Annotated in this window: 111 protein-coding genes and 2 pseudogenes (2 of these 113 running past the window's edge); 65 read left to right on the top strand and 48 right to left on the bottom strand. The window is 67.9% G+C overall.

Features of this window, described 5'->3' with window-relative positions; genetic code table 11:
- Together ASG64_RS02375 and ASG64_RS02380 are read right to left on the bottom strand one after the other, a co-directional pair.
- Window positions 1-1,592 carry the 5' portion of an AAA family ATPase gene (locus ASG64_RS02375; RefSeq protein ID WP_082518299.1) on the bottom strand. Its footprint begins 1,390 nt before the window's first position, so 1,592 of the gene's 2,982 nt are visible here — the first part of the coding sequence; its start codon is at window positions 1,590-1,592; its stop codon lies beyond the left edge, outside the window.
- A complete protein-coding gene (locus tag ASG64_RS02380; RefSeq protein WP_056069663.1) occupies window positions 1,589-2,770 on the bottom strand; it encodes an exonuclease SbcCD subunit D in 1,182 nt (393 codons plus the stop codon). Before ASG64_RS02380 ends, ASG64_RS02375 begins: the two co-directional genes overlap by 4 nt.
- A gap of 79 nt (window positions 2,771-2,849) precedes the next feature.
- On the opposite strand from ASG64_RS02380, the gene ASG64_RS02385 reads away from it, so the two are divergent.
- Together ASG64_RS02385 and ASG64_RS02390 are read left to right on the top strand one after the other, a co-directional pair.
- Window positions 2,850-3,992 (top strand): DNA recombination protein RmuC, encoded by a 1,143-nt coding sequence (locus ASG64_RS02385; protein ID WP_056069666.1) that lies wholly within the window; start codon window positions 2,850-2,852, stop codon window positions 3,990-3,992.
- A 56-nt stretch (window positions 3,993-4,048) separates the two neighbouring features.
- The gene (locus ASG64_RS02390) at window positions 4,049-4,807 is read left to right on the top strand and encodes a DUF6542 domain-containing protein (RefSeq protein ID WP_082517998.1); all 759 of its coding nucleotides are present in this window, start codon (window positions 4,049-4,051) and stop codon (window positions 4,805-4,807) included.
- Window positions 4,808-4,810: 3 nt separating this feature from the next.
- Here the strand turns inward: ASG64_RS02390 and ASG64_RS02395 are convergent, their stop codons facing one another.
- Window positions 4,811-5,854 (bottom strand): 4-hydroxy-3-methylbut-2-enyl diphosphate reductase, encoded by a 1,044-nt coding sequence (locus ASG64_RS02395; protein WP_042573594.1) that lies wholly within the window; start codon window positions 5,852-5,854, stop codon window positions 4,811-4,813.
- Between the two features lie 86 nt (window positions 5,855-5,940).
- On the opposite strand from ASG64_RS02395, the gene ASG64_RS02400 reads away from it, so the two are divergent.
- Genes ASG64_RS02400 through ASG64_RS02410 form a run of 3 tightly spaced genes read left to right on the top strand, consistent with a single transcriptional unit; the run spans window position 5,941 to window position 8,077 of the window.
- Window positions 5,941-6,579 carry a lipid droplet-associated protein gene (locus ASG64_RS02400; RefSeq protein WP_056072507.1) on the top strand — a complete coding sequence of 213 codons (639 nt, stop codon included), beginning with the start codon at window positions 5,941-5,943 and terminating at the stop codon, window positions 6,577-6,579.
- Window positions 6,576-7,829: an exodeoxyribonuclease VII large subunit gene (xseA, locus tag ASG64_RS02405; protein ID WP_056069672.1), complete on the top strand. Its 1,254-nt coding sequence runs from the start codon at window positions 6,576-6,578 to the stop codon at window positions 7,827-7,829. Before ASG64_RS02400 ends, xseA begins: the two co-directional genes overlap by 4 nt.
- Window positions 7,830-7,864: 35 nt before the next feature.
- Window positions 7,865-8,077 (top strand): exodeoxyribonuclease VII small subunit, encoded by a 213-nt coding sequence (locus tag ASG64_RS02410; protein ID WP_056072510.1) that lies wholly within the window; start codon window positions 7,865-7,867, stop codon window positions 8,075-8,077.
- Window positions 8,078-8,083: 6 nt separating this feature from the next.
- Here the strand turns inward: ASG64_RS02410 and ASG64_RS02415 are convergent, their stop codons facing one another.
- Window positions 8,084-8,656, bottom strand: coding sequence for a DUF4245 domain-containing protein (locus tag ASG64_RS02415; protein WP_082518000.1), 573 nt, complete (start codon window positions 8,654-8,656; stop codon window positions 8,084-8,086).
- Window positions 8,657-8,848: 192 nt separating this feature from the next.
- Here ASG64_RS02415 and glpX point away from each other — a divergent pair, with 192 nt between their 5' ends.
- The 3 genes from glpX (at window position 8,849) to ASG64_RS02430 (ending at window position 11,824) form a co-directional block, all read left to right on the top strand.
- The gene (glpX, locus tag ASG64_RS02420; RefSeq protein WP_042573598.1) at window positions 8,849-9,889 is read left to right on the top strand and encodes a class II fructose-bisphosphatase; all 1,041 of its coding nucleotides are present in this window, start codon (window positions 8,849-8,851) and stop codon (window positions 9,887-9,889) included.
- 47 nt (window positions 9,890-9,936) lie between these two features.
- On the top strand, window positions 9,937-11,337 hold the full coding sequence (locus tag ASG64_RS02425; RefSeq protein WP_042573599.1) for a class II fumarate hydratase: 1,401 nt from the start codon (window positions 9,937-9,939) through the stop codon (window positions 11,335-11,337).
- Between the two features lie 76 nt (window positions 11,338-11,413).
- Window positions 11,414-11,824 (top strand): hypothetical protein, encoded by a 411-nt coding sequence (locus ASG64_RS02430; RefSeq protein ID WP_056069676.1) that lies wholly within the window; start codon window positions 11,414-11,416, stop codon window positions 11,822-11,824.
- On the opposite strand, the gene ASG64_RS02435 is transcribed toward ASG64_RS02430, so the two are convergent.
- Together ASG64_RS02435 and ASG64_RS02440 are read right to left on the bottom strand one after the other, a co-directional pair.
- The gene (locus ASG64_RS02435) at window positions 11,825-12,688 is read right to left on the bottom strand and encodes an acyl-ACP desaturase (protein ID WP_056069679.1); all 864 of its coding nucleotides are present in this window, start codon (window positions 12,686-12,688) and stop codon (window positions 11,825-11,827) included. It abuts the gene before it with no gap.
- Between the two features lie 148 nt (window positions 12,689-12,836).
- Entirely contained in the window at window positions 12,837-14,153 is a 1,317-nt protein-coding gene (locus ASG64_RS02440; protein WP_056069682.1) for a PhoH family protein, read from the bottom strand.
- 254 nt (window positions 14,154-14,407) lie between these two features.
- On the opposite strand from ASG64_RS02440, the gene ASG64_RS02445 reads away from it, so the two are divergent.
- Window positions 14,408-15,229: an alpha/beta hydrolase gene (locus tag ASG64_RS02445; RefSeq protein ID WP_056069685.1), complete on the top strand. Its 822-nt coding sequence runs from the start codon at window positions 14,408-14,410 to the stop codon at window positions 15,227-15,229.
- Here the strand turns inward: ASG64_RS02445 and ASG64_RS02450 are convergent.
- The 3 genes from ASG64_RS02450 to ASG64_RS02460 are packed head-to-tail and all read right to left on the bottom strand — an operon-like array spanning window position 15,216 to window position 18,537.
- Window positions 15,216-16,019, bottom strand: a complete 804-nt coding sequence (locus tag ASG64_RS02450) for a carbon-nitrogen hydrolase family protein (RefSeq protein ID WP_056069688.1) — start codon at window positions 16,017-16,019, stop codon at window positions 15,216-15,218. The genes ASG64_RS02445 and ASG64_RS02450 overlap by 14 nt on opposite strands.
- Complete coding sequence (glyA, locus tag ASG64_RS02455; RefSeq protein WP_056069691.1) at window positions 16,016-17,320, bottom strand: serine hydroxymethyltransferase; 1,305 nt, start codon at window positions 17,318-17,320, stop codon at window positions 16,016-16,018. Before glyA ends, ASG64_RS02450 begins: the two co-directional genes overlap by 4 nt.
- Window positions 17,321-17,343: 23 nt before the next feature.
- Window positions 17,344-18,537 carry a hypothetical protein gene (locus ASG64_RS02460; protein WP_056069693.1) on the bottom strand — a complete coding sequence of 398 codons (1,194 nt, stop codon included), beginning with the start codon at window positions 18,535-18,537 and terminating at the stop codon, window positions 17,344-17,346.
- Between the two features lie 78 nt (window positions 18,538-18,615).
- Between ASG64_RS02460 and coaA the strand changes: the two genes are divergently transcribed.
- Window positions 18,616-19,548, top strand: a complete 933-nt coding sequence (gene coaA, locus ASG64_RS02465; protein WP_042573607.1) for a type I pantothenate kinase — start codon at window positions 18,616-18,618, stop codon at window positions 19,546-19,548.
- 7 nt (window positions 19,549-19,555) lie between these two features.
- On the opposite strand, the gene ASG64_RS02470 is transcribed toward coaA, so the two are convergent.
- Entirely contained in the window at window positions 19,556-20,323 is a 768-nt protein-coding gene (locus ASG64_RS02470; RefSeq protein WP_056069696.1) for an isoprenyl transferase, read from the bottom strand.
- 148 nt (window positions 20,324-20,471) lie between these two features.
- On the opposite strand from ASG64_RS02470, the gene ASG64_RS02475 reads away from it, so the two are divergent.
- The 3 genes from ASG64_RS02475 to trhA are packed head-to-tail and all read left to right on the top strand — an operon-like array spanning window position 20,472 to window position 23,202.
- Entirely contained in the window at window positions 20,472-20,912 is a 441-nt protein-coding gene (locus ASG64_RS02475) for an SRPBCC family protein (RefSeq protein ID WP_056069701.1), read from the top strand.
- The gene (locus ASG64_RS02480; RefSeq protein ID WP_056069704.1) at window positions 20,909-22,510 is read left to right on the top strand and encodes a phytoene desaturase family protein; all 1,602 of its coding nucleotides are present in this window, start codon (window positions 20,909-20,911) and stop codon (window positions 22,508-22,510) included. The genes ASG64_RS02475 and ASG64_RS02480 overlap by 4 nt, the downstream gene beginning before the upstream one ends.
- 23 nt (window positions 22,511-22,533) lie before the next feature.
- Window positions 22,534-23,202: a PAQR family membrane homeostasis protein TrhA gene (gene trhA / locus ASG64_RS02485; protein ID WP_056069707.1), complete on the top strand. Its 669-nt coding sequence runs from the start codon at window positions 22,534-22,536 to the stop codon at window positions 23,200-23,202.
- On the opposite strand, the gene ASG64_RS02490 is transcribed toward trhA, so the two are convergent.
- The 3 genes from ASG64_RS02490 to mca are packed head-to-tail and all read right to left on the bottom strand — an operon-like array spanning window position 23,189 to window position 26,343.
- On the bottom strand, window positions 23,189-25,204 hold the full coding sequence (locus ASG64_RS02490) for a thioredoxin domain-containing protein (RefSeq protein WP_056069710.1): 2,016 nt from the start codon (window positions 25,202-25,204) through the stop codon (window positions 23,189-23,191). The genes trhA and ASG64_RS02490 overlap by 14 nt on opposite strands.
- Window positions 25,205-25,236: 32 nt before the next feature.
- Complete coding sequence (locus ASG64_RS02495) at window positions 25,237-25,476, bottom strand: hypothetical protein (RefSeq protein ID WP_042573613.1); 240 nt, start codon at window positions 25,474-25,476, stop codon at window positions 25,237-25,239.
- A complete protein-coding gene (mca, locus tag ASG64_RS02500; RefSeq protein WP_235579466.1) occupies window positions 25,477-26,343 on the bottom strand; it encodes a mycothiol conjugate amidase Mca in 867 nt (288 codons plus the stop codon).
- A 127-nt stretch (window positions 26,344-26,470) separates the two neighbouring features.
- Here mca and ASG64_RS02505 point away from each other — a divergent pair, with 127 nt between their 5' ends.
- The 3 genes from ASG64_RS02505 to ASG64_RS02515 all read left to right on the top strand — a co-directional run bounded on the left by ASG64_RS02505 (window position 26,471) and on the right by ASG64_RS02515 (window position 28,295).
- Window positions 26,471-26,902, top strand: coding sequence for a DUF4307 domain-containing protein (locus tag ASG64_RS02505; RefSeq protein ID WP_042573614.1), 432 nt, complete (start codon window positions 26,471-26,473; stop codon window positions 26,900-26,902).
- Between the two features lie 302 nt (window positions 26,903-27,204).
- Window positions 27,205-27,699: a transcription elongation factor GreA gene (gene greA / locus ASG64_RS02510; protein WP_042573683.1), complete on the top strand. Its 495-nt coding sequence runs from the start codon at window positions 27,205-27,207 to the stop codon at window positions 27,697-27,699.
- 92 nt (window positions 27,700-27,791) lie between these two features.
- Window positions 27,792-28,295 carry an FAD:protein FMN transferase gene (locus tag ASG64_RS02515; protein WP_156388237.1) on the top strand — a complete coding sequence of 168 codons (504 nt, stop codon included), beginning with the start codon at window positions 27,792-27,794 and terminating at the stop codon, window positions 28,293-28,295.
- Here the strand turns inward: ASG64_RS02515 and ilvA are convergent.
- From ilvA to ASG64_RS02530, 3 genes are all read right to left on the bottom strand, one after another.
- Window positions 28,271-29,488 carry a threonine ammonia-lyase gene (gene ilvA, locus ASG64_RS02520; protein WP_042573616.1) on the bottom strand — a complete coding sequence of 406 codons (1,218 nt, stop codon included), beginning with the start codon at window positions 29,486-29,488 and terminating at the stop codon, window positions 28,271-28,273. The genes ASG64_RS02515 and ilvA overlap by 25 nt on opposite strands.
- Window positions 29,489-29,514: 26 nt before the next feature.
- Complete coding sequence (locus ASG64_RS02525) at window positions 29,515-30,687, bottom strand: cystathionine gamma-synthase (protein ID WP_056069718.1); 1,173 nt, start codon at window positions 30,685-30,687, stop codon at window positions 29,515-29,517.
- A 63-nt stretch (window positions 30,688-30,750) separates the two neighbouring features.
- Complete coding sequence (locus ASG64_RS02530; protein WP_042573618.1) at window positions 30,751-32,136, bottom strand: cystathionine beta-synthase; 1,386 nt, start codon at window positions 32,134-32,136, stop codon at window positions 30,751-30,753.
- A gap of 95 nt (window positions 32,137-32,231) precedes the next feature.
- Between ASG64_RS02530 and ASG64_RS02535 the strand changes: the two genes are divergently transcribed.
- The 3 genes from ASG64_RS02535 (at window position 32,232) to ASG64_RS02545 (ending at window position 36,136) form a co-directional block, all read left to right on the top strand.
- Entirely contained in the window at window positions 32,232-33,200 is a 969-nt protein-coding gene (locus ASG64_RS02535) for an SGNH/GDSL hydrolase family protein (protein ID WP_056072519.1), read from the top strand.
- A gap of 77 nt (window positions 33,201-33,277) precedes the next feature.
- Complete coding sequence (locus ASG64_RS02540) at window positions 33,278-34,495, top strand: acetyl-CoA C-acetyltransferase (RefSeq protein WP_056069721.1); 1,218 nt, start codon at window positions 33,278-33,280, stop codon at window positions 34,493-34,495.
- 165 nt (window positions 34,496-34,660) lie between these two features.
- Window positions 34,661-36,136 carry an HNH endonuclease signature motif containing protein gene (locus ASG64_RS02545; protein WP_156388238.1) on the top strand — a complete coding sequence of 492 codons (1,476 nt, stop codon included), beginning with the start codon at window positions 34,661-34,663 and terminating at the stop codon, window positions 36,134-36,136.
- A gap of 84 nt (window positions 36,137-36,220) precedes the next feature.
- Here the strand turns inward: ASG64_RS02545 and ASG64_RS02550 are convergent, their stop codons facing one another.
- Window positions 36,221-37,075 carry a Bax inhibitor-1/YccA family protein gene (locus tag ASG64_RS02550; RefSeq protein WP_056069727.1) on the bottom strand — a complete coding sequence of 285 codons (855 nt, stop codon included), beginning with the start codon at window positions 37,073-37,075 and terminating at the stop codon, window positions 36,221-36,223.
- 221 nt (window positions 37,076-37,296) lie between these two features.
- Between ASG64_RS02550 and ASG64_RS02555 the strand changes: the two genes are divergently transcribed.
- Window positions 37,297-37,752 carry a hypothetical protein gene (locus ASG64_RS02555; RefSeq protein ID WP_042573685.1) on the top strand — a complete coding sequence of 152 codons (456 nt, stop codon included), beginning with the start codon at window positions 37,297-37,299 and terminating at the stop codon, window positions 37,750-37,752.
- Window positions 37,753-37,783: 31 nt separating this feature from the next.
- Here the strand turns inward: ASG64_RS02555 and ASG64_RS02560 are convergent, their stop codons facing one another.
- Window positions 37,784-38,905, bottom strand: coding sequence for a class I SAM-dependent methyltransferase (locus tag ASG64_RS02560; RefSeq protein ID WP_056069730.1), 1,122 nt, complete (start codon window positions 38,903-38,905; stop codon window positions 37,784-37,786).
- A gap of 82 nt (window positions 38,906-38,987) precedes the next feature.
- Here ASG64_RS02560 and ASG64_RS02565 point away from each other — a divergent pair, with 82 nt between their 5' ends.
- The 7 genes from ASG64_RS02565 (at window position 38,988) to ASG64_RS02595 (ending at window position 45,634) form a co-directional block, all read left to right on the top strand.
- The gene (locus ASG64_RS02565; protein WP_056069732.1) at window positions 38,988-39,983 is read left to right on the top strand and encodes an NAD-dependent epimerase/dehydratase family protein; all 996 of its coding nucleotides are present in this window, start codon (window positions 38,988-38,990) and stop codon (window positions 39,981-39,983) included.
- A 97-nt stretch (window positions 39,984-40,080) separates the two neighbouring features.
- Window positions 40,081-40,674, top strand: coding sequence for a biotin transporter BioY (locus tag ASG64_RS02570; protein ID WP_042573625.1), 594 nt, complete (start codon window positions 40,081-40,083; stop codon window positions 40,672-40,674).
- Window positions 40,674-41,792 carry a thiolase family protein gene (locus ASG64_RS02575; RefSeq protein ID WP_056069735.1) on the top strand — a complete coding sequence of 373 codons (1,119 nt, stop codon included), beginning with the start codon at window positions 40,674-40,676 and terminating at the stop codon, window positions 41,790-41,792. The genes ASG64_RS02570 and ASG64_RS02575 overlap by 1 nt, the downstream gene beginning before the upstream one ends.
- Entirely contained in the window at window positions 41,789-42,469 is a 681-nt protein-coding gene (locus ASG64_RS02580; protein WP_056069738.1) for an energy-coupling factor ABC transporter ATP-binding protein, read from the top strand. The genes ASG64_RS02575 and ASG64_RS02580 overlap by 4 nt, the downstream gene beginning before the upstream one ends.
- Window positions 42,466-43,089: an energy-coupling factor transporter transmembrane component T family protein gene (locus ASG64_RS02585; protein WP_042573628.1), complete on the top strand. Its 624-nt coding sequence runs from the start codon at window positions 42,466-42,468 to the stop codon at window positions 43,087-43,089. The genes ASG64_RS02580 and ASG64_RS02585 overlap by 4 nt, the downstream gene beginning before the upstream one ends.
- Window positions 43,086-44,480 carry a class I adenylate-forming enzyme family protein gene (locus ASG64_RS02590; RefSeq protein ID WP_056069741.1) on the top strand — a complete coding sequence of 465 codons (1,395 nt, stop codon included), beginning with the start codon at window positions 43,086-43,088 and terminating at the stop codon, window positions 44,478-44,480. Before ASG64_RS02585 ends, ASG64_RS02590 begins: the two co-directional genes overlap by 4 nt.
- A 146-nt stretch (window positions 44,481-44,626) precedes the next feature.
- Entirely contained in the window at window positions 44,627-45,634 is a 1,008-nt protein-coding gene (locus tag ASG64_RS02595) for a substrate-binding domain-containing protein (RefSeq protein ID WP_056069744.1), read from the top strand.
- Between the two features lie 80 nt (window positions 45,635-45,714).
- On the opposite strand, the gene ASG64_RS02600 is transcribed toward ASG64_RS02595, so the two are convergent.
- On the bottom strand, window positions 45,715-47,052 hold the full coding sequence (locus ASG64_RS02600; RefSeq protein ID WP_056069749.1) for an MFS transporter: 1,338 nt from the start codon (window positions 47,050-47,052) through the stop codon (window positions 45,715-45,717).
- Between the two features lie 138 nt (window positions 47,053-47,190).
- On the opposite strand from ASG64_RS02600, the gene ASG64_RS02605 reads away from it, so the two are divergent.
- Together ASG64_RS02605 and ASG64_RS02610 are read left to right on the top strand one after the other, a co-directional pair.
- Window positions 47,191-48,558 carry an FAD-binding oxidoreductase gene (locus ASG64_RS02605; protein ID WP_056069752.1) on the top strand — a complete coding sequence of 456 codons (1,368 nt, stop codon included), beginning with the start codon at window positions 47,191-47,193 and terminating at the stop codon, window positions 48,556-48,558.
- A gap of 36 nt (window positions 48,559-48,594) precedes the next feature.
- Window positions 48,595-49,239, top strand: a complete 645-nt coding sequence (locus ASG64_RS02610; protein ID WP_056072522.1) for a class I SAM-dependent methyltransferase — start codon at window positions 48,595-48,597, stop codon at window positions 49,237-49,239.
- Here the strand turns inward: ASG64_RS02610 and ASG64_RS02615 are convergent.
- From ASG64_RS02615 to ASG64_RS02625, 3 genes are read right to left on the bottom strand one after another with little or no spacing between them, the layout of a single operon-like run.
- Window positions 49,215-50,312 carry a prenyltransferase gene (locus ASG64_RS02615; protein WP_056069755.1) on the bottom strand — a complete coding sequence of 366 codons (1,098 nt, stop codon included), beginning with the start codon at window positions 50,310-50,312 and terminating at the stop codon, window positions 49,215-49,217. The genes ASG64_RS02610 and ASG64_RS02615 overlap by 25 nt on opposite strands.
- Complete coding sequence (locus tag ASG64_RS02620) at window positions 50,299-51,051, bottom strand: class I SAM-dependent methyltransferase (protein WP_056069758.1); 753 nt, start codon at window positions 51,049-51,051, stop codon at window positions 50,299-50,301. The genes ASG64_RS02615 and ASG64_RS02620 overlap by 14 nt, the downstream gene beginning before the upstream one ends.
- Window positions 51,045-52,295, bottom strand: a complete 1,251-nt coding sequence (locus ASG64_RS02625; protein WP_056069761.1) for a glycosyltransferase family 4 protein — start codon at window positions 52,293-52,295, stop codon at window positions 51,045-51,047. Before ASG64_RS02625 ends, ASG64_RS02620 begins: the two co-directional genes overlap by 7 nt.
- A 126-nt stretch (window positions 52,296-52,421) precedes the next feature.
- On the opposite strand from ASG64_RS02625, the gene ASG64_RS02630 reads away from it, so the two are divergent.
- Entirely contained in the window at window positions 52,422-52,901 is a 480-nt protein-coding gene (locus tag ASG64_RS02630) for an SRPBCC family protein (protein ID WP_056069765.1), read from the top strand.
- A gap of 12 nt (window positions 52,902-52,913) precedes the next feature.
- Here ASG64_RS02630 and ASG64_RS02635 read toward each other — a convergent pair whose 3' ends face one another.
- The 5 genes from ASG64_RS02635 to ASG64_RS02655 are packed head-to-tail and all read right to left on the bottom strand — an operon-like array spanning window position 52,914 to window position 58,525.
- Window positions 52,914-55,007, bottom strand: coding sequence for a xanthine dehydrogenase family protein molybdopterin-binding subunit (locus ASG64_RS02635; protein ID WP_056069768.1), 2,094 nt, complete (start codon window positions 55,005-55,007; stop codon window positions 52,914-52,916).
- Entirely contained in the window at window positions 55,004-56,005 is a 1,002-nt protein-coding gene (locus tag ASG64_RS02640; RefSeq protein ID WP_056069770.1) for an FAD binding domain-containing protein, read from the bottom strand. The genes ASG64_RS02635 and ASG64_RS02640 overlap by 4 nt, the downstream gene beginning before the upstream one ends.
- Window positions 56,002-56,553 carry a 2Fe-2S iron-sulfur cluster-binding protein gene (locus ASG64_RS02645; protein WP_056069774.1) on the bottom strand — a complete coding sequence of 184 codons (552 nt, stop codon included), beginning with the start codon at window positions 56,551-56,553 and terminating at the stop codon, window positions 56,002-56,004. The genes ASG64_RS02640 and ASG64_RS02645 overlap by 4 nt, the downstream gene beginning before the upstream one ends.
- 39 nt (window positions 56,554-56,592) lie before the next feature.
- Window positions 56,593-57,390, bottom strand: a complete 798-nt coding sequence (locus ASG64_RS02650) for a PIG-L family deacetylase (protein WP_056069777.1) — start codon at window positions 57,388-57,390, stop codon at window positions 56,593-56,595.
- Between the two features lie 37 nt (window positions 57,391-57,427).
- Window positions 57,428-58,525: an Rv2629 family ribosome hibernation factor gene (locus ASG64_RS02655; RefSeq protein WP_056069780.1), complete on the bottom strand. Its 1,098-nt coding sequence runs from the start codon at window positions 58,523-58,525 to the stop codon at window positions 57,428-57,430.
- Between the two features lie 119 nt (window positions 58,526-58,644).
- On the opposite strand from ASG64_RS02655, the gene ASG64_RS02660 reads away from it, so the two are divergent.
- Together ASG64_RS02660 and ASG64_RS02665 are read left to right on the top strand one after the other, a co-directional pair.
- A complete protein-coding gene (locus ASG64_RS02660; RefSeq protein WP_056069783.1) occupies window positions 58,645-58,995 on the top strand; it encodes a DUF3140 domain-containing protein in 351 nt (116 codons plus the stop codon).
- Between the two features lie 246 nt (window positions 58,996-59,241).
- Window positions 59,242-60,492 carry a glycosyltransferase gene (locus tag ASG64_RS02665; RefSeq protein WP_056069785.1) on the top strand — a complete coding sequence of 417 codons (1,251 nt, stop codon included), beginning with the start codon at window positions 59,242-59,244 and terminating at the stop codon, window positions 60,490-60,492.
- Window positions 60,493-60,502: 10 nt separating this feature from the next.
- Here the strand turns inward: ASG64_RS02665 and ASG64_RS02670 are convergent, their stop codons facing one another.
- Window positions 60,503-61,405, bottom strand: a complete 903-nt coding sequence (locus ASG64_RS02670) for a glycosyltransferase family 2 protein (RefSeq protein ID WP_056072525.1) — start codon at window positions 61,403-61,405, stop codon at window positions 60,503-60,505.
- Window positions 61,406-61,664: 259 nt separating this feature from the next.
- Between ASG64_RS02670 and ASG64_RS02675 the strand changes: the two genes are divergently transcribed.
- The 3 genes from ASG64_RS02675 to ASG64_RS02685 all read left to right on the top strand — a co-directional run bounded on the left by ASG64_RS02675 (window position 61,665) and on the right by ASG64_RS02685 (window position 64,100).
- Window positions 61,665-62,057, top strand: coding sequence for an STAS domain-containing protein (locus ASG64_RS02675; protein ID WP_042573644.1), 393 nt, complete (start codon window positions 61,665-61,667; stop codon window positions 62,055-62,057).
- Between the two features lie 50 nt (window positions 62,058-62,107).
- The gene (locus tag ASG64_RS02680; protein ID WP_052493142.1) at window positions 62,108-62,551 is read left to right on the top strand and encodes an ATP-binding protein; all 444 of its coding nucleotides are present in this window, start codon (window positions 62,108-62,110) and stop codon (window positions 62,549-62,551) included.
- 130 nt (window positions 62,552-62,681) lie between these two features.
- Window positions 62,682-64,100: a PP2C family protein-serine/threonine phosphatase gene (locus tag ASG64_RS02685; protein WP_235579467.1), complete on the top strand. Its 1,419-nt coding sequence runs from the start codon at window positions 62,682-62,684 to the stop codon at window positions 64,098-64,100.
- Here the strand turns inward: ASG64_RS02685 and ASG64_RS02690 are convergent.
- Window positions 64,080-64,631, bottom strand: a complete 552-nt coding sequence (locus ASG64_RS02690; protein ID WP_082518004.1) for a CinA family protein — start codon at window positions 64,629-64,631, stop codon at window positions 64,080-64,082. The genes ASG64_RS02685 and ASG64_RS02690 overlap by 21 nt on opposite strands.
- Before the next feature lie 117 nt (window positions 64,632-64,748).
- Here ASG64_RS02690 and nadE point away from each other — a divergent pair, with 117 nt between their 5' ends.
- Together nadE and ASG64_RS21425 are read left to right on the top strand one after the other, a co-directional pair.
- Window positions 64,749-65,573 (top strand): ammonia-dependent NAD(+) synthetase, encoded by an 825-nt coding sequence (nadE, locus tag ASG64_RS02695; protein WP_042573645.1) that lies wholly within the window; start codon window positions 64,749-64,751, stop codon window positions 65,571-65,573.
- 96 nt (window positions 65,574-65,669) lie between these two features.
- Window positions 65,670-65,828, top strand: a complete 159-nt coding sequence (locus tag ASG64_RS21425) for a hypothetical protein (protein ID WP_156388239.1) — start codon at window positions 65,670-65,672, stop codon at window positions 65,826-65,828.
- Window positions 65,829-65,893: 65 nt separating this feature from the next.
- Here the strand turns inward: ASG64_RS21425 and ASG64_RS02700 are convergent, their stop codons facing one another.
- A complete protein-coding gene (locus ASG64_RS02700) occupies window positions 65,894-66,868 on the bottom strand; it encodes a hypothetical protein (protein ID WP_056069788.1) in 975 nt (324 codons plus the stop codon).
- 152 nt (window positions 66,869-67,020) lie between these two features.
- Here ASG64_RS02700 and ASG64_RS02705 point away from each other — a divergent pair, with 152 nt between their 5' ends.
- Window positions 67,021-67,272, top strand: a complete 252-nt coding sequence (locus ASG64_RS02705) for a hypothetical protein (protein WP_056069791.1) — start codon at window positions 67,021-67,023, stop codon at window positions 67,270-67,272.
- Here ASG64_RS02705 and ASG64_RS21095 read toward each other — a convergent pair.
- The 3 genes and pseudogenes from ASG64_RS21095 to ASG64_RS02715 form a co-directional block, all read right to left on the bottom strand.
- Window positions 67,257-68,099, bottom strand: a complete 843-nt coding sequence (locus tag ASG64_RS21095; RefSeq protein ID WP_156388240.1) for a carboxylate-amine ligase — start codon at window positions 68,097-68,099, stop codon at window positions 67,257-67,259. The genes ASG64_RS02705 and ASG64_RS21095 overlap by 16 nt on opposite strands.
- Before the next feature lie 4 nt (window positions 68,100-68,103).
- Window positions 68,104-68,379 (bottom strand): annotated as a pseudogene (locus ASG64_RS22290) (glutamate-cysteine ligase family protein); the annotation flags it as partial.
- Window positions 68,380-68,428: 49 nt separating this feature from the next.
- Entirely contained in the window at window positions 68,429-68,896 is a 468-nt protein-coding gene (locus tag ASG64_RS02715; protein WP_056069796.1) for an NUDIX domain-containing protein, read from the bottom strand.
- A 98-nt stretch (window positions 68,897-68,994) separates the two neighbouring features.
- Here ASG64_RS02715 and ASG64_RS02720 point away from each other — a divergent pair.
- The 11 genes and pseudogenes from ASG64_RS02720 to ASG64_RS02765 all read left to right on the top strand — a co-directional run.
- A pseudogene (locus tag ASG64_RS02720) lies at window positions 68,995-70,156 on the top strand (catalase); the annotation flags it as partial.
- Between the two features lie 186 nt (window positions 70,157-70,342).
- Complete coding sequence (locus tag ASG64_RS22225; RefSeq protein ID WP_327212887.1) at window positions 70,343-70,651, top strand: catalase-related domain-containing protein; 309 nt, start codon at window positions 70,343-70,345, stop codon at window positions 70,649-70,651.
- Window positions 70,652-70,921: 270 nt separating this feature from the next.
- Window positions 70,922-72,265: an APC family permease gene (locus ASG64_RS02725; protein ID WP_042573651.1), complete on the top strand. Its 1,344-nt coding sequence runs from the start codon at window positions 70,922-70,924 to the stop codon at window positions 72,263-72,265.
- Between the two features lie 84 nt (window positions 72,266-72,349).
- Window positions 72,350-72,604: a hypothetical protein gene (locus ASG64_RS02730; protein WP_042573652.1), complete on the top strand. Its 255-nt coding sequence runs from the start codon at window positions 72,350-72,352 to the stop codon at window positions 72,602-72,604.
- Window positions 72,605-72,660: 56 nt separating this feature from the next.
- Window positions 72,661-73,881, top strand: a complete 1,221-nt coding sequence (locus tag ASG64_RS02735; RefSeq protein ID WP_056072535.1) for a cupin domain-containing protein — start codon at window positions 72,661-72,663, stop codon at window positions 73,879-73,881.
- Window positions 73,882-73,943: 62 nt separating this feature from the next.
- Window positions 73,944-74,525 carry an isopentenyl-diphosphate Delta-isomerase gene (gene idi, locus ASG64_RS02740; protein ID WP_042573653.1) on the top strand — a complete coding sequence of 194 codons (582 nt, stop codon included), beginning with the start codon at window positions 73,944-73,946 and terminating at the stop codon, window positions 74,523-74,525.
- Between the two features lie 44 nt (window positions 74,526-74,569).
- Window positions 74,570-76,216: a phospholipase D family protein gene (locus ASG64_RS02745; RefSeq protein ID WP_056072538.1), complete on the top strand. Its 1,647-nt coding sequence runs from the start codon at window positions 74,570-74,572 to the stop codon at window positions 76,214-76,216.
- Between the two features lie 45 nt (window positions 76,217-76,261).
- Window positions 76,262-77,899 (top strand): RecQ family ATP-dependent DNA helicase, encoded by a 1,638-nt coding sequence (locus tag ASG64_RS02750; RefSeq protein ID WP_056069799.1) that lies wholly within the window; start codon window positions 76,262-76,264, stop codon window positions 77,897-77,899.
- 220 nt (window positions 77,900-78,119) lie between these two features.
- A complete protein-coding gene (locus ASG64_RS02755; protein WP_042573655.1) occupies window positions 78,120-78,980 on the top strand; it encodes a cyclopropane mycolic acid synthase family methyltransferase in 861 nt (286 codons plus the stop codon).
- Window positions 78,981-79,023: 43 nt separating this feature from the next.
- Window positions 79,024-79,848, top strand: coding sequence for an MBL fold metallo-hydrolase (locus ASG64_RS02760; RefSeq protein ID WP_056069802.1), 825 nt, complete (start codon window positions 79,024-79,026; stop codon window positions 79,846-79,848).
- A gap of 64 nt (window positions 79,849-79,912) precedes the next feature.
- On the top strand, window positions 79,913-80,332 hold the full coding sequence (locus ASG64_RS02765; RefSeq protein ID WP_042573657.1) for a ChaB family protein: 420 nt from the start codon (window positions 79,913-79,915) through the stop codon (window positions 80,330-80,332).
- Between the two features lie 6 nt (window positions 80,333-80,338).
- Here the strand turns inward: ASG64_RS02765 and ASG64_RS02770 are convergent, their stop codons facing one another.
- The 6 genes from ASG64_RS02770 to ASG64_RS02795 all read right to left on the bottom strand — a co-directional run bounded on the left by ASG64_RS02770 (window position 80,339) and on the right by ASG64_RS02795 (window position 87,791).
- The gene (locus tag ASG64_RS02770; RefSeq protein ID WP_056069805.1) at window positions 80,339-81,547 is read right to left on the bottom strand and encodes an acyl-CoA dehydrogenase family protein; all 1,209 of its coding nucleotides are present in this window, start codon (window positions 81,545-81,547) and stop codon (window positions 80,339-80,341) included.
- Window positions 81,548-81,592: 45 nt separating this feature from the next.
- Window positions 81,593-83,800 carry a heavy metal translocating P-type ATPase gene (locus ASG64_RS02775; RefSeq protein ID WP_056069808.1) on the bottom strand — a complete coding sequence of 736 codons (2,208 nt, stop codon included), beginning with the start codon at window positions 83,798-83,800 and terminating at the stop codon, window positions 81,593-81,595.
- Between the two features lies 1 nt (window position 83,801).
- Window positions 83,802-84,083, bottom strand: coding sequence for a DUF1490 family protein (locus ASG64_RS02780; RefSeq protein ID WP_042573660.1), 282 nt, complete (start codon window positions 84,081-84,083; stop codon window positions 83,802-83,804).
- 160 nt (window positions 84,084-84,243) lie between these two features.
- Entirely contained in the window at window positions 84,244-84,873 is a 630-nt protein-coding gene (locus tag ASG64_RS02785) for a hypothetical protein (protein WP_056072541.1), read from the bottom strand.
- A gap of 523 nt (window positions 84,874-85,396) precedes the next feature.
- Window positions 85,397-86,875: an FAD-dependent oxidoreductase gene (locus tag ASG64_RS02790; protein ID WP_082518008.1), complete on the bottom strand. Its 1,479-nt coding sequence runs from the start codon at window positions 86,873-86,875 to the stop codon at window positions 85,397-85,399.
- A 7-nt stretch (window positions 86,876-86,882) separates the two neighbouring features.
- Entirely contained in the window at window positions 86,883-87,791 is a 909-nt protein-coding gene (locus ASG64_RS02795; RefSeq protein ID WP_056069811.1) for an AurF N-oxygenase family protein, read from the bottom strand.
- 162 nt (window positions 87,792-87,953) lie between these two features.
- Between ASG64_RS02795 and ASG64_RS02800 the strand changes: the two genes are divergently transcribed.
- Together ASG64_RS02800 and ASG64_RS02805 are read left to right on the top strand one after the other, a co-directional pair.
- Window positions 87,954-88,292, top strand: coding sequence for a DMT family transporter (locus tag ASG64_RS02800; RefSeq protein ID WP_042573663.1), 339 nt, complete (start codon window positions 87,954-87,956; stop codon window positions 88,290-88,292).
- Entirely contained in the window at window positions 88,292-88,612 is a 321-nt protein-coding gene (locus ASG64_RS02805; protein WP_156388317.1) for a DMT family transporter, read from the top strand. Before ASG64_RS02800 ends, ASG64_RS02805 begins: the two co-directional genes overlap by 1 nt.
- A 4-nt stretch (window positions 88,613-88,616) precedes the next feature.
- On the opposite strand, the gene ASG64_RS02810 is transcribed toward ASG64_RS02805, so the two are convergent.
- The 5 genes from ASG64_RS02810 to ASG64_RS02830 all read right to left on the bottom strand — a co-directional run bounded on the left by ASG64_RS02810 (window position 88,617) and on the right by ASG64_RS02830 (window position 94,633).
- A complete protein-coding gene (locus tag ASG64_RS02810) occupies window positions 88,617-89,255 on the bottom strand; it encodes a TetR/AcrR family transcriptional regulator (protein ID WP_056069817.1) in 639 nt (212 codons plus the stop codon).
- Window positions 89,256-89,270: 15 nt separating this feature from the next.
- Complete coding sequence (locus tag ASG64_RS02815) at window positions 89,271-90,755, bottom strand: MFS transporter (RefSeq protein ID WP_056072544.1); 1,485 nt, start codon at window positions 90,753-90,755, stop codon at window positions 89,271-89,273.
- A 118-nt stretch (window positions 90,756-90,873) separates the two neighbouring features.
- On the bottom strand, window positions 90,874-92,592 hold the full coding sequence (locus ASG64_RS02820; RefSeq protein WP_056069820.1) for a cholesterol oxidase substrate-binding domain-containing protein: 1,719 nt from the start codon (window positions 92,590-92,592) through the stop codon (window positions 90,874-90,876).
- 119 nt (window positions 92,593-92,711) lie between these two features.
- Window positions 92,712-93,266: a TetR/AcrR family transcriptional regulator gene (locus tag ASG64_RS02825; protein WP_056069824.1), complete on the bottom strand. Its 555-nt coding sequence runs from the start codon at window positions 93,264-93,266 to the stop codon at window positions 92,712-92,714.
- Window positions 93,257-94,633, bottom strand: coding sequence for an ABC1 kinase family protein (locus ASG64_RS02830; RefSeq protein WP_056069827.1), 1,377 nt, complete (start codon window positions 94,631-94,633; stop codon window positions 93,257-93,259). Before ASG64_RS02830 ends, ASG64_RS02825 begins: the two co-directional genes overlap by 10 nt.
- A gap of 185 nt (window positions 94,634-94,818) precedes the next feature.
- Between ASG64_RS02830 and car the strand changes: the two genes are divergently transcribed.
- Window positions 94,819-98,349, top strand: coding sequence for a carboxylic acid reductase (gene car, locus ASG64_RS02835; protein WP_056069829.1), 3,531 nt, complete (start codon window positions 94,819-94,821; stop codon window positions 98,347-98,349).
- Here the strand turns inward: car and ASG64_RS02840 are convergent.
- A complete protein-coding gene (locus ASG64_RS02840) occupies window positions 98,332-98,952 on the bottom strand; it encodes a luciferase domain-containing protein (protein ID WP_056069834.1) in 621 nt (206 codons plus the stop codon). The two genes, car and ASG64_RS02840, sit on opposite strands and share 18 nt — an antisense overlap.
- Window positions 98,953-99,011: 59 nt before the next feature.
- Window positions 99,012-100,400: an NADH:flavin oxidoreductase/NADH oxidase family protein gene (locus ASG64_RS02845; protein ID WP_082518012.1), complete on the bottom strand. Its 1,389-nt coding sequence runs from the start codon at window positions 100,398-100,400 to the stop codon at window positions 99,012-99,014.
- A gap of 133 nt (window positions 100,401-100,533) precedes the next feature.
- On the opposite strand from ASG64_RS02845, the gene ASG64_RS02850 reads away from it, so the two are divergent.
- The 5 genes from ASG64_RS02850 to ASG64_RS02870 all read left to right on the top strand — a co-directional run bounded on the left by ASG64_RS02850 (window position 100,534) and on the right by ASG64_RS02870 (window position 105,036).
- Window positions 100,534-102,015, top strand: coding sequence for a flavin-containing monooxygenase (locus tag ASG64_RS02850; protein WP_056072548.1), 1,482 nt, complete (start codon window positions 100,534-100,536; stop codon window positions 102,013-102,015).
- Window positions 102,012-102,869: an SDR family NAD(P)-dependent oxidoreductase gene (locus ASG64_RS02855; RefSeq protein ID WP_056069837.1), complete on the top strand. Its 858-nt coding sequence runs from the start codon at window positions 102,012-102,014 to the stop codon at window positions 102,867-102,869. The genes ASG64_RS02850 and ASG64_RS02855 overlap by 4 nt, the downstream gene beginning before the upstream one ends.
- A gap of 81 nt (window positions 102,870-102,950) precedes the next feature.
- On the top strand, window positions 102,951-104,087 hold the full coding sequence (locus tag ASG64_RS02860; protein ID WP_056069840.1) for a GGDEF domain-containing protein: 1,137 nt from the start codon (window positions 102,951-102,953) through the stop codon (window positions 104,085-104,087).
- 8 nt (window positions 104,088-104,095) lie between these two features.
- Entirely contained in the window at window positions 104,096-104,740 is a 645-nt protein-coding gene (locus ASG64_RS02865; RefSeq protein WP_042573671.1) for a TetR/AcrR family transcriptional regulator, read from the top strand.
- Between the two features lie 83 nt (window positions 104,741-104,823).
- Window positions 104,824-105,036: a hypothetical protein gene (locus tag ASG64_RS02870; RefSeq protein WP_042573672.1), complete on the top strand. Its 213-nt coding sequence runs from the start codon at window positions 104,824-104,826 to the stop codon at window positions 105,034-105,036.
- A gap of 9 nt (window positions 105,037-105,045) precedes the next feature.
- Here the strand turns inward: ASG64_RS02870 and ASG64_RS02875 are convergent, their stop codons facing one another.
- A complete protein-coding gene (locus ASG64_RS02875; protein WP_056069843.1) occupies window positions 105,046-105,651 on the bottom strand; it encodes a TetR/AcrR family transcriptional regulator in 606 nt (201 codons plus the stop codon).
- Window positions 105,652-105,860: 209 nt separating this feature from the next.
- Here ASG64_RS02875 and ASG64_RS02880 point away from each other — a divergent pair, with 209 nt between their 5' ends.
- From ASG64_RS02880 to ASG64_RS02910, 7 genes are all read left to right on the top strand, one after another.
- Complete coding sequence (locus tag ASG64_RS02880) at window positions 105,861-106,532, top strand: HAD family hydrolase (RefSeq protein ID WP_056069846.1); 672 nt, start codon at window positions 105,861-105,863, stop codon at window positions 106,530-106,532.
- A gap of 94 nt (window positions 106,533-106,626) precedes the next feature.
- Window positions 106,627-107,847, top strand: a complete 1,221-nt coding sequence (locus ASG64_RS02885; protein WP_235579468.1) for a sedoheptulose 7-phosphate cyclase — start codon at window positions 106,627-106,629, stop codon at window positions 107,845-107,847.
- Window positions 107,840-108,652, top strand: coding sequence for an O-methyltransferase (locus ASG64_RS02890; RefSeq protein ID WP_056069849.1), 813 nt, complete (start codon window positions 107,840-107,842; stop codon window positions 108,650-108,652). Before ASG64_RS02885 ends, ASG64_RS02890 begins: the two co-directional genes overlap by 8 nt.
- Entirely contained in the window at window positions 108,649-109,944 is a 1,296-nt protein-coding gene (locus ASG64_RS02895) for an ATP-grasp enzyme (RefSeq protein ID WP_042573050.1), read from the top strand. Before ASG64_RS02890 ends, ASG64_RS02895 begins: the two co-directional genes overlap by 4 nt.
- Window positions 109,937-111,004, top strand: a complete 1,068-nt coding sequence (locus ASG64_RS02900) for a D-alanine--D-alanine ligase family protein (RefSeq protein WP_235579469.1) — start codon at window positions 109,937-109,939, stop codon at window positions 111,002-111,004. Before ASG64_RS02895 ends, ASG64_RS02900 begins: the two co-directional genes overlap by 8 nt.
- Entirely contained in the window at window positions 111,004-111,765 is a 762-nt protein-coding gene (locus tag ASG64_RS02905; protein ID WP_056069852.1) for a TauD/TfdA dioxygenase family protein, read from the top strand. Before ASG64_RS02900 ends, ASG64_RS02905 begins: the two co-directional genes overlap by 1 nt.
- A gap of 65 nt (window positions 111,766-111,830) precedes the next feature.
- Window positions 111,831-112,031, top strand: a complete 201-nt coding sequence (locus tag ASG64_RS02910; protein WP_056069855.1) for a hypothetical protein — start codon at window positions 111,831-111,833, stop codon at window positions 112,029-112,031.
- Here the strand turns inward: ASG64_RS02910 and ASG64_RS02915 are convergent.
- Window positions 112,015-112,923: a LysR family transcriptional regulator gene (locus ASG64_RS02915; RefSeq protein WP_082518303.1), complete on the bottom strand. Its 909-nt coding sequence runs from the start codon at window positions 112,921-112,923 to the stop codon at window positions 112,015-112,017. The genes ASG64_RS02910 and ASG64_RS02915 overlap by 17 nt on opposite strands.
- 78 nt (window positions 112,924-113,001) lie before the next feature.
- Between ASG64_RS02915 and ASG64_RS02920 the strand changes: the two genes are divergently transcribed.
- On the top strand, window positions 113,002-114,194 hold the 5' portion of the coding sequence (locus ASG64_RS02920; protein ID WP_056072557.1) for an MFS transporter. The gene runs 55 nt beyond the window's last position; 1,193 of the gene's 1,248 nt are visible here — the first part of the coding sequence; its start codon is at window positions 113,002-113,004; its stop codon lies beyond the right edge, outside the window.

The raw sequence follows: 114,194 nt of genomic DNA on the forward strand, positions 1-114,194 counted from the left end.
ACCTGGTCCGGACCGCTGCTGGTGGGCGCCGGGTGCTCTGTCGCCCCGCACACCCCGCACGGCTGTCCGTCCACCAACTCACCGGCCAACTCGGCGGCGATGCCGTCGAGACGACGCTCGCGAAGGGCGAGCCAGGCAGTTCTGAGCTCCGCGTGGCTCTCGCGCAGGCGGTCGAACTCGGTGACCGCGGCCGCGAGACGCTCCGTGCAGCGCACGAGTTCGACATGGGCGGTCGCCGCGTCGACAGCGCTTCGGTGACGAGCCTCGAGGCTCTCCAGCGACGCGGCGGCCGCGACGCTCTCCCGATGCTCTGCGTCGAGGGTCAGGCGCTCCGCCGGTACGGCGGCCACGCGAGCACGAAGGCGTTCCAGCTCGTCCGTGAGGGTATCGACGAGCGCCACGGCTCGGCCTCGATCACGCTGCGCTGCAGCACGATCAGCCTCGTCCGCCGCGACACTGTCGAGTACCGCGCACTCGCCGCTCCACCGGTGGACCGCGGCGTCGAGCGTCTCCGGGTCCGTCGGCGCCGGGGGCCATGACAACACCTGGAGCAACGATGCGGCATCGGTGCGAGAGGCAGCGCTTTCCGCTCGCGTGAGAGCGGTGGCCGCGAGATCGGCACGGTGACGCTCGCGCTCCGCCGTCTCCGCGTGCCGGCGCACGTCGTCGGCGCGCCGAGCGTGGTCGAGTTCGGCCGCCATCGCCACTCGCTCGGCCGCCGAGGCGTCGAGGGCCGCCAGCCGAGCCTGCGCGGCAACCCCACGATCCCGTGCGTCCCTACGGCGATGCGCATCCCTCGCTGCCAGGCGACGTACCTCGTGATCGGCACGGGCTTCCCGTAACTCCTCCGACCGTGTCGACGCGTCCTTCCGGGCGACGTCGAGCAGGTCCGTCGCCCACTCGACGACGTCGGTACCGACGAACAACGGCTCCCCCGCCGCACTCGCAATCTGCGCAGCGATCCTGTCCAACGACGCGGACTTGCCCGCCAGACGTTCGGCACTCTCGCGTCGTCGCTCCTGGAACCAGGTCTCGATGTCTCGGAAGCGGTCGGTGTCGAACAACTGCTCGAGCAGCGCCCCTCGGTCCTCGTTCTTCGCGCGCAGGAACCGCGCGAAGTCGCCCTGCGGCAACAGGACGACCTGGAAGAACTGATCCACGCGCATGCCGAGGAGGCGCTCCACTTCCAGGGCGATCTCGTCGATTCGCGACAGATTCTCGCTGCGGCCGTCGTGCCACGTCAGCGTCGCCTTCGCGTTCTGCTTCGTCGTCCCGACTCCGCGGAGCTTGGGGCGCAGGTACTCCGGGTGCCGGACAAGGGTGAGCCTGCGGCCCCCGAGGGTGGCCTGGAGCTCCACGCGCGGGACCACCCCGGGTGCAGCGTGGTCGGACAGCAACCTCTTGTTCTCACGTCGGGAACCCGGAAGCACGCCGTAGAGCGCGAACGCGACGGCATCGAGAACGGACGTCTTCCCCGCACCCGTGGGACCGTGCAGCAGGAACAATCCGTCGGCGCCGAGCTGGTCGAAGTCCACCTCCACGGTGCCGCCGAACGGACCGAATGCGGTGACGGACAACGAGTGCAGTCTCATGCCGATCTCATCCACTCGACGTCCGGCGCCGCGGTCGACGAATCATCCTGCGCAGACACCGATTCGACGGCACTGCCGAGAAGTGCCGCTTCGGTCGGCGTCGGCTCGCTGCGCACATCGGACAGGAAGCTGGTCAGGACGGCACCGTCCGAACGCCCGACCACCTTGTCCCGGTACCGGCCGGAGTCGACTCCCGGGGGCCGCTTCCATTCCAGATGTACCGCATGGGGGAATCGGCCCTGGAGACGACGCATCGCGTCCACGGGCCGCACCGCGTCGGTCAGTACAGCCGAGATGTACTGACCCACGTACGATTCGAACTCCTCGGATTCGCACAGCTCGTCGAGGGTGCCCTCGAGGACGGCGAGGCCGCGGACGATCGGAAGCTCCATCCGCGTGACGACGCGGTGTCCCTCCCCGTCGATGTCGATCATCCACGCGGCCTTGCGATGTGAGCGCTCCCCGAACGAGTAGGGCAGCGGCGACCCCGAGTACCGGATGTGGTCGTCGATGGTCTGCGGGGAATGGAGGTGGCCCAGCGCCACGTAGTCGACTCCGGAGAAGGTCGACGCCGGCACCGTCTCGACGCCGCCGACGGAGATCGACCTCTCGGAACCCGTACCCTCGCCGCCGATCACGAAGGCATGGGCGAGCACGACCGACCGGGTTCCCGCGTCACGCGTGGCGAGGTCCGCATCGATGCGACCCATGGCCGCCGCGAGAACCGCGGCGTGCGAACGCGCGTCGGGAACTCCGAGCTGGGTCCGCGTGGCATCCGGTTCCAGGTAGGGAATTCCGTAGAACGCGACCTCTCCGTGCTCGTCGGAGAGCACGACGGGCCGATCGACGGCATCGACGGTGGTGAACAGATGCAGTCCACCGGCCGCGGCGAACGCGGAGCCCGCCCCGAGGCGCGCAGGGGAATCGTGGTTGCCCGACGTCGCGACGATGACGGCGCCCGCGTCACGGATTGCCTCGAACGCCCTGTTGCACAACCGAACGGCGTCGGCGCTGGGAACGGCACGGTCGTAGATGTCTCCGGGAATCACGACGACGTCCACCTGATTCTCCGCGACGATGGAGGCGACGGCCTCGAGCGCACGCCGCTGATCGGCCAGCAGGTCGACACCGTGGAAGGTGCGCCCGATGTGCCAGTCCGAGGTGTGCAGGATTCTCATGTCGCCGACGCTAACGGAGGCCTACGACAAAGTTGCTCGGCGCGAAGGTGTGTCGGTGCCTCGGTTCATAGTGAGCCCCATGACCGCCATCACTGCCGTGACAGTCCTCGTCACCCTTCTCCTCGGCATCGCGCTGGGCTGGTGGCTACGCGCCGCCCGGGGCGAGGTGGAGCTCGCCCGCGCCGGTGAGCGCCTCGCCGTCTCCGCGGACAACGAGGAGACGTTGCGGCGTTCCCTGTCGCTGCTGAACGAGGACTCGGCGCGTCGGCACTCGGGCGCCATCGGCCAGCAGGTCTCGCATCTGGTGGAACCTCTCCGCGATGCGGTCGACTCGCTGGAGGAGCACGTGAGGGTCGTCGAGCGCGATCGGGTGCATGCCTATGCCGGTCTGTCCGAGCAGGTGGCCGGCATGCACCGCGCCTCTCGGCAGTTGGCGTCGCAGACCGATCAGCTGGTCACCGCACTGCGTGCGCCGCAGATCCGCGGTCGATGGGGTGAGATCCAACTCGAACGGGTGGTGGAGTTGGCAGGGATGACACGACACTGCGACTTCGACACGCAGGTGACCGCCGACGGTGTCCGTCCCGACCTCGTCGTCAGGCTGGCCGGCGGCAAGAGCATCGTGGTCGACGCGAAGGTGCCGCTCGTGGCGTTCCTCGACGCCAGCGCGGAACAGGACCCGGAGACCATCGATCGACACCTCGAGCGTCATGCGAAGCACTTGCGGACCCACGTCGATCAGTTGGCCGACAAGAGGTACTGGCGGTCCTTCGACCCGTCTCCCGAGTTCGTCGTCCTCTTCGTCCCCGGCGATCCGTTCCTCGATGCCGCGCTCACCCGCGACCGCGGGCTTCTCGAGCACGCGTTCTCCCGCAATGTGGTCCTGGCCACGCCGACCACGTTGATCGCCCTGCTGCGCACCGTCGCCTTCACGTGGAAACAGGATGCCCTCGCGGAGGACGCGGCGCGGGTGCGCGTGCTGGGACGCGAGCTCTACGAACGACTGGGAACGGTCGGAGCGCACGTCGATCGCCTCGGTTCCCAGTTGGGAAAGGCCGTCGACTCGTTCAATGCGGCGGCCGGTTCCCTGGACACCCGCGTGTTCGTGACCGCGCGCAAACTGCACGAGATGTCGCTGTTCGAGGGGGAACCACCGCACGTCACCCCGGTCGATCAGCGTCCGCGCACCATGTCCACGACCGCGACGGGGATCACTCCGTAGTGGTGTCGCGGGCATGCCGACGACGCAACGGCGTGAATCAACGCTAATCTCGCAGTGTGTCCACTAGTCAACGCGCACGATCGGGAGTGCCTCTCGACCAACGCTCCGCGTTGCCCTCGGTACCCGGCATCCCCGCATGGGGCGCCGTCGCGGTCGCGGTAGGAGCAGTTGTCCTCGGCTTCCTCGTCGACGCCATGCGCGTCGGCGAACTCTCGTCCACCTTCGCTGTGCTCTACGTTCTCGGGTCGCTCATCGCCGTCGTCGTGGTCCGCCATCGCGGCCTGTTCACGGCCATGGTGCAACCGCCGATCATCATGTTCCTCGGCGTACCCCTCGCGTACCAGCTCACCACCGAGGATGCGGGAACGTCCATCAAGGACGTCGTACTGAACGTGGCGGTCCCGTTGGTGGACCGTTTCCCGCTGATGCTGCTGACCACACTGCTGGTGCTGGGAGTCGGCGGGGCGCGACTCGCACTCGATCGTCGGCCGCGCCCCATCTCGAAGCCCGCACCGCGGTCCCGCCCGGCAGCGGCCAAGTCCGCGGCCAAGGCCCGGCCCACGACCGATCAGCGCGCAGCAACGCCGCGCAACGAGAGCCCGCGCACCCGATCCGGCGAACGGCGTCGGGCTCGCCCGGAGGTCAGGGACACCGCGAGCGAACCCCGTCACGATCGCACTCGGCGCGAACGGCCCCAGGCTCCCCGTGAAGATCCCGGGTACACCCGGCCGACCGGCTACGAACCGCGACGCACGGGTGCGGAGAATCTGTCTCCGTACCCCGCGCCGCAGGTGCGGTACCGCGACCGGGACTGAGTTCTAGACCCGGCTACTGGTCCGCAGCTCGCGGGGCAGCGAGAAGACCAACGTCTCGTTGGCGGTGGTCACCGACTTCACGTCCGTGTACTCGTGCTTCTCCAGCAGGTCCAGCACACCGCGTACCAGCACCTCGGGAACCGACGCGCCGGACGTGATGCCGACGGTGCGGACACCGTCGAGCCACGACAGGTCGACGTCCTTCGCGTAGTCGACCAGGTAGCTCGCGCGCGCGCCGGCAGCCAGGGCGACCTCGACGAGGCGGACCGAGTTCGAGGAGTTGGTGGAACCCACGACGATCACCAGGTCGCACTCGGGCGCCATAGCCTTGACCGCCACCTGCCGGTTCTGGGTGGCGTAGCAGATGTCGTCGCTGGGCGGATCCTGCAGGTTGGGGAACTTCTCCCGGAGTCGCGCGACGGTGGTCATGGTCTCGTCGACGCTGAGCGTGGTCTGGGAGAGCCAGATGACCTTGTTCTCGTCGCGCACGGTGACGGCGTCCACGGAGTCCGGACCGTCGACGACCTGCACGTGCTGGGGTGCCTCACCTGCAGTGCCCTCGACCTCCTCGTGCCCCTCGTGGCCGATGAGGAGGATGTCGAAGTCGTCGCGGGCGAACCGCTTCGCTTCCTGGTGCACCTTGGTCACCAGCGGGCACGTCGCGTCGATGGTGCGCAGGTTCTTGGCGGCAGCGGATTCGTGGACCGCGGGTGAGACACCGTGCGCGGAGAACACGAGGAGCGCACCGTCCGGCACCTCGTCGGTCTCGTCGACGAAGATCACTCCCTGGTCGGACAGCGTGTCGACGACGTGGCGGTTGTGCACGATCTCCTTGCGCACGTAGATCGGCGCACCGTGCTTCTCCAGTGCCTTCTCCACGGTCTCGACGGCGCGGTCCACGCCTGCGCAGTAGCCGCGCGGCTCGGCGAGCAGGACCCGCTTGGGGCCGTCGTACGCCTTCCCGGGAACGGTCGGACGCGCGATTCCCAGGTCGAGGGGGATCGCCGAGGACGCGGTGGCAGAGGACGAGGGAACAGCCGAAGACATATCACGAGGATACGTGGTGCGGAGTGGCCGGCGCTTCCCGCGCACGTCGACTGGGAAAAAGCCGCGCCGTGGGGCACTCTGGGACCATGATTCGTCCTCCGTTCGCAGCCCGCGTCGCGCTCGGGATCGCCGTGACCGTCGTCGAAGAAGCGCGACGTCTGCCCACCACGGCCATCTCCCTGCCCATGACGGCGGTCAGCGAAGTCCTGCAGACCGCGATGCGGCTCCAGCAGACGGTGACCGAGCTGGCCATCAAGGGCGACCAGGTGTTCTCGCTCATCGGAGCTCGCCCGGAGGAGACGGCGTCCTGGGCGACGTTCGACGAGGACGACGACGGGCTGCCCGGCCGCTACACCGACGTGCCGCTGACGTCCGAACCGCTCTCGACGGACCCGGAGCCGGTCGGAGACATGGCGGGCGAGATCGACGTGCCCAACCCCGGTGCCCCCGCGGGACGCTTCGCGCTGTACTCGACTCCCCCGTCCGAGATCGAGACGGTCGACGCCGGGCCTGGTCCCGTGCTGTCCACCGCGCCTGCGAAGGCGCCCGAGATCGTGGAATACCTCGACTACGACGCGCTGACGCTGGCGCAGCTTCGTGCCCGGCTGCGGACGTTGTCCGTGGAGGATCTGTCGTCGCTCCTCGATTACGAGGTCTCCTCGGCCGACCGCGCGCCGTACCGCACGATGCTCGAGAACCGCATCACCACCGCCCGGGCCAAGTGACCTCTCCCCCGTCCGCCGCCCCCTCGAGCACGGCCGAGAACCCACTACCGGTTCGCACGGTGGCCACGAAAGTCGCCGGATGGATCGACCGGCTGGGAAGCGTGTGGGTCGAGGGCCAGATCACGCAGATCTCGGTGCGCCAGGGCACGCGAACTGCGTTCCTGACTCTGCGGGATCCGTCGGCGGACATGTCGCTGTCGGTCACCTGTTCGCCGATGCTGATCCAGAATTCCCCCGTGCAGCTGGTCGAGGGCGCGCGCGTGATCATGTACGGCAAGCTGTCGTTCTTCACCGGTCGCGGGACGTTGTCGCTGCGCGCCACGGAGATTCGCGCAGTGGGCGTCGGCGAACTCCTCGCACGCATCGAACGGCTCCGAGCCCTCCTCGCCGCCGAGGGACTGTTCGATCCGCGCCTGAAGCGCCCCCTCCCCTTCCTGCCCCGGACCGTCGGCCTCATCACCGCACGGGCGAGCGCAGCCGAACGCGACGTGCTGAGCGTGGCTCAGCGCCGATGGCCCGCCGTGACGTTCGAGGTTCGCAACACGCCTGTGCAGGGGCCGTCCGCGGTGCCCGGCATCGTGCGTGCGCTGGCCGAACTGGACAAGGACCCCGCGGTCGACGTCATCGTGCTCGCCCGCGGCGGCGGCAGCGTCGAGGACCTGCTGCCGTTCTCCGACGAGGCTCTGTGTCGGGCCATCTCCGTGGCGACCACACCCGTGGTGAGCGCCGTGGGACACGAGCCGGACAGCCCCCTCAGCGACTACGTCGCCGATCTGCGCGCCGCGACTCCTACCGACGCCGCCAAGCTGGTGGTTCCCGACGCCGTCGCGGAACTGGAGCTGATCGGCGAACTGCGGAGTCGCAGCGCCGCCGCGCTACGGAGTTGGGTGCAACGCGAGACGCGGGCACTCGACGCGATGCGGCAACGTCCCGTCCTCGCCGATCCCCTGTCCGCGATCGACCGTCGGCACGCGGAGATCTCCGAGATGCGCCGCGTCGTCCGCCGGGACGTCGATCGGGCGGTGGCCGGGGAGAGCACGGCCGTCGGACACATGCGGGCCCGGCTGACGACGCTCGGACCGGCCGCGACCTTGGCTCGCGGGTACTCGGTCGTGCAGCGGGTCGTCGCCGGATCGGATCCCGAGGTGGTGCGGTCCGTCGAGGAGGTGGCGCCGGGCACTCAACTGCGCATCCGTGTCGCGGACGGCGCCGTCACCGCCGTGGCCATGGGTCGTAGCGGCTCCACCTGACGAGTCTGTCGGGGCGGTCGGGAACAATGGGTGTCATGAGCGAGACGACGCCGGTCACCGACCTGGGATACGAAGACGCGCGGGACGAACTGGTCGACGTGGTCAAGTTGCTCGAGCAGGGCGGCCTCGACCTCGACGCGTCCTTGGCGCTGTGGGAGCGCGGCGAGGCGCTCGCGACCCGCTGCGAGGAGCACTTGGCCGGCGCGCGCACCCGCATCGAGAAGGCGCTGGCGCGCGACGAGGACTGACCGCGCTCAGCGGGGAGCGAGAACCTTTGCCGACGCGACAGCTGTGGCCAGCGCGACGAACTCGTCCTGCGATCCCGATCCGGTCACCAGCACGCGCGCATCGCCCAGATCCGCGACCCAGTACGGCTCGGTCGCGTCGTTTCCGTACACGACCCAGTTGACGTTCGCGATGGTCTCGGCGCCGCCGGCGGACACCTGCGAGCTGTCGGCCTTGAAACGCACCAACTCGTCCTCCGTGGCGTCGCTCTGAGTGAGCGAAAGGTAGCTGCCCGCGCCGGTGACGTACCCGACGGTGCTGGCGTCGGACCCCGACCCGGTGACGGGGGGCCTGCTCGCGGAGTTCGGAATCCACTCCGCGGGTACCTGCGGTTGACGGATGGGGAACGGCAACGCGTTCGCGTCGGCTTGCAGGGATGCACCGACGTCGATGCGAGGAACCTCACCCGCTTCCGGGCCGCCGACACGCAGCGAACACTGTCCGGCGATGGCCGCGATCACCAGGCACGCGAGAAGCAGCGGGATCAGGGACCAAGCCATGTCCTTGTTGTTCTGCAGAATCCTGGGTTTCTTGTCGGCCACGACTCCAGTATCGCACCGTGCGCGGCGGTGCCCGCCATCCCTGCAGTTCGGCGGCTCACCCGAGAGTCCGCAGCCATGCCGCTAGTGCGACAATCACGACGAGTCTTTTCGCCCGAGTCGATGTTCATCCGGTGCGGACGACGCCCCGACACGGGCTGCGGACCGCGCCACGCGCCAGGAGGCAGCAGTCACATGACGGCCAGCACAGACAGTCCCACGCACATGGCGCCAGATCGCAACCTGGCTCTCGAGCTCGTCCGCGTCACCGAGGCCGGGGCGCTCGCGTCCGGTCGCTGGGTGGGTCGCGGCGACAAGGAAGGCGGCGACGGCGCTGCGGTCGACGCGATGCGTCAGCTGGTCAGCTCGGTCTCCATGCGCGGAGTCGTCGTCATCGGTGAGGGCGAGAAGGACGAAGCGCCCATGCTCTACAACGGCGAGCAGGTGGGCAACGGCAACGGTCCGGAGGTCGACTTCGCCGTCGATCCCGTGGACGGCACCACGCTGATGGCCAAGGGCATGCCCAATGCCATCTCCGTTCTGGCAGTGGCCGAGCGCGGCGCCATGTTCGACCCGTCCGCCGTGTTCTACATGGAGAAGATCGCCGTCGGCCCCGACTACGCCGACGCCATCGACATCACCGCTCCCGTGGCCGAGAACATCGCGCGCATCGCCAAGATCAAGAAGGGGTCGTCCTCGGACGTCACCGTGTGTGTGCTCGATCGGCCCCGCCACCTCGAGCTGATGCAGCAGATCCGCGACACGGGTGCACGCATCCGCCTCATCTCCGACGGTGACGTCGCCGGCGCCATCGCGGCCGCTCGTCCCGATTCGGGCACCGACATCCTGATCGGTACCGGTGGCACCCCCGAGGGCATCATCGCCGCGGCAGCCATGCGCTGCATGGGTGGAGCACTTCAGGGCCGCCTCGCCCCCACCGACGACGCGGAACGCCAGAAGGCCGTCGATGCCGGCCACGACCTCGATCGCATCCTCAACACCACCGACCTCGTGTCGGGCGAGAACGTCTTCTTCACCGCGACGGGCGTCACCGACGGCGACCTGCTGCGCGGAGTCCGCTACTCCGGCGGCGGCGCGTACACGCAGTCCATCGTCATGCGCTCCAAGTCCGGCACCGTGCGCATGATCGACGCGTACCACCAGCTGAACAAGTTGCGGGAGTATTCCTCCGTGGACTTCGACGGCGACACCTCCGGCGCCGTCCCGTCCTTCTGACGCGCGCACTCCCGAATTTCCCACCACCGACTCGAGGCACGAGGTACATGACAGACAACGATCAGCAGTTCCGCATCGAGCACGACACCATGGGTGAGGTCCGCGTCCCGATCGACGCGCTCTGGCGTGCGCAGACCCAGCGCGCGGTGGAGAACTTCCCCATCTCGGGCCGCCCGCTCGAGCGCACCCAGATCCGTGCGATGGGCCTGCTCAAGGCAGCGTGCGCCCAGGTGAACAAGGACCTCGGGCTCCTCGACGCGGACAAGGCCGACGCCATCATCGCGGCGGCCGGCGAGATCGCCGACGGCAAGCACGACGACCAGTTCCCGATCGATGTGTTCCAGACCGGGTCGGGCACCAGCTCGAACATGAACGCCAACGAGGTCATCGCGAGCATCGCGAAGAACGCCGGCGTCGACGTGCACCCCAACGACCACGTCAACATGTCGCAGTCGTCCAACGACACCTTCCCCACCGCGACGCACGTGGCCGCCACCGAAGCCGCCGTCACCAGCCTGATCCCCGCGCTGGAGTACCTGCACGCTGCACTCGCTGCCAAGGCCACCGAGTGGAAGACCGTCGTCAAGTCCGGTCGCACCCATCTCATGGACGCTGTGCCCGTCACCCTCGGACAGGAGTTCGGCGGTTACGCGCGGCAGATCGAAGCCGGCATCGAGCGAGTCGAGGCCACCCTGCCCCGTCTCGGTGAACTGCCCATCGGCGGCACCGCTGTCGGTACCGGTCTGAACGCACCCGACGGTTTCGGACCGAAGGTCGTGGCCGAGCTGGTCAAGTCGACCGGTGTCGATGCCCTGACACCCGCCAAGAATTCGTTCGAGGCACAGGCCGCTCGTGACGGTCTGGTCGAGGCGTCCGGTTCGCTGCGCACCATCGCCGTGTCGCTGACCAAGATCGCCAACGACATCCGCTGGATGGGATCGGGCCCGCTGACCGGTCTCGGCGAGATCAGTCTCCCCGACCTGCAGCCCGGCAGTTCGATCATGCCCGGCAAGGTCAACCCGGTGCTGCCGGAAGCCGCCACGCAGGTCGCCGCGCAGATCATCGGCAACGACGCCGCCATCGCCTGGGGCGGCGCAGCCGGTGCCTTCGAGCTCAACGTCTACATCCCGATGATGGCGCGCAACCTGCTCGAGTCGTACACGCTCCTCGCCAACGTCTCGCGTCTGTTCGTCGACAAGTGCGTCGACGGTCTGGTCGCGAACGAGGAGCACCTCAAGCAGTTGGCGGAGTCCTCGCCGTCCATCGTCACCCCGCTGAACAGTGCGATCGGGTACGAAGAGGCGGCAGCCGTCGCCAAGCAGGCACTCAAGGACAAGAAGACCATCCGCGAGGTCGTCCTCGAGCGTGGTCTGGTTCCCGAGAAGCTGTCCGAGGCCGAGCTGGACAAGCGCCTCGACGTTCTCGCCATGGCGAAGGTCCAGGACTGATCCGACTCCCCCGATTTCCCCCTACTGCGCGCGAAATGCGCGTGGTAGGGGCTTCGGAGGAGGATCGTCTCGGCTCATGAGACGTACTGCAGGAGCAATCATCGGCGCCACCGCTGCGGTCGGCGCAGCACTGGCCGCACCGACCCTCGCGTCGGCCGGGCCCGTTCCGGACGGTGTCTACATCGGCACGACACCGCAGGGCGCGCCCGTTCCGCTCTGGGACGGCAAGACCATCACCGGCGACACCACCGTGAACCGGTTGCTGGGCGTGAACGCGATTCCGGGTGACGTCTATCGTGCGCCGAGCATCGCGGGCGGGGGCGACGTGGTCCACGTCGACTACTCCCGGCTGTCCCCTGCCTTCGGCGCCGTGTTCCACGACGAGATGACGCAGGACGCGGTGAACCCGAACCGGTGGAACGGCACCGTGTACTTCGTCGGGGCCGGTCAGCCCATCGAGGTAGGGGCTTTCGCCATCACCCGGTGATCAGGATGCGGTGCTGAGCGCCGCGTTCAACTCGGCGCGGGCAGCGAGTCCGTCCTCACCCAGGCCTTCGAGTCCGAAGACGTTCCACGCCTCGAGCAGAGGGGCGACGACCTGGTCGCGCTGCACCGTGCTGTCGTACAGCCCTGCCTCGGCGAGCAGTTCGGTGCTGTTGCCACGGCCGGGAAGTTCGACGGACGGCAGTGCGAACGACGCGACGGTGTCGGCGATGGCACGGATCGCGCCGTCGGCGTCGACGCGGATGGCGGCATTCACCAGGTCGACGAACAGCGTGGTCTGCAGGTCGTCGTCCTGGGCGATGCGATCGAAGATGCTCGCGAGCAGCGGATCCTGCGCCACCGACGCCGACATGCGATGGCGGACGGTCGCAGCACGCTCGTCCAGGGCGAACTTGGCCAGGATGTGCAGGACGTGCAGCGACGGTGCCGAGTACCCGGACGTCATGTGCTCGATGCGCACGCGCTCGAGTTCGACGGGGTCCACCGCACGCGTCGTCATCAGGTAGTTCCGCAGGACGATGGCGTGCCGGAACTCCTCGGCGGTCCAGCGTCCGAGGAGCTTCCACCACGTGTCGTTGCTGCGCAGGGCGAACGCGAGATCGCGGTGGTACTCGGGCAGGTTGTCCGCGAGCAACACCCCGAGGGTGGCGCCGAGCACGTCGACGTCGCCGAGGGTGACCTGGTCCGAGGACCAATCCTCGCCGCCGAGGAACGCGAAGTTCCTGCCGGAGTCCCACGGCACGTACTCGTGAGGCTGCCAGTCCTGCGCGGCGTCGATGTGCTTCTGCAGCGCCTGCGCGGCGTCGACTTCGAGCTCACTCAACAGGTCCTGGTCACTCTTCGGCATCACAGCAGCATAACGGCACGTGACGGGGGCAACGAACGATCCGACCTGCTCGGGACCGATTCCAGTGATCGTCCCGACACTCCCGTGCGGAATCAGGGACGCGTCACATGAGCTCCCCCGTCACCTACCTCGACTACCTACCCCGGACTCAGGCGGGCCCGAACTCCTCCAACATCTCCGTGACCAGTGCAGCGATGGGCGAACGCTCGGACCGTGTGAGCGTGATGTGAGCGAACAGGGGGTGGCCCTTGAGCTTCTCGATCACGGCGGCGACACCGTCGTGGCGACCCACCCGCAGGTTGTCGCGCTGCGCCACGTCGTGAGTCAGCACCACGCGAGAACCCGTACCCAGGCGGGAGAGCACCGTGAGCAGCACGTTCCGTTCCAGCGACTGCGCCTCGTCGACGATCACGAACGAGTCGTGCAGCGACCGTCCGCGGATGTGCGTCAACGGGAGCACCTCGAGCATGCCGCGTGCAGTGACCTCCTCGATGACCTCGGGGCTCGCCAGACCGTCGAGGGTGTCGAACACCGCCTGCGCCCACGGGCCCATCTTGTCGCTCTCGCTGCCGGGCAGGTATCCCAGTTCCTGACCACCCACCGCGTACAGCGGCCGGAACACCACGACCTTGCGGTGGGTGCGGCGTTCCAGAACGGCGTCGAGGCCGGCCGTCAACGCGAGTGCGGACTTGCCCGTCCCTGCCTTGCCGCCCAGCGACACGATGCCGATGCTCTCGTCGAGCAACAGATCGAGTGCGACGCGCTGTTCGGCGGAGCGTCCGTGCAGGCCGAAGGCTTCCCGTTCGCCGCGCACCACCTGGATCTGCTTGTCCGCCGTGACCCGTCCCAGCGCGCTCGATGTTCCGCCGAGGAGTCGGACACCGGTGTGGCACGGCAGTTCCCGTGCCTCGTCGAGGTCGATCACACCCTCGGCGAACAACTTGTCGATGGTCGCGCGCGACGCCTCGAGCTCGGTCATGCCGGTCCAGCCGGACGGGACGACGTCGTGAGCCTTGTACTCGTCGGCGGGCAGCCCGACGGCGCCGGCCTTGACGCGCAGCGGAATGTCCTTGCTGACCAGGACGACGTCCTTGCCCTCGGCGGCGAGGTTCAGGGCGCACGCCAGGATCCGCGAGTCGTTGGTGTCCGTCCGGAAGCCGACCGGAAGAACGGCCGGGTCCGTGTGATTGAGCTCGACCTGCAAGGTCCCGTTCTCGGTTCCGATGGGCACGGGCTGATCGAGCCGCCCGTACTGCACCCGCAGGTCGTCGAGCATCCGCAACGATTCGCGGGCGAACCAGCCGAGTTCGTGATGATGACGCTTGCCCTCCAGCTCGCTGATGACGACGAGCGGAAGGACGATCGCGTGCTCGGCGAACCGAGACACCGCCCACGGATCCGAGAGCAGAACCGAGGTGTCCAGCACGTAGGTGCGGACGGGGGAACCTGAGCGAGCTGCAGTCACGAGGGGCTCCTAGGAACGCGCGGTCACCGCGCATCCGTCGATCGCTGGACCGGTCGATCCCGACACTGCAGGGACCGGGGCCGGCCCCTCCCGACCGAATGAATCAGTCATGTGTGAGGACCTCCCGTACGGACGGCTTCCCCGCCACCCGCACTGCTGACGCTAGACCGAAAGACGCTCCGCGGCCTGCCGACACGAGTGGGCGTGTCGGTGAACAGCCTGTTACATGCGCGCCACAGTGTTAACTTCGGCCGATGCAGAATGCGCAGGAAATGCAGCAGCTCAGGGGAACCCACGGCACCGTCGCCTACCGTTCCTGGCCGTCCACCACTCCGGGATTCATCGCCCTCGTCGCTCACGGATACGGAGAGCACTCGGGCCGGTACGGCCACCTGGCGTCGACACTGACCGCTGCCGGCGGTGCGGTGTACGCGCCCGACCACCACGGTCACGGCCGATCCGACGGCGAACCGGCCGAGGTGTCCGACGTCGACGGCATCGTCGCCGACCTGCACACCATCGCGGACACCGCCCGCACCGACCACCCGGGGCTGCCCGTCGTCCTGATCGGCCACTCGATGGGCGGTCTGATCGCCACTCGCTTCGCACAGACGTACCCCGGCGAACTGGCCGCCCTCGTCCTGTCGGGCCCGCTGGTCGGCGAGAACCCCGCGTTCGCGATGCTCCTGTCGATGGACGAGATCCCCGAGATTCCGATCGACCCGTCGGTGCTGTCCCGCGATCCGGCCGTGGGTGAGGCCTACGGGAGCGACCCGCTGGTCTACCACGGTCCGTTCGCGCGCACCACGCTCGAGACCTTCACCGCCGCCGTCGAGAAGGTGTCGGCGTCGGGCACCCTCGGGGATCAGCCGACTCTGTGGTTGCACGGCGGCGACGATCAGCTGGTGCCGCTCGACCCCACCACCGAGGCGATGCGCACGCTCCGCGGACCGAACTTCGGCGAGAAGGTGTATCCCGGTGCGCGGCACGAGATCCTGAACGAGACGAACCGGGACGAGGTCGAGTCGGACATCGTCGAGTTCCTGGCGACGGCCGTACCGGTCACTCGGGACTGACGACGCGGGCGATGCCCGCATAGAGGTCGGGGCGCCGGTCGACGAGGTAGGGATTGTTCCGGTGCGCCGCCTCCACCACGTCGGTGTCGACGACCCCGAGCACCAGTCCGGTCCCGTCCTCGAGCCGGTCGATCACCTCGGCGTCGGGACCGACAATGCTGCTGCGTCCCACGTAGGTGGTCCCACGTTCGGTGCCCACATGGTTGATGTACGCGACGAACATCTGGTTCTCCCAGGCGCGCGTGCGGATCACCACGTCGGCGACGAACGTGAACGGGACCATCTGAGCGGTCGGCACCAGGAGCGCATGCGCCCCGAGAAGTGCTGCGGCGCGGACGTTCTCGGGAAACTCGATGTCGTAACAAATCATCAGGCCCAGTCGTACTCCGCGGAAGTCCACCACGGTCACCGCGTCGTCACCCTCGGTGTAGTACGCACGGTCCAGGTCGCCGTAGAGATGCGACTTGCGGTGCTGCGCGACGACGGTGCCGTCCGCGTCGATCAGAGCGACGGTGTTGTAGACGGCCTCCCCCACCTGTTCGGGGAGCCCGACGAGCAGCGCGATGCCGCGGCGGCGTGCCACGGCGGCCGCCTCGGACACGAGATCCTGCGGCGACAGCTGGTGCAACTGCTCACCGATGTCGTATCCGGTGAGGAACATCTCGGGCGTGATCAGCAGGTCGGCACCGCGTCTGAGCGCGTCACCGGCAGCCTCGTCGAGCTCGGCGAGGTTGGCGGCGACGTCCCCGGGCGTACCGACCGTCTGAAGACCCGCGACGGTCAGTCTCACCCCAGCAGTCCCCACCCTTCGAGACCCTCGTACAGCGGGAAGTTCTGGGCCAGGGTCGACACGCGCGACCGCAGGGCGTCGGTTGCCTCGCCCGTCGCGAGCGCGGTCGCGATGATGTCGGCCACCTCGGTGAACTCGGTCTCGCCGAAGCCGCGGGTCGCGAGGGCGGCGGTACCGATACGCAGGCCCGACGTCACCATGGGCGGGCGAGGATCGAACGGCACGGCGTTGCGGTTGACGGTGATGCCGACCTCGTGGAGGAGGTCCTCGGCCTGCTGGCCGTCGAGCTGGGAGTTGCGCAGATCGACGAGCGCGAGGTGCACGTCGGTACCGCCGGTCAGCACGGAGACACCCTTGTCGGCGACGTCCGCGCCGGTGAGGCGCTCGGCGAGCAGCGAGGCACCGAGCAGTGTGCGCTCCTGTCGCTCACGGAACTCGGGAGTGCCGGCGATCTTGAACGCCACGGCCTTCGCTGCGATGGCGTGCATCAACGGCCCGCCCTGCTGGCCGGGGAACACGGCGGAGTTGAGCTTCTTCGCCCACTCCTTCTTGGCCAGGATGATGCCGGAGCGGGGTCCGCCGAGGGTCTTGTGAACGGTCGAGGACACGACGTCCGCGTACGGCACGGGCGACGGGTGCACGCCGGCGGCGACCAGTCCGGCGAAGTGCGCCATGTCGACCCACAGCAGCGCACCGACCTCGTCGGCGATGGACCGGAACGCGGCGAAGTCCTGGTGGCGGGGGTACGCGGACCACCCGGCGATGAGCACCTGGGGACGGGCATGGAGTGCCTGCTTGCGCACCTCGTCCATGTCGATGCGGTGGTCTTCCTTGCTGACGCCGTAGGACTCGACCTCGTACAGCTTGCCCGAGAAATTGAGCTTCATCCCGTGCGTGAGGTGCCCGCCGTGCGCCAGGTCCAGGCCCATGATCTTGTCGCCCGGGTTGATCAGAGCCATCAGGACCGCGGCGTTGGCCTGCGCACCGGCGTGCGGCTGCACGTTGGCGAACTCCGCACCGAACAGTTCCTTCGCACGGGTGCGCGCCAGGTCCTCCACGACGTCGACGTGCTCGCAGCCGCCGTAGTAGCGGCGGCCGGGGTATCCCTCGGCGTACTTGTTGGTGAGCACACTGCCCTGGGCCTGGAGCACCGCGCGGGGCACGAAGTTCTCCGACGCGATCATCTCGAGGGTGTCGCGCTGGCGACCCAGCTCTCCCGCCATGGCCGCAGCGACCTCGGGGTCCACCTCGGCCAGCGAGGCGGTGTCGATGTTGGTGGCGGAGACAGGCGCAGCAGTCATGGCCACGAGTCTAATGCTCGTGGTCAGCGCAGTCGTGACGGGATGAGAGGTTCGTCCAGCAGACGTTCGAACCGATCACTCCGCGCGTCGTCGGAGTCGGCCTGGTGCAGCCATCCGCGCAGCAGCCGGTAGCCCTCGACGTAGGTGCTCGTGTACGCGCGCCACAGCGGCGAGGACAGGAACCGCAGCATCTGCCGCGCGCGCTCCGGGGTCGCCAGGGACCACTGCGACAGGAACGCCGCGACGTCGTCCTGGCTGCGGTGACCGTCGTGCAACATCAGGGCGGCGTCCTGCCGCACCCCCAGGAGCTTTGCCGACGCCGTCTGCAACGCTTCCGCGCGCTCGCCGTCGAAACGCAGCCCGAGGTCCGCGTAGATCTCCTGCGCCCACACACCCCAGCCCGGCCCGACGACGGATTCGAGGGCCAGGTCCGCCAGACCCTCGGCCATGAGGCACTGCGGGGTGTTGACGACGAACAGGGTCTGCTCGGCCTGACCGGCGCCCCGCACCAGACCGGCCTCCTTGCGGCAGTGCTCGGTGTGGTGGCCCGGGTAGGACTCGTGCGCGATCAGGTGCGGAAGATGCGCCATGTGCTGCTTGAGGTCCGAGTTGATCGCGACCGTCGAGCGGTAGTCACCGAGGTAGTAGTTGAAGCCGGACCACGGCTTGTCGCCCACCACCTCGTAGGTCACCTGTTCGGTATCGGGGAGGGGGTAGCGGGCGCGGACCTTGTCCCGCAGGGCACTGGAGAACGCGTCGACGCAGTCGGCGAGTCGTTCGGGCGGGATCTCGTCGGTGGCCCGGTGCGCGCGCACACGCTCCGCCAGGGGTCCGGCGCCCGCCAGCACCTGATCCATGAGCCGGTGCGCCTCGCGGTAGTCGTCCGGATCGCCCGGCTCGATGGACACGTCGAAGTAGGCCGCGACCTCGTCGACGAAGCCGATCTCGTCGCCGGCCAGCTTGCGCGCCGACGTCTCGAGCGCGCGCAGGTGCACGTCCAGGAACGCCGAGCGCTCGGTGTCCAGGCCGGACGACGGAAGCTCCGTGCGTAGATTCGCCGCCCGCCGGGCCAGCTCGCGGGGGTCCGGAGGCGGTGCATTCTCCACCTGTCGTCGCAGCTCGGGGTCGCCTGTGTAGGCGTCGACGAACCCCTCTTCGAGACGATCGAAGGACAAGCCCAGCAGCAGGTAGTCGTGGACCAACGTGTCGGCGTGCATGACCCACGACTCTAGCCACGTCCGCCCCGGGTGGCGGTTCGTCGGAGCCACCCAGCACAATTCAGGCATGGAGGCAGCGTGTCCCGAGTGAACGAGTCGAGTCCGTACGTCGAATTCGACCGTCGACAGTGGCGCACTCTCCGCAACGCGACCCCGTTGGTGCTCACCGAGGACGAGCTCCGCGGTCTCCGCGGCCTGGGTGAGCAGATCGACCTCGACGAGGTCGCCGAGGTCTACCTCCCCCTCGCCCGACTCATCCATCTCCAGGTGGCCGCGCGGCAGCGTCTGTTCGCCGCCACCGCGACATTCCTCGGGGAGAAGACCCCCGACCGGCAGGTGCCGTTCGTCATCGGGATAGCCGGCAGCGTGGCCGTCGGGAAATCGACGACGGCGCGCGTGCTGCAGGCCCTGCTCGCCCGGTGGGAACATCACCCACGCGTCGACCTCGTGACGACCGACGGCTTCCTCTACCCCTCGGCCGAGCTGGTGCGCCGGAACATCATGCATCGCAAGGGTTTCCCCGAGAGCTACGACCGACGCAAACTTCTCCGATTCGTCACCGAGGTCAAGTCCGGATCCGAATCCGTACGAGCGCCGGTGTACTCCCACGTCTCCTACGACATCGTGCCGGGCAAGTACACCGAGGTGAACCAACCCGACATCCTGATCATTGAGGGCCTCAACGTCCTGCAGACCGGTCCGCGGCTCATGGTCTCGGACCTGTTCGACTTCTCCATCTACGTCGACGCCCGCATCGAGGACATCGAGAAGTGGTACGTGGACCGGTTCCTCGCGCTGCGGTCGACATCGTTCGCCGATCCCGCGTCACACTTCCACCACTACTCGGGGCTGTCCGACGAGCACGCCCGCATCGCCGCGGCGGAGATCTGGCAGTCGATCAACCGCCCGAACCTGGTGGAGAACATCCTTCCCAGCCGGCCGCGCGCGACGCTGGTGCTGCGCAAGGACGCCGACCACACCATCAACCGGCTGCGCCTGCGGAAGCTGTAGCTCCCGCTCAGGTACCGAATCTCCGGTGACGCGCTGCGAAGTCGCGGAGCGCGCGCAGGAAGTCGACGCGGCGGAATTCCGGCCAGTAGGCCTCGGTGAACCAGATCTCCGAGTAGGCGCTCTGCCACAGCAGGAACCCGGACAACCGCTGCTCACCCGACGTGCGGATGACGAGGTCGGGGTCCGGCTGACCGGACGTGTAGAGGTGGGCGTCGATCGCGTCCACGGTGACGGCCCGGACCAGGTCGTTCCCGGCCGTACCCTCGGCCAGCCGATCCTTGAGCAGCGACTGCACGGCGTCGGCGATCTCCTGGCGACCGCCGTATCCGACCGCGACGTTGACATGCGTCCCCGACCGTCCCGCGGTACCGGCAGCAGCCTGTTCCAGACGCCGAGCCGACTCGGCGGGAAGCAGATCCATCGTCCCGACGATCTTGACGCTCCAGTTCTTGCCCGGACCGCTGATCTCCTCCACGACGTCGGTGATGATCTCGAGCAGCGACTCGAGCTCGTCGGGTTCGCGGCGGAGGTTCTCGGTGGACAGCAGGTAGATCGTCGCCATCTCGACCTCCGCCATGTCGCACCACGTGAGCAGTTCGGCGATCTTGAGGGCGCCCATGCGGTGGCCGTGACTGACGTCGGTGAAACCGTTCTCACGGGCCCAGCGGCGATTCCCGTCGCACATGACCGCGACGTGTCGTGGACGCTGGGCGCCGTCGAGCTCCCGCAACAAACGCCTCTCGTACAGCGTGTACAGCAGACCTCGAGCCTTCACTCAGCTCCCCACATCGACATTGTTTCTCGGCAGGCAATCACCCTACGCCGCACGGCGTGACCTACTCGTCACACGCCATGCCGATGTTCTCCGCCCGGACGGGGTACAGACAATGGCAACACGCACCACCGAGAGGAAAGGACGCACCATGACCGTTGTCCGAGACACCACGGCCGGAGCTGCGGACGTGTGGAACGTCCTGTCCGACGGCTGGAGCTACGCCACCTGGGTCGTGGGCGCGTCGCGCATCCGCGCTGTCGACCCCCACTTTCCGGCCCCCGGATCCGAGATCCACCATTCCGTCGGACTGTGGCCCGCCGTCCTGAACGACGTGACCCGTGTCCTGGCGATGACGGAGGGACGCGAGCTGGTACTCGAAGCGCGCGGGATGCCCGCAGGAAAGGCGACGATCGTCCTGCGCGTCACCCCGACGAGCACCGGCAGCCGCATCGAGATGATCGAGCATGCGCGGACGTTGCCCTTCTCGCTGGTTCCCGAGACGGTCCAGCACGCCATGGTCTATCCCCGCAACCGTGAAGCCACGCGACGTCTGGCTCTCCTCGCCGAGCGTGCCGCGGTGCCACAGTGACCACGACGACCGTCGACGCCGTCGTGATCGGCGCGGGCCACAACGGCCTCGTCGCCGCCTCCGCTCTCGCCGACGCCGGGTGGGACGTCGTGGTTCTCGAATCCGCACCCGAACCCGGTGGCGCCGTTCGCAGTGCGGAACTGACGCCCGGATACGTCAGCGACCTGTTCAGCGCCTTCTACCCTCTCGGCATCTCGTCCCCGGCGTTCACGGCGCTGGAACTGGACCGGCACGGCCTGCGCTGGACCCACTCTCCCGTCGTCTACGGCCATGCCCGCTCGCCGCTGGACGAGGACGCGCCGGTGGTGCACCACGATCCCGCGGATACCGCGGCGATGCTCGCGGAGCACGACCCGCGCGACGGCGATGCGTGGATGTACGTCGTCGATCAGTGGAACCGGATCCGTGATCCGTTGTTGCAGTCGCTCTTCGGCAGCTCGTTCCCGCCGGTGAAGGGCGCCGCGACATTGTTCCGACGTCTCGGGACGGCGGAGACGATCCGCTTCCTCCGATTCGCTGTCCTGCCTGCGCGAGTGATGGCGCACGAGTTGTTCCGGAGCGAGGCCGCGCGCTGCCTGCTGCTGGGAAATGCCATGCATGCGGACGTGCCGACCGACGCACCCGCCAGCGGCGTGATGGGTTACTTGTTGATGATGCTGGCCCAGGACGTCGGCTTCCCCGTTCCTGTCGGCGGCGCGTCGGAGCTCACCGCTTCGCTCGTGCGCCGCGCCGAGAGTGCCGGCGCCCGCGTGGTCTGCGGCACGCAGGTCACGTCCATCGACGTGTCGGGCGGCGTCGCACGAGGCGTCCGCACGGCGGGAGGCGACACCTACATCGCCCGGCGCGCCGTGGTCGCCGACGTCTCGGCGCCGGCCCTGTACGGATCGCTTCTGCCGCGGGACGCCGTGCCCGCCCGGGTCCACAGCGATCTGGAGAAGTTCGAGTGGGACACCCCGGTGGTCAAGGTCAACTACGCGCTCGACGCGCCGATCCCGTGGCGGTCGAAGAGCTTGACGGACGCCGGCACGGTGCACCTCGGTGCCGACGACGACGGCCTCGTGCGGTGGAACGCCGATCTGGTGACCGGCACCATTCCCGAGCGCCCCTTCATGCTGTTCGGCCAGATGACGACGGCCGACCCGACGCGGTCTCCGGCAGGTACGGAGAGTGCCTGGGCGTACACGCACCTGCCGCGAGGTGTCACCGACGACGAGTCCGCGGACATCCTCGCCGAGCGCGTCGACACCGTCCTCGAGGAGCATGCACCCGGATTCGCCTCGTCGATCGTCGGCAAGCACGTCCAGCGTCCGAGCGATCTGACGGCGGACGACGCCAACCTCTTCGGCGGAGCGGTGAACGGCGGCACGTCGCAGCTGCAGCAGCAGTTGATCTTCCGGCCGACCCCGGGGCTCGGCCGCGCGGAGACGCCGGTGGGCAGGCTGTACCTCGGCAGCGCGTCGGCTCACCCCGGCGGAGGCGTGCACGGCGCACCCGGGCTGACGGCGGCACGGGCAGCGCTGGCCGGCGACGGTCCGACGGGGTGGCTGCGCCGCAAGGCGATCAGCGCGCTGATGGATCTCACACTCGGCGACCGATGACCTAGTTACGGTACCGTAGGTTCGTGACTGTATTCGGACTCGGCGAACTACCGGTCAAGCCGCGCATGCGCGGGTGGATCCACCTCTACGCCTTCTACGTGTCCGTGGTCTGCGGCATCGTCCTGGTCGCGTCGGCGTACTCCCTGGTGTCCGCGAAAGCGGGTCTCACCGTCACCGTCTACGCCGTCGCGACGTGCGGGCTCTTCGGGGTCAGCGCCACGTATCACCGCGTGCACTGGAACACCGTGCAGAGTCGGACGTGGATGAAACGGGCCGATCACTCGATGATCTTCCTGTTCATCGCCGGCAGTTACACACCCTTCGCCGTGCTCGGCATTCCGAGCGGCACGGTGATCCTCGTGGTCGTCTGGATCGGCGCACTTGCCGGTGTGACACTGAAGATGTTGTGGCCCACGGCTCCTCGTTGGCTGGGCGTGCCCCTGTACCTCATCCTGGGATGGGCCGTCGTGCCCGTCGCCGGCGAGTTGATGCGCACCGTCGGCGTCGCGCCCATGGTGCTTCTCGTCGCCGGCGGTGTCTTCTACAGCGTCGGCGCGATTCTCTACGCGACCAAGTGGCCGAACCCGTGGCCGACCACGTTCGGCCATCACGAGTTCTTCCACGCCGCGACGGTCATCGCCGCCGTGTGCCACTACATCGCGGTGTGGCTGGTGCTCTTCAGCCAGTCGTGAGCAGGTCGGTCAACTCGTCGGCCGTCGTGACCGGCCGATCGCACACGTAACCCCGGCACACGTACGCCGCGGAACGCCCGTCGACCAGAGGGCGGTCGGCCAGCAACGGCGTCGAGTCCGGCGCACCGGACACGACGACCGTTCCACCTGCTGCCACACGTCGGGCGAGTCGGACCAACTCGTCGTCGGCGTGCTCCGACGCGACGGCCACCTGCACCGGCCCGGCCACCGCGGCTTCCGCCACCACCAACCAGTGGCCCGCCGAGCGTGGGGCGCGATCGAGGAGGATCGAGGCGCGCGCCAATGATCGCGCAGCGATGTCCGCGTACCGCGTCGCCTCAACTCCTGCCACCGCCCCCAGAGTCAGGGCCGCCTCGGTGACCAGGGAGGCACCCGACGGCGTCGCGTTGTCCAGCGGATCCCTCGGCCGAGTCACCAGAGTCTCCGCATCGTCCGCGGTGTCGAACCACCCTCCGGGCTGCTCCGGGTCGGCGAAATGATCGAGGGCCACCTCGAGGATTCCCGCGGCGGCCGTGGCCCACCTGAGTTCCCCGGTCGCCTGGTGCAAGGCCGCAAGCGCGACAGCCAGCGCGCCGTGGTCCTCGAGGATGCCGGCAGCGTCGCCGACCACTCCACCCAGCGACGCTCGACGCAGCCGTCCGTCGATCAGGTGCGCGTCGAGAAGGCGGTCGGCGCAGCGCGCAGCGGCATCGACCCACGAGGTCTCCCCCAGCGCCGCACCACCTTCCGCCAGGGCGGTGACGGCGAACGCGTTCCAGGCGGTCACCACCTTGTCGTCACGCCCTGGTTGTGGACGGCCGGCGCGTGCGGCGGCGAGCCGGGATCGCACGCTCTCGAACCGTGCCTGATCGGTCGGCTCCGCACGCAGCTGCAGGACAGAGGTACCGCCTTCGAACGTTCCGGCGGCGGTCACCCCGAACAGCTCGGCCGCCCACTCGCCGTCCTCGGCGCCCAGAACGTCCACCAGCTGACCCGGAATCCAGGCGTACGTCAGGCCTTCCTCGCCCTCGGTGTCCGCGTCCAGGGCCGCGGCGAAACACCCGTCCTCGGTACCCAGGTCCTCCATCAGGAACCGCGCGGTATCCGTCGCGACGCGGCGCGCCACGGCGTCGCCGCGGCGAGCGAGGTGCGCGTAGAAGCGCAGCAGAAGGGCGTTGTCGTACAACATCTTCTCGAAGTGCGGGACGATCCAGTCCGCATCCACCGAGTACCGCGCGAATCCGCCGGCGAGCTGGTCGTACATGCCGCCGCGCGCCATCGCATCCGCTGTCCGCGTCACCGCCGCGCGAGCAGCGTCGGAGCCGGTGCGCTCGACGTGCCGCAGCAAGCCTTCGACAAGGGAGGACGGCGGGAACTTGGGTGCGCCGCCGAAACCGCCCCGCGCCGTGTCCTCGCTCTGCAGTACGGCAGCCACCGCGTCGTCCAGAAGCGCGGCGTCCACTGCGCGGTCACCTTCGGGAATGCCGGCGGCTCCGCGTCGCAGCTCCGCCACCACGGATGCCGACGCCTGCTCCACCTCGTCGCGGCGGGTGGACCAGGTGTTCGCGATGGCTTCGAGCAACTGCGTGAACGACGGCATGCCCTGCCGCGGCGACGGCGGAAAATACGTTCCGCAGTAGAACGGTTCACCGTCCGGGGTGAGGAACGCCGTCATCGGCCACCCACCCTGACCCGTCATGGCGACCGTGGCGTTCATGTAGACCGCGTCGATGTCGGGCCGCTCCTCGCGGTCGACCTTGATGCAGACGAAGTCCCGATTCATCAGTTCGGCCACCGCGCCGCTCTCGAACGACTCGTGCGCCATGACATGGCACCAGTGGCAGGCCGAGTAGCCGACGGAGAGCAGAATCGGCACGTCGCGCTCGCGTGCCCACGCCGCGGCGTCGTCACCCCACTGCTGCCAGTGCACGGGGTTGTCCGCGTGCTGCCTCAGGTACGGGCTCGTCGACTCCGACAGGGTGTTGCGTTCACGGGGATCCACAGTCCCAGTGTCCCCCGTTCCCCGGTACGCAATCACGCGTCGGGGCGGATACCTCCGCGGTCGGTGCCCTCGTCGACCGCTTGATCCGGCGTCGGATCCGTGGGTTCGAAGGATGCGGGAAGCTTCTTGAAGTGCCCGTTCATCGAACGGACCAGCAGCGCGGTGCCGATCAGGAGCAGCACGATGATGACCAGGCCGAGCGGCGACGCCTTGCCGAACTCGGGGCCCGTGCTGTTCTGTGCCAGCAGGAGCGCGGTGTTCACCGAGATCATCTACTCACCGATTCCGGCGAAGAGGTCGGTCTCGGGAAGCGACGTCCGCACCCTCGTCCTGGCCAGCTCGTATTCCTCGGTGGGCCACAGCTTCTTCTGCACGTCGACCGGGACGGCGAAGAAGCGGCCGTTGGGATCGATCTGCGTGCGGTGCGCACGGAGCGCGTCGTCACGTGCCTGGAAGAACTCTGCGCACTCGACCTGCGTCGTCACCCGCTCCATGATCTCGCCGCGGTCCTTCGGCCACTGCGCGAGCCATTCGGAGTACGGGCCTTCCTTGCCGGCGGCGATCATCTCGTCGTCGAACAACTGCATGCGCTGGCGGATGAAACCGTGCGAGTAGTAGAGCTTGGACACCTCCCACGCCTCGCCGGTGCCGGGGAACTGCTCGGGATCGCCGGCTGCCTCGTATGCCGCGACCGACACCTCGTGGCAGCGGATGTGATCGGGGTGCGGGTAGCCACCCTTCTCGTCGTACGTCGTCATCACGTGGGGGCGGAAGTCGCGGATCACCTTCACCAGCGCCTCGGTGGACTCTTCGAGGGGAACCAGGGCGAAGCAGCCCTCGGGAAACGGTGGGAGCGGATCGCCCTCCGGCAGACCCGAGTCGACGAAGCCGAGCCACGTCTGCTGCACTCCGAGGATGGCGGCCGCCGCGGCCATCTCTTCCTTGCGGACGTCCGACATGCGCTCCCGGATTCCGGGGATGTCCATGGCCGGGTTGAGGATGTCGCCGCGTTCACCGCCGGTGAGGGTCACCACCAGCACCTCGTGACCCTCGGAGGCGTACCGGGCCATCGTCGCGGCGCCCTTGGAGGACTCGTCGTCGGGATGGGCGTGCACTGCCATCAGTCGCAGTCCGCTCACGTGTGCCTCACTTCTCGAAACTCGCTCAGTACTCGGACACGTCGATTCCCGTGCCAGGACTCCATGATCCCACTTCACCGAGTGCCCCGGCGAAGCGGGACCGCGTCCGCGGGTAAGTTCGATGCCGATGTCCACCACAGCGCAGAACCTCCCCGAGGGTCGGTATCCCACCAGTCGCGGGATCGCCCCGTCCCGGATTCTCGCCGTGGTGCTCGGACTGATGGTCGTCGCACTCGGCGTCGGCGTCGCGTATCTCGGGTACACCAAGTTCACGACACCGGACGTCGACGGCACGCTCGTCTCGTTCGACATCGTCGGGCCGGACCGTGTCGACGTCCGCCTGAACGTCACCCGCGACGATCCGTCGGAGCCCGCCGTGTGCATCGTGCGCTCCCGCTCACGGGACGGATCCGAGACGGGCCGCCGCGAAGTGGTCATTCCTGCCTCCGACAACGGCACCGAGGACGTGCGGAGCTTCATCGTCACCTCGGCCGATCCGGGGCTCGCCGACCTGTACGGATGCAGTCTGAACGTGCCGGCACATCTCATGTCCCGGTGACCGGCACGTGCAAGGCAGGGAACCAGGAAGTCGTTCCGTGGTAAAATCTTTTCGTACACGGCTCACCCAGTGGGGCCGTGTATTGCTGCATTGAGGTATCGCTGCTGTCGACGGGCGAGACGCGGACACTCGAGCCAAGGGCTGTTCGCATCGACCGCATCTCATGTCGACGAGTTGCCCTACTCGTGACCGAGCTCGCGCCCAGCGCGGGCTTATTTCACGTGCGGGCTCCTCTGTCACACGGCAAGCGACTACGAATACCGGAGCCGAACGGCTCTGAAGAACACGAGGGAGTGATCGAGATGACCGAGACCCAGGTGACCTGGCTGACCCAGGAGTCGCACGACAGACTCAAGGGCGAACTCGACCAACTCATCGCCAACCGGCCTGTCATCGCGGCCGAGATCAACGAGCGACGCGAAGAGGGCGACCTCAAGGAGAACGGCGGCTACCACGCAGCGCGCGAGGAGCAGGGCCAGCAGGAAGCTCGCATCCGCCAGCTCCAGGAACTGCTGAACAACGCGAAGGTCGGCGAAGCCCCCACGCAGTCGGGCGTCGCGCTTCCCGGATCCGTCGTCAAGGTCTACTACGACGGCGACGAGTCCGACACCGAGACCTTCCTGATCGCCACTCGTGAGGAAGGCGCTCGCGACGGCAAGCTCGAGGTCTACTCCCCCAACTCGCCGCTCGGCGGTGCCCTGATCGACGCGAAGGTCGGCGACACCCGCGAGTACCGGCTGCCCAACGACAAGACCATGAAGGTCACGCTCGTCAGCGCGGAGCCTTACCACAACTGATTTCCCGCACGATGTCACAGATCGGCCCCGCACCCGGTGCGGGGCCGAACTGCGTTGTGTAACAGGTGTCGCCCGTGTGCGATGTTCCCGGCATGAGTCTTGCCTCGAAAGCGTTCGCCGGTTTCGACGTCGACGGTCGGCACATCCGCATCGTGATCACCGACGCGGCACGCATCGTCGAGGCCACCGCACTCGCCCGGCGTGAACTCGACTCTGCCTTCGACGTCTTCTCCGCGACGCGGCCGCAGTCCGAACTGCAGAAACTCAACCGTTCGTTCGGACGCACGATGCGGGTGTCGCCGGCGATGGCCGAGCACCTGCGCCGCGCCCTCGCCGCGGCCGAGAGCAGCGACGGCGCCGTGGATCCGCTGGGCGGCGGGTCGAGTTGCTACCGGGACATCGACTTCGACGGAACGACCGTGCGACTTCCGCAGTGGAGCACTCTCGACCTCGACGGCACCGCCCCTGAGGCGGCCGCGCGGCGCATCGAAGCGTCGATCGCGCGGCGCTTCGGGTGCGATGTCGTCATCACCGTCTCCGGCGCCCGACGCGACGACAGCCGCAGCCCGCGTCACTCCTGGATCTCGGCCTCGTAACCTGCTGCGGCCAGCGCGGACAGCACGGCCGCGCGATGATCCGGGCCACGGGTCTCGAGAGTCATGAGGATCTCGACCTCGTCCATCGCCAGACGTCCGGCCGTCCGCGCGTGGACCACGTCGACGACGCTGGCCGCGGAATCCCGGGCGACGCCGAGCACGCCCACCAGACCACCCGGACGGTCGGGAATGACGATGCGCACGGTCAGGTACCGTCCCGCCGCGCGGAGTCCGTGCGCAACGACGTGCGTGAGCAGTAGCGGGTCGATGTTGCCACCCGACAGCACGGCCACGACGGGTCCGTCGCCGGCGAACTTCTCCGGGTAGTCCATCAAGGCGGCGACTGCAGCGGCGCCCGCAGCTTCGACGATGAGTTTCGCGCGCTCCATGCACAGCAGCAGTGCCCGTGAAAGTGCATCCTCGCTGACGGTGATGACGCTGTCCACCATCTCGGTCACATGAGCGAACGGCACAGCACCGGGACGCCCCACCGCGATGCCGTCGGCCATGGTCGTCATCCGCTCGGCGGATATCGGCATGCCCGCTTCCAGCGAACCCGGCCACGCTGCCGCCTGTTCGGCCTGCACGCCCACGATGCGAATATCCTTGCCGCTCAACGCGACAGCGGCTGCGACGCCGGCGACCAACCCGCCTCCGCCGGTCGGCACCACGATGGTGCCCACGTCCGGCATCTGGTCGAGGATCTCGACTCCCACCGTCGCCTGTCCGGCCACCACGTCGATGTGATCGAAGGGGTGGATCAGGATCGCGCCCGTCTCCTCGGCGTATGCCATCGCGGCGATCAACGCCTCGTCGATGGTGCTGCCCACCTGATGGATTGTGGCCCCGTACGCCTTGGTGGCCACCAACTTCGGCAGCGGCGCACCGGTGGGCATGAACACCGTCGACGTGGCACCCAGCTCGGACGCGGCCCATGCCACACCCTGCGCATGATTGCCCGCACTGGCCGCGACGACACCGCGCGCACGTTCCTCGTCCGTCAACCCCGCGATGCGGTTGTACGCACCGCGGGGCTTGAACGACCCTGTGCGCTGAAGGTTCTCGCACTTGAGCCACACCTGGCGGCCGGTGCGGTCGGACAGGACACGGGACGCCACGAGGGGTGTGCGGCGCATGACGGGGGCCAGCAGCGCGGTGGCGCGGTCCAGCCGGTCGGCGGTGAGGAGATCCATGGCTGGAACCCTAAACCCGAATGCTCCTAGGCGAGCGCCTGTTCGATGTCGCCGACCAGGTCTGCGGCATCCTCGATACCGACCGACAGACGCACCAGGTCGTCCGGCACCTCGAGAAGCGATCCGGCGGTGGACGCGTGAGTCATGGCACCGGGATGCTCGATCAACGACTCGACTCCGCCCAGCGACTCGGCGAGAGTGAAGATCTCGGTCCGCGCGCACAGGTCGAGCGCAGCCTGACGGCCGCCCTTCAACCGCACCGACACCATGCCGCCGAAGCGCCGCATCTGCTTGGCCGCGACGGCATGCGACGGGTGGCTATCGGACCCGGGGTAGATGACCGACGAGACAGCCGCGTGGCCCGTCAGCAGCTCGACGATCTTCTCCGCGTTGTCGCTGTGACGCTCCATCCGCAGGGCGAGGGTCTTGATGCCGCGCAAGGTGAGGAACGCGTCGAACGGTCCCGGCACACCACCCGCACCGTTCTGCAGGAACGCGAACGCCGCGTCGAGCTCCTCGTCGTTGCACACCAGCGCGCCACCGACGACGTCCGAGTGTCCGCCGATGTACTTCGTGGTCGAGTGCAGGACGACGTCGGCACCGAGAGTCAGCGGCTGCTGCAGGTAGGGCGACGCGAACGTGTTGTCGACGACGATCTTGGCGCCGCCCTCGTGCGCGACGGCCGACAGTGCCTCGATGTCACCGACATTGAGAAGCGGGTTGGTCGGGGTCTCGACCCACACCAGCTTCGTGTTCGGGCGCATCGCATCGCGCACGGCGTCGACGTCCGACACCGCCGCGACCGAGTACTCGATGCCCCACTGCGTGAACACCTTGTCGATCAGCCTGAACGTGCCGCCGTACGCGTCGTTCGGGATGACCAGGTGGTCACCCGGGCGCAGCGCGGAGCGCAGCAGGCAGTCGGTCGCCGCCATGCCCGAGGAGAACGCGCGTCCGTAGTGACCCTGCTCGAGGGCCGCCAGGTTGGCCTCGAGGGGACGACGCGTCGGGTTCCCGGTGCGCGCGTACTCGAAGCCGCTGCGCATGCCGCCGACGCCGTCCTGCGCGAAGGTCGAACTCGCGTAGATCGGAACGTTGACCGCACCCGTGAGCGGATCGGGCTCGTACCCGGCGTGCACCGCGCGAGTGGAGAACCCCTGCCAGGACGTCGTGTCGGACTTGCTGCGCTGCTCACTCATGCACACCAGCCTAACGAGCGGGCAGGCCGGCGGCCGGTCGGGCTGGGTCAGTAGTTCCGTGTGTCAGGAAGCGGTGGTGACGAACCCGAGGAGATCGTGGCGGGTGATGACGCCGACCGGCTTGCCGTCGTCGACGACCATCACCGCGTCCGTGTCCCCGAGCGACTTCGTCGCCGCCGAGACCGGCTCGCCTGCGCCGATGAGCGGGAACGGTGCACTCATGTGCGTCTTCACCGCGTCGGACAGGTTGGCGCGGCCCTCGAAGACCGCGCTGAGCAGGTCGCGCTCGCTGACACTGCCGGCGACCTCGCCCGCCATGACCGGAGGCTCCGCGCCGACGACGGGCATCTGGGAGACGCCGTACTCGCGGAGGATCTCGATGGCGTCGCGCAGCGTCTCGGACGGGTGAGTGTGCACCAGGTCGGGCAGGGCTCCGGACTTGCCGCGCAGCACGTCGCCGACGGTGGGTTCGGCGGTCGCGCCGTCGAGCCGGGTGCGCAGGAAGCCGTAGGAGCTCATCCACTTGTCGTTGAAGATCTTGCCGAGGTAGCCGCGACCACCGTCGGGAAGCAGGACGACGACCAGGGCGTCGGGTCCTTCGCGCTCGGCGACTTCGAGAGCTGCCACCATCGCCATGCCGCAGGATCCGCCGACGAGGAGGCCCTCCTCGCGGGCGAGGCGGCGCGTCATCTCGAAGGAGTCTGCGTCGGACACCGCGATGATCTCGTCCGGGATGGACGGGTCGTACGCGCTCGGCCAGAAGTCTTCACCGACGCCCTCGACGAGGTACGGGCGCCCGGTTCCGCCGGAGTACACCGAACCCTCGGGGTCGGCGCCGATGATCTTGACCTTCCCGCCCGACATCTCCTTGAGATAGCGGCCGGTGCCGGTGATGGTGCCGCCCGTGCCGACGCCGGCGACGAAGTGCGTGATCTTGCCGTCGGTGTCGTTCCAGATCTCGGGGCCCGTGGTCTCGTAGTGGCTCTGCGGGCCGCCCGGGTTGGCGTACTGGTTGGGCTTCCACGCCCCGTCGATCTCGCGCACGAGACGGTCGGAGACGCTGTAGTAGCTGTCCGGATCCTCCGGTGCGACAGCCGTGGGGCACACGACGACCTGGGCGCCGTACGCGCGGAGCACGTTGCGCTTGTCCTCGCCCACCTTGTCGGGGCAGACGAAGACACACTTGTACCCGCGCTGCTGTGCGACGAGAGCGAGACCGACGCCCGTGTTGCCCGACGTGGGCTCGACGATCGTGCCGCCGGGCTTCAACTCACCGGATGCTTCCGCGGCGTCGATCATCTTGACGGCGATGCGGTCCTTGGAGCTTCCACCGGGATTGAAGTACTCCACCTTGGCGGCGAGCAGGGCAGATCCGGGGGCCACGACGGTGTTCAGCTTCACCAGCGGGGTGTTGCCGATCAGGTCGACGACGCTGTTTGCAATGCGCATGCTCCCATCCTCCCAGACGATCGCCTCGGCACCCCCATCAGTTCGACCGCACCCTGTCTCACGCACCTAGAATCGGACAGGTGAACGGGCGGGAGTTGCAGCAGACCGGCGGTGGCCACGGCGGATGGCGTCAGGCAGCCGTCGCGGGCGCTGCCACGGTCGTGGCGGGGTCCGGGGCGGGAACGCTGTCCTGGGCGGCGTACAAGCATCTGCTGTCCCAAGCTGCCGCCGCCCGCACGGTCATCGGCCGCAGTACCGATCGGCCACCCGAGGCCGACGGCGTCTACGCGCCCGGCGCACGAACTCCTCTGCGATGGCGTCCGGGCGTCGAGTTCGACCTCCACCTGATGATCTTCGGCGACTCCACGGCCGCGGGGATGGGGTGCGTCGTCGCGGACGAGGTGCCGGGCGTGCTCGTCGCTCGAGGACTCGCCGACGAGACCGGCAAGCGGATCCGGTTGAGCACCAAGGCCATTCCCGGTGCGACGTCGAAGGGCCTCGAAGGTCAGGTCGACGCGATGCTCGTCGCCGGCCGCACACGTCCGGATGCTGCCGTCATCTTCATCGGCGCGAACGACGTGACCAAGAAGCACGCCGTCGCCGCGTCCGCGCAACGATTGGGCACCGCGGTGCGGCGACTGCGCGCGGAGGGCACCGTCGTCGTGGTCGGTACGTGTCCCGACCTCGGGGTGGTCACCGCGATACCTCAACCCCTGCGCGCCGTCGTCCGGACCTGGGGACACCGCCTGGCCAAGGCTCAGACGTCGGCGACGCTCGCCGCGGGCGGACATCCCGTCGCACTCGCCGACCTGCTCGCCCCGGAATTCCTCGCGGCACCGGAGCGCATGTTCTCCGCGGACCGCTTCCACCCGTCGGCCGCCGGGTACGAGCTGGCGGCCCGGCAGATCCTTCCGGTCCTCGCCGCGGCACTGGGCGAGTGGTCGGGCGGTCCGCTGCCGACGCTGCCCACCGTCTCCGACGTAGCCGAGCAGCGCAGGCTGGTCGCGCGGCTCACGGCGTCGGCGAACAGGCATGTCTCGCGCCTGAGATCTCGTACGTCCTAGTCCCGTAGGTCGGAGGTCCCCGGGCCCGGGGTTACTCTCCAGTCACATCTTCGCCCCACTATTCGAGGAGTCATTCCATGCCAGAGGCAGTGATCGTTTCCGTCGCCCGTTCGCCCATCGGACGCGCCATGAAGGGCTCGCTCGTCAGCATGCGCCCCGACGACCTCGCCGCGCAGATGGTCAAGGCCGCGCTGGACAAGGTGCCCGCCCTCGACCCCACCATGATCGACGACCTCCTCATGGGCTGCGGACTCCCCGGCGGCGAGCAGGGCTTCAACATCGGCCGCAACGTCGCCATCCAGCTCGGCTACGACTTCCTGCCCGGCACCACCATCACCCGCTACTGCTCCTCGTCGCTGCAGACCACCCGCATGGCGCTGCACGCCATCAAGGCCGGCGAAGGCGACGTGTTCATCTCCGCCGGCGTCGAGACCGTCTCCCGCTTCGTCAAGGGCAACTCCGACTCCTACCCGGACACCCAGAACCCCATCTACGCCGACGCGCAGGCCCGCACCGAGAAGATCGCCCAGGGCGGTCAGACCTGGGTCGACCCCCGCGAAGAGGGCAACCTCCCCGACGCCTACATCGCGATGGGCCAGACCGCGGAGAACGTCGCCCAGCTCACCGGCATCAGCCGCGAGGAGCAGGACCACTGGGGCGTCCGCAGCCAGAACCGCGCCGAGGAAGCCATCGCCAAGGGACACTTCGAGAACGAGATCACCCCGGTCACCCTGCCCGACGGCACCGTCGTCAGCACCGACGACGGCCCCCGCGCCGGCACCACCTACGAAAAGATCTCCCAGCTCAAGCCGGTCTTCCGCCCCGACGGCACCATCACCGCCGGCAACGCCTGCCCGCTCAACGACGGCGCCGCAGCCCTGGTGATCATGTCCGACACCAAGGCCAAGGAACTCGGGCTGACCCCACTCGCCCGCGTCGTGTCCACCGGCGTCTCGGGCCTCTCGCCCGAGATCATGGGCCTCGGCCCCATCGAGGCATCGAAGAAGGCACTCGCCCTCGCCGGCAAGACCATCGGCGACATCGACCTCGTCGAGATCAACGAAGCCTTCGCCGTCCAGGTCATCGGCTCAGCCCGCGAACTGAACATCCCCGAGGACAAGCTCAACGTCTCCGGCGGCGCCATCGCCCTCGGACACCCCTTCGGCATGACCGGTGCCCGCATCACCGCAACCCTGCTCAACAACCTGCGCGCCCACGACAAGCAGTTCGGTCTCGAGACCATGTGCGTCGGCGGCGGACAGGGCATGGCCATGGTGCTCGAGCGGCTCAGCTGATCGATCCCGCCACGGAAGCCGGTTCCCCTGTCGGGAACCGGCTTTCGGCGTATCGAGGTGAGACGTAACTGGAACCGCCAATCCCGGTTGTTGATCGAACATATGTTCGACTTATTCGTCGATTCGGGGTAGTGTTCTCCGTGATCCCGGGGGGGGGTGATCGAGTTGGACACTGTGACTGTGGAGTCGCTGATCGCGGACAAGACCGCGGCACAGGCGCAGCATGCAGCGACCGTGCTGAATGCTGCCGAGTACATCGAGACCGTCACGCTCCGTGAACTATCCGGTGACCACACCCTCGTCCCCGAGGATGTCGAGGCCTCTGCTGCCGCGGAGGTCGCAGCCGCGTTGTCGGTCTCGGGGTCGGCCGTGTCGGAGTGGCGGACTCTGAGTGCGTCCGCACGTCCCGCGGTCCGAGAGGCATTCGCTGCCGGCCGCCTCCCCTATTCCGCCTTCCGAACCGTCGTGCGCTCACTCGCCGGTGTACCGGGCTTGACCGAGGCGAACGTGCAGGAGATCCTCGCGGTCGCTGAACGCTGCACTACCGGCGCTGTCGCAGCTGCGGTCGACCGCGTCCTCGCCCGCCTGGATTCCGCGTGGCACCGCACGGCCAGAAACCGCGCGACCGCGGAACGGACACTCACTGTCCGCCGCCTCGCGCGCGGTCAGGCCGAGTTGCGCCTGCGCGGGCCGCAGGAACAGATCGCGGCCGCACGCCGCGCTGTCGCGGACACCGCCCGAACCCTCTGCCACGCACTTGACGTGCCCAACGGTGCGCGGTTGTTCGACGCTGCTGTCGCCACCCTGACCGGTGAACGGCCCGCCTGCGCGTGCGAGATGCCCGAGTGCAGCAGCCGCCACGCCGAAAGGCCCGGGATGCTGGCGTGCATCGTCCTCGACGCGGCCACCGCTGCCGGACTCGCGGGTGAACCAGGCCACCTCGTCGGGTGGGGTCCTGTTCCCGCCGACGTCGCCCGCGCACTCGCCGCCGACGCCACCTGGCAAGCACTCATCACCAGCACTCTCGGTGAGCACGGGGACACACCGGACGACATCCGGGAGGTGCGACGCACCCGTCGACATCCACCCGGCTGGAGCCCCGGCGACGGAGAGATTCGCAGTAGATTCACCGATGCCGTCGACGAATACCTCGACGAACTGAGGATGCTCGCCGACAAGTTCCCCGACGACCTTGCCCGCCGCAGAGGCCCGAACCCCGACGGTCATGGCGGCCGACACATTCCACCGGCCGGGGCACTGACCTACCGGCCCACCGACGCTGTGGCTATGGCGGTCACCACCCGGTATTCGTCATGCGTGCACCCGGGCTGCGGCGTGCCCAGCGCCGACTGCGACCTCGACCACATCGTCCCGTTCGACCACAGTGACCCGCTTCGCGGCGGGTGGACGATCATCGACAACCTCGAACCCCTCTGCCGCCACCACCACGGACTGAAGACCCGCGGCCAATGGACCTACCGCGCACTGGAACACGGCATCATCCACATCCGCGATCCGCGCGGTCGCGACTACTTCACGGCGCCCGAACTGCCCGTGCGCGCACACAGTGATTCCGTGGAAGAGATATCGCCGGCTCCACCGAGAGACGGGCCGGAAGACACCTTGCGGTGGAGCGCGTGAGATCGTTCCCGGCCCGGAACAGCGAACAGCCCCCGTCCTCTTTCGGAGGACGGGGGCTGTCGGCAGTGATGACGACCGGTGAAACTAGTCGTTGTTGAAGTAGCTCAGCAGTCGCAGGATCTCGACGTACAGCCAGACCAGGGTGATGGTCAGTCCGAGGGCCACACCCCAGGCTGCCTTTTCCGGAGCCTGAGCCCGGATGAGCTGATCGGCGGCGTCGAAGTCGAGCAGGAAGCTGAACGCGGCGATGCCGATGCAGACGAGGCTGAAGATGATGGCGACGGTTCCGCCGTCACGCAGGCCCAGTCCGCCGGGGGTGAAGAAGCTGGCGACCAGGTTGCCGAGCATCAGCACCACGACGCCGATGAGGGCGCCGACGACCATGCGGGTCAATCGCGGGGTGACGCGGATGGCGCCCGTCTTGTAGACGACCAGCATGCCGAAGAAGACACCGAACGTACCGAGCACGGCCTGCGCGATGAGGGCGCTACCGCCGACACCACCGAATTCGATGGACGTGAACATGAGCGACAGGGCTCCGAGGAACACGCCCTCGAAGGCCGCGTACGCGAGGACCAGCGGCGCGCTGTCCATCTTGCGGCCGAAGGTGGCCACCATGACGAGGACGAAGCCGATGAGTCCACCGCCGATGACGAACATCGGAGCCAGGTCCGGGTTGTTGCTCGCGAGGACGTAGCTGACGATCGCGGCGACGGTGAGGACACCGAGAGTCGTGGCCGTCTTGGTGACGACGTCGTCGATGGTCATCGCACGCTGCTGCGGACCGGTCTGGTACGGCTGCGGCTGCGGCTGGCCCTGCGGAGATCCGTACTGCTGGGTGACCGCACCGGCGCCGGCGGCGGCCGAACCGAACGACGCGTACCCGCCCCCCGACTGCTTGGGCAGATTGCGGAACACCGGGTTGCTGGAAGTGCGCACCGTGTCTCATCCCTTTCGTGTGGTGGAGCCTGTGAACAGAACAACGTTCGGCGACGACGGAAAAGTTCCCATCGGACAAAACGGACTCTACCGGCCGTGATCCGGACCGGACGAGACGGAGGTCGTGCGCGGACGAACACCTGGAGTACACACCACCGGGTTGCGGCCCGCGACCGCTGCCACACGTTTGTGGCCGCAGCGTTACGGGCACCATGGACAGCATGAGCATCGAAGACGGACCCGGAGACACGCTGGACCAGAGTGAGAGCCTCGACTCGGACGAGATCCGGGGCACGGACGACGTCGACGACGTGGTGACCCCGCCGGACTCGTGGACCGAGGCCGACAAGTTCGGCACCACCGAGCGCGAGGCACGAGAGGGTGAGAGCCTCGACCAGAAGCTGGCCGAGGAAGTTCCCGACGTCCCGCTCGAGGAGGAGCTCGACGTTCCGGTCGCGGCGACACCCGACGACGATCTGACCGAGGAGCTCGTCGACCGCATCATCGACAGCGACGACGAGAACGACTACATCGCGGACGCCACCGAGGACGACGGCACCGACGGCGCCGCCGTGAAGGACGCGGACGTGGTGGACGGGGTCGTGGTGGAGAATTCCGCGACGCACCGCGGCCAGGTCGACGGGACCCCCGAGGACGCGGGCTCGTTCTACGAGTGAGCTCCGAGCAACCGAGCAGCTGAATTCACCGTCACCGGATCGACTTGGTGACGGTGAATTTTGCATTCCGTCCCATGACCTCGGTCGGTCCCACCATGCGCCCGAGCATGGGGGTGAAGCGTAGATGGGAGTTGTGCACGGTCCACAGTTCTCCGCCGGGTCGCAGGACCCTGCGTGCGGCAGCGAACAATTTCTCCGCACCTCCGGTGTGTACGGCGGCGTTCTCGTGGAACGGCGGATTGCACAGCACGACGTCGGCGCTCGCGGCGGGTTCCGACGCCATCGCGTCGTCACGCCGGACGGTCAGGGAGACACCCGACGCCTCTGCGGTCGCGAGAGCGGACGCCACGGCCGCCGCCGACCTGTCCGTGGCGACGATCTCCGCGTCGGGACGCAGCCGAGCGGCGAGAACGGCGAGAATTCCTGTGCCACAGCCGAGATCGACGATCCGGCGAGCGTCGGGTGCGGTCCGGTCGAGGAAGGAACACAGGAACCGGGTGCCGATATCCAAGCGGTCCCCCGAGAACACGGCCCCGTGCGCGACCACGGTCATGTCGAGATCGGCGACGGTGGTCCGCACCGGATAGGTGAACGACTCGGCGGGCGTCGGGTCGGAGGCGACGAGGCCGCGGGACTTCTGCGACGCGCGTGTCGCGGTGACCGTGCCGAAGCTCGCCGCCAGGACGTCGTTCATCGAGCGGCTCATGTGCTTGAGCCGACCCGCGGAGAAGACCTGCACCGACGGATCCGCCCACCGCGCGATCGCCTCCGCGATCTCGGTGAGCTCGGCCAGCGCGCGAGGAAGCTGCATCAGGACCACGGAGGCGCCGTCCAGCAGTCGTCGGTCGAGTGCGTGGTTCGTGTAGACGGCAGCCATTCCCAGCGCATCGGCGTTGCGGGCCAGCGCCAGTTCGGATGTCAGAGGGTCCTGGTGCACGCGGATGCCGCTCAGGCCGTGGGCCGCTGCCGCGCCCAGCGTCAGCGCGCCGTACCGGTCGCCGATCACGACGACCGCGCCCGGCGTCGCGGCCGACAGCGCGTCGGCGGCCTCGGACAGGACGAGTCTGTCGGAAGCGTCGACGGCGGTGAGGTTGGGCGCCTCCACGTCGGGCGCCCTGCCGAGTGAGTCCAGAACGTCCGCGAGATCCTGCATCGCTGCAGTCTGTCACCCGTGAGGATCGACCGCGGAATCCGTTCCGTGCATGGATCACCACCTCGAAGGGCATCCTCGGCACATGGGAATCACAGTGGCGGTGACCGGACCGACAGGCGAGATCGGGATGTCTGCAGTCGATGCACTCGAGAAGGATCCGGCGGTCGACCGCATCCTGGGTATGGCGCGGCGGCCCTTCGACACCTCGGCACACGGGTGGACGAAGACGGAGTATCGGCAGGGCGACATCCTCGACCGGGAGGCGGTGGAGTCCTTCGTCGCCGAGGCCGACGTCGTTGTCCACCTGGCATTCCTGATCATGGGCTCGCGGGCCGAGAGTTCGCGCATCAACCTCGCCGGTACCCGGAACGTGTTCGAGGCGACCGTCGCGGCAGCGAAGCCGAGCCGGTTGGTCTACACCTCGTCCGTCGCCGCGTACGGGTATCACGCGGACAACCGGGTGCCGATCACCGAGGACACACCGACCAGGGGCTCGAAGGAGCACTACTACTCCGAGCAGAAGGCAGAACTCGAGTCGGTCCTGACGGAGGTCACGTCGGGCTCGGACCTCGACGTCTTCGTCCTGCGACCCTGCATCGTCGCGGGTCCGAAGGCGCCGGCGCTGGCCGACTCGATGCCGTGGCGGTCGTTCGCCTCCAAGCTCCCCCAGCCGGTGGCCGCTGCACTCGGCGCGGTGCCCCTGATCCGACCGCTGTTCCCTGATCCCGGACACCCGCTGCAGCTGGTGCACCACGACGATGTCGCCGCGGCGATCGCGGCCGCCGTCACGACGGACGCCGCTCCGGGGGCGTTCAACATCGCCGGGGACGGCGTCGTGTCGCTGTCCGAGGTCGCCTCCGCCCTCGGCGCCCAACCGATCCGGGTGCCGTCGATTCTCGGATCGGCAGCGTCGGCGGTCATCCGGACGCTGCCCGTCGTGCCGTCGATGGTCGAGTGGGTGCATGTCGGCCGGACCTCGGTGGTCATGGACACCTCCAAGGCCAAGCGCGAACTGGGTTGGCATCCGAGATACAGCAGCGCCGCCACACTCGACGCACTCGTGTCGTCACTGTCCTGACCGGGCGGGACTTGCACGAGAAGCAGGCGCGAGGCTAGCTTGACCATCGCACTTGAACACCGTTCAAGTCTCGTCCCCGGCCTCAGGAGTTCGCACGGTGTCCACCACACGTTTCTCGGCTCGAGACCTCGCGCAGGTCGCCGTCTTCGCCGCGCTCATCGCCGCCCTCGGGCTTCCCGGATCGATCACCGTCGGGATCAGCGGCGTGCCCATCACCCTGCAGACTCTCGGCGTCATCGCGGCCGGCGCTGTTCTCGGAGCACGCAAGGGCGCAGCCGCGGTGCTCGTCCTGCTCGCGCTCGTGGCCATCGGCCTGCCGCTTCTCGCGGGCGGTCGCGGCGGTCTCGGAGTCTTCGCTGCGCCCAGCGTCGGATACCTCGTCGGCTGGGTCGTGGGCGCCTTCGTGATCGGCGCGCTCACTCGCCTCATCGTGCCCGCGTACCCGCTGTGGGCCGGTCTGCTGGTCAACGCCGTGGGCGGCATCGCCGTCATCTACGTGTTCGGCATCCTCGGTCTACTCGTGCGCACCGACCTCGGAATCGGCGCGGCCATCGCCTCCACCGGCGCCTACGTCCCCGGAGATGCACTCAAGGTCGTCGTGGCCACCATCGTCGCGAAGGGCGTCCACCGGGCATACCCGGGTCTGATCGCACCGCGTCGCCGAGTGGCGGCTCGGACGTCCACCGTGTGATGGTCGCGCAGCCCGTCATCGTCGTCGCCCGACGCACCGCGGTGGGAACCGCCGGCCACGCGTTCGCGACCTGCACGGCCGCCGACCTGGCCGCGCCCGTGCTGGCCGACGTCGCCCGGCGGGTCGCCCATCTCGGACCGGTCGACGACGTCGTCCTCGGCAACTGCCTCGGCCCCGGCGGCGACATCGCCCGCGTCAGCGCACTGCAGGCGGGACTCGGTCACGGCGTACCCGGCGTGACCGTCGATCGGCAGTGCGGATCGGGACTCGACGCGGTCGCCCTGGCGTCCTCACGCATCCGAGCGGGCGACGACACCCTGCTGCTCGCGGGGGGCGTCGAGTCCGCGAGCACCGCGCCGTGGCGCTACTTCCCGCCGACCGGCGGACAGGACCCGGTTCGCTACACCCGCGCGCCGTTCACCCCAGCAGGAACTCCGGACCCCGACATGGGCGTCGCGGCGGACGATCTGGCGCGGCACCTCGGCATCGACAGAGCCCGCCAGGACCTGTACGCCGAGCGGTCGCACAGGCTGGCATCGACCACCGACTTCTCGGGCGAGATCGTGCCCGTCGCCGGGGTCACCGCGGACGAACGCGTTCGTTCCGGCCTCACCGCGGCGCGGCTCGGACGGTTGCGGCCGGCCTTCTCCGCCGACGGCACCGCGACGGCCGGGAACTCGTGCGGCATCTCCGACGGTGCGGCGGTCGTCGCCGTCACCACTGCCGACCGCGCCGACGGGCCGGCGCTCCGCATCCTCGGATGGTCGGTCGCCGGAACCGACCCGGCGCTACCGGGACTCGCGCCGATCCCCGCGATCGAGGCCGTGTTGTCGCGCTGCGGGGTCGCACCGACGGACGTCGGCATCGTCGAGATCACCGAGGCGTTCGCGACCGTCGCGCTCGCAGTCGTCGATCGCCTCGGCTTCGATCCGGACATCGTCTGTCCGGGCGGCGGCGCCATCGCTCTGGGCCACCCGTGGGGCGCCTCCGGTGCCCTTCTGCTCGTCCGGTTGGCTACACAGATGGCATCGACAACCTCGCCCGCGCTGGGCCTCGCCGCATGCGCCATCGGAGGCGGTCAGGGAATCGCGATGCTCGTCGAGCGGGTCGACCGGTGAGCGTCATCCGCTTCGAGCACGTCTCGCACGGCTACGGTCAGCGAAGCGTGCTGCAGGACATCGACCTCGAACTGACCGAGTCCCGCATCGGCATCGTCGGCTCCAACGGGTCGGGGAAGTCCACTCTGGCGCGCATGATCAACGGCCTCGTCTCCCCGAACGAGGGCACCGTCACGGTCGACGGTCTCAACGTCGCCCGCAAGGGTGGACAGGTCCGGCGCAAGGTCGGCTTCGTCTTCACCGACCCCGACAACCAGATCGTCATGCCCACCGTCGCCGAGGATCTCGCGTTCTCGTTGCGACGGACCGGCGCCGGCAAGGACGACGTGCGCGACCGTGTGTCGGAGATGCTCGACAAGTTCGGCCTGGCCGGCCACGCCGACCACCCCGCGCACCTGCTCTCCGGTGGCCAGAAGCAGATGCTGGCGATCGGTGCGGTGCTGATCCGCCGACCCGAGGTCCTCGTGGCGGACGAGCCGACCACGCTCCTCGACCTGCGCAACGCCCGCAAGGTGGGACGCGTCTTCGACACCCTCGATCAGCAGGTCGTCGTCGTCACGCACCATCTCGATCTGTTGACGAACTTCGACCGCGTCATCGTCATCCATGACGCGCGCGTGGCCTACGACGGACGTCCCGCGGACGCCTTGCCCGCCTACGAGGCGTTGCTCGAATGATCGGCCTCTATCAACCGGGTCGATCACTGCTGCACCGACTTCCGGCCGGCACCAAGCTTCTGCTGCTGATGGTTGCGGTCGTCGCCGTGATCGCCCTCGTGCGCAGACCCGTCGATGTCGCCGTGGCCGCCGCCCTGGTGTGCGGAGCGTTCGCGGTGGGAGGCATCGGTCCCCGTGTCGCCCTCGCACAGATCCGCCCACTGTTCTGGATGGTCGCTCTCATCGCGGTGTTCCAGGTCGTCTTCACCACCCCGGCCCGAGCAGTGGTGGTGTGCGGCGTCCTGGTGGTCACCGTCGCGGCCGCGAGCCTGGTCACTCTGACCACCCGCGTCACCGAGATGCTGGACGTCTGCGACCGCCTCCTGCAGCCTTTCCGGAGATTCGGGGTGGATCCCGACCGGGTCGGACTGCTTCTGGCACTGACCATCCGGCTCGTTCCGGTCCTGACGGGGATCGTCCACGAGGTGTCGGACGCACGCAAAGCCCGCGGGCTGCAATGGTCGATGACGGCGCTGGCGACACCCGTCGTCGTCCGTGCACTCCGCACCGCGGACGCGCTGGGAGACAGCCTCGTCGCGCGGGGTGTCGACGATCCGGCGACCGATCAGGACGACTCGTGATCGCCGCACGGATCGAGCGATGGGCGCATGACACCCCGGACTTCCGCGCGGTGACCGCGGCGGACGGGTCGCTGACCTATCGGGAGCTGTGGGATCACTCGGGTCGCGTCGCTGCGCGAGTCGCCGGAATGGCTCGTGTGGCAGTGCTTCCGGCGTCCGACCTCGGCTCGGTGGTCACTCTGATCGGCGCGATACGCGCGGGTTCCTCGCTGGTCCTGCTGCATCGCCATCTCCTGCCCGACCATCTCGCATCCGTGCTCGACATCAGCCGACCCGGGGCTGTCGTCGCGTCGACACGCGGCAGGGACCGTCTCCGACGACTCGGCTACGACGGGCCCCTCGAGTCGCCGACGGATCTCACGGCAGCGCCGGCGACGCCTGTCGCCGATCCCGACGAGTCCGCCGAACTGTTGGCGGGGCTGACATCCGGAACGTCGGGGAAGCCCAAGCTGTTCGTGCGGTCCCGCCGATCCTGGACTCGCACCCTCGATCGCTCGGACGAGGAATTCACCGTCGACGAGCACTCCCGCGTCGCCGCGCCGGGCGTCCTGGACCACACCCATTTCCTGTACGGACTGGTGCATGCTCTGACGCGAGGTGCCTCGGTGGACCTGCGACCGGTCGACTCGTGGGCCGCGAGCGGCGCCGATCCGACGCACGTCTACACCGTTCCCACCATCGCGCACGACATCGCTCGACGCGTCGACCTCACCCCGGGAAGTATCCGAGAAGTGTTGTCCTCCGGTGCCTTCTGGCCCGAATCCGGGAGACGCGCCCTGTCGGAACGCCTACCCGGGGCCACCCTCGTGCACTTCTACGGAGCGTCGGAACTGAGCCTCGTCGCCGTGTCGTCGTCCGCCGAACCGGTTCCGCCGGGCTCCGCCGGGCGACTGGTGTCCGGGGTGCAGGCGCGGGTGGTCGACGGTCTGGTCGAGGTACACAGCGACATGAACTTCGACGGCTATCTGACCTCGCCGGACGACGCGGTACCGACGGGTGGTCCGATCGACGGGTGGATGGGTGTCGGCGATCGAGGCGAGGTGCACGACGGGTGGCTGTTCCTCACCGGTCGCAGCAGCGACACCATCGTGCGCGGCGGCCTGAAGGTCGAACCGATCGACGTGGAGCGAGCGCTGCGGGAGTTTCCCGGCATCGTCGACGCCGCGTGTGTCGGAGCTCCGCACGTGCGGATGGGGCACGTGCCGGTGGCGGCAATCGTCGTCGACGACCCGGTCGATCCCGCTGCGTTGCGACGCCATCTCCGGAGCCGTCTGGAGGCCCCCGCGCTCCCCGCCGCCGTGGTCACGGTGAGCTCTCTCCCCCGCACTCCGCGTGGAAAGCTCGACCGCACTGCCGTTCTCGCCGCAGTGCAAGCCGAGGCGCGCACCTGACGCACCCGCACCGCTGCGGACGTATTGTCTGGACAAACTATTGACAATGCTTGTGATGTGGATTACACATATCTCCGGGTCGCGACCTCATGATCACGACCTCGTATCCAGCACACCGACTAGTCGGCGTTCGAGAAAGAGACCGAATGACACGTCATCTCACCCGTCGGGGCACCGCTGTGGCTCTCGGCGTCGCATTGAGCGTCACCCTGGCAGCGGGCTGCTCGAGTTCCGGCGGGGCTCCGGAGTCCTCCGGTGACGGCGGCGGCAACGCCGGCACGGCCGACACTCCCAAGGCGACCATCGCGATGATCACCCACGAGGTTCCCGGCGACACGTTCTGGGACCTCATCCGCAAGGGCGCCGAGGCTGCGGCAGCGAAGGACAACATCGAGCTGCGCTACTCCTCCGACCCCGAGGCACCCAACCAGGCCAACCTGGTCCAGAGCGCCATCGACTCCAAGGTCGACGGCATCGCGGTGACGCTGGCCAAGCCGGACGCCATGGCGCCGGCCGTCGAGGCCGCGACCGCAGCGGGCATCCCCGTCGTCGCGTTCAACTCCGGGTACGACGCCTGGAAGGATCAGGGCGTCCAGCAGTACTTCGGCCAGGACGAGACCATCGCCGGCCGCGCAGTCGGTGAGCGACTGACCACCGAGGGCGCGAAGAAGACGCTCTGCATCATCCAGGAGCAGGGCCAGGTTGCCCTCGAATCCCGCTGTGCCGGTGTGACACAGGGATTCACCGGTGGTTCCACCGAGATCCTGAACGTCAACAGCAAGGACATGCCGTCCGTCGAGGCCACCATCACGGCCAAGCTGCAGCAGGATCCGTCGATCGACCACATCGTCGCTCTGGGCGCCCCCATCGCGCTGACCGCGGTGCAGTCGAAGGCGAATGCCGGCTCCGAGGCGACCGTCGTCACGTTCGACACCAATGCCGCACTCGTGGAGGCCATCCAGGGCGGCGACGTGGCGTGGGCCGTCGACCAGCAGCCCTACCTGCAGGGCTACCTGGCCGTCGACTCGCTCTGGCTGTACCTCAACAACGGCAACACCATCGGTGGAGGCACCCCGGTTCTGACCGGACCCGCGTTCATCGATTCGACCAACATCGACGCGATCGCGGAATACGCCAAGGGCGGCACCCGCTAGTCCCGTCACGCACACGAATCCGGTGCGGACATGTTCGCTGAGCGAGCATTTCCGCACCGGATTTCTCGTGTCTCGGGCCGTCAGGCCATGTTCACGTTCCGGGTCTCCACCAGCGCCCGGGTGCAGAACAGGCTCAGCACCGACAGCAGGGCGAGCATGACGCCCACGGCGATGCTGCCGAACTCGGCGGTCAGCGGGGCGGCGAGCAGCGGCGGGATCGCGCCACCGAGAACTCCGGCGAGGTTATAGCCGAGACCGGCGCCCGTGTATCGGAATCGGGTCTGGAACAGTTCCGGCAGCATCGCTCCGGTGGGGCCGTACGCGATGCCGAAGATGGACAACGTGACACACATGGCGACGACGTAGGCCGTGCTCGACCCGGTGTCCAGCAACGGGAACAGCACCAGGGACCACGGGACGGCCACCGCGCACGAGACCATGATGACGCGCCGCCGGCCGACCCGATCCGAGAACGTCGCGGACAGCGCGATGGTGATGCCGAAGATGACGGCGCCGACGATGCCGGTCCAGAGTACGAACGGCCGGTCGAATCCGAGGGTCTTGGTGCCGTAACTCGTGAGATACGCAGTGCCCATGTAGAACAGCGAGAACAGCGAGGCGAGTGCGCCCGCCGCGAGCAGCACCTCCCGCTTCTGCACGTGCCACGCCTCGAGAACCGGAAGCCTGCCGGGCGCCTTCTGCGCGGCCGCCGCCTGATCCGCGCGGAAGATCGGCGTCTCCTCGATCGCGAGCCGCATGTAGAGCCCGATCAGCACCAGCACGGCGCTGAACAGGAACGGTATGCGCCACCCGTAGTTCAGGAACGTCTCGTTGGTGTCGCCGAAGACGGCGCCGGTGACCAGGAACGTCGCGCTGGACAGAATGAAGGCCGCCGACGGTCCCAGCTGCGGGAACATTCCGTAGAAGCCGCGACGCTTCGCCGGCGCGTACTCGGCCGTCAGCAGCGTCGCCCCCGCCCATTCGCCGCCGACAGCGAAGCCTTGGCCGAACCGCAGGACGACCAGGATGATCGGGGCCGCGACACCGATGGTGTCGGCGCCGGGCAGCAGGCCGATGACGAACGTCGACACACCCATCAGGAGCAGCGTCGAGATGAGGGTCTTCTTACGGCCGATGCGGTCACCGAAGTGTCCGAACAGCACGGCACCGGCCGGGCGCGCGATGAACGCCACGGCGAAGGTCGCGAAGGATGCCACCGTTCCCGCCGTCGCCCCGAGCGCGGGGAAGAACACCGTCGGGAACACCAGGGCGGCAGCGGTTCCGTAGATGAAGAAGTCGTAGAACTCGATCGTGGTGCCGATGCCACTGGCAACCGCCACTTTGCGCACGCTCGTCCGCGGGGTGGTGGGTGGTGCTGCGACGCGCGCGGTCGCGTCGTCGGGCGAAACTGTGGTCATGGTTCTCCATCCGAGGTGAGGAACGTCCGAATGGTCGGACTTGCGAGGAACCGTATGTGACCTGAACCACTCCCACTACCCTCCGAAGAGGGGGTCGGCGACGCCGGATGGGATGCCGCTCACAGCTACCCTCGACTGATGATCGTCGATGCACTGCTCGCCGAACTCCCCGCCGATCGGGTCGTCCTGGACCCCGACGTCATGGCGTCGTACCAGCACGACGAGGCGGAGTGGGCGTATTCCACCGCTCCGCTTGCCGTCGTACGGCCCACCACCGCCGAGGAGGTCCAGGCGACCGTGCGCGCCTGTCTCGCGACCGGTACAGCGGTGGTGACTCGCGGCGCAGGTACCGGGTTGTCCGGCGGAGCGAACGCGAGCGAGGGATGCATCGTTCTCGCCCTCGATCGGATGACCACGATCCTCGAGATCGACCCGCTCGAGCGCTATGCCGTCGTCGAACCGGGCGTCGTGAACGATCACCTGCGCGCGGCCGCCGCCGAGGTCGGGTTGTGGTACCCGCCCGATCCCGCCAGCTCACCCTGGTCGACGATCGGCGGGAACGTCGCAACCAACGCCGGCGGACTCTGCTGCGTGAAGTACGGGGTCACCCGCGACTACGTCATGGGACTGCAGATCGTCACCGGGACAGGCGATCTGGTCCAACTGGGTCGCAAGACCGCGAAGGGCGTCGCGGGGTACGACCTCGCAGGTCTGATGGTCGGCTCCGAGGGGACGCTGGGCATCGTCACCGAGATCACCGTCAAACTCCGTCCGCTCCAGGATCCGCAGCGCACCGTCGCCGGATACTTCGACTCGATCGTCGACGCCGGGCGAGCCGTCGCAGCTGTCGCCGCCGCGGGCCTGACGCCGTCGGCTCTGGAACTGGTCGACAAGCAGTGCCTGCTCGCGGTGGACGCCTGGAAGAACATGGGTCTCGCCGTCGACGCCGAGGTGGTGCTGCTCGGCCGGGTCGACACACCCGGACAGGTCGGCGATGAGGAAGCGAAGACGATGATGGCGTGCTTCGACGAGGGCGGCGCCACCTGGTCGGCACTGTCCACCGACCAGGAGGAAGCCGACGCGTTGTTCGCGGCCCGCCGCTTGGCGTATCCCGCGATGGAACGTCTGGGGCCGGTGCTGACCGAGGACGTGTGCGTCCCCAAGCGGCACGTGCCGGAGATGCTCTCGCGCATCGAGAAGATCGGCATCGCCCACGACGTCGTCATCGCCAACATCGCCCACGCTGGCGACGGCAATCTGCACCCTCTGCTGATAACCCCGCGGGACGACGATGCGGCGCGCGCGCGAGCACAGGCGGCGTTCGCCGAGATCATCGACGCCGCACTGGAACTCGGCGGCACCGTGACCGGAGAACACGGCGTCGGACTGCTGAAGATGCACGGACTGGTGCAGGAGCTCGATCCGGTCGTGCTGGCCATGCACCGTGCGGTGAAGGCAGCTCTCGACCCGCGGGGCATCCTCAATCCCGGCAAGGTGTTCGACTAGGCTCGGCGCGTGACCGACACTCCCGCACCGCCCGTCATGCCCGATGATCTCCGCGAGTTCGCCGAGGCGGCAACGGGTTTCATGCCCGCCGACGAGGGTCTCGCACTGTTCGACGCGGCCGCCGAGTTCCTCGGGGACGGGGTCGCGGTCGAGATCGGCAGCTACTGCGGCAAGTCCACCGTCTACCTCGGCGCCGCCGCGCGCGCCACCGGTGGACGCGTCGTCACCATCGATCACCACCACGGGTCCGAGGAACACCAGCAGGGGTGGGAGTACCACGACGAGTCGTTGGTCGATCCGTCCACCGGATCGCTCGACACGTTGTCCCGGTTCCGGCGCACCATCGGCGGGGCGGGCCTCGACGACGTGGTCATCGCCGTCGTCGGACGCTCCAGCGAGGTCGCGGCGATCTGGCGGCAACCGGTCAGCGTCCTGTTCGTCGACGGTGGTCACACGGACGAGGCCGCCGCGGCGGACTACGAGGGCTGGGCTCCCTGGACAGCCGTCGGAGGCGCCCTGCTGATCCACGACGTGTTCCCGAATCCGGCCGACGGCGGTCAGGCGCCGTACCGCATCTACCGGCGGGCACTCGACAGCGGCCAGTTCACCGAGTTGCGAGTAGCCGGGTCACTGCGAGTGCTGACGCGTACGTCCGGTCAGCCCGGCACGCTCGCCGGATAGGACTCCCCCGCGCAGCCGCAGAGTCGGTGCGCGCCGGACAGTCCGACGGGCAGGTCGTCGCCGCGGAAGATGCCGGAACCGGCGCTCGACCGGGACAGCGCGTCGGCCGCGAGGATCATCGCCCCGGTGGTCCACGTGGTCCGTTCGACCGGCCACCGCTTACCGTCCGCGTAGACGAGGCCGGTCCAGTAGGACCCGTCGCTCTCCCGCAGGTGCTGCATGTTCGCAAGCAAGGCGACCGCCGCGTCGCGACGGTCCATCGCGTCGAGGGTCAGTACCAGTTCGCAGGTCTCCGCTCCGGTGACCCAGGGGCGGTCGTCGACGCAGCGGATACCGAGCCCGTCCACCACGAAGTCCGTCCACCGCTCGTCGATACGCCGCAGAGCCGCGGGGCCGCGCACCGCGCCGCCCAGGATCGGGTAGTACCAGTCCATCGAGTAGGACGGCTTCGGAGTGAAGGCCGAATCATGATGCCGGAGAACGTGACCGAGTCGGCCGACCGCCACCTCCCAGTCCGGTTGGGGGTCGCCGATGTACGCCGCCAGTGCCAACGCGCAGCGCAAGCTGTGATGGATGCTCGCGTTCCCGGTGAGCAGCGCTTCCGCACGCGAGCCGTTCGGTCCGGCCGCCCAGGCGATCTCGCCGCGATCGGACTGCAGGGAGAGGACGAAGTCGACGGCGCGGCGCACGGTCGGCCACAGTGCGAGCGCGAAGTTGTCGTCGCCGGTGACGAGGAAGTGGTGCCATACCCCCACCGCGATGTAGGCGCAGAAGTTGGTGTCGGATCCGGCGTCCTCGACGACCGACCCGCGCATCCGGATGGGCCACGTACCGTCGTCGCGCTGGGTGCGCCGCGACCACTCGTAGGCGGCGTCGGCCTCCTCGACCAGGCCGGCCGCACTCAGAGCCATCGCTGCTTCGACGTGGTCCCACGGATCCAGGTGCCCGCCGTCCGACCACGGCACGGCCCCGGACCGCAGTTGGACCGCCGCGATGCTCCGGGCGCTCTCCAGACACTGCTCGGCCGTCAGGACGTCGGGGACGGACGGGACCGCATGCTCAGTGAGCGCCACGCTCGACCTCCGGTCGATCGCGACGGGCCTCCGGCTTGCGCAGGTAGATCACGACGGACTTGCCGATGGCCGGGTTCAGCACTTTCTCGAGGATGCGGGTCGTCCGAGGGGCTTTCATCATGTCCCACACCAGCATCGAGTGATACCCGCGCACCAGTGGGTGGTCGTCGTTGCGCACCCCCACGGCGCATTTGAGCCACCAGTACGGCGCGTGGAGCGCGTGCGCATGGTGAGTGTGGGTGACCTCGAGGCCCGCATCGGTCAGCGATGCCGCCAACTCGCCGGCGCGATAGATCCGCACGTGCCCGCCCTCGTTGGCGTGGTACTCGTCCGAGAGCGCCCAGCACACACGCTCGGGCAACCACCGCGGGACACTCACCGCCACGGTGCCGCCGGGCCGCACGACGCGGGCGATCTCGGCGATGGCCCGAGCGTCCTGCGGGACGTGCTCGAGCATCTCGGAGACGATCACCCCGTCGAACCACTCGTCGGGGAAGGGCAGCGACAACGCGTCGCCGACGACGGTCTCCGCGGTCGCGGACTCCGGAACCTGCTTTTCCTCGGCCATCGCGCCGAACATGACCTTGACCTCGTCGAGTTCTTCCGCGTTCTGATCGAACGCCGTGACATGCGCTCCGCGGCGGTACAACTCGTAGGAGTGACGTCCCTGGCCGCAGCCGATGTCGATGACGCGATCACCCTCGCCGAACCCGAGTCGGTCGAAGTCCATCGTCAGCATGTTCTCACTCGATTCCGTCGTGGTCGGCGACCGTCGTCGATCGCCTTCTCGTACTGCTCGACCGTCGCTGCGGCCACTGCCGCCCAGCCGTAGGTGGAGGTGGCACGTTCGCGTCCGCGTTCACCCATGGCGCGCCGGCGCGGCTCGTCGTCGAGCGCGCGAGTCAGTGCGAGGGCGAGTGCGTCGCTGTCTCCGGGAGGCACCAGATCGGCGCAGAGCCCGTCGGGCCCCACCACCTCGGGAATCGCCCCGGTGCGGCTCACCACCAAGGGCGTCGCGCAGGCCATCGCCTCGATCGTCGGGAGTGAGAAGCCCTCGTACAAGGACGGCACGCAGGCGACGTCCGCCGAGGACAGGACGCGCGCCAGTTCGGCGTCGTCGAGGCCGCTGCGGGTCCGCACGATGTCGCCGATCCCGAGAGCGTCGATCAGGACCCGTGTCGGTCCGGCCGGGTCGACCTTCGATACCAGCTCGAGCTCCACGTCGCGCTCGGTCCGGATCTTCGCCACCGCCTCGAGAAGATGCCGCACTCCCTTGAGTGCGACGTCGGCGCTGGCGACCGCCACGATCCGCCCGGGAACTCGCGGCGCGACTCCCGGTGCGAACACCGTCGTGTCGACACCGAGAGGGACCACGGTGACCGCCGCGGGATCGACGCCGAAGGCTTCGACGATGTCGACGGCGGACGAGTGCGACACGGTCAGCAGGCGCGCGATGCGGCGCGCCACCCGCCTCTGCATGGTCAGGAAGCCGTACCAGCGACGGACGGTGATCTGTCGCCGCCACGGTGCTGCCGCGAGGTCGAGCGCGCGGTCCCGCGTGATCGGGTGATGGATGGTGGCCACGAGGGGCAGCGGAACTCGCAACAGCCCGTAGCTCAAGGACTGATTGTCATGCACGACGTCGAACTCGTCGGCCCGCGCGCGAAGCAGTCGTGCGACCCGGGCACCGAACGTGCGGGGTTCGGGGAAACCCGCGGTCCACATCGTGAGCACTTCGGACACGTCCACGAGGTCTCTGATCTCGGACGGTTTCGGGGTGCGGAACGGATCGTCGTCCCGGTACAGGTCCAGACTCGGGACGCGGGTGAGGCCCACGCGTGGGTCGAGGTCGGGGTACGGCTGACCGGAGAACACCTCGACGCTGTGTCCCTGGTCCACCAGGGCCCTGCTCAAACGCGAGACGTACACGCCCTGTCCACCGACGTGGGGCTTGCTGCGGTAGGACAGCAGAGCGATGCGCACGTGGGTCCCCCGAGCTGTCGCGGCAAATGATGACCCGATGTGTCTACCACCTCCGCTGTTCCTCGAATCCGCGTGACCGTCCGGTAGCGCCTCCGCGGCGGCGGGCGGTGGTCCAGACTGGACGACATGACGGGAACTGCGGACAGGGCCCTGCACATCCACCTGCCGGAAGGCGTGCCGTTCATCGATGTTCGGCGTGAGTTCGACGCACCGGTCTCCGCAGTGTTCCGAGCCCACGCCGAACCCGAACTGGTCGCCCGCTGGCTCGGCCCGGCGGGGTACGAGATGTCGGTCGAGGAGTACGACTTCCGCAGCGGCGGTCGCTATCGCTACATCCATCGTGATCCCGGTGGCGCCGAGTACGCCTTCCACGGCGTGTTCCACACCGTGCGCACCGACGAGTTCGCCGTGCAGACGTTCGAGTACGAGGGCTTCCCCGACGTGGTGAGCATCGAGTTCCTCACCTTCGTCGATCTCGGTGACCGGTGTCGGCTCGAGGGACATTCGGTCTACCCGTCCCTCGACGCGCGCGACGGGATGGCGGCGAGCGGAATGGAGAAGGGCATGCGCGAAGGGTACGAACGGCTCGATCTCCTCCTCGCCTGATCGGCTCGTCGCTCACAGGCGCAGCGCGGGATCCATCTTCTCGACGAGGGTGTCGAGACGGATGGGAAGGTCCCGCACCCGCACACCGCACGCGTGATACACGGCGTTGGCGATGGCTGCTGCCGATCCGACGTTGCCGATCTCGCCGATCCCCTTGCTGCCCATGGGATTGAGATCGTCGTCGTACTCGTCGACCCAGATCGCCTCGATGTCGCGGACGTCGGCGTCCACCGGCACGTGGTACTCCGCGAGGTCCGCATTGAGGAATCCGCCGTGTCGGCGGTCCACGATGCCTTCCTCCATCACAGCCATCCCCAACCCGAAGATCATGCCGCCCATGAGCTGCGACCGCGCCAACCGCGGATTGAGCACGCGCCCCACGGAAAAGACACCGAGCATCCGGTTCACCCGCACCTCGCCGGTGTCCACGTCGACGTGCACCTCGGCGAAATGGGCGCCGAAGGCTTGACGAGCCCTTTCCGCACGCTCCTCGAGATCGTCGGCGGTGTCCGCCAGGACGCTCGCACCGGCGGCCGGGTCACCGTCGGCGACCAGTGCCCGGCAGGCCTTGGTCACCGCCCATCCCCACGACGACGTGCCCGACGATCCGCCGGCACCGGGTGCTGTCGGCAGCGAACTGTCGCCGACGTGGATGTGTACGCGGTCCAGGGAGACACCGAGGGCATCGGCGGCGATCTGCGCCAGAACGGTGCGAGCGCCCGTCCCGATGTCGGACGCGGCGATGGCCACGTCGACCGTGCCGTCACCGCGAGCGGTCGCGCGCGCGGTGCTCGGAGACGTCATGGCCGGGTAGGTCGCCATCGCCACCCCGGTGCCGACCAGCGTCCGCCCCACCCGTCGGATTCCTGGACGCGGATCGCGCTCGGCCCACCCGAATCTGCGGGATCCGTCGTCGAACACCCGGCGGACGGTCCGGGAGGTGTACGCCTGCCCGTCTGCCGGGTCGACCGACGGCTCGTTGCGTAGTCGCAGCTCGATGGGATCCATGCCGAGGGCATAGGCGAGTTCGTCGACCGCGCACTCGAGCCCGAACATGCCGGGGCACTCACCGGGAGCCCGCATCCACCGCGGCGTGCCGACGTCGAGTGCGACGGCGCGGTGGGTCGTCGACACGTCGGCGACGTCGTACACGTGCCGGCTGCCCTCCGAGGTCTGCTCGACGAACTCCATGACCGTCGACGTCTGCTGAAGGGAGTCGTGCAGAAGCGCTGTCATCGAGCCGTCGTGGTCGGCCGAGAGCCGGATGCGCTGGATGGTCGGAGTGCGATAGCCGACGAAGTCGAAGGTCGACCGGCGCGGCACGGGGAACGACACGGGCCGACCCACGACGGACGACGCCATCACCGCCACCACCGCGTTCGGCCGTGTGCTTCCCTTCGACCCGAATCCTCCCCCGACATGTTCGGCGACGACGCGCACTCGGCCGGGCTCGAGGTGGAAGAGTTCGGCCAGATCTCCGGCCACTCCCGACGGCGCCTGGGTGGAGTCCCACACCGTCAGCGTGGACTTGTCCTCGCTCCAGGACGCGATCGTGGCGTGCGGCTCCATCGGCGCGTTGTGCTCGGCCGGTGTCGTGTACCGGACGTCGACGCGCACCGGGGACGCGTCGAATCGTGCCTCCGGCTCCCCCTTGACGACGTCGGTGTCGAAGCCCGCGTTGACCTGTTCGGGAGCGTAGATGCCCGGGTGATGTTCTCGTAGCTCGTTGTCGCACTGCCTGCTCTCGTACGTCACGTCGACTGCCGACGCCGCGTCCTGGGCCTGCTCCAGCGTGTCCGCCACGACGACGGCGACGATCTGCCCGCGGTAGGAGACTGCGTCGGACTGCAGGACCTGGAGTTCGCCGTCCCCGGGGTCACCCAGCGTCGGGGCGTTGCCGTGCCAGAGCACGTCCAGAACACCCGGAAGCGCCAATGCTGATGCACGATCGACGTCGACCACCCGCCCGGCAGGAACGGTCGCCCCGACGATGACCGCGTAGGCAAGAGATCCGCCGACATCCTTGTATTCCGCCGCGTATCGTGCTGCGCCGGTGACTTTCTCGCGGCCCTCGAGCCTCACGACGGGCGTTCCCATGACGGTCATCGACGGGCCTCGTCGGCAGCGACGTCGGACAGGGACATCACGGTCGACGCCGCGGTCGATGCGACGAGCGACATCTTGTAGTTGTTGTCCGGGAACGTGTGCGCGGCACCGAGCTCGTGCTCCATCGCCGCCACCACCGCGGCGCGGGACGGAATCGAACCGAGCAGATCGTTCTCGGCGATCGTCGCCCGCCACGGTTTGTGCGCCACACCGCCCAACGCGATCCGCACGGTCGTGAAGACACCGTTCTCCACCACCACCACAGCGGCGACTGACACCACGGCGAAGGCGTACGACGCTCGGTCCCGCACCTTGCGGTAGGTCGAGCGCGCACCGGACGGGAGCGGCGGAATGTCGAGGTGGCTGACCCACTCCCCGTCCCGCAGTGTCGAGTCCCGTTCCGGGGTGGATTCGGGTAGACGATGCAGATCGGCGAATCGGATCTCTCGGATCCCGTCCGTTCCGACGACACCGACGGTGGGGTCGAGGACCGCGAGGCCCACCGCCATGTCCGACGGGTGGGTGGCGATGCAGTACTGCGACGCGCCCAGCACCGCGGCGTTGCGGCGATCGCCCTCGAGAGCGGAGCATCCCGACCCCGGTTCGCGCTTGTTGCACGCAGTATCGACGTTCATGAAGTACGGGCAGCGAGTGCGCTGGAACAGGTTGCCACCGGTGGTCGCCATGTTCCGGAGCTGGCCCGACGCGCCCGACAACAGGGCGCGTGACAGCACCGGATACTGCGAGCGCACGACCGGATCGGCGGCCAGATCACTGTTGCGCACCAGCGCTCCGACGCGCAGACCACTGTCCGCGTTCCACTGCGTCTCGGCCAGGGCGAGGCCCGTGATGTCGATCAGTCGATCCGGTGTCTCGACGCCCAGCTTCATGAGATCGACCAGATTGGTGCCACCGGCCAGCACCCGCGTCGCTCCCTGTGCCAGTGCCGGCGCCACGGACGCCGCGTCCTCGGCCCTGTCGTAGGCGAATGTCTTCACGCCTCGACCCCTACGGTGGTGGCGTCGCGGGGCGGCATGTTCTCCCGCACCGCGGCGACGATGTTGGCGTACGCGCCGCAGCGACAGATGTTGCCGCTCATGCGCTCTCGTATCTCGTCGTCGGTCGAGACCGCCGCGCTGTCGAGGTCGTCGGTGACCGCGCTCGGCCACCCGCTCTTCATCTCGTCCACCACGGCGACCGCGGAGCAGATCTGACCGGGCGTGCAGTAGCCGCACTGGAACGCGTCGTTGTCGAGGAAGGACGCCTGCATCGGGTGCAGGTCGTCGCCGTCCGCAAGACCTTCGACGGTCGTGATGTCGTCACCCTGCGCCGCGACGGCCAGGGTGAGACAACTGGTGATGCGGCGGCCCCCGGACAGCACCGTGCAGGAGCCGCACTGTCCGCGATCGCACCCCTTCTTGGAGCCCGTCAGGCCGAGCCTCTCGCGGAGTGCGTCGAGGAGTGTCGTGCGGACGTCGCACTCGACTCGATGCTGCTCCCCGTTGACGGTGAGGATGACGCTGACGTCCTGAGTGACCTGGCTCATAGCCTCCGGTCTACCCGGCGGACCCGAGGCCAAACCGTCTCACAAGGGCAGCGCGGTCTCCTTCACCGTCCGCGGCGCATCGACGGCGGGCACGATCCGGCGGAACCACTCGGTCCCGAAGGCCGATGCGAGATCCGCGTCGGACATCGGGATGAACGGGCCGAAGTCGCCGATCTGCGATTCGTGCACCACCATCGCCGCACGCTTGGCGGCCAGCACGCCCGTCACGTCGACGGCCGTGGTCAGCTCCGACTCCGGAAGTCCGAAGGACTCGATGTCGAGCTGGGGCGCCTCGTCGTTCTCGGACGGATCCCAGTTGGGATTGGCCGCCATCATCTCGCGCATACGGTCGCGGTTCATCGTCCCCTCGTAGACGAACGGCACCGAGGCGAGCTCCGCCGCACGAACTCCGACGTGATGCACCTGCACATGGTCGGGATGGCCGTAGCCGCCGTTGGGGTCGTACACCGTCAGCACGCGGGCCTGCTCCTCGTCGAGGACGTCGGCAAGACGACGAGCAGCCTCCTCCACCGGCGCATTGGCGAAGGCGATCGGGTTGTCGTTGCCGTCAGTTCCCGCCATTCCGGAGTCCGCGTATCCGAGCATGACCACTCGCTGGACACCGAGTATTTCTGCGGACCGCTCGAGCTCGAGTCGACGCCGATCGTGCAGCGATTCACCGTCCGCGAGCAGTCCTTCCGGGAACTCTCCCAGCGCACCGTCCGTGGCGGTCACCAGAACGACGCGGTGGCCGGCATCGGCCGCTGCACGCATGATGCCGCCGGTGCCGAACACCTCGTCGTCGGGATGGGCATGGAAGCACACCAACACACTCATCGCCAGATCGTCGCACGGAGCGCGCTGCGGCCCGCGATCAGACGGCGTATCTGCGCAGCCCTTCGATGCCGTCGCGCGGACTGATCCTCTCGTCGACCCGGATCACCTCGGCGTCGATGTGCAGCGCGCCGTACGGAACGGCCTCGTCGGCCCGCAATGTGCGGGTCGGTGACACGCCGAACGCCGACAGCGCATCGGGGTCCGGGGCGATCATGGTGGGTGACTCGTCCGAGACCACGGTGACGTCGGGAAGATCACCGATCAGCACCGTCGCGAGGCTGCCGTCGCGGAGCGCCGCGCAGACGTCGTCCACCCCGTCGATCGCCAGTCCCGACCCGCGACCGAGCTCCGCGGACCACGTCTGCGCGGCGTCGTCCATCGCGGCGAGACGTCGACGCTCGATCTCCTCGTCGATCGCGCGGCCGAGCTCCTCGCTGTGGTCACCGCTGCCGCGCGCCCCGATGTCCAGGTCGACGACGACGTCGGCCGTCCGCTCCGGGAGTGCGCCACGGAGATCGGACCGCGAGCGGACCTCACCGGCGACGAACACGACATCGAGTGCCCGCTGGTCCACCAGCTCGGTCACCCGGTCCGCCACCGCGCCCACGTTGCGTCTCGCCGCGTCGTCGGTCCGACGCTGCGGGGTGCCGTACCCGGCGGACTCCGCCCCGGCGGCCTGGTGGATCGGTCCGGACACCGCGTCGACCGTCTCCTGGTGGGTTCCGCCGCTGCTCTGCACGGTGATGTCGGCCCCTGCATGGTCCACCCATGCGAGGAGGTAGCTCAGGTTTGCCGGCCCGTGATCGAACAGCGGCACGAGGTAGGGCAACTCGGAGACCCGGACCTCGGTTCGGACCGGCGGGCCGATCAGTCGCTCGTCGATCAGCACCGTCGATCCCGCGGCGATCAATCCGCGACCGCTCCGCCCGACGGCCGGCGGCGCGTCCAGCACCGCAGCGCGGAGAGCGTCCACCGTCTCCTCCGACGAGGAGTTCCGTCGGAGCTCCTCCTCGATCCCCCGCCACGACAGTTCGAGGCGGGTCCGGCCGTCCTCGGTGTCGTGGGAGTCCTCGAAGTAGACGGACACGAACGGTTCGCTCGACTCGGTCAACGTACGCAATGAATTCGGATGCATCGGTGCCTCCTACGGTCGAATGGTCTCGGCCGCATGGCTGCCCGTCACGCAACGAGTCAAACGGCGGCACTGCTCCCGGGCCAGGATTGCGACCCTCCGGTGCGGGGAACGTCCGGTCGATGACGGATACGAAGAAGAGCGGAACCCCCGACGGCCTGGACGACATCTGGGACGACTGGAACGACGCGGTGAACATGACCAGGAAGGAACTCTCGGACTGGTTGGCAACGGACGAATCCAAGTCGGTCGGTGACTCGAAGGACGGCGAGTCGACAGGACACGAGATGGGTCGACGGATCACCGACATCCTGGACACGAAGAAATCGGATCTGACCGACGACGACGTCAAGGCGATGCACAAGGTCGTCGGCTACGTCCATCGGCACCGCGCGCAGGGGCCGTCGAAGGACGTGGAGCACTCGCGCTGGCGCTACTCCTTGATGAACTGGGGTAACGATCCCCTGAAGTAGGGGGCAGGTATTCGGAGCAGGTAGTCCGGTCGGATGTTTTCTTCACACGATCCGGGTTATACCTCGGAGATGTCCGAATCCATGTCGGTGCTGCTGTGGCACGTTCACGGCTAGTGGGCGTGCGCGTCCTTCGCTGACGCCGACGACACGACTTGCCGACCGCTCGACCCGCACCACCGACAGAAAGGGACGTCGTTCAGTCACCAGCGACGTCTCGCAACCGTTGTTCCGAGGGACGGATTCCTCATGCGTATCGCCATGGTGTCTGAACACGCAAGCCCGCTCGCCGCGCTCGGCGGCATCGACGCGGGAGGCCAGAACGTCCACGTCGCGGCATTGGCTGCCGCTCTCGTCGACCGGGGCCACGACGTCTCCGTCTTCACTCGACGAGACTCGACCGACCTCCCCGACGACGTCACCGCCCCCGACGGCTACCGGGTCGTCCACGTGCCGGCCGGTCCACCCGCACCGATAGCCAAGGACGATTTGCTGCCGTTCATGGGCGATTTCGCCGCCGGTCTGTCCGAGCACTGGATGGCGGATCGTCCGGACGTGGTGCACGCACACTTCTGGATGTCGGGTCTCGCGACCCAACTCGCCGCCGGCCCCCTCGCCATCCCGACCGTCGTGACCTTCCGTGCGCTCGGTGTAGTCAAGAAGCGGCACCAAGGCACTCGGGACACCTCTCCCCCGAGCCGCACGAAGATCGAAAGGCTCATCGCACGCAGCGCGGACCACGTAATTGCCACCTGCTCCGACGAGGTGACGGAACTCGTCCGGATGGGCATCCCGCGACGCCGAATTTCGGTGGTGCCGTGCGGTGTCGACCTCGAACAGTTCCAACCCGCAGCGATAGCATCGGCCGACCCGACTCGCCGAGGACGCCTCGTCGCGGTGGGCAGACTGGTGCCGCGCAAGGGCTTCGACCTGGCGATCGCAGCCTTCGCCTCGGTCCCCGACACCGACCTGATCATTGCCGGCGGCGAGCGTAGCGACGTCTCCGACGATGCCGAGGCCAAACGCCTCAAGCAGATCGCCGCCGCTCACGGCGTGGCCGACCGCGTGCGCCTCGTCGGGCAGGTATCGCACGAGTCGATGCCCGACCTTCTCCGGTCGGCGGACATCGTGGTCTGCACGCCCACCTACGAGCCGTTCGGCATCGTTCCGCTCGAGGCGATGGCGTGCGGCATCCCGGTGGTCGCCACCGCGGTCGGTGGGTTCCTGGACACCGTGATCGACGGGGTCACCGGTGTCCTAGTGCACCGCCGGACACCCGCCGCAGTGGCCGACGCCGTGCGTCGACTACTCGCCGACGAGGGTCGCCGCACCGGGTACGGCATGTCGGCCGCCGACCGCGCCCACGCGCGCTACTCGTGGGAGCAGATCGCCGTGGACACCGAACGTGTCCTTCGATCACTGTTGCCGGAACCGGTTGTCGCGCAGCACGCCGAGATGGCCGAGGACGGAACGAGAGACGGTCGCCTGGACCTCGTGTGAGGCCGTGCTGCTATCCCACGTAGCGACGGGCCGCGGATCGGGACTGGGGTTCCTCGAGTAGGACGAGACCCCGTTCCACGGCCGGCGGTACGGGCTTGCGATGACGAATGACCCACCCGGCCGACATCATCGCCTCCCACACCGCCGATGCCGTCGCGCGGTCGCGGGGAGCCGACCGGAGCACCGCGACCGTTCTACGGACAGCGCTCCGAACGGGCCGCCGCAACCACAACGTCCACAGCGTGTTCCGGATACCGGGTTGGCGTCGACGGGTCGCATCCCGGCTGACCGACGGCTCGTGCTCGATGACCATGTGTTCTTCCCACACCATCCACCACCCGGCGGCAGCGAGATCGAGCGCGAGCAGTTCTTCCTCGCCGCCGAGCCACATCCTCTCGCAGAATCCACCCACCCGCCGGAACGCCGAGACGCGAATCATCGTCAGCCCCGCCATGATTCCGAGCAGCGCCGGCCCCGGCAGCCAGGAGGGTCCCTCGATCGGACTGTCCCGGAACTCGGCCGTGATCGGATCCTCGACCAGCGACGGGGCGACCAGACATTTTCCCGTGACCGTGGCGACGGCCGGGTAGGCGTCGAGACGCGCTGCCCCCAGGGACAGCGCACCCTCCTGCCATCGCGTGTCGTCGTCGCAGAACGCCACGTAGGGCGTCGTGACGATGTCGACGGCGCGGTTGCGTGCGACCCCGCCGAGGTTCTCCGACAGCGCCAGGAGCCGCACCTCGGGGAACAGGTCCCGGACCATCTCGACCGTGCCGTCCGTGGAGGCGTTGTCCACCAACACGATCGGAGTCTCGTCGGACAGCGAGGTCATGTGTTTCAGTGTCCGTTCCAGCTCCGCTCGACGGTTGTGCGTGATCATGACGACGGTGACGCGATCAGCAACCTCGGTCATGCGCGGACCTCCTCGGTCATGCTCGGGCCTCGTCGCTCGGTGGTGGCCCGCAGTCGCGGGCAGGGAGCCGGTCGACAGGACGGTGCTCCAGGCGATGTCCACGGGGTGACCGGGTCCGTGGGAGACAGTTCATCGCACGCCGTTACCCCCGTGACGGCCCGTCAAACCGGACGTGCGAGAGTTCGAGCCGGTGTGGCATCGGTCGGACTCGGCTGCTTGAATGGCCTTTCTGGACCGAACACCGAAAGGCAGGCATCCGATGTCGATCGCCGAGAACACCACGGACGCATTCCGTGTCGACACCGAATGGCACGACGACGCAGCCGTTCTGACTGTCGTGGGCGAACTCGATCTGGCCACCGCGCCGATACTTCAGGACGCGGTCGATGCCGTGCGCACCACAGCGTCGGGTGCTCTCGTCATCGATCTCACGGGCGTCGACTTCCTCGCGTCCGCAGGGATGACCGTGTTGGTCACCTCTCATCAGGCGGTCGGCGAGAACGTCGCTTTCGCGGTCGTCGCCCGCGGTGCGGCAACGGCTCGACCTCTGCAGTTGGTCGGTCTCGACGAGACCTTCCCGGTTCTCGACACCCGCGAGGCGGCCTTGGCGGCCGTCCGTTCGTCCGGGTCGCGCGCGACCGATCCCGCATGAGCGGTGCTCCCGGTGTGAGGACTGGTCACGCGTGGGGTACTCCTGCACCTGTGATCGACGACGCGACGACCGAGCACCGCCATCCGCCCACCCAGTTGTCGTTGACCGATCTGGACGCCGAGCCCCAGCGCATCACCGATGCTCGGGTGCGGTTCGGCGCCTGGCTCCGGCACACGCCGTTCGATTCGACACGGGCCTACGACATCGTCCTGGCCGTGTACGAGGCGATGGCCAACGTCGTCGAACACGCGTACGGACCGGCGGCCACGGGCCGCGGTCGACGCGTCTTCGATCTCCAGGCCACCTTCGATGCCCCACGCCTGGAGGTCGCTGTGCGCGACCACGGCACCTGGTCCGAGTCGTCGCCGGGCCCGCTGCGCGGCCGGGGTCTGCCTCTCATCGAGACGCTGTCCGACGACGTGACGTTGTCTTCCGCGGATTCGGGAACCACCGTGACGATGGCGTGGGATGTCGACGCGGCACCCGGGAGATGAACACCGGGTGGGAGATCGACACCGGCGGCCTCGTCTCGTAGACTTCCCGTAACTGCTGAGGCCCCATACGGAGCCTTGTCTCCTCCAGCCCCGGGGAGAGCACCCTCGCTCTCGTTCTTCCGGAGGCCCCATGACTGCACTTCATCCCCGTCAGGTCGTCCCGGCCGATAACGCACCGTCGAGGCCGATCTACGCCTCGCATCCGATCGACGCCGCCCATGTCTTCGACTCCCCGAGGCGTGCATCGTCGCGAACCGCGATGGAACCGATCGACCTCGGTCCCGATCCAGCGCATTCCGCCGAGCTGGCACGTCTCGCAGCACTGGCACGCTACGACGTCGAGCACACCGCCGCGGACGGCGCCTTCGCTCGCATCGCTCGCCTCGCCGCTCGGTGGTTCGACGCTCCGTACGCCTCGGTGTCCATCATCGACGCCGATCTGGTGCGCTTCACCGCCACCTACGGCGACGGACTGCCCGACCACACGGAACGTCACGACGCCCTCTGCACGATGGCCATGACGCACGACGGCCCCTTCGTCGCAGCGGACACGCTGGCTGATCCGTCCACCGCCGGCAGCGCCTTCGTCCGTGGTGAGCTGGGCATCCGCTTCTATGCGGGCGCACCGATCGTCACGGCCGACGGATTCCGTCTCGGCACCGTCAACGTGTACGACGTCACTCCACGTAGCGTGTCCGACGATCGTGCGGATATCCTCATGGAGCTCGCCGACATTGCCATGGACGAGTTCGAGCTGCGCCTGTCCGCGGCGACGAAGGTCCGCGCCGAGCGCGAGTTGCGGACCAGAGCCGAATCGGATGCGGCGATCATCGGTGACTACGCCGCGGTACTCCAGCGAACGCTGTTGCCGCCGTCGCTCCCCACGATCGAGGGCCTCACGCTGGCGTCGCACTATCACGCGTCGTCGCCGTTGCAGGTCGGTGGTGACTTCTACGACGTCTTCGCGTTGGGCAACGACCGGTGGGCGTTCTTCCTCGGCGACGTGCAGGGTCACGGCGCCGGCGCTGCGGCGGTCACGTCGTTGGTGCGCTACACCCTGCGCGCGGCGGCACTGCACCACGAGGACCCCACCGAGGGACTCGCGGAGCTCAACCGCCTGCTCCTGATGGACACCTCGCACCAGCGCTTCTGCACGGTGCTGTTCGGCTTCATCACTCCGGACCCCCGCGGCGGGTTCCGCGTCACTCTCGCAACGGGAGGGCATCCGCCCGCCTTGCTGCTCGACCCTGCGCGCGGAGAAGTGCACGAGATCCGTTCCAGCACGGGCATGTTCGTCGGCGCTCTCGAGAACGCCACGTTCAGCTCGTGCAGTTTCCGGCTCGAGGAGGGGCAGACCCTGCTCCTCTACACGGACGGCATCACCGAGGCGCGCCCCGACGGCCGGACGATGTTCGGCGAGGACGGACTCGCACAGTTCACGCAGGCCCGCCTCGGCTTGTCCACGGCGAAGGTGGTCGAGGATCTGGTCGCCCTGATCCCCGACCTCTCCCCGATCGACGACATCGCGCTACTGGCTCTCGGAGCCTGACCGGGCGTGGTCGCGCAGCAGGCGTAGCGCACGTTCGATGGTCGCCGCGAGGACGTCCTTCGGGTCGCCCTCGAAAACGACGCGTTCCGCGCTGACGGTCCCGTGGTCGTCGACCCCGAACCAGACAGTGCCGGGGGGCACGTCCTCCATCGTCTCGGGTCCGGCCTCACCGGTGACGGCCACGGTGAGGTTCGCGCCGGTCGCGGATGCCACCCCGCTGGCCATGGCGGTCGCTGCCTCCTCGCTCACGACGGGGCCCCGCGGAACCTGCAGGAGCGTGTACTTGTCCTCGCTCGCGTAGGCGACGACCGAGCCGCGGAACCAGGTGCCCGACGACGGGGCGCGACCCAGGTTGGCGGCGATGTTCCCGGCGGTCAGTGATTCGGCGGTGGCGATACGAAGGTCGCGCGAGAGTGCGAGGTCCGCTATCTCGGAACAGATCTCGGCGAGATCGTCGTCGGTGTCGACTCGCTGTTCCGGTTCGGCCGCGTCCGCCTCGATGAGCTCGTCGCTCTCGGTGTGTTGCGACATCTCTGGTCGATCCCCTCTGGAGAATGTGTGGACCTCCGGACATTCCCGGTCTCGTCGGCGGCAAACACTTCGTTCCCGCAGTGTCACATCGGGCGGATCGGCGCTAGCGTTGGTCTCATGCCGACTCTTCGCGACACCATCCGAACCGAACTCGAGGTCCGCCCGACCATCGATCCCGCAGCGGAGATCGACACGCGTGTGGGCTTTCTCGCCGATTACGCCGTCGCCACCGGCACCGCGGGCTTCGTGCTCGGTATCAGCGGCGGGCAGGACAGCACGCTCGTCGGACGCCTGTGCCAACTCGCGGCGGAACGTGTCCGCGCGAGCGGAGGAAAGGCGGAGTTCGTCGCCGTACGGCTCCCCTACGGCACCCAGGCGGACGAGGACGATGCGACCATCGCACTCGACTTCATCCAGCCCGACACCACGGCGACGGTCGACATCAAGGCATCGGTGGACGGCGCCGCCGGTGCCGCGGCCGCAGCCCTGGGAGTCGATCGGCTGCGCGACTTCGTCCGCGGCAACATCAAAGCGCGGGAACGCATGGTCGCCCAGTACGCGCTGGCAGGCGAGCGCAATCTGCTGGTCGTCGGCACCGACCACGCGGCCGAGGCCGTCACCGGCTTCTTCACCAAGTACGGCGACGGCGGAGTCGACCTCACCCCGGTCACCGGTCTGACCAAGAGGCAGGGCGCTGCATTGCTGCGTGAGCTGGGAGCGCCCGAGAGCACGTGGAAGAAGGTTCCGACGGCAGACCTCGAGGACGATCGGCCGGCGCTTCCGGACGAGGAAGCCCTGGGCGTGACCTACGCCCAGATCGACGCCTACCTCGAGGGCGAGGACGTTCCGGACGACGCCGCTGCGACCATCGAGAACTGGTTCCTCAAGACGCGGCACAAGCGGACCACACCGGTCACCCCCAGCGAGACCTGGTGGCGTTGACGACGGTGTGTACAGGTCCCGATCGGGGTAACCCCTGTCACAGCGCTCGAGAAGTGAGGCGTCGACACATCGAGGTGTTTCGACAGGAGTGAGAAGATGGATACCGACACAGTCGTCTGGACCGATCCGAGTCCGCGGCAGGAATGGTGGGAAGCAGTCATGGCGCGGTGTGGAACCGGCAGCCTCCCCGACCGATCGGGGCGCGAACCCGTGCCCCGCGACACCGGACCTCGCACCACCGTGACACGCAACTAGGTAGCACCCATGAGAAGTGCCCCCGAGGATCCGTCCTCGGGGGCACTTCTCACGTTCGGGGTCGATCAGGAGATGCCGACGATGTCCTTAGCCAGGGCAGCCAGACGAGTCTGCGCTGCCGAGACCACCGAGTGGCGGTTCTTGTTGCGCTCCTCGTAGGCGACCACCGTGCGGAGATCCGACGGGTCGGTCAGTTCCTTGATCTCCGCGACGGCAGCGGAGACGTTCAGGGAGTCGTAGTCGTCGATCGGCAGTTCCTGCTCGTCGAGCGTCCCACCGGCCGCACGCGTGCGGTGGATGGCGTCGGCGACACCGGTGGCGCCGCCCTCACGTGTCACGTCCTCGGCCGTCTCGAGAGCAGCGTCGCGGCTCGCGGTGACAGTGTCGACGGCGAGCTCGGTGGCACGCTGGCCTCGACCGATGAGAGTCGACACCTTGGCGGGGACGTCCTTGGCCGTGCCGACCACGCGGTCGACGCCCCGGCTCGACCAGGTGACGGGAGTGTTGATCAGACGCACTGCAGCACCGGTCGCTGCCTGGATGGGCGTGCGGCGCAGGGCGGCGGGGCCACCTAGAGCATCTTCCGCGAGGACTGTGGTGAGCCACTCGACGGTTGCCGAGTGCGCGGTGACGAGGTCGTCGGCCAGCGACACCACCGCGGGCGCGGAGGCAGTCGTGGCGAGCGCCTTCACGTAGCGCGAGCGGTCGAGGAGCTGGTGTTCGAGAGCGAGGTCTCCCAGCAGTGCCTCGTCGAAGGGCTGTGCCTGCTCACCGATCGACTTGAGCAGCGCACTGAGCCGTCCGACGACGGGTGCGACGACGCCGGGGAAACCGCCGAGGTCGCGGATGGTGGCGTCGATGCGAGCAGCGCGATCGCGACCGTTGGACGCGTTCTGCAGCAGCTCGTCGCGGACAGCTTCCGTCCGTGCCTGCGCAACGCGGGTCTCGGCGACCTGCACCTCGGTGTTGGTGAGTGCGAGAAGCGCGCGCAACTGGGCGACGAGTGTCGCCCGGTCGGTGTGTGCGGTGGTGCTGACCATGTGTTGTCCCCCTGTGAGTAGGTGGTAGGAGTTCGGTGCCAGAGCAGCCTGAACGACCGCCCCGCGTCATTCGGTGACACCGGACGGTTACCCGTCGGTACGACGGGGAAAACGTGTGACGAGGCACATGCCCCACGATCGAAGGAGATCTCATGGCAGACGAACTGGACGCGAAGCTCGACTCCGTACAGGAGAAGATCGACGAGGCGAAGCAGGCCGCGGGCGACATTCCGGAACAACGTGACGGCGGAGCCGACCAGGACGACCTGCACCACACCCCGGACGGCGCCGGCGAGCAGACGGGCGATGCGGCCGAGGCGACGCTCGACGAGTTCCGCAATTCCGACGGTGAGCGCGACGAAGGGATGACCGAAGGCGGCGGCGGAGGTCAGGGAGCCGCCTGAACACCGACCGAGTGCGGCACGGCGAGAGATGTCGCCACCTCGGGCACGCTCGATCCCGCGGCGAGCATCTCTCGCTGGCGGCGTGCACCGTTCCCGCGCGCCAGGAGCGCGTCGATGTGGGTCTCCACCGACTCGAGGTCGCCGGTCACGGTCAGGGCGTCTCGCACACGCGCCACCAGATCGGCGAGTCGAGACGCGGCCGGCAGGACGATTCCGGTCGCGGGATCCACGGCGTCCCCGTCCAGTCCGTCGTGAGCGGCGAGCCAGTACGCCCGCCGCAATCTGCTGTCCGGAACGACGGGTGCATCGACTTCCGGATCGACACTCATGACCAGAGCGCGACACAGACGTGCGAGAAGAAGGGTGTCGGCACTGTCGGCAGGAACATCCGCGACGCGTATCTCGACGGTCGGTAGTCGCCGCGACGGTAGGACATCCCAGTAGACCATCCCGTCGTCGAGAATCGTTCCCGCGCGGATCATCTCGGAGACCTCGCGGTCGTACTCCGCCTCGGACCGCAGGTGTGGAGGCGGGCCCGCGCTGAGCCATCGCGACCATTGCACCGATCGCCAACTGGCGTACCCCGTGTCGACTCCGTCGTAGATCGGGGAGTTCGCGGATACCGCGAGCAGTGTCGGCAACCACGGTCGGACAGCCGTAGCGACAGCCACCGCGTGGGCTCGGGACTGCACGGCCACGTGCACATGGCATCCGCAGACTACTGCCTGATCGGCGATCGGCCCGAAGCGCTCGGCGATACGGCGATACGGCGATACGGCGATACCGCGAGTCGTCGGCCACCGTCGTCCGCACCTGCCCCGGCGGATGCACGGGGGCGATTCCCATCGGCACGCCCACCGCGCCGTGTCTCGCCGACGCGTCCCCGACTGCGGCGCGAGAGGTGGTCAAGGCCTCGGCCAGATCGTCCATGTCCGTGACCACCGGGCTGGTGGTCTCCACCTGGCATGCCGTCAGCTCCATGTCCAGCGTGATCCCCGAACGCGACTCGCTCGTCGCAGCCACCTCGCGGTTGCACTCCAGAGGCGACGCTGTCCGGGGGTCGAGGAGCAGGAACTCCTCCTCCGCCCCGACGGTAGGTACATCCATACGCCGAGCAATGCCTACGCACGGATGGGGCAAACTCGTGACCTGCGCCTCAGGTGCCCCGGATGTGACGATCCAGTGTGTCGAGCAACGGACGTTGGCCCACCAGGATGCGCAGTCGAGCGGACTCGGAGTCGCACCACTCCACCCGATCGACCTCGGGAAACACCATCCGACGCCCCGATGTCGGGGGCCACTGCATCTCCACCTCGTTGCTGACGGCGGTCGACGGATCGAAATCGCCGCGCACGGCGAACGCGCGGACGGTCTTCGCGCGCGACTGTGTGACCGTGCCCAGGTCGATCCACTCCCCGCTCGGCACCGGCGACCCCAACTCTTCCTCGAACTCGCGGGCGGCCGCCGATCGAGCATCCTCGGTCTCCGCGTCGTACTCGCCCTTGGGAACCGACCAGGCACCGGCGTCCTTCCGAGACCAGAACGGACCACCGGGGTGCGCCAGCAGAACTTCCAGGTTCGTCGGCTCGCCGCGGAAGAGCAGAATTCCGGCGCTCGTCTTCATCCTGCCCATTGTTCGTGACGACGTTTCTCCGCCCGGAGGGCGGGTACGCGGTCCGTTGCACCGAACGAACACGACAGAGCCACGAGGGAGTCGAGCACATGACAGACGTTGCGTCGCAGGGATCTACACCCGACGACGACCGGGACATCCTGACCGATCGTCAGGGGCACCCCGTCTACGACAACCAGAACCAACGCACCGTGGGCTCGCGAGGCCCGGCGACACTCGAGAATTACCATTTCCTCGAAAAGATCAGCCATTTCGATCGCGAGCGCATCCCCGAACGCGTCGTCCACGCCCGCGGCGCCGTCGCCTACGGCTACTTCGAGGCCACCGGGAAGTGGGGCGACGAGCCCATCGAGAGGTACACCCGCGCCAAGCTGTTCGCCGAGGCCGGCAAGCGAACGGATCTCGCCATCAGGTTCTCGACCGTGATCGGCGGACGCGATTCGTCGGAAGCCGCACGGGACCCGCGCGGTTTCGCGATCAAGTTCTACACCGAGGACGGCAACTGGGACCTCGTCGGCAACAACCTCGGGGTCTTCTTCATCCGCGATGCCATCAAGTCCCCGGACGTCATCCACGCGCTCAAGCCCGACCCGGTGACGTTCCGCCAGGAACCGGCGCGCATCTTCGACTTCATGTCGCAGACGCCCGAGGCGACGCACATGCTCGTGAACCTGTTCTCGCCCCGCGGGATTCCGGCCAACTATCGGACCCAGCAGGGCTTCGGCGTCAACACCTACAAGTGGGTCAACGCGGAGGGCGAGACCCACCTGGTGAAATACCACTGGATCCCGAAGGCCGGTGTCTCGTCTCTGACCGAGGCCGACGCCGCTGTCGTCCAGGGCCAGGATCTCGGCCACGCGAGCAAGGATCTGTACGACCACATCGAGAACGGCGACTACCCGGAATGGGAATTGCGCGTTCAGCTCATGAGCGACGACGAGCACCCGGAGCTGAACTTCGACCCGTTGGACGACACCAAGGTCTGGCCGGAGAACGAGTTCCCGCCGAAGGTCGTCGGCCGCACGGTTCTCGACCGCAACGTCTCGAACCATTTCACCGAGAACGAGCAGATCTCCTTCGGCACCGGCGTTCTGGTGGACGGGCTCGATTTCTCCGACGACAAGATGCTCGTGGGTCGTACGTTCTCCTACTCCGACACCCAGCTACCGGGTGGGGCCGAACTACCTGCAGCTTCCGGTGAACCAGCCGAAGAACGCGTCCGTCGCCACCAATCAGCAGGGCGGCCAGATGCAGTACGCGGTGGACCGTAACGGGGGCAATCCCCATGTCAACTACGAGCCGTCCATCACCGGCGGGCTGCGTGAAGCGCAGTACCCGACGCACGACGAGCAGGGTCCGGAGATCTCGGGTCGCCTCACCCGCAAGCGGATCGATCGCACGAACGACTACGAGCAGGCGGGTCAGCGTTACCAGCTGATGGATCAGTGGGAGAAGGACGATCTGGTGGCGAACCTGGTCGCCAATATCTCCGAGGCGACCCGTGAGGTCCAGGAGCGCATGGTGTGGCACTTCCTGATGGCCGACGACGAACTGGGCGCGCGGGTCGGTGACGGTCTGTCGATCACCGCCGACGACGTCCGCGGACTCGAACCGCTTGCCTCGCAGACACTCTCGGACGAGGAGAACGAGCGTCGAGCGAACCTGGGCAAGAACGGCCCCCGAGACGTGACCGGCCTGGAGATGACGCACTGCGTCCCGAACGAGCGTGACGTGAAGGCCGGCTGACGCGCAGGTCGACTTCCTCTGGACAACAGGTGACGGCGGGGTTATCGTCGATTCTGCAAGCCACACGGATCGGTAGACGAACGTAAGGCAGGTGGTGCGTATCAACGAGGTGAAGCGAAACTACGTGTTCCTTCCATCGCGAGGCCGTCACTGTCCGTGATCGCGCCCGCATCATAATTGTCCGACAACCCCGGTGCCTTTCCCAGGCACCGGGGTTTCTCTTTGTTCCGGGCGCGTTCGTTCGCAGGGGAAACGGGTATGCCCCCGCCCATGACTGAAGTCGACAAAGCGCCGGTGAGCGAGCAGGGGAACGGCCTCCGCACGGCGATCTCGGGGAAGTTGCTGTTCGTGTTCATCCTCGGAGACGTCCTGGGGGCGGGCATCTACGCCCTCGTCGGGGAGATCGCCGGCGAGGTCGGAGGCGCCGTCTGGGTTCCGTTGCTCGTCGCCTTGGCGATGGCGATGCTGACGGCGTCCTCCTACGCGGAGTTGGTGACCAAATACCCCCGCGCCGGGGGCGCCGCAGTCTTCGCCGAGCGCGCCTTCCGTCGGCCCGTGGTGTCGTTCCTGGTGGGGTTCTCGATGCTGGCCGCCGGAGTGACCAGCGCCGCGGGACTGTCCGTCGCCTTCGCCGGCGACTACCTCGGAGCGTTCCTGGACGTCCCCACCGTCCCCGCGGCACTCGTCTTCCTCGCCGTGGTCGCGCTCCTCAACGCCCGAGGCATCAAGGAGTCGATGCGCGCCAACGTCGTGATGACGATCATCGAGGTCAGCGGCCTCGTTCTGGTGGTCGTGCTCGCAGGCATCGTTCTCGGTCGAGGCGACGGAGACATCGGCCGCACGATGGACTTCGCGGACGGCGTGAATCCGGCGGTGGCGATCCTCGCGGCAGCGTTGTTGGCGTTCTACTCCTTCGTCGGGTTCGAGACGTCGGCCAACATGGCCGAGGAGGTCCATGACGTGCACCGCGTCTATCCGCGCGCCCTGTTCCTGTCCCTGACCGTGGCAGGCGCGGTCTACGTCGCCGTGGGGCTCGCGGTCAGCGCCGTCGTTCCGGCGACTGATCTCGCGGACACGTCGGCGCCTCTCCTGGCAGTCGTGTCGGCAGCGGACGTCGGGATCCCCGACAAGCTCTTCGGCGCCATCGCCTTGATCGCCGTGGCGAACGGCGCGCTGTTGACCATGATCATGGCCAGCCGACTCACCTACGGCATGTCCAATCAGGGCCTGCTTCCCTCCGCCGCGGGACGGGTTCTGCCGCGCCGTCGTACGCCGTGGGTCGCCATCCTGGCCACGACCATCGTCGCCATGATCCTCGCCGCCACCGGGACGGTCGCCGCGCTCGCGGAGACGGTCGTGCTCCTGCTGCTGATCGTGTTCGTCAGCACCAATCTCGCCGTGCTCGTGCTGCGCCGCGACACGGTCGAACACCCGCACTTCCGCACCCCGGCAGTACTTCCGGTGCTCGCCCTCGTCAGCTGTGTCGTCCTGGCCACCCAGCAGAGTGCCGGGACCTGGCTCCGGGCCGCGGTGCTCCTTCTGGTGGGTGTGGTCCTGTATGCGGCGATGAGATGGACACGGAGTTTGAGAAGTCCGGAAATCGTCAACTCGTGATCCGTCTCCTGTAGAACGGGAGAGTTCGATGTGTGTCCGACGCCGGGCTACCGGCGTCCGGTCGTGACGAGTGAAAGGCAGTCGATGGCTATCAACGACGACGACATCACCACCTCCGGAGCAGCAGGCGGAGAAGGCCCCGCCGACGGCGGCTCCAACCCCGGCGGCCACGACGGCGGCGCGGACGGTTCCGCGAGCAGCGGTGAAGGGCCCGCCGACGGCGGCTCCAACCCTGACGGACACGACGGCGGCGCCGACGGTTCCGCAGGAGGAGAAGGGCCCGCCGACGGCGGCTCCAACCCCGCCGGCCACGACGGCGGTGCGGACGGTACGGCTTGAGCCGACAGTTCGACGAGCAACGCGGATCGGGAAACCGGTCCGCGTTGCGTCGTCTCATGAGTATCGAGGCTCGAACGTTCGCGGACGAGCACTGGGGCATCGCTCCGCTGCTGACGCGGCGAGAGGACCTGTCGTCGACGTTCGAGGACCTGCTGTCGGTGGACGCCGTCGACGAACTCGTCTCCGAGCGCGGGGTGCGGACCCCGTTCGCGCGCATGGCGAAGAACGGGTCGCTCACCGCGCGCGAGAACTTCACCGACTCCGGCGGTTTCGGCGCCGAGGTGACCGACCAGCTCGATTCCGCGGGGATACTCGCGGCCTTCGCCGACGGTCACACGTTGGTTCTGCAGGGTCTACATCGACTGTGGCCGCCGCTGATCCACTTCGCCGGCGAGTTGGTGCGCGACCTCGGCCACCCGGTCCAGGTGAACTCCTACATCACACCGGCGTCGTCCCGCGGGTTCGATCCGCACTACGACGTGCACGATGTGTTCGTCCTCCAGATCTCCGGCGAGAAACGGTGGATCCTGCACCCGCCCGTGCATCAGCACCCCCTGTCGCACCAGCCGTGGTCCGACCGCAAGGACGATGTCGCAGCGATGGCGCGAACCACGCCGACCATCGACACCGTTCTGCGCGAAGGTGATTCGCTGTACGTGCCGCGCGGGTGGATCCACTCGGCACAGGCACTGGGCGACACGTCGATCCATCTGACCGTCGGAATGTCGGCGTTCACCCGATACGACCTGCTCCACCACCTCGTGTCGACATTCGCCGAGGACGCACGGTTCCGCAGCCCACTCCCCGTCGGGATCGATCTCACCGACGCGGATGCGGTAGCACCCCATGTGCGCGCGCTGCTCACCGATCTGGTCTCCGCACTGGACGAGAACGACGCTCCCGTGAATCGCGAGCATGCGGTCGCCGATCGGGTCGGACGGCGCTTCACCGAGGTCACGCGCCCCGCTCCCGTGCGCCCGCTCGCGACGATCGGGTCGATGGCCGCGCTGTCCGCGAACTCGGTCGTGGGATGGCGTCCGGGTCTGCACGCGCGGATCGTCGACGCCGACGACGCGGTCACCGTCACGACCCGGACGAAGTCGGTGCGGCTGCCTGCGGTGTGCGCCTCCGCCGTTCACCAGCTGCATTCCGGCAAGGACTGCGTCGTGGGAGAGCTGAGCGGACTGGACACCGACGACGCTCTCGTCGTGGTCCGGCGGCTGCTGCGCGAGGGCATCGTGGTTCCGCGATCGAGCCCTGTCCCACCGACCGACTAGAGTCGACGAAGGCATATTCGGACCGGGTCCGACGAAGCACTGTTGGGGAAAGAGAACGCGACGTGGAGCTGGTAGTACTTCTCGACGAGGACGGCCGGGCCATCGGGACCCACGACAAGGCCACCGTCCACCACGACGCCACGCCGCTCCACCTCGCGTTCTCGAGTTACGTCGTGAACCGGGACCGCGAGGTTCTGGTCACTCGTCGTGCTCACGAGAAGCGCACGTGGCCGGGCATCTGGACGAACACGTGCTGTGGGCATCCCGCGCCCGGTGAACGCCTGGACTCGGCCGTTCTGCGGCGCCTGGACCACGAGCTCGGTATCTCCGCCTCGAACGCGGAGCCCGTACTCCCCCGTTTCCGCTACCGCGCGGTGATGAGCAACGGCGTCGTCGAGTACGAGATCTGCCCGGTCTTCCTCGTTCTGCACGACGATCGGTCGGTGGATCCACGTCCGGACGAGGTCGCAGACTTCCGGTGGGAACCGTGGTCCGACTTCGTCGCGGCCGTGTTCGAGGGTCGCAGCGACCTCTCGCCGTGGTGCCAGGACCAGGTGCGCCAACTGCACGCGCTGGGGAGCGATCCGCTGGCGTGGCCCACCGGCGGCACGGCGTCGTTGCCGCCCGCTGCGCAGGTGGCGTGAGCACCTCCGGCGACGGCGCGCGTCAGCGTCGCGACAATGTCGCGATGAGGGCGATCGACCGGGTGTCCAGTGCTCTGGGGCGGTCCTCGATCTTCGACGACATCGATTTCGACGACACCCATCCCTGGTTCCTGACGGGCGAGGAGCGTGCCAACGCCGACACCCGCATCCGGCCGTGGACCGACGGAAACCTCTGCCGCGCACTCGTGCACGGCGACACGTACTTCCGTGTGCTCGACGAGCACGTCGCAGCAGCGGACGTGGACGATCTGGTGCTGTTCACCGATTGGCGTGGCGACCCGGAGCAGGTACTCACCGATCACGGTCCGACGGTCGAAGGTGCGCTGACGCAGGCAGCCTCGCGCGGCGTCGTCGTCCGAGGACTGCTGTGGCGTTCGCACGCGGAATCGATCGGCTACACCGGCGGCAAGAACAGCGCGTTGGCCTCCGCTCTGGAGGAAGCCGGAGGTGAATGCGTCCTGGACCAGCGCGTCCTGAGCTTCGGGTCGCATCACCAGAAACTCGTGGTGATCCGTTCGGCCGAGCGATCCGACCAGAACGTGGCATTCGTCGGCGGCATCGATCTGGCGCGTGCCCGACGCGACGACATCCATCACCACGGCGACGCACTCAGTCGTCCGTTCCCGCCGGAGTACGGGGAAACCCCTGCCTGGCACGACCTCCAGCTCGAGGTGCGTGGACCGGCCGTCCGGGACGTGGAGGACACCTTCCGCGAGCGGTGGGAAGACCCGGCAGCGTTGTCCCGGCTTCCGTGGCACGTCGTCTCCGATATCGTCCGGCGACACCGACGCGAGCCGTCGGAGCTGCCCGCGCCCCTGCCGGATCCACCGACCGCCGGCACGTGCTCGGTACAGCTCCTGCGCACCTATCCTCGGCGACGTCCCGCCTACCCGTTCGCCCGCGACGGAGAACGCAGTGCGGCTCGGGCGTACGCGAAAGCACTGGGACGCGCGGAACGCCTCATCTACATCGAGGACCAGTACCTCTGGTCCGTGGACGTGGCACGTGTCTTCGCGCGCGCCCTCCGGCGCTCACCACGTCTGCGCATGATCGTCGTGGTGCCGCGCCATCTCGACGACGACAGCGCGATGACCATTCCTCCGGCGCTCCTCGGCCATGCCGCCGCCCTCGACCTGCTTCGCGACGCGGGAGCCGACAGGGTTCTGGTTCTGGACGTCGAGAACGACGACAGCGTGCCGGTCTACGTCCACTCGAAGGTTTGCATCGTCGACGACATCTGGGCAGCCGTCGGCAGCGACAACTTCAACCGGCGGTCGTGGACGCACGATTCGGAGCTGACGGCCGCGGTGGTGGACGAGACCCGGGACGAGCGGTCCCCCGTGGACCCGTCCGGACTCGGCGACGGGGCGCGAGTCTTCGCCCGCGACCTCCGCTTGGAACTGCTCACCGAGCACCTCTCCCGCGACCCGGCCGACGTGGACGACCTACTCGACCCCGACGAGTGCTTCGACGCGGTGTCCGATCACGTGGCCAGGCTCGATGCGTGGCACGACGGCGGTCGAGACGGTGACCGGCCGGTCGGGCGCCTGCGCACGCACGCCATCGAGGTCCCACCCGTGTGGAAGCAACGCGTGTTCTCGGTGCTGTACCGACTGGTGGTCGATCCGGACGGACGCCCCCTGCGATTGAGACTCACGCGTCGCTTCTGACGCACGATCGGATTGGCCCGTCCAGTCCGGGGTATCAGGGCTCTCGTGAGTCCTTCGAGCGACACCGCGCACCGCGTCGACACCGCAGGGTCGGCACTCGGGTACACGGAACTTCATCCTGCGCAACGTGATTCGGTAGCGGCCCTCGCCGGGGGCCGGGACGTCCTGGCACTGCTCGCCAGTGGTTACGGCAAGTCTGCGATCTATCAGATCGCCGCCTCGATCCTCGACGGTCCTACCGTCGTGGTGACTCCGCTGATCGCTCTGCAACGCGACCAGGTCGAGAGCCTGCGCCGTCGGACCGGCGAGATGCGCGCCGTCGCAGTGCATTCGGAGCAGACGACGTCGCAGAACGACGACGCGTGGCGCTCGCTGGAGACCGGCGACGCGACGATGCTCTATCTCACTCCGGAATCGGCGTCTCGACCCGACACGCGGCGGCGACTGCGTGAGATGTCGGTCGCCTGTGTCGCCGTCGACGAGGCGCACTGCATCGCGGCGTGGGGCCACGACTTCCGACCTGCCTATCTGCGCCTCGGCGAATTCGTCGACGCGATCGGGCGGCCGCCCGTCGTGGCGACCACCGCTACCGCCCCGCCGCCCGTTCGCGACGAGATCGTCGAGCGACTCCATCTCGTCGACCCCTTCGTCGCGGTGGGGTCGTTCGACCGGCCGAACATCCACCTGTCCGTCGTCCGCCACCATCACGCGATCGACCTGACCGACGCCGTGGTCGACGACGTCGTGGATCGCGTCGACGCACTGCGGTCCGGTGCCGTCGGCCTGGTGTACGTGGCCACTCGCGCGCAGACGCATGACTACGCAGACCTGGTGGGGCAGCGGGGAGTCGACGCCATCGCCTACCACGCAGGACTCTCCCGCCACGACCGCGAGGATGCGCATCGCGCCTTCCGAGACGGGACGGTGGACGTCGTGGTGGCGACGTCCGCGTTCGGTATGGGCATCGACAAGCCGGATGTCCGCTTCGTCGTCCACACGTCGCCGCCGGAGTCCCTCGAGCGCTACTACCAGGAGTTCGGGCGGGTCGGACGAGACGGCGACGATGCCGCGGCGGTCCTTCATTTCCGCCCGGAGGATCTCGGCTTGTCCACCTTCTTCGCCACCCGGAATCCGCAGCGTGAGGCGCTGGCCGGGGTGTACCGGGCCATCTCCTCCACGACCGCGCCGATACCGACCGATTCCCTGGCAGCGCTCCCCTCGGCGTCGGGCCGCGCGGCGGAGTCGGCGGTGGAATTGCTCGATCGGGCCGGGGCCGTTCGGTGGCAGGACGGGGGGTGGACGGACTGCGGGATGGAGACGGCCGATGCGGTGGAGCTGGCCTGCGAGGCTGCGCATCGCGGGGAGACCGCTGCACGCTCGCGTGTCGAGATGGTGCGGAAGTACGCCGAGACGACGCGGTGTCGACGACGCGTCCTGCTCGAGTACCTCGGCGAGGTGCCGTCCGGACCGTGCGGTCGATGCGACACGTGCGAATCCGGTGCGTCGACGGAACCGGACGACGGCGACGGTCGTTTCCGGCCCGGCGACGTTCTGCATCACCGTGAGTGGGGCACGGGGGACGTCGTGTCCGCGGAATCGGACCGAGTGACCGTCCACTTCCCCGATCAGGGGTACCGCACCCTGTCCACGGCCGTCCTCCTCGACGAGAACATCGCCGAGTGACGGGGCGGCGAAACGAACGCGAGCCGCGCCACGGGGGCAGGTAACCGGCGCGCTACCCGGAGAGCTCCCCTCGCACCGGACACCGAGTAGGTTCGGCCCGCCAACCTGCCCGTTTGCGGCGCGAAGCTGCTGCGATGACCGTAGATTCGCGAGAGATGCGGTGTGTCGGGGGACCATGCCGCGTCCTATTCCTGCCGTCGAGTGTGAGGTTGCTACACCCATGACAGACCTGAAGCCCTTCTTCAAGAACGTTCAGTCGCACTACGACCTGTCCGACGACTTCTTCGCGCTGTTCCTCGACCCGACATGGACCTACAGCTGTGCGTACTTCGAGCGCGAGGACATGACGCTCGAGGAGGCTCAGCTGGCCAAGATCGATCTGGCCCTGGACAAGCTCGGACTCGAATCCGGTATGCGGTTGCTCGATGTCGGCTGCGGCTGGGGCACGGCCATGATCCGCGCGCGCGAACGATTCGACGTCGACGTCATCGGCCTGACGCTCAGTGAGCACCAGTTCGGCCGCGTGCAGTCCCGGCTCGACGACCTGCCCGGTACCCGCTCGGCCGAGGTCAGGCTGCAGGGATGGGAAGAGTTCGACGAGCCCGTCGACCGCATCGTCAGCATCGGCGCCTTCGAGCACTTCCGGCGTACACGGCACGTCCCGTTCTTCGAGAAGGCCAGCGCGATCCTGCCGGCCGACGGGGTCATGCTGCTCCACACGATCGTCGGCTACGGCCTGGACGATCTCGCCGAGAAGGGCGTCGCCGTCGACAAGCGTGACGCCGTGTTCATGCGCTTCATCCTCCGGGAGATCTTCCCCGGTGGTGAGCTCGAGCGGCCCGTCACCATCGAGGAGCGCGCCACGTCGGTCGGATTCTCGGTGGACCGCGTGCATTCGCTGCAGCAGCACTACGCGCGGACACTCGAGATCTGGACCGAAAACCTCGAGGCACGCAAGGACGACGCCATCCGTATCGCCGGCGACGTGGTCTACGACCGCTACATCAAGTACCTGAGCGGCTGCGCGCAGCAGTTCCGCCGCGGGACCATCGACGTCATGCAGTTCACGCTGTCGAAGTAGCGACAGCTGTTTGGTGCCGTACCGGCGGGGAAGCCCCGTCGGTATGGCTACCGGCACCTACACGTTCATCGGCAATGCGACGGGACTGCTGTCCTACCGGGACGTCACACTGCTGACGGACCCCAACTTCCTCCATGCCGGTGAACGTGCCTATCTCGGGCACGGCCTGTTCTCGACCAGGCGCCTGGATCCGGCGATCTCACTGGACGACCTTCCGCCGCTGTCGGCGATCCTGTTGTCGCACATGCACGGTGATCACTGGGATCGACGTGCGCAGGCGGGCCTGGACTCTGCGCTGCCGGTTCTGACGACGCCGCACGCCGCGTCGAAGCTGCACCACCGAGGCTTCGACGGCGCGGTCGGCCTCGACACCTGGCAGTCCCGACGCATCGAGGTCGGCGACACGGTTGCGACCGTGTCCGCGATGCCGGGACGACACGGACCGATGTGGGCACAGAAACTGCGAGTCCTGCCCCCGGTCATGGGGACGATGGTGGAGTTCTCGACGGCCGACGGTCCGGTGGATCTGCGGGTGTACATCTCCGGGGACACGCTGATGGTGGACGAGCTGCGGGAGATTCCGACGCGATTCCCGGAGATCGACACGGGGGTAGTGCATCTCGGCGGTACCACCCTTCCGTTCGGACAGAACCCGCGCTTCGGAGCGATGGTGACCATGGACGGACGGCAGGGAACCGATGCGATGGAGTGCATCGATCCGCGACAGGTGCTGCCCGTTCATTTCGAGGACTACGGCGTGTTCGCCTCTCCCCTGTCCGACTTCACCCGCGCGATGACGCAACGGGGTCTCGGAGATCGCATCACCCACGTCGGGCGTGGTGAGACGGTCACGGTCGGCTCGCGGTGAGGTCCGCCGGTTTCCCCGGTCACCGGGCGGGTATCTCTCGCCCACATCGCGAGAGAGGACGACCATGCCGAAGACCGATGACGACGGCAACGCCGTGAAGTCCGAACTGCCGTCGACGTTGCAGAAGTCCGACGAGAAGGCCCAGCGCACCTATGCCAAGGCTCTCGACTCGGCCGAGGACGAGTACGACGACGAGTCGCGCGCCCATCGTGTCGCCTACGCGGCCCTGAAGCACACGCACGAGAAGATCGGCGATCACTGGGAGCCGAAGGACGAGAAGGGCCCGTCGGACGATCGCGCCCGCAGCGGCGGCAAGAACCCGTCCGGTGAGAGCGCAGGCGGCGTCGACGCCAATGCCTCCAAGAAGCACCTCGAGCGTGTCGCGCGGGAACTCGACATCACCGGTCGGTCGACGATGACCAAGGACGAGCTGGTCACCGCCATCGACAAGGAGAACCGGAAGCAGACTGCGAAGAACCGGTGACGCAGGTCAGCGGAACGCTTGGTGCCCCGTGAGCGCCTTGCCGATCGAGAGCATGTGCATCTCGCTGGTGCCCTCGTAGGTCAACACCGATTCGAGATTGTTGGCGTGCCGCAGCGGCGAGTACTCGAGGGTGATGCCGCTTCCCCCGAGAATGGTGCGGCATTCACGAGCGATCGCGATGGCCTCGCGCACGTTGTTGAGCTTGCCCAGGCTGATCTGATCCGGCGAGATCTCGCCACGGTCCTTGATGCGTCCGAGGTGGACTGCCAGCAGGAACCCCTTGCCGAGCTCCAGCGTCATGTCCGCCAGCTTCTGTTGCGTCAACTGGAAACTGCCGAGCGGCCGGTCGAAGACTTCCCGTGAGTTCGCGTACGCGATGGCCGTCTCGAGACTGTCCCGCGCGGCGCCCAGCGCTCCGAACACGATGCCGAACCGCGCCTCGTTGAGGCAGGACAGCGGGGCACCCAGGCTCGTCGCGCCGGGCAACATCGCCGAGGCCGGCAGCCGGATGTCGTCGAACGCGAGCTCGGCTGTCACGGATGCACGCAGCGACAACTTCTTCCCGACGGCATGGGCCGTGAAACCCGGTGTGTCCGTGGGTACGAGGAACCCGCGGAACCCCTCGTCGGTGCGAGCCCACACGGTGGCGACGTCCGCGAGGGTTCCGTTGGTGATCCACATCTTCGAGCCCGACAGGATCCAGTCGTCGCCGTCTCGGCGGGCGCGTGTCCGCATTCCGGAAGGATTGGAACCGAAGTCCGCCTCGGTCAGCCCGAAGCACCCGATGGCGTCGCCCGCGGCGAGTCGGGGAAGCCACTCCTGCTTCTGCTCCTCCGAGCCGTACCGGTGGATGGAGTACATCGACAGCGACCCCTGCACCGAGACGAAACTGCGGAAGCCGCTGTCCCCTGCCTCGAGCTCCATGCAGGCGAGTCCGTAACTGACAGCGTTCGTCCCCGCGCATCCGTAGCCCTCGAGGTGCATCCCCATCAGTCCGAGGCTGCCGAATTCCTTGGCCAACTCCCGCGGCAGAGTGCCTGATTCGAACCAGTCCCCGACCTCCGGCTTGAGCCGCTTGTCGACGAACGCTCGGACCGTCGCGGCGATATCGCGCTCGTCCTGGTCCAGGAGCGACTCCGCGGCGAACAGGTCGAGCGGGCGCACCGGCGCGGGCGCGGTGCGGGGGGCTGCGTCACGTGGAGCGGTCGTCGTCATCGTGGTCCTCGCAAGATCTGCCGGGGTGTGCGGTCGACTCCGAACCTACCCGGCGACAGCTGTCGACTCGGCGGGTTCTTCAATCGGCGCCGGATCGTCCGGTCGGTACTCGATGAGCCGTGCACTGTTACCGACCACGATGATCGACGACGCGTTGTGCAGAATCGCGGCGAGGACGGGCGACAACGCTCCTCCGGCGCTCACCGCGAGACCGATGGCGTTGACCGCGATGGACATGCCGTAGTTCTGCCTGATCACGGCCACCGACCGGCGCCCCAGCGAACGCACGTCGAGCAACCTGGCCAGGTCGTCCCCGGCAAGCGCCACATCCGCGGTCTCGACGGCGACGTCGGTTCCGGCGGCGCCCATCGCGATCCCGATGTCCGCGGCGGCGAGGGCGGGCGCATCGTTGGTGCCGTCGCCGACCACTGCCACCACGTGGCCCGCCTCCTGCAACTCCCGCACGACGTCCAGCTTGTCCTCGGGCATGACCTCGGCACGCCACTCGTCGATACCCAGTTCGGCGGCCACTGCAGCCGCGGTGGCGGGGTTGTCCCCAGTGAGCATCACGATGCGACGGACGCCGTCCGCCCGCAACGCATCCAGTACCTCGGAGGCGTTGTGTCGGATCTCGTCCCACAGACTCACCAGTCCCACCAACACGCCGTCGACGGCGAGAAGGAGAGGAGTCTCGGCGCGATGCTGAAGGCGAGTCATCCACCCCGTGGCATCTTCCGATACCGCGACGTTCTCGCGCCGGAGCAGAGATGCGCTGCCCAACAACAGCGTTCGACCGTCCGAGACGGTACGCATACCGAGACCCACCAGCACTTCGCATTCCTCGTGCGGCGGAATCTCGATACGTCGCTCTTCCGTACTCCGGATGACGGCCTCGGCCAGCGGGTGTCTGGAGTGGATCTCGGAGCTGGCCGCGTAGGCCAGAACCTGCTCCGGCTCCCATGCGTCGTCGAAGGCGATGACATTGGTGACCACGGGACGACCGACGGTCAGCGTTCCGGTCTTGTCGAAGACGAACGCATCCACCCGGCCCGCTTGCTCGAGGTGCGAGCCGCCCTTGATCAGAATGCCGCGGCGGGCACCGTTTCCGATGGCAGCACTGATAGCCGTGGGTGTCGACAACCCGACCGCACAGGGACACGCGACCAGAAGCATCGTCATCGCACGGCGAAGGTCCCGAGTGACGACAAGCGTGGCAGCCGAGAGCAGGAACGATGCGGGCACGAAACGACGCGAGAAATTGTCGCCCACGGTCTGGATCGGTGCGCGGTCCTCCTGCGCCTGCTCCACCCGCGCGATGATGCGGCCGATGGCGGTGTCACGGCCGACAGCGGACGCCCGCACCACGACCCGTCCGCGGAGCACCACCGACCCTGCCGAGAGCCGACTTCCAGCGGCCACGGTCACCGGGAGTGTCTCTCCGGTGATGGCGGACTGGTCGACCACGGCGTCACCCTCGACGACGACGCCGTCGACGGGGACTCCGACACGGTCGTGCACCACGACCTCGTCGCCCACTTCGAGGGAATCGATGTCCACGGACACCTCGGTACCGTCGCCCGTGCGGATCCACGCTGTGTCGTGCGTGCCACTCAGGAGGTCGGAGATCGCACGCCGTGTGCGACGGAGAGTCAGATCCTGCAGGTACTCCCCGATATTGAGCAACCAGAGCACCGTCAACGCGACGACGTTCTCGCGCAGCACCAGACTCGCGACCGTGGCGGCCGAGACCAGGGCGTCGGTGCCGGCGCCGCGCCTACCCGCGATGGACCGCACCGCGCCCCGCAGGAACGGGTACCCCGTGAAGACTGTGACACCGGTGGCGACGAGTCGACTGGTCGACCCCAGGACAGGCGGTCGACGTAGGCCGTACCGCCGGAGCCCGAGCAGAACCAGCGCCGCAGCGCCGACGGTCAAGCGCAGCAACTCGCCCGTTCCCACATCCGCTGAGCGCGGCGTCCGCACCGGAACCTGCGCGGACGACGAGACGACAGTCGGTGTCGACGCCAGCGCGGTGGTCACGGTGTCGACATCGGTCCGCGTCCGTGAATACCAGACGACGACCGATGCAGTCCTCGGATAGGCATGTACCGCACGGACTCCCGGCACCGCGTCCAGTAGGTCCTCCACGGCGACCGCAAAGGCGTCCTGACCGGCGATCCAGTCGAAGCGCAACCGGATGCGTCCGGCCCCCACGGACAGCAGCGTCGGTCGGGTCTCCGTCGGCGCGAGCATCTCAGTGATCGTGGCCGTGGCCGACGTCGGACGCGGCGGGCGGACGCGCTTCCTCCCCGAGTCGGTCCTTCGCCTCGGAGACGACATCCGAGACGGCGAGGCGTGCGGACTCCGCCTTGACCTCGGCTTTGCGCACCCCGCGCAAGCCGACCTCGGTAGCGCGGACGGCCGCTTCGCGGAGCGGAGCGCGGTCGACGACCTTCTTGACGCCGTTGTAGGCGGCCACACCGACGACGCCGGTCACGACGGTCGATGCCGCTTTGGCGATGAACGGGACCAACATCTCGCAGAACTCCTCACGGTCTGCTCGGCAGACACGGGTCGGGGGTACAGGTGACGCACGTGGCGGCGACCGTTGTCGCACCCGAACACTAGCCTTACCGAACATCGTTGTCGGCAATCGGTCGCTCGATCGGACTGTTTCCTGCCCGGCGACAGAGCGATCAGGCAGCAATCATCAGGTCTCGTCCGGTCAACGTCTCGGTCTCGTGCAGGATGCGTGTGAAGACGTCGTCGCTGACGTGGTCGGCCAGCATGTAGCGGTCCCACCACATCATGCGCGTGCGGTACCGCTCGTCGGGATAGGCGGCAGGAGCGATGTTCTCGGCCACCCGGCCACCGCCGGACTCCCACCGACGCAACACGTGGTCGGCCGCCGTGGCCATCACGTACCGAGCACCGGTGAACACCATCGTCGGAAGCGCCGTGCGGGAGAGCAGCGCGGACAATGCTCCCGGGTGGTCGGCGTCGGACGAGACGAACGCCGTCTTCATCTCGACGACACCGTCCGGAAGACGACCGTGGATCAGATCGGCGACATCGGACTTCGCGGAGTTGCCGTCCCATTCGACGAGCGCATGCGATTGCTCGGCGCTGATGTACGGGCCTTGCCCGCGCACACCCGCGACGACACGTCCGGAACGGTCCACCGCCGCGTAGAACACGGCGGTGTCGACCCCGTCCTCGACGCGCTCGAAGTCCAGGGCGACACCCACTCCGTGACGCTCGTACGACTTCTTGGCGCAGTCGAGGTAGTCGTTCCAGAGAGCGCGATCCTCCGACGGAGTGCTCATCACCAGAACCGTTCCACTATCACGATCGGCGAGCCGTGAGCGACCGCGCGTCACGAGCCGAGTAGGGGCTAGCAGTGTCGTCGTCATCGGACACCTCTCGAGAAAGAGTTGTCGGACCGCCGTCCGGCGCCCCGACCAACAGACCACGGACCCGCCGGACGACGAATCCACACAGTGATTGTCCCGCTTCCGGCGCGAAAAGTGGATTCCGCCCCGAAAGTCGTACGCGCAGGTGGCGCTGCCCTTTTCGCGGGCCGTTAACGAACCGCAGGTCAATAACTCGATTCTGGTGCAGTACCCGAGTTACTCGCTCGTATTCCCGGACAGTTCAGTGACAGGTTGCAGAGTTGAGCCAGTGAAACGGACCAAATTTCGTGAAAAGACACGAATGGTCCGCGGGCGTTTCGCGGCGCGAATGGACACTGTCACGTCCGAAGAAACCGGTCGGTTGCCACAAAAAAGGATGCCGCACCCCGTTTCGGGGTGCGGCATCCATTGTCGACGGGTGGCTCCGGCGTGTCGGCTACTTCCGCGCGGAACGCCGGAAGACCGAGCGACGCGTCGTCGACGCGGTCGTGGACGAGTCGGCGAGAGCGTCCGCGAGGAGGAGGTCGACGGTGCGCTCCGCGTCGGCTTTGTTGTCGCCGATCCCGCCCGACGCACCGCGCTTCGCCCAGCCGACCACGTACGCGCCCGCGAGTGGATCGCCGTCCTCACCGATCACTCGTCCGTCGACGTTGCGCACCGTTCCGCGGTCCTCGTCGAAGGGAAGTCCGGGCAACGGTGATCCGCGGTACCCGGTCGCCTGCAGAACGAGGTCGGCCGCGATCGTCCGCGTGCCGTCGGCGTCGCGAACGTCCAGTCCGCGCACACCCCCGTCGTGCCGGATCGCCACCGGTGTCCGTCCGAACGAGAACACGATCCGTCGTGCGGTCTCGGAGGCCGCCGGCACAGACGCCACCGGCACCGTGGCCAGAGGGGATGCCGATGCGGACATCGGGAGAGAACCGAGAGCAGACACGATGTCGTCCGGCCCGTCGACGACCACGGGAACCGAACGACGGCTGACCAGCGCCTGGCATTCGGAGCGGGTGAAGGCGGCGAACTCCGGCCCACGACGGCCCAGCACGGTGACCTCGGAGACGGAACTGTTCCGCAGCGCTGCCAGCGCGTGCGGCGAGATGTCCGTGCCGACGAGGCCGTCGACATCGGCCGTGAGAATCCGTGCTGCATCGAGAGCGACGTTGCCGTTGCCGATCACGACGACACGCTCGACTCCGCTCAGATCGATCGCGTCGGCCGCGACATCCGGGTGTCCCGTGTACCAGCCCACGAGCAGGCGGGCGCTCACGGGGACGGACTCGTCTCCCAGCGGGAGCGCTCTGTCGCGATCGGCACCCACCGCGTAGACGACGGCATCGAACTCGGCCGACAACTGCTCCGGGGTGATGTCCACCCCGACCTCCACGCCCATCCGCATCGTCACGCGGGAGTGGACGAAGAGGGAGCGGAAGTGCTCACCGATCCGGCGAGTACTTGTATGATCCGGCGCCACACCGTATCTCGCCAATCCACCCGCGGTGGGCAGTCTGTCGAAGAACGTAACGGTCGCGTCCGTCTGTCGCAGCAGGGCTGTCGCGGTGTAGCACGCGGCAGGCCCGGTGCCGACCACCGCGACCCGTCGCAGCGCGACCTTGCCGATGTCGGCGGGCGGGAAAACCGGTGCGCCCCAGGCGTGGTCGACCGGCCGGTCCTTGTAGTAGTCGGCGTTCAGCTCCGCGTACACCTGCTGGGACGGGGACAGCCGCGAGACTCGGGTGATGGCATCCACCGGGCACGCATCGGCGCACGCCCCGCAGTCGATGCAGGTCCGTGGATCGATGTACAGCAGGTCGGTCTTCCCGAAGTCCGGCTCGTCCGGCGTGGGATGGATGCAGTTCACCGGACACACCGACAGACACGATGCGTCGTTGCAGCAGTTCTGGGTGATCGCGAAGGCCATGGAGGTATCAGACCATGTGGATGGTGCGGTACACAGCCGCAGCAGGCTTCGTCAGCAGACCGCAGTCGCTGAGGAACGCCATCAGATGCTGGCTGCTGGTGCGCATCATCACGTGATGGTGGGTGTTCTTCTTCGCTTCGCGCACCGCGCGATCGGTGTCCAGACCGGCGGCGGCGTACACGTCCTTGTTCACCATGTTGGACACGATGACGCGCGCTGCGATGGCGATGAGCAGCGCGGCGGACTTGCGTCGGGCGGTCGAGATACCGTCCATGTGCTCGCGCATCTGCTGACGCGCGAACGTCATGTGGCGCGATTCCTCGACGACGTGGATCTTGCTCGTCGTGCGCACCAGCGGCAGGACGTTCTCCCCGCGCATCCAGTCGCGCTGCATGACGTCGAGCACTTCCTCCGCCACCAGGATGCCGCCGTACGCGGCCTCCGACACGGCGAGAGTCTTGAAACCGCGACCGAGCTCGACGCTCAACCGGCGGGGCACGTAGGCCTTGATTCCCATAGTGGTGCAGGCGCGCGCGAACATCAGCGAATGACGGCACTCGTCGGCGATCTCGGTGAGAGCGAACTGGAAGTCGGACGAGGAGTAGTCGCCGCAGTACTGATCGCGCAGCACCATCTGCTGCAGGATCATCTCGAACCAGATACCCGTGCTCATGATCGAGCAGACCTCGTGGCGGGTGAGAGTGACGCGCTGCTCCGGCGTCATCTCCTTCCACAGATCGGTGCCGTAGAGGGTGCTCCACTCGGGGTTGAGACCGAACTGCTCCGGGTCGAGAGGGGCCTCCCAGTCGACCTCCTGCATCGGGTCGTAGGACAGCGCGGCGACGGAATCGAGCAACCGGGCGGAGACGTCCTCCATGTTCGAGGTCGTGAGATCGGTGTCGAGTGTGCTGGTCATCGCGTCGTCCTTCCGTGGGGCGGGTGCATGTCCGTGACTAACTGTGACAGAGGTTATCAGGTACCAAGCGTCACGGGAAGTGTGCGGACGGACGGACACGTCGGCGCCGCAGCTGTGACACGTGCGAAGCCTCGGCCCGGGGACCGGTGTGACAATGGACCCGTGCGTCCATGGTTTCTGCTGGTCCTCGCCATCGCGAGCGAGGTCACGGGCTCACTCGCGCTCGCGGCGGCGGTGACGACACCGCCCTGGTACGCCGTGGTGGTGGTCGGATACGTGGCATCGTTCGTGTTGCTCGGTGCCGTGCTCCGCGCGGGCATGCCGCTGGGAGTCGCGTACGGAGTCTGGGGTGCGATCGGAGTGGCATCGACAGCGGCGTTGTCGAGCGTCATCTTCGACGAGAAGCTCACCGTCGTGACGATCCTCGGCCTCGCGCTGGTGATCGCCGGGGTGGTCGTGGTGGAACTGGGATCGCATCGCGCACGGACACCGCAGCCGTGATGTGGTTGCTGCTTGCCTGCGCCATCGCCTCGGAGGTGACGGCCACCCTCTCGCTGCGAGTCGCCGTCCACGGCAGGCGCGCGCTGTACGCCGTGGTCGTCGCCGGCTACCTCGCGTCCTTCGTCTTCCTCGCCCTCACGTTGTCGGCGGGGCTCGGCATCGGGGTCGCCTACGGGATCTGGGCGGCGACCGGCATCGCCGTCACCGCGATCGCGAGCCGTCTGCTGTTCGGCGAACCGTTGACCAGGACGATGTCCGCGGGAATCGTGTTGATCATCGCCGGGGTGCTCCTGATCGAGACCGGCAGCTCGCACACCTGACCGGTCACCTCGTGACGGTCGCCTGCCAGATTCCGACGATGGCGTCGACCAGATCGGTCCCGCTCGCCCGCCACAGTGCGGCGCGGTCTCCGTCGGACGCGGCGATCTCAGCTTCGCGCTCGGCCATGACGTGGACGAGCAACGTCCGAGCCATTCCGCCTCGGGCGACACGCACGTCGACGGGCATGGGAGGCAGGCACGAGTTCACGCCGTCCACCGTCTCGCGCAAACCCGGCGAGGACAGTGATTCGTCCACGAGGATCGTGCGGAGCGTCGGATCCGTCATCACCTGACTGGCGAACCGGGCGTACCAGGTGGAGTGTCCGACGTCGGCGAAGTACTCGGTGGACGGCCGTACGAGTGCCGACACCCACCCGCGAAGGTCGGGGCGGTCACCGAGGGCGGCGACATGCGACGCCCGGAACTGCTCGACCCCCGCGGATCGCCGCACCACGATGGCCCGGACGAGGTCTTCCTTGGTGCCGAAGTGGTACCCGACAGCCGCACTGTTGGCCTGACCGGCCGCATCTCCGACCTGCCTGTTGGACACCGACACCACGCCGTTCTCGGCATAGAGGCGTTCGGCCGCATCGAGGATCGCTTCGCGTGTGTTCTCCGAACGCGCCGTGCGGACCCTGGTCACGACTGAAGAGCGTAGTCAGTCGACGGGCTGGACCGGTCGGACGCCGTGCACGTCGACCGGACCGCCCACCACGTCCGAGACCGCGTCGTCCGTACGACCGTGGGCGGGCAGGAACGACGCCAGCAGAACCGAGAGCACAGCGGCCCCTGCGGCCACGGCCATCACGACGCGGAACGCGTTCTGGGTGGGCACCTGCGCGGAGCCGAGTGTCACGGTCATCGAGGCCAGGATCACGCCGGCGACAGCGCTGGCGAACGACGTTCCGAGAGAACGCATGAGCGTGTTGAAGCTGTTCGCCGCGGCCGTCTCGGTCGCCGGGACGGCGGACATGATCAAGGCCGGCATGGCGCCGTACGCGAGGCCGATTCCTGTGCCGATGATCAGCGAGACCACGACCAGCTGCCACACGGCGCCCATCAGGACGATGCCGGCGAGGTAGCCGACGGCGACGACACCGGCGCCCGCCATCAAGGTGGTCTTGGGGCCGCGCGTGGTGGTGATCCGCGACGACAACGGCGCGACCGCCATCATCACGAGGCCGGACGGCGCCATCACCAGACCGGCCACCAGAACGGACTTGCCGAGGCCGACTCCGGTCGCCGCGGGAAGCTGGAGAATCTGCGGCAGAACGAGACTGAGCGCAAACATGGCGAAGCCGAGCATGATGGACGCGGCGTTGGTGAACAGCACCTGTCGACGCATCGAGACTCGGAGATCGACCAGCGGCTGCGGTGAACGCAGCTCCCACGTCACCCACGCAGCGAACGCCACCACGGCCACGACCAGCAGTCCGAGTGTGCGCGCACTCGTCCATCCCCAGTCGGATCCCTTCGAGATGCCGAGCAGCAGAGTCACCAACGCGACCGACAGCGTTGCGGCGCCGCCGAAGTCGAACGCACCGCCGGTCCGTGCGTCCGACTCGGGGATCACGGCGACGACGAGTGCCGTGACGATCAGCCCCAGAGCCGCGGCGGTCCAGAAGAGGAAGTGCCAGCTGGCGTACTCGGCGATGACCGCGGCGGCCGGAAGTCCTAGCGCTCCACCGACTCCGAGCGACGCACTCATCAGCGCGATGGATCCGGGCAGCTTCCGGCTCGGCAGGACGTCGCGCATGATCGAGATGCCCAGGGGAATGACACCGGCCGCCAGACCCTGCAGCGCACGGCCGATGATGAGCGGAATCAGGCTGGTGGCCAGGGCGCCCACCACGGACCCTGCCACGAGCAGAGCGAGACTGACCAGCAGCAGTCGGCGTTTGCCGAACATGTCGCCGAGTCGTCCCGTGACCGGCACGGCGACCGCACCGGCCAACAGAGTCGCGGTGATGGCCCACGCGGTGTTCGCGGCGGACGCGTTCACGAGCGTCGGGAGTTGCGGGACGATCGGGATGATCAACGTCTGCATCAGCGCGACCGTGATGCCGGCGAATGCCAGAACGCCGACGATCCGACCGGTGCCGGTCACGTCCTCGTCGAGAGAGGTGGGTGGGGATGTCGTCATCACGAGCTCCATCAGCCGTCGAAGTTAAACCAGTTGATTTAAACCAACTGGTTCAACGTACGTTCCCACCCGCTTACCGAACCAACTCCCGACCGAAGTTGTGGTGCGGCTCACTCCGTTACCGGACGAAACGGTCGAGGAAGGCATTGGAGAACACCCGATCGGGGTCGAGCCGGTCCACGACGTCGACGACCGTGTCCCACGTGCGATCCCCCTCGTACCCGTCGCGATACGACTGCGGGATCGCGCTACCGAGAGCCTCGGCATCCTCGTACGGCCGGTCCTCCGAGAACGCCCATCCTTTCGACCACTCCGGTCGGAACATCGAATCGACCCCGTCGAAACGCTGCCGCATCCACTGCTCCATCTCCCGGTAGAAGGCGAACATTCCGGGCGTACCGGGAATGCCCAGCACGTTCAACCAGATTGCCGTGTCCCATTCCGGACGATCCGGCCGCGGACGCATGGCGGACAGCGTCGGCGCCCCTGCCGACTCCACGAGCACGTCGTCCTCCTGATCGAGTCCACAGCACCGGATCTCGACCGGACCGTTGATCGGGTACCGACCGAGCGCAGCATAGTGATCCACCCGCGCGCGGAACCACTGCGTGAAGTCGTGGACGACAGTGGCAGCGTTCGCTCGCGACGTGAGCACCGCACCACCGCCCTCCGTCAACAGAAGCGTGCTCGGACGGATGTAGAACTGCACGTTCTTGGGATTGCCCCAGATGTCCGACGACGCGGTCGCCGCCAAGCCCGCCACGGTCGCCGCCAGGAACATCCTGCCGAGTCCGGGTGTCAGGTCGGTGCGGCCGGAGACGACGGCACCGATGACGTCCGAGACGGCCTCCGGCAGAGTGTCGGAGAACGGATAGTTGTACGGCTCCGTCACCTGTCGCGAACCCGGTGGTCGCATCGGGGCGAGGGACCAGACCTTGAGCCACGGCGTGTCCGTGAACGGATACCAGATCGCCTCCGCACGCCCGGCGCTGTCGAGGAACGACTCCATGGTTCGACCGGGAGACCCCGCGGGTGCGAACATCTCGGACCAGCCGATGTCGGTGAAACTCCGACACCGCATGGGCACCAGCTCGTGTGCCTGCAGAGTCACCTCGGTGACGAACGCCCGGCCGAGATGGGTAGCCAATACCGGTGCGTCGTCGTCGCCCCGTGCCACCGTGCGAAGCTCGAAACCGTTGCTACCCTTGGCGATCACCCGCATCGACGTCACCAGATTGCTCAGCGAGCCGAGCGTCGAACCGGGCGCTCCGACTTCTCCCGTCGCGCGCAATGCCGCACCGTGCGCTCCCACCGCGAGCGCTCCGGCGATGGACAGCACCCCCGGCGCGGGCACGCTCGACCACGCGAGGCCGTGAGCTTCCAACGCCGAGAGGATGGCGTGCAGAGTGGCGCCGGCTCCCGCCGTGACGGTGGACCGTTCGACGTCCACGGAGACCTCGGTCATCCCGGTCATGGTGTCCACCAACACCACTCGACTGAGGTCCTCCCCCACCTCGATGGTGAAGGGCGTCCACCCGTGCATCGCGCCGCGAGGCCTGAGCCGGTAGCCGTGCTCGACCGCCCAGTCCGCGAGGGTGACGACGTCGTCCGCGTGTCGAGGTGAGCATGTCCAGACACCGTCGACGACGATCTCCTTCGACCAGTTCTGATATTTCTGGCGGAACAGCGCGATCCCGGCCGGAAAGTTCGGCGGCACCGACCCGGCGGCAGCAGAGTCGGCGGGAACGGCACCGGCAGGAACGGCGCGGGCAACGCTCGCGAAGGCCACGGCAGCAAGAGTGCCCGTGATGAACGTACGTCGGTCGTGGGTGAGCATGAGGCTCCAGAGGTCGAGGCGTGACAGTTCGACAGCGTCGCGCCTCGTGAGCGCTGATCAGTCCCCCGGATCGTGATCCCCCCGGATTGCTTACAGCTTTTACAGAAGTGACAACATTGTCAAGCGGGTGGTCGGAGGTGCAACGAGGGGAGAAGCCGTCGCCGCAGGTAGCCCCTGAGATCGTCGTCGGATCGCGTTGCCGCGCTGTCCAACTGGATGAGGGACAGGAACAGACGGATGCAGAGATCGGCGATCTCGTCGTGCTCCGCAGCCTCGACGTCGACCAGCGCCGGCGCCAGGAAGGCCGACGCCATGGCGAGGACCGCGGGAGCGAACACCGTCTCGTCCGAGATGACCGAGCCGGGGCGCGGATGCACCAACGGCGCGAATGCAGGCGAGGAGCGGAAGCTCGATCGAGCAGCGACCATCGCCTCGACGAGGAACTCCGACGGAGACTTCGCGTCCGCCACGGCCTCCACGACGGCGGTGACCGTTCGCCCACTGACGACGCGGAGTGCCTCCGAGAGCAGCAGATCGCGAGTTCCGAAGTGCGCGTACACCGTCGGGCGAGAAACCCCCGCCTGCTCGGCGACGGAACTGACGGACACCGAATCGACGCCGCCGGTCTCGAGGCGGGACACGGCAGCCGCGAGAATGCGGTCCTTCACCTCCACCGGGCAGACCATTCTGCGATGTCGACACCCATCGGCGTGGCCGGAGCCTCGTCGTAGAGCCATTCTCGTGCGATTCGGCCCCAGTTGCCCGTGGCCCGCAACTGGCCCAGGATGCCGAACGTCAGGAAATCCGCACGCCGTGAGAACACGTGTTCCGGCGGCAGCCACTGCTTCGTCATCTCGCCGAAGTTCCCGGAGCGAGGATCGACGGCAAGGAGGAAACATGCCCCCGCCATCTCCGGAGTGACTGTCACCTGCTCGTCGGTGAGGCTCAATTCTGCTGCGGCCTCGACATAGTCGAGGCAGTCCTGCCCCGTGACCCTCGCCGCGGGGTCGAGTATTCCGCGCGAGGACATCGCGGCCAGCAGGTCGTCTCCCCGCCCTTCGACGGCCGCACGCAGACAGTCCCGCTCGAAGGCGACATCCGCGGGAGTCATTCTCAGATAGAGCCCGAAGTCGATGAAGGTGACGCGGCCGTCTTTCGCGAGCAGCACGTTCCCCGGGTGCGGATCACCGCAGAACTCGCCGAGTGTGTGCAGCGACCCGATGTAGAAGCGGAACACCGTTTCTCCGACACGATCACGGACGTCGGCCGGCATCGCCCGGATGTCCTCGAACGACACCGCGTCGACGAAATCCGTCGTCAGGACCGCGGAACCGCAACGCTCCGGAACGGTGTCCGGAACGAAGAAGTGAGGATGCTCGCGATAGAGAGCGGCCGCCCGCCGGTGCGTCGCTTCCTCGGTGACGTAGTCGAGTTCGGCCTCGAGATTGCGCCGCAACTCGTCGACGACCGCACGCGAGGACAGCATCGGGATGCTCGTCGGCAGCAGCTTGAGATAGAACGACAGATTCTTGAGGTCGGCGCGGACGGCCTCGTCGATGCCGGGGTACTTCACCTTGACCGCGACGATCCGACCGTCGTGAAGTTCTGCGCGGTGCACCTGTCCGATGGACGCCGCCGCGAACGGTTCCTCGTCGATGTGGGCGAACAACGTGGACATCGGTGCACCCAGATCGGCCTCCACGACCCGCCGTATGTCCGCGAACGACACCGAGGGAGCCCTGCTCTGCAGGTCTGCGAGCTTGCGGTGGAACTCCTCGCGGTGCTCGTCGGGCACGAAGGACAGGTCGAGCGTCGACAGCATCTGGCCCAGCTTCATCGCCGCGCCTCGGAGACCGCCGAGTACCGTCACGACCCTTTCGGCCGAGCGAACGGCTTCCTTCTCCGACAGGGCGGTGCGCAGCGCCTCGGTGCGGCCGGCCATCCGGATGCGGAGGGTGGCGTTGCGCGCGGTGCGGCCCGCGACGAGGCGACCCACCTCGGCGCCCCGGGCCACCCTGGACGTCGGCATCTTCTCCGGCACGCGATCAGTATCCGCCACCGATGCGCGCGCCCGATTCGCGGGACTGCGACGACACGGATCTTCCTCGCAGAGCGGACTTTTCGGACTGTGTATGGCACACATCACGTTTCCCGCGGCCTCGGCCGAACTACTCTTAGTTCGGGTAACGATATAACGATGGATCGGCATACCGAGGGGGAAACATCATGACCAGCACCATCACGCGGGAGCACGACCGGGCACGGAAAGTCTCCGAACGCATCTCCGAGCTCTTCGCCGACGACGACGAGTTCCGCGCAGCGGCACCGGACCGATCGGTCTCGGACGCAGCCACGGAACTCTCGCCCGACCTGATCCGCATGGTGGACGAGGTCATGTCTCGATACGCCTCACGCCCTGCGCTCGGCCGGCGTGCACACGACGTCACCGCGGATGCGAACGGACGCCACGTCCGGTCCCTCCTCCCCCGCATCGACACCGTCACCTACGCCGACCTCTGGTCGGACGCACGCTCGCTCGCCACCGCCGTGGCCGACGTCGTGACACCCGGATCGTTCATCGCGACTCTCGGCTTCGCCAGCGCCGAGTACGTGGTGGCCGAGCTCGCCACCGTGTGGTCGGGAGCGGTGTCGGTACCGCTCCAAGCCGGCGCAGCCGCCCGACGCCTCGTCGACATCACCGCCGAGGTCGAGCCGGTCGTCCTGGTCGTCGACAGCGGGCACCTTCCGGTGGCGTCCGACATCGTCGCCGCGTGCCCGACGGTCCGCCGAGTGGTCGTGCTCGATCACGACTCACGGGTGGACGACGACGCGGACCGTCTTCGGACAGCGCGCGAGACGGTGGCCGACAGCGGAGTCGTCGTCGAAACGCTGGCCGAGGCCGTGCAGCGCGGCGCGGCGTCCGCTCCCGTACCGCGCGCGGAATCCGGCGATCCCGAGCGCATCGCCACACTCGTCTACACCTCCGGCAGTACCGGCACCCCGAAGGGCGCGATCCACACGGAGCGGATCGTCGCACGCCAGTGGTCCACGGCCCACTGGTACAGCCGCTCGGACGACGATGCAGGCGAGAACACACCGCCCGTGATCACGCTCGACTACCTCCCTATGAGCCACCTCGCCGGACGCGCACTCGTGTTCACGACACTCGCGTCCGGTGGAACCGTGCACTTCACGGCGTCGAGTGACCTGTCCACCCTGCTCGAAGACTTCTCGCTCGCCCGCCCGACGGTCGCGATGTTGGTCCCGCGGGTCTGCGATCTGCTCCGCCAGACAGCACTCGGGCGTATCGACAAGGAAGCGCACCGCACCGGCCGCAGCGCGGACGACGTGCGTTCGGAGGTTCTCGCGGACATGCGCTCCACGACGCTGGGCGGACGCATCCTCTCGGCGGTGGTGGGAACCGCACCGACGTCCCCGGAGGTCGTCGAGTTCATGTCCGAGCTCCTCGAGACGCAGGTGCAGAACAACTACGGGTCGACCGAGGCCGGCATGGTGCTCTTCGACGGTGTCGTCCAGCGGCCCCCGGTCACGGAGTACCGCCTCGACGACGTTCCCGAGCTGGGGTACCTCACGTCGGATCGACCCCACCCACGCGGCGAACTGTTGCTCAAGACCACCTCGCTCATCCCCGGGTACTACAAGCGGCCCGACGTGACCGCGGACATGCTCAGCGACGACGGCTTCTACCGCACCGGTGACGTCGTCGAGGAGACAGCGCCGGACCATCTGGTGTACCTCGATCGCCGCAAGAACGTGCTGAAGTTGGCGCAGGGCGAATTCGTCGCGTTGTCCAGGCTCGAGTCGATCTACGCATCCGCGGATGCGGTGGACCAGATCTTCGTGCACGGGAGCGGCGAGCGTGCGTACCTGCTGGCCGTCGTGGTTCCGACCGACGGCGCCGACGCCCGTGAGGTGCTGGCGTCCGTGCAGCGGGTCGCCCGTGCCGAGGAGCTCGAGTCCTACGAGATTCCCCGCGACGTCATCCTGGCCGACGAGCCGTTCACGGTGGCGAACGGTCTGCTCTCGGGAGCGAACAAGCAGCTCCGTCCTGCGCTGACCGACACGTACGGCGCGGCCCTCGAGGCGCGCTACCGCGACATCGACGAGGGGCAGAGCACGAAGCTCGGCGAGCTCCGCCGCCGTGGACCCGGCGCACCGGTCGCCGAGACCGTCGCCGAGGCAGCCGCGGCACTGCTGGGGTGCGCCGACACCGACGTCGAGCCTTCCGCACGCTTCATCGATCTCGGCGGAGACTCGTTGTCCGCGTTGACCTTCGCGACGGTCCTGCACGACATCTTCGACATCGACGTCCCGGTGTCCGTCGTCATCTCGCCGACGTCGGACCTCGCAGCCGTGGCCGCGTACATCGAGAAGACGGTCGCCAGTGATTCCGGGACCACGACGTTCGCGTCCGTCCACGGGCGAGGGGCAACCGAGGTACACGCCGACGATCTCCGCCCGGACGCGTTCTTCGATGCGGAGTTCCTGTCCGCGGCGGAGTCCGCCGACCCGGTTCGCACCGAGGTGAGCACCGTTCTGCTCACGGGCGCCAACGGGTATCTCGGACGCTTCCTGTGCCTGGAATGGCTCGAGCGCATGGCTGCCGTCGACGGCACGCTCCTGTGTGTGGTCCGTGGTCGCGACGCCGACGATGCTCGGGCTCGCCTCGATGCCGCCTTCGACAGCGGCGACGACGAGCTGACGGCTCGCTACAGGGCCCTCGCCGAGACGACTCTGCAGGTGGTCGCGGGCGATGTCGGCGATCCGATGTTCGGGATGTCTCCCGAGGCATGGACAGCACTGTGCACCGGGGTGGATCGCATCGTGCACCCCGCCGCTCTGGTCAACCACGCGCTGCCCTACGAGCAGTTGTTCGGCTCGAACGTCGTCGGAACCGCGGAGGTGATCCGTCTGGCGCTGACCGACCACGTCAAGCCGGTGACCTATCTGTCGACGGTGGCCGTGGCAGCCGGTGTGACCGATTTCGTCGAGGACGGGGACATCCGTGACGTCAGCCCGAGCCGCCCTGTCGACCAGTCCTACGCCAACGGATACGGCACGTCCAAGTGGGCCGGAGAGGTGCTGCTGCGCAACGCGTTCGACAGATTCAGTCTCCCGGTGACGGTTTTCCGGTCCGACATGATCCTCGCGCACCCGCGATGGACCGGGCAGCTAAATGTCCCCGACATCTTCACCCGCACGATTCTGTCCGTCATCGCGACCGGAATCGCACCGGAGACGTTCTACCGCACCGACACCGGCGTCCCGACGGACGATGCGGGTCGCCCGCGCGGACACTACGACGGGTTGCCGGCCGACTTCACGGCGTCGGCCATCACCGAGCTGGGAAGCCGCGGAGTCGACGGGTACCGCACCTTCGACATCATCAACCCACACGACGACGGGGTGTCCCTCGACACCGTCGTCGACTGGATCGTCGACTCGGGCAGGACCATTCGCCGTATCTCCGACCACGACGAGTGGTTCCGGGAATTCTCGGACGCACTCGCCGCGCTGCCGGCGTCGCAACGGACGCATTCCGTGCTCCCGTTGGTGCACGCCTATGCGCACCCGGACACCCCGACCCCGGGATCCCCCCTTCCCGCCGAGGTGTTCCGCGCCGCGGTGAAGGAGGCCGGGCTCGGCGACGCAGGTGAGATCCCGCATGTGACAAAGGATCTGATCGAGAAGTACGTGCGTGATCTCGAGTCGCTGGGTCTACTGTCCGCCCGCTGAGGCCCGTCGGACGACGCGGTCCACGACGGCGAGGACAGTCGACAGGTCCTCGCCGTCGCGGGGCGCATACAGGAACACGTAGGAATACGGCAGGCCCAGCATCCGTCGGCCGGCGAGCGGATGCCGCTCACCCCAACCCCTGCTCACGATGACCTCCGCATCACCCGGATCCGCCACGACGTGCAGGGAGCCCTGCCCCGTGTGGACATGCGCCAACTCCCCACCTGCCTGTCGGATCCATGGCGGCGCATCCGCGGTGTCCGCGAGGAACAGCGCATCTCCTCGGCGCTCGAACCTGCTGCGTGCCGTCCTGAAGGACGGATCGTCGGCGACGGCGAGGAGGTGGCGTTCGAGGGCGCGGACGGTGTCGGGTTCCGCGTCCATGGCCACCTGCCGGTGCGGAACGGGGTGCGGCGCCACTGTCGGGCGCTCGCCCCGACGGAACGGCAGATCGAGATCCGACGCAGCATCGACCGCCGCGATGGTGCCGTCCCTGCCGAACGGCCGAAGGAGCGTCGTGCAGGCCCACCCCAGCGGATTGGCCGGCAGACCGCCCGGTCCCAGATTCCTCCACGATCGATAGTCGTCTCGCACAGCACGCATGAACAGCCTCCCCCGCCGAGGAATCTCCCCCGAGATTCGCTGAGGGGAGGTTACGCGCCCTACGTCCGTCCGCCGCGGAAGATTCGCACGACCGGGCCGACCACGTATCGACGCACGAGAGACAGCACGCCTGCCAGGCGCGACGACGCAGCCGGTGAGGATTCTCCTGCCGGGCCTCGTCGTTTGGCCCGCACCGCGTCGATCCCGTTGCGCTGCAGGGACGATACGAGCGTGCGCGTGATCGGCCGAGCCGGATCCGGCTCCTTGCCCGCTCCCATGCGGTGCAACTGATCGGTGTGCCACTGCAGGTCGAGCAATCCGTCGAGCGACCGGACGGACCGCGTGGTGGCGAATCTGGCGGGCACCGGGACGGAGATCGACGGGCTGGGCAGGGTGTCGATGCGACCGGAGAGAACGTCGCGCGCCGCGTCGGGAGCTACCGCGGTCGGTCGACCGAGCCCCACCACGTGGCAGGCGCTGGACGCGATCGCGTCGTCCATGCCCGCACGGGTGCGGAAGCCGCCGGTGACGGCCAGCGGGATGTGCGGGGCGATGTCGCGGACGGTCACCGCGTACTCGAGGAAGTACGCCTCTCTCGACGCCGTGCTCGCCGACACCGACTTCCCCATCATGGCCGGGGATTCGTAACTGCCGCCGCTGATCTCGATCAAGTCGACCGGGAGGTCGCCGATCATCGCGATGACGGCGCGCGACTCGTCCTCGCTGAATCCACCACGCTGGAAGTCGGCCGAGTTGAGCTTGACGCCGACGGCGAACCCGGGACTCACGCGTGACCGGACTCGACGGATGACCTCGAGCAGGAAACGAGCGCGGCCGTCGATGTCGCCACCCCACTCGTCGGTACGCACGTTCGAGAGCGGTGACAGGAACTGACTGACGAGATACCCGTGTGCCGCGTGGATCTGGACTCCGTCGAAACCGGCTTCCTCCGCGAGTGCCGCTGTCACCGCGAAACGTTCGATGATCGACTCGATCTCGTCGGTCGTCGCCGCGCGTGGGGCAGGTATGCCGGGGATGTCGAGACCGACCGCCGACGGCGCGATGGTGCCCCCGACCGTCGTGACCGGGTTGCCCTGCCTGCCGGGGTGGTTGATCTGCATCCAGATCGGCGTGCCGCCGTCCTGCGCCGTCTTCGCCCAGCGGGACAGTGCGTCCATGTCGCGGCGGTCCTCGACCGCGACGTTGCCGGGCTCACCGAGGTGGCGATGATCGACCATCACGTTGCCGGTGACCAGCAGGCCGTAACCGCCCTCGGCCCACCGTCCGTACAGACGTGTCAGCCGGATGTCGGGTGCGTTGTCGGACGTACCCAGAGCTTCGCTGAGCGCGGACTTCATGATCCGGTTCGGCAGGACCTGGCCGTTCGGCAGCGTCAGGGGGCTGGACAAAGACCGGGGAACATCGGGTGTCTCCGGGACAACGGACATCGGGGCTCTTTCCAGTGGGGTACGCGCAGTGGGCTGTGTCGGTCGAGCCAGTAGATCATCCGGCCCCGTCCGTGGTGTGATGGTGCCCGAGTGTGATGATGCCTGTCATCACATGCTGGAAGGAGCTCGCGACGTGCCCAGCTTCACGGTCGTCATCATCGGTAGCGGATTCGGCGGACAGTGCGCTGCACTCGAACTGCTTCGTCGAGGGATCGACGACTTCGTCATCCTCGAACGACGCGACTTCCCGGGTGGCACCTGGCGACAGAACTCCTACCCCGGCGCGGCCGTCGACGTCCAGAGCCCGCTGTACTCGATCGCGTCCGAGCCCTACGACTGGTCGCGGATGTTCGCCGAGCAGCACGAACTCGAGGAGTACACCACCCACGTCGTGACCAAGCACGGGCTCGCCGACCGCACCGTGCTGGGCGCCACGGTCGAGCGCATCGAGTGGATCAACCACACCTGGCACATCTCGACGAGCGCGGGCGAGTTCTCCGCGCAGTTCGTCGTCAATGCCACCGGCCCGTTGAGCACGCCCGTGATTCCGCCGTTCCCGGGCCGGGACACCTTCGCCGGCGACCGGTTCCACACCAACGAGTGGGATCACGACGTGGACTACCGGGGCAAACGGGTCGCGATCATCGGTAGCGGTGCGAGCGCCGCTCAGATCATCCCGGCGATCCAACCCGACGTCGCGTCGCTCCACGTGTTCCAGCGGTCCCCGCACTGGGTGATGCCGCGACCGGACCGCACGTTCCGACCGTGGCAGCGTCGACTCCTGAAGATCGGGCCGGTGCACCGCGCGCTCCGCGCCGCCGTCTACTGGAAGCTCGAGACCAGGATCATCGGGTTCAAGTACTCGCGGGCAGGTCTGTGGCTGTTCGCGGAAAGACACGCGCGCAAGCTGCTCGAGACCCAGGTCGCCGACCCCGAACTGAGGGCGGCCCTGACTCCCGACTACACCATCGGGTGCAAGCGGATCATCCTGTCCAACACTCTCTATCCGGCCATTGCGGCGCCGAACACGACTCTGCACGATCGGAACGACGGCATAGCCGAGATCACGCCGAGCGGGATCACGACCACCGGCGGACATCGCATCGACCTCGACCTCATCGTGTTCTCCACCGGCTACGACGCGACCGACGGCGTGATCTCCTACCCCGTGATCGGGCAGGACGGGACGACCCTGCGGGACGTGTGGGCGGACTACCCACGCGCGTACCTCGGAACGGCCGTGCCGCGGTTCCCCAACCTGTTCATCGTGACCGGGCCCAACACCGGTATCGGCCACACCTCGGCGATCTTCGTCATCGAAGCTCAGATGAGGTACATCATGGATGCGATCACCCACACGATCGGCCGCGGCGCACGCAGCATCGAGGTCACGACCGAGGCCGAGGCCGAGTACACGGAGATGGTGCACCGCGAGATGACCCGAACCGTGTGGAAGACCGGCGGGTGCACCAGTTGGTACCAGTCGAAGTCGGGTCGGGTCATCGCGATGTTCCCCGGTTTCAGCTTCACCTATCGACGGCTCGCCTCCCGCTTCCGTCGTGACCACCACCGTCTCCGTCCCGTCACCAGCCACGAGAGGACCGCAGTCGCATGATCGGTCGACACAGCAGGCTCCCCATCCGAGGCGCCGTCGCCGTCGTGACGGGCGCGGGTGGGGGCATCGGATCCGCGGTGGCGCGTGAACTCGCTCGCCGCGGCGCGTCGGTGGTCCTCCTCGACGTCGCGCCCGCGGTCGACGACGTGGCCCGCGACATCGGAGGCGACGCGACGGCGCTCCGGGTGGATGTGACGTCGCAGGCCGACCTCGAGGCCATGGCCGCGACGGTGCGCGAACGTTTCGGTCGGATCGACATCGTCCACGCCAACGCCGGTATCTCCAGCGGGAGCGCCGCCCACACCGTCGCCACGGTTCCCGACGGTGTCTTCGAGAAGGTCGTGGCGGTGAACCTGCAGGGTGTGTGGAACACCGTGCGCGCGACCCTTCCCGACGTCGTCGAATCCCGCGGACACATCCTGATCACGTCGTCGACGTACGCGTATCTCAACGGGGTGGCGAACGCGCCGTACGCCGCCACCAAGGCCGCGGTCGAGCAGATCGGACGTGCTCTGCGCGCGGAGCTGGCGCACACCGGAGCGACCGCCGGCGTTCTCTACCCGGGCTGGGTATCAACCCCCATCGCCGACGTTGCCTTCGGCGGGGACGACCTGGCGACACGACTGGTCCAGCGGGCATTCCCGACGCCGCTACTGACACCTGTCGACCCCGCCGACGTCGCGGTCGGCGTCGCCGACGGCATCGAACGACGTCGCCCGCGCATCCAGATCCCCGGCCGGTGGCGTCCGATGTCGGCACTGCGGGGCATCGCCAACCCGGTGACGGACCTGCTGCTCGAACGGGACCGCACGATCAGGTCGTTGATCCGCGATCTGGAGTCCCGCCGACCCTGAACGGTCTTTTCACCCGTTTATCGGCCTTTTATCCGGTCGTCTGCACCATTGATCGAGCCATGACGGGTATCGTCCCCGTCCATGACGCTGCGCGCGCTGGTGAGGGAGTGCTGGGATTCCCAGCGCGATACTCACCTCCTGCGTATGTTCGTCGAGTCCCGGGGACTCGGTCGCTGGATCCGCGTCTTCGTCTCGCTCCTGACGATCGTTCTCACGGCCATCGCGCTGCTCTCACTCGGATCACCGTCCGGCGCTCAGGGCACGGTCGACCGCATCGTCGTCGTGACGGTGATCGTCCTGGGGATCGCCTGGGCGGTCCGATGGAACGTCGCGGACTGGCCGTCGTTCCGGGAATCGATCGCGTTCCTCGCCTTCTCCGACATCGCGATCACGCTGGTCTGCTTCCTCGACTCCAACACGCTCGCCGGCCTCAGCGGTGCCGGATTGCTGGTCCTGCTCGGCACCTATGCGACCTTCCTCCTGGGTCCTAGAGTTCTGGTCGCGCACGTGGCGTGGTGCGCGTTCTCCATCGCACTGCTGTCCGTGCGGGTGGTCCTCGATCCCGCCTTCGACCTGGCCATCGGTGCCGCGAAGGCCGTCATGCTGACGGTCGTGGGTGTGGTCGTCCCGCTGACCATCGAGTTGGGCGTCCACCTCATCCGCGTCGACGCGGACATGTCGCTGTTCGATCCATTGACGGGTCTGTCGAACAGACGTGGTCTCGAGACCCGGCTGCGGGTCCTCGCCGACGACGCGCGGACGGACGATCAGCGGCCGGTCGCCGCGGTGATCATCCTGGATCTGGACAAGTTCAAACGCATCAACGACGAACTCGGGCACAACGTCGGGGACGAGGTGCTGATCCGTGTCGCGCGCGGCCTCGTCACAGCCGCGGGTCCCACCGCCGTCATCACCCGGCACGGCGGTGAGGAGTTCCTGATCTTCGACCTCTACGACGATGCGCTGGACGCTCTGCGGACCGCCCGTGCGGTCCGCGACGTCGTCGCGGGGAACGCGGCGGGCCCGACCGTGACCGCGAGCGTCGGACTGGCCATGTCGGCGACCAGGGCGCTGCTGTCCGACAGGAGACGACTGACGTCCACGGTGGCCGATCTCGTCGACCGCGGTGACGCCGCGATGTATCGCGCGAAACGATCAGGGGGCCACTGCGTCGCCGTCGACGGGGGAGCGTCGCGGGGACTGGCTGCTACCGGTTGAATGGCCGGGTGACAGATCAGGCTCGCGCACCGCGCACCTACGGCGGCCAGAGCCCCGACGAACGCACGGCTCGGCGGAGGCGTCAGATTCTCGACGCGGGCAGGCAATCCTTCGGTTCGGTCGGATTCCGGGCGTCGACGGTGCGCGGCATCTGCCGCGACGCACACGTGGCCGACCGGTACTTCTACGAGCTGTTCCCGACGATGGAGGACCTCCTCGTCGCCGTCTACCTCGAGTGCATCGACACCTTGACCGACGCCGCGGCCACCGCGTTGTCGACGGCGCCGCCCGGCGCCGACACGTCGGAATTCGTCCGCCGCGGCCTCGACGGCTTCTTCGCCGCGGTACAGGACCGCACGACGGCCCGCGTCGTCTGGCTCGAAGTGCTCGGCGTAGCCCCGCAGGTCGACAGCACCTACCTGGCGACGATGCGGAAGTTCGGGGACTTCATGACGTCCTACCTCGCGCAGGTTCTCCCCGAAGCCGCGGACGCCGAATTCACCGACCGATTGGTCACCGCCGCCGTCGGCGGTCTCAGCCACACCGCCCTGACCTGGATCATGGACGACTACCGAACTCCGCGGGCCGACCTGGTCGAGGGATCGGTGCGATTCGTCGTCGGCGTGCTCGAGGCTGCTCGGCCGACGCGATAAATCAGTCGACGTGCAGTGGTCGTCGCTGCCACTCTGATCGGGCAACGTACGACCGAGACGACCCGATCAGCACCAGGACTGCCATGTATCCCACCCATCCCGACGTGTTCCTGCTCGTCCAGCGGCAGGAACTGGCCCAGCACGTCCGCGACGGCGAGCGTCGCCGCATCGCTGCCGCTCGACGGCGCCTCGAGCGTGACGAGGATCGCCTGCAGCGTGCGTTCGTCGAACTGACCGTGGCTCTGGCCGACAGGTCCGAGTCGCGGCGACGGGTGGAGGAACTGGTCGGGCGGTAGCGCCGGGGTTCAGACCTGCTGCTCGGGTCGCCGCAGTCCTGCCAGCACGATGTCGACGGCGGCGTCGATCGTGGCGTCGTCGGGAAGCGTCCCGTACATCAGGGCGGGGCAGATGACGGCGCCCGAGAGCATCGTGACGGCGGCATCGAGATCGGGACCCGAGGCGATCTCGCCGATGATGCGCCGCGCGTACTGCTGACCGTCGTCGACGATGCGCTGCCGCATCCGTCCGATCTCGTCCACACTCGCTCCCCACTGCGCCATGGCCATGAGGATGCGGTCGAGGCGCCGCTCGCTGATGGCGCGACGGAATTCGTGCAGCTCCCCCACCAGATCGGTCCGGGCATCGCCGGTCATCTCGTGGTGCGGCATGTCGCCGATCGCGTCCAGCGCCATGCCCAGGAGGTCGAACCGGGACGGCCAGTGCGTGTACAGCGTGGTCTTGGAATATCCCGCGACACGTGCCACGTGAGCGTGGGTGACGGCTTCCCACCCCTCGTTCGTGAGGACGTCCAGAGCTGCTCGTGAGACATCCGCGCGTGTACGCGAGACGCGTGCGTCCTCTGCCGCGATCTGATCGCCGATTCTGTTTCGAGCGTCCGGGGTACTACTCATCTGTTCGCGTCACCTCCTCACTGTGAAGGTGAAGTTACGCGAGTTTCGAGTACAGACCTATTGAACGGCGAGTCCACTACTGTACTGTCGGGTAAGTTTCGTGCTCGGCAGGTCGATCGACCGGTGTCACAGCACCAGTGGCTGGCATCGCCTGATCTCGACATCTCTGCCGCCGTGCTCCCCCACCATGGTTCTCTGGAAGGACAACGATGTCTGCAATCCTCTTCGGCTCCATCAGCACCCTCGCCGACACCTCCGAACTGCAACGACGAGCGTTCAACGAGGCATTCTCGACCCACGGTCTCGACTGGAACTGGTCTCGTGAGGACTACATCTCGATGCTGGGATCCAACGGTGGCGCCAACCGGATCGAGGACTTCGCGACGGAGCGCGGCGTCGACGTCGACGCGTCCGCCGTGCACGCGACCAAGTCCGAAATTTTCCGATCGTTGATCGCCTCGACCGGCGTCTCACCGCGACCCGGCGTCGTCGACACCATCTCCGCAGCGAAGAAGAACGACGTCAAGGTCGGTTTCGTCACCACGACCTCCAAGGACAACGTGGCAGTGCTGCTCGAGGCGCTCGCCCCCGAGGTCTCCGCGGACTCCTTCGACGTGATCGTCGATGCCGACGACGTCGAGCAGGGCAAGCCCGACCCGGCGTCCTACGCCTTCGCACTGGGCAAGCTCGGTGAATCCGCGGCATCGTGCGTCGCGGTCGAGGACAACGCCGGCGGCGTGAAGGCGGCCGTGGCGGCGGACATCACGTGCGTCGCGTTCCCGAACGAGAACACCACGGGCAGCGACTTCGCCGGCGCGGCCGAGACGGTCGAATCCCTGGACCCCGTCCGCCTCGAATCCTTGGCGACGGCTCGATCCTGAGCCGAGAGTCCGACTCCACCTTTCCAGCGCCGAGCGCCCCGCTCGCGCACTGTTTTCCCCGGGAGAGATGCAAGTGAGCAATCTTCAAGCAAGCGTGACGGCAGACGAGAGAACCTTCCATGTGGAGGGCTACGAGAAGATCGAGTACGACCTGGTCTACGTCGACGGCGTCTTCGACGTCGACAACACCGAACTCGCCGACAGCTACACGCCCTACGGCCGATGCCTCATGGTCGTGGACGACAGCGTCCTCGAGCTGTACAACGACCGGATCACCGCGTACTTCGCCCATCACCACATCGATCTGACGGTCGTACCCGTCCAGATCAAGGAGACGGCCAAGTCGATCGAGACGTTCGAACGCATCGTCGGCAAGTTCGACGAGTTCGGACTCGTCCGCACCGAGCCGGTACTGGTCGTCGGCGGAGGCCTGACCACCGACGTGGCCGGTTTCGCCTGCGCGAGCTACCGACGCAACACCCCCTACATCCGCATCCCGACCACGCTCATCGGTCTGATCGACGCGAGCGTGAGCATCAAGGTCGCCGTCAACTACGGCAAGCACAAGAACCGCCTGGGCGCGTACCACGCGTCGCAGAAGGTGTTGCTGGACTTCAGTTTCCTCGCCACATTGCCCGAGGATCAGGTTCGCAACGGCATGGCCGAACTGATCAAGATCTCGGTGGTGGGCAACCTCGAGATCTTCGAGATGCTCGAGAAGCACGGTGCCGAGTTGCTGACGACGCGGTTCGGACACCTCGACGGCACCGCCGAGCTGCGGGACATCGCGGACCGTCTGACGTACAAGGCGATCGCGACGATGCTGGAACTGGAAGCGCCCAATCTCCACGAGATCGACCTCGATCGCGTGATCGCTTTCGGCCACACCTGGAGCCCCACACTCGAATTGACTCCGCCCGCTCCGTTCTTCCACGGGCACGCCATCAACATCGACATGGCCTTGTCGACGACGCTGGCCGAACAGCGCGGACACATCACCGCCGAGGACCGCGACCGAGTTCTCGGAGTCATGAGCCGCATCGGTCTCGCACTCGACAGCAGCTATCTCACGGCCGACCTGCTGGCCGACGCCACGTCGTCCATTCTCAAGACTCGTGATGGGATTCTCCGCGCGGCAGTGCCGGCGCCCATCGGGTCGTGCGAATTCCTCAACGACGTGACCGTCGACGAGTTGGCGGACACGCTCACGCTGCACAAGAAGATCTGTCTCGAGCACGATCGGGACGGTGACGGCGTGGACATGTTCACCTCACCTGCGCCCGAGGCCGGAGTCGGTTCGTCGACCGATGCCTGATACGCACGAAACAGCGGGGCCACGTCCGGTCACTCCGACGACGATCGCGGCGCACGAGCTGACGGTTCTGTGCGACGAGATCGCGTCGGGCAGCAGCGGTGACGACATCGTCGCGCGTCTACGGCGTGCTCGCGATGTCGTCGCCGGTCTCGATCCGTACCTGGACCGGTGCACGTCCCCCGAAACCCCTGCTCTGGCCGACCTGGCTGCTCGCACCAGGTCGGCCGAGTGGGCCGGGAGCGCCCTGGAGCAGGAAATGCTGTCCGGCCACGTCGAGGGTCAGTTCCTCAAGTTCCTCGTCGGCATGACCGGTGCGGTGAACGTTCTCGAGATCGGCATGTTCACCGGCTACTCGGCGCTGGCGATGGCCGAGGAACTTCCGGCGGGTGGACGCGTGGTCGCCTGCGAGGTGGACCGGGCGGTCGCCGACTTCGCGCGGTCGTGCTTCGACGCCTCCCCCGTCGGCGATCGGATCGACATCGTCGTCGGGCCCGCGGCGGACACTCTTCTCTCCCTGGCGTCGGACGAGCGCACCTTCGACCTCGTCTTCATCGACGCCGACAAGGGCGGGTATCTGCACTACCTGAATGCGCTGCTCGACTCGACACTGCTGGCGCCCCGCGCTGTCATCGCCGTCGACAACACGCTGTTGCAGGGCGAGCCGTACCTCGACGAGTCCCGGTCGGTGAACGGTTCCGCGATCGCGGCGTTCAACGACGCGGTCGCCGCGGATCCCCGCGTGGAGCAGGTCGTCCTACCGCTACGGGACGGACTGACTCTCATCCGTCGATCGACCGCATCATGAGGGGCACGACCGGCCGGTCCGTCACGGCGCTGGCGGTGCTGGCGCTCACTGCCCCACTCGATCTGATCGCCGTCGCCACCACGGTCGGGTCACGGCGCACCGCTCCGGGAACTCCCGCCCGGGAACGGCGGACGGTGCTGATCAACGGCGGCAAGATGACCAAGTCGCTCCAACTCGCACGCTCCTTCCATGGGGCAGGACACCGCGTAGTCCTGGTGGAGTCGGCGAAGTACCGCTACACCGCTCATCGGTTCTCCCGAGCCGTCGACGTCTTCCACACCGTCCCCGAGGCGTCCGACGTCGGCTATGCCGAGGCTGTCGCCGAGATCGCCCGCCGCGAGAACGCAGACGTGTTCGTTCCCGTGTCGAGCCCGGCATCGAGCGTCCCCGACGCGGAGGTCGGCCGACTGCTCGCCGGGGTGTGCGACGTCATCCACGTGGACTCCGCCACGGTGGCGATGCTCGACGACAAGGTCCAGTTCTCGAAGACGGCCGAATCGCTGGGCCTCCGAGTTCCGCAGTCCCACCTGATCACCGATCGCCGACAACTGCTCGATTTCGACTTCCCGCCGGGGCGCCGCTTCATCCTCAAACGGATCGCCTACAACCCGGTCGGCCGCATGGACCTGACGCCGTTGTCCCGGGATACGCCGGATGCCAACGCGGAGTTCATCTCTCGGTTGTCCGTGTCGGCCGACGATCCCTGGATCCTGCAGGAGTTCGTGGACGGGCAGGAGTACTGCACTCACTCGACCGTCAGGAACGGACGGGTCCAGGTGTACGGGTGCTGCGAGTCCTCCGCGTTCCAGATCAACTACGCGATGGTGGACAAACCCGAAATCCGCTCCTGGGTAGAGCATTTCGTGGGCGAGCTCGGGCTCACAGGTCAGGTGTCCTTCGACTTCATCGAGGGCGCCGACGGTCACCCCTACGCCATCGAGTGCAACCCGCGCACACACTCGGCCATCACGATGTTCCACGATCACCCGGACGTCGCGGCGGCGTACCTCGAGGACGGCCATCCCGTCATCACTCCACTCCCGACCGCACGCCCCACCTACTGGCTCTATCACGAGGTCTGGCGGCTGCTCACCGAACCGGGACGCGTGCACCGACTGCGGACCATCCTCGGTGGCAAGGATGCGGTCTTCACCCGCTGGGATCCGCTGCCGTACTTCATGCTCTACCACCTGCACCTGCCGTCATTGCTGTGGGCGAACCTGCGCAAGGGCGGGTCGTGGAGTCGAGTCGACGCCAACATCGGCAAACTCGTGGAGGCCGGCGGTGACTGACACGACGACTCCCGACACCTCGGGAACCCTGGCGATCCTGCACCTCGTCGGCTCGGCCGTCGACGACTTCCACTCGGATCTCTCGCGCGTCTACGCGCGGGACGCCCTGTCCTCCCTCGCCGACCCGGCGAAATACACCATGCACATCGCCTTGGTCTCCCCCGATTCGACATGGCGGTTCCCGGCCGACCTGTCCGACGCGGCCGTCGCCGCGGCGGACGCGATGTCGGTGTCCCGAGCACTCGATCACATCGCCGACCTCGGTATCGACGCGGTGGTCCCGCAGATGTTCTGCCTTCCCGGCATGACCTCGTACCGCGCACTGTTCGACGTGCTTCGAATCCCTCTGCTGGGCAACAGAGCCGATGTCATGGCCCTCGCCGCCGACAAGGCCCGGACGCGGGCGATCGTCGCCGCCGCAGGGGTCGATGTACCCGAGGGCGTCGTGGTGACGGCGCGGAGCGACGGCGGCAGCCCTCTCTCCCTTCCGGTCGTCGTCAAGCCCGTCGACGCCGACAATTCCGTCGGAGTGGCCCTTGCCCGGACTGCCGACGACTACGCGGCGGCACTCGTGGACGCCGGTCGTCATTCCTCGCGAGTGCTGGTCGAGACCTATGTCGACCTCGGCCGCGAGGTGCGGTGCGGCATCATCGTCGTCGACGGGCAGGTCGTGTGCCTGCCGCTCGAGGAATACGCGGTCGACGCGACGAGCAAGCCGATCCGCACCCGTGACGACAAACTCGCCCGTGACGACGACGGCGAACTGTACCTGGTGGCGAAGAACGCGACGCGGGCATGGATCGTCGCCGAGGACGATCCGGTGACCGAGCGGGTCTGGGAGATGGCACGAATCGCTCACCGCGCGTTGGGTTGTCGGCACTACAGCCTGTTCGATTTCCGCATCGACCCGGACGGTCGGCCGTGGTTCCTCGAGGCCGGCCTGTACTGCTCGTACGCCCGCGGCAGTGTCGTGGCCGTGATGGCCGCCGCTGCCGGTATCGGTCTGCCCGATCTGTTCGCGAGCGGCCTGAAGGAACTCGCCGAAGAAGGAGAACGCTGATGCGCCATACCGTCATCGACCCTGTCGGAGTGCTCGTCGAGGACGCCGACGTCGAGTCGCTCGAACCCTCTCAGGTCGAGGAGATCCGCACTCTCGCCGCGGAGCACGGCGTCGTCGTGTTCCGCGAGCAGACCCTCGACGACGTGCGCTTCGCCGACTTCCTCCGAAGCCTCGGCGAGATCGTCTTCACCGAGGGTGAGACGCCCGTCGACGGACATTCCGATCTGAACGTCATCAGCAACGTCGGCCGCACCACGACTCCTCGATCCACTTTCCACGTGGACACGAGCTATGTCGCGAAGCCGCCGTCGTACACCGCTCTCCGCGCGGTGACGGTCCCCCGCGAGGGCGGGCAGACCGTCTTCAGCAACCAGTACCGCGCGTGGGAGACGCTGCCGGTCGACATGCGTTCCGATCTCGAGGACCGCACTCTGACCCACGTCGTCACCGGACTGGACCTGCCCGACGACGCCGAGTCGTCCGCGGAGCATCCTCTGGCGGCACTGCATCCCCTCTCGGGCCGCCGGTCGCTGTACATGTCCACCCCCAAGCGGTGCGCCTCGATCAGCGGGATGACCGCTGAGCAGACGGCCCGGACCGTGCAGTTCCTCTACGACCACTCCACCGCGGAGAGAAACGTCTATCGGCACACCTGGCAGCCCGGCGACGTCGTGCTGTGGGACAACCGGTGCGTCATGCACCGGGCGGACCATTCCGGGGTCGTCGGCGACAGGGTGATGCATCGCGGCATGGCCCGGTAGCCGAAGGACCCACAGGCACTTCCCAGCTTCCTGTCAGCAGGATCGCGGGTCGGACGCGCACTCTGGTGATCGTCACCGAACCACTCGATCGTCAGGAGCAATCCCCCGTGCTGGACTACCTCGTCACCTCGTCCGCCGCTCTCGGCGCCGTCGGCATCCTGGCCGTCATGGCTGCCGCGGGCTCGGTAGCGAAGTCCGCACCCGCGGGCCTCGTCGAACCCGATCGCCACGGCCCCGTCCTGCAGGACGTCAGCGGCCGACGATAGCGGGGCCTCGCCGCACCACCATGTCGCGGAACGCGATGGCGGGGGCCGGCATCTGCCGAGCGGGCCACACCACTCCGATCCGCCGACGCGCTGCCCTGTCGTTCAACGCGATGTCGACAGTGGGCAACACCCCTGCGGAGCCGTTCGCGGGTGGGAGGACGCTCACGCCGAGTCCCGCACCGACCAGTCCGCGCACCGTATGGAAGTCCTGCCCTTCGAAGGCGATGGTGGGCGCCATACCCGCGTCCGCCCACAGCGTTTCGCACACCGAGCGCATCCCGTAACCGTGCTCCATGACGACGTACGGCTCGTCCGCGGTCTCCACGAGGTCCATGACCCGTCGCCCGGCCAGACGGTGGTGCGCCGGAACCACCGCGACGAGGCGTTCCTCGTACAGCCCGAACGACGTGTCGGGACCGTGCTCGTCGCCGAGGGAGACGAAGGCCAGGTCGGCGCGGCCGTCCTCCAACCGGTCGAGGCACCGAGCGCGTGCGCCCTGATCGAGCGCGAACGTCACCGCCGGGTGGTCGGCCAAGAACCGTCGGATCAGCAATGGCAGGACACCCTCGCCGACAGTGTTCTGGAAGCTCACCGATATGCGGCCGCGCGTCCGGGCATCCTGTTCGCTCATCGCGTCGAGCCCGGCCTCCACGTCGCGAGCGGCACGTTCGAGGAACGGCATCAGAGCTCGACCCGCCGCCGTCAGAGCGATTCCGCGACCGCGTCGTTCGATCACCGGAACACCCAGGATCGACGACGCGCGAGCCAATTGCCTGCTGACGGTCGGTTGCGGAACGCCGAGCCGGTGGGCGGCCTCGGTGATGTGTTCGGTGTCGGCCACGGCCAGCAGCGTAGGGATCAGCGGCAGCAGCGATTCGGCCTCGGTGCGCATACCCGAAAGATACGCCGAGATCATCGATCGACGACGTCGAATGCATTGGACGAATGGATCGTCACCGGCCTACCGTCGATGACTGTGAGCACCGATCGTTCTTTCACCGACGCGCCGATCGCGCAGGATCAGTGGGACGGCCACGTCAAGGGATCGCGGGAGTACCGCAAGCTCGTCGCGGCCCTGCTCCTGGCCGGTATCGCGACGTTCGCCCAGCTCTACTCCGTGCAGGGCATCCTGCCGCTGATCGCGTCGTCGCTGTCCATCACTCCGTCGCAGTCGTCCCTCGCCGTCGGATGCGCCACCGTCGGCGTCGCGGTCGCGGTACTTCCGTGGTCGATGGTGGCCGATCGGGTGGGACGCGTCCGGGCCATGAGCATCTCGATCGTCACCGCCACAGCCCTCGGACTCGTCGTCCCGTTGTCCACCTCGTTGCCGATGCTTCTCGGCGTCAGGTTCGTCGAGGGAGCCGCCCTCGGCGGACTGCCTGCCATCGCGATCGCATACCTCAGCGAGGAAGTGGACCGCCGCCACACCGCGGTCGCCGCGGCCACCTACGTGTCCGGAACGACCATCGGCGGCCTGCTGGGCCGCATCGTCGCCGGTCCGGTGGCCGAGGCGACCAACTGGCGCATCGGCACGCTCACCGTGTCGATCATCGCGGCACTGGCCGCGGCGACCTTCCTGCGGCTGGCACCCACTCCGCGGCGAGCCCTTCCCGACGGACAGGACGGGCCGGGGCTGCGCGAGAAGATCATGTCGAACCTGCGCGACCCGGGTATGCGCGCCCTGTACGGACAGGCGTTTCTGCTGATGGGCGGATTCGTCACCGTCTACAACTACCTGGGGTTCCGGCTCGAGGCAGCCCCGTTCGGTCTTCCACAGTCGCTGATCAGCCTGATCTTCGTCGCGTACCTCAGTGGAACAGTGTCCTCCCGTGTCGCAGGACAGCTGGCCGGGCGTTTCGGGCGGAGTGTCGTGCTCGCCGGATCGACCGGCGTCATGATCGCCGGCGTTGCCCTGACCGCCTTCGACGCCTTGGCGATCGTCCTCGTGGGACTGGTGATCTTCACCGTCGGGTTCTTCGCGGCGCACGCCATCGCATCCGGATGGACCGGGCACCGTGCGACCGTCGGCCGGGCGCAGTCCGCCTCGCTGTACAACCTCTTCTACTACGGGGGATCGAGCATCGTCGGGTGGACGGGCGGTGTGATCTTCCAGGCGTTCGGGTGGACCGCGATGGCCGCCTTCGTCATCTCCCTGGCCGTGCT

Source organism: Rhodococcus sp. Leaf247 (assembly GCF_001426185.1).
Lineage (GTDB): Bacteria > Actinomycetota > Actinomycetes > Mycobacteriales > Mycobacteriaceae > Rhodococcoides.

Bases quoted from the DNA above. Each gene is read 5' to 3' on its own strand.
- ASG64_RS02880 (WP_056069846.1), top strand. From the start codon at position 105,861: ATGTCTGCAATCCTCTTCGGCTCCATCAGCACCCTCGCCGACACCTCC.
- ASG64_RS02690 (WP_082518004.1), bottom strand. From the start codon at position 64,631: ATGTCGCAACACACCGAGAGCGACGAGCTCATCGAGGCGGACGCGGCC.
- ASG64_RS02780 (WP_042573660.1), bottom strand. From the start codon at position 84,083: ATGTTGGTCCCGTTCATCGCCAAAGCGGCATCGACCGTCGTGACCGGC.
- ASG64_RS02700 (WP_056069788.1), bottom strand. From the start codon at position 66,868: ATGGTCAGCACCACCGCACACACCGACCGGGCGACACTCGTCGCCCAG.
- ASG64_RS02675 (WP_042573644.1), top strand. From the start codon at position 61,665: ATGTCGATCGCCGAGAACACCACGGACGCATTCCGTGTCGACACCGAA.
- ASG64_RS02655 (WP_056069780.1), bottom strand. From the start codon at position 58,525: ATGCATCCGAATTCATTGCGTACGTTGACCGAGTCGAGCGAACCGTTC.
- ASG64_RS02775 (WP_056069808.1), bottom strand. From the start codon at position 83,800: ATGCTCGCGCCGACGGAGACCCGACCGACGCTGCTGTCCGTGGGGGCC.
- greA (WP_042573683.1), top strand. From the start codon at position 27,205: ATGACCGAGACCCAGGTGACCTGGCTGACCCAGGAGTCGCACGACAGA.
- ASG64_RS02380 (WP_056069663.1), bottom strand. From the start codon at position 2,770: ATGAGAATCCTGCACACCTCGGACTGGCACATCGGGCGCACCTTCCAC.
- ASG64_RS02755 (WP_042573655.1), top strand. From the start codon at position 78,120: ATGACAGACCTGAAGCCCTTCTTCAAGAACGTTCAGTCGCACTACGAC.
- ASG64_RS02745 (WP_056072538.1), top strand. From the start codon at position 74,570: ATGAGGGCGATCGACCGGGTGTCCAGTGCTCTGGGGCGGTCCTCGATC.
- ASG64_RS02620 (WP_056069758.1), bottom strand. From the start codon at position 51,051: ATGCTGACGATGGACTTCGACCGACTCGGGTTCGGCGAGGGTGATCGC.
- ASG64_RS21425 (WP_156388239.1), top strand. From the start codon at position 65,670: ATGGATACCGACACAGTCGTCTGGACCGATCCGAGTCCGCGGCAGGAA.
- ASG64_RS02820 (WP_056069820.1), bottom strand. From the start codon at position 92,592: ATGCTCACCCACGACCGACGTACGTTCATCACGGGCACTCTTGCTGCC.
- ASG64_RS02765 (WP_042573657.1), top strand. From the start codon at position 79,913: ATGCCGAAGACCGATGACGACGGCAACGCCGTGAAGTCCGAACTGCCG.
- ASG64_RS02890 (WP_056069849.1), top strand. From the start codon at position 107,840: ATGCCTGATACGCACGAAACAGCGGGGCCACGTCCGGTCACTCCGACG.
- ASG64_RS02715 (WP_056069796.1), bottom strand. From the start codon at position 68,896: ATGAAGACGAGCGCCGGAATTCTGCTCTTCCGCGGCGAGCCGACGAAC.
- ASG64_RS02410 (WP_056072510.1), top strand. From the start codon at position 7,865: ATGAGCGAGACGACGCCGGTCACCGACCTGGGATACGAAGACGCGCGG.
- ASG64_RS02565 (WP_056069732.1), top strand. From the start codon at position 38,988: ATGGGAATCACAGTGGCGGTGACCGGACCGACAGGCGAGATCGGGATG.
- ASG64_RS02435 (WP_056069679.1), bottom strand. From the start codon at position 12,688: ATGCCGAAGAGTGACCAGGACCTGTTGAGTGAGCTCGAAGTCGACGCC.
- glyA (WP_056069691.1), bottom strand. From the start codon at position 17,320: ATGACTGCTGCGCCTGTCTCCGCCACCAACATCGACACCGCCTCGCTG.
- ASG64_RS02665 (WP_056069785.1), top strand. From the start codon at position 59,242: ATGCGTATCGCCATGGTGTCTGAACACGCAAGCCCGCTCGCCGCGCTC.
- ASG64_RS02635 (WP_056069768.1), bottom strand. From the start codon at position 55,007: ATGACCGTCATGGGAACGCCCGTCGTGAGGCTCGAGGGCCGCGAGAAA.
- ASG64_RS02870 (WP_042573672.1), top strand. From the start codon at position 104,824: ATGTATCCCACCCATCCCGACGTGTTCCTGCTCGTCCAGCGGCAGGAA.
- ASG64_RS02385 (WP_056069666.1), top strand. From the start codon at position 2,850: ATGACCGCCATCACTGCCGTGACAGTCCTCGTCACCCTTCTCCTCGGC.
- ASG64_RS02860 (WP_056069840.1), top strand. From the start codon at position 102,951: ATGACGCTGCGCGCGCTGGTGAGGGAGTGCTGGGATTCCCAGCGCGAT.
- ASG64_RS02495 (WP_042573613.1), bottom strand. From the start codon at position 25,476: ATGATCTCGGTGAACACCGCGCTCCTGCTGGCACAGAACAGCACGGGC.
- ASG64_RS02430 (WP_056069676.1), top strand. From the start codon at position 11,414: ATGAGACGTACTGCAGGAGCAATCATCGGCGCCACCGCTGCGGTCGGC.
- ASG64_RS02790 (WP_082518008.1), bottom strand. From the start codon at position 86,875: ATGGCCTTCGCGATCACCCAGAACTGCTGCAACGACGCATCGTGTCTG.
- ASG64_RS02660 (WP_056069783.1), top strand. From the start codon at position 58,645: ATGACGGATACGAAGAAGAGCGGAACCCCCGACGGCCTGGACGACATC.
- ASG64_RS02395 (WP_042573594.1), bottom strand. From the start codon at position 5,854: ATGTCTTCGGCTGTTCCCTCGTCCTCTGCCACCGCGTCCTCGGCGATC.
- glpX (WP_042573598.1), top strand. From the start codon at position 8,849: ATGACGGCCAGCACAGACAGTCCCACGCACATGGCGCCAGATCGCAAC.
- ASG64_RS02515 (WP_156388237.1), top strand. From the start codon at position 27,792: ATGAGTCTTGCCTCGAAAGCGTTCGCCGGTTTCGACGTCGACGGTCGG.
- nadE (WP_042573645.1), top strand. From the start codon at position 64,749: ATGCCGACTCTTCGCGACACCATCCGAACCGAACTCGAGGTCCGCCCG.
- ASG64_RS02795 (WP_056069811.1), bottom strand. From the start codon at position 87,791: ATGACCAGCACACTCGACACCGATCTCACGACCTCGAACATGGAGGAC.
- ASG64_RS02630 (WP_056069765.1), top strand. From the start codon at position 52,422: ATGACGGGAACTGCGGACAGGGCCCTGCACATCCACCTGCCGGAAGGC.
- ASG64_RS02560 (WP_056069730.1), bottom strand. From the start codon at position 38,905: ATGCAGGATCTCGCGGACGTTCTGGACTCACTCGGCAGGGCGCCCGAC.
- ASG64_RS02530 (WP_042573618.1), bottom strand. From the start codon at position 32,136: ATGCGCATTGCAAACAGCGTCGTCGACCTGATCGGCAACACCCCGCTG.
- ASG64_RS02895 (WP_042573050.1), top strand. From the start codon at position 108,649: ATGAGGGGCACGACCGGCCGGTCCGTCACGGCGCTGGCGGTGCTGGCG.
- ASG64_RS02595 (WP_056069744.1), top strand. From the start codon at position 44,627: ATGACACGTCATCTCACCCGTCGGGGCACCGCTGTGGCTCTCGGCGTC.
- ASG64_RS02905 (WP_056069852.1), top strand. From the start codon at position 111,004: ATGCGCCATACCGTCATCGACCCTGTCGGAGTGCTCGTCGAGGACGCC.
- ASG64_RS02605 (WP_056069752.1), top strand. From the start codon at position 47,191: ATGATCGTCGATGCACTGCTCGCCGAACTCCCCGCCGATCGGGTCGTC.
- ASG64_RS02915 (WP_082518303.1), bottom strand. From the start codon at position 112,923: ATGCGCACCGAGGCCGAATCGCTGCTGCCGCTGATCCCTACGCTGCTG.
- ASG64_RS02685 (WP_235579467.1), top strand. From the start codon at position 62,682: ATGACTGCACTTCATCCCCGTCAGGTCGTCCCGGCCGATAACGCACCG.
- ASG64_RS02600 (WP_056069749.1), bottom strand. From the start codon at position 47,052: ATGACCACAGTTTCGCCCGACGACGCGACCGCGCGCGTCGCAGCACCA.
- ASG64_RS02650 (WP_056069777.1), bottom strand. From the start codon at position 57,390: ATGAGTGTGTTGGTGTGCTTCCATGCCCATCCCGACGACGAGGTGTTC.
- ASG64_RS02610 (WP_056072522.1), top strand. From the start codon at position 48,595: ATGCCCGATGATCTCCGCGAGTTCGCCGAGGCGGCAACGGGTTTCATG.
- car (WP_056069829.1), top strand. From the start codon at position 94,819: ATGACCAGCACCATCACGCGGGAGCACGACCGGGCACGGAAAGTCTCC.
- ASG64_RS02400 (WP_056072507.1), top strand. From the start codon at position 5,941: ATGATTCGTCCTCCGTTCGCAGCCCGCGTCGCGCTCGGGATCGCCGTG.
- ASG64_RS02585 (WP_042573628.1), top strand. From the start codon at position 42,466: ATGATCGGCCTCTATCAACCGGGTCGATCACTGCTGCACCGACTTCCG.
- ASG64_RS02645 (WP_056069774.1), bottom strand. From the start codon at position 56,553: ATGAGCCAGGTCACTCAGGACGTCAGCGTCATCCTCACCGTCAACGGG.
- ASG64_RS02845 (WP_082518012.1), bottom strand. From the start codon at position 100,400: ATGTCCGTTGTCCCGGAGACACCCGATGTTCCCCGGTCTTTGTCCAGC.
- ASG64_RS02855 (WP_056069837.1), top strand. From the start codon at position 102,012: ATGATCGGTCGACACAGCAGGCTCCCCATCCGAGGCGCCGTCGCCGTC.
- ASG64_RS02760 (WP_056069802.1), top strand. From the start codon at position 79,024: ATGGCTACCGGCACCTACACGTTCATCGGCAATGCGACGGGACTGCTG.
- ASG64_RS02555 (WP_042573685.1), top strand. From the start codon at position 37,297: ATGAGCATCGAAGACGGACCCGGAGACACGCTGGACCAGAGTGAGAGC.
- ASG64_RS02815 (WP_056072544.1), bottom strand. From the start codon at position 90,755: ATGACGACATCCCCACCCACCTCTCTCGACGAGGACGTGACCGGCACC.
- ASG64_RS02705 (WP_056069791.1), top strand. From the start codon at position 67,021: ATGGCAGACGAACTGGACGCGAAGCTCGACTCCGTACAGGAGAAGATC.
- ASG64_RS02840 (WP_056069834.1), bottom strand. From the start codon at position 98,952: ATGCGTGCTGTGCGAGACGACTATCGATCGTGGAGGAATCTGGGACCG.
- ASG64_RS02670 (WP_056072525.1), bottom strand. From the start codon at position 61,405: ATGACCGAGGTTGCTGATCGCGTCACCGTCGTCATGATCACGCACAAC.
- ASG64_RS02445 (WP_056069685.1), top strand. From the start codon at position 14,408: ATGCAGAATGCGCAGGAAATGCAGCAGCTCAGGGGAACCCACGGCACC.
- ASG64_RS02525 (WP_056069718.1), bottom strand. From the start codon at position 30,687: ATGAGTGAGCAGCGCAGCAAGTCCGACACGACGTCCTGGCAGGGGTTC.
- ASG64_RS02425 (WP_042573599.1), top strand. From the start codon at position 9,937: ATGACAGACAACGATCAGCAGTTCCGCATCGAGCACGACACCATGGGT.
- ASG64_RS02540 (WP_056069721.1), top strand. From the start codon at position 33,278: ATGCCAGAGGCAGTGATCGTTTCCGTCGCCCGTTCGCCCATCGGACGC.
- ASG64_RS02575 (WP_056069735.1), top strand. From the start codon at position 40,674: ATGGTCGCGCAGCCCGTCATCGTCGTCGCCCGACGCACCGCGGTGGGA.
- ASG64_RS02460 (WP_056069693.1), bottom strand. From the start codon at position 18,537: ATGCACGCCGACACGTTGGTCCACGACTACCTGCTGCTGGGCTTGTCC.
- ASG64_RS02735 (WP_056072535.1), top strand. From the start codon at position 72,661: ATGAGTATCGAGGCTCGAACGTTCGCGGACGAGCACTGGGGCATCGCT.
- ASG64_RS02770 (WP_056069805.1), bottom strand. From the start codon at position 81,547: ATGACGACGACCGCTCCACGTGACGCAGCCCCCCGCACCGCGCCCGCG.
- ASG64_RS22225 (WP_327212887.1), top strand. From the start codon at position 70,343: ATGGATCAGTGGGAGAAGGACGATCTGGTGGCGAACCTGGTCGCCAAT.
- ASG64_RS02875 (WP_056069843.1), bottom strand. From the start codon at position 105,651: ATGAGTAGTACCCCGGACGCTCGAAACAGAATCGGCGATCAGATCGCG.
- ASG64_RS02785 (WP_056072541.1), bottom strand. From the start codon at position 84,873: ATGAGCACTCCGTCGGAGGATCGCGCTCTCTGGAACGACTACCTCGAC.
- ASG64_RS02475 (WP_056069701.1), top strand. From the start codon at position 20,472: ATGACCGTTGTCCGAGACACCACGGCCGGAGCTGCGGACGTGTGGAAC.
- ASG64_RS02805 (WP_156388317.1), top strand. From the start codon at position 88,292: ATGTGGTTGCTGCTTGCCTGCGCCATCGCCTCGGAGGTGACGGCCACC.
- ilvA (WP_042573616.1), bottom strand. From the start codon at position 29,488: ATGGATCTCCTCACCGCCGACCGGCTGGACCGCGCCACCGCGCTGCTG.
- ASG64_RS02730 (WP_042573652.1), top strand. From the start codon at position 72,350: ATGGCTATCAACGACGACGACATCACCACCTCCGGAGCAGCAGGCGGA.
- ASG64_RS02725 (WP_042573651.1), top strand. From the start codon at position 70,922: ATGACTGAAGTCGACAAAGCGCCGGTGAGCGAGCAGGGGAACGGCCTC.
- ASG64_RS02505 (WP_042573614.1), top strand. From the start codon at position 26,471: ATGTCCACCACAGCGCAGAACCTCCCCGAGGGTCGGTATCCCACCAGT.